This is a genomic window from Pseudomonas sp. B707 (assembly GCF_022496685.1).
Lineage (GTDB): Bacteria > Pseudomonadota > Gammaproteobacteria > Pseudomonadales > Pseudomonadaceae > Aquipseudomonas > Aquipseudomonas paraglycinae.
In genome coordinates this window covers 111646-226988 of sequence record NZ_WTVE01000036.1, presented here as the reverse complement: position 1 = coordinate 226988, position 115343 = coordinate 111646, and the positions used below count along the sequence as shown (strand labels likewise).

Here is a 115343-nt window from a genome sequence, read left to right as displayed (position 1 = left end):
CTGAAAGTGGGTAGAATGCGGTTTTTTTCCAGTTGCGGGGGTGCGCGTTGCGCGAAATCGTCCTGATTAACATCACGGGAGTCGACCGTCCGGGTCTGACGGCGGCCATTACCGGTGTTCTGGCCCAGGGTGGTGTGAATATCCTCGACATCGGTCAGGCGGTGATCCACGACATGCTGTCGTTCGGCATCCTTGTGGAAATCCCCGACTCCGAGCAAGGCAAGTCGGTGCTCAAGGACATCCTGTTCAAGGGCTATGAGCTCGACCAGCAGGTGCGTTTCACCCCGGTGTCCGAAGAGGATTACCAGCAATGGGTGGGCAATCAGGGCAAAAAGCGCCACATCGTTACCCTGCTGACCCGCAAGGTCACCGCCGGCCAGTTGCAGGCCGTGAGCTCGATCACCGCCAAATACGGCCTGAACATCGATCATATCGACCGTCTGTCGGGTCGTATGCCGCTGGATACCCCGGCTGACAAGGGCAAGGGCTGCATCGAATTCTCCGTACGCGGTGAAGCGGCCGACCCGCAGGCCCTGCGCGCCGAATTCCTCAGCGTGGCTCAGGAGCTGAACGTCGACATCGCCTTCCAGGAAGATTCGCTGTTCCGTCGCAACCGTCGTCTGGCGGTGTTCGACATGGACTCGACCCTGATCGAAGCCGAGGTCATCGACGAACTGGCCAAAGCCGCCGGCGTCGGCGATCAGGTTTCGCAAATCACCGAGCGGGCAATGGCCGGCGAGCTGGACTTCCGCGCCAGCTTCAAGGAGCGTCTGGCACTGCTCAAGGGCCTGGATGTCAGCGTGCTCGATTCGATCGGCGCCTCGCTGCGCCTGACCGAAGGCGCCGAAACCCTGTTCGCCGAACTCAAGCGTCTGGGCTACAAGACCGCGATCCTGTCGGGCGGCTTCACCTACTTCGCCAAGCAATTGCAGGCCAAACTCGGCATCGATTACGTGTTCGCCAACGAACTGGAAGTGGTCGACGGCAAATGCACTGGCGTGGCGATCGAGCCGATCGTCGATGCCCAGCGCAAGGCTGATCTGCTGAAGCAGCTGGCTGAAAAAGAAGGTTTGCGTCTGGAGCAGACCATCGCCGTGGGCGACGGCGCCAACGACCTGCCGATGCTGGCGATTGCCGGTCTGGGCGTGGCGTTCCGCGCCAAGCCGCTGGTCAAACAGTCGGCGAAGCAGGCGATCTCGACCCTCGGTCTGGATGGCGTGCTGTACCTGCTGGGCTTCCGCGATCGCGACGGGCAGCTCTGACATCGGCGCAGGATCGCAGCCTTCGGCTGCGGTCCTGGCTCAAAGGGATTTCCACAACGAGTCGAAATCCTCTTCGCTCCCGCCATTCCTGGCGGTTTCCAGCGAGCGATAGGCAAACTGATTGAAACTGTGAGTGCTGGCCACCCGCCGATCCAGCCCGGCGCGGTGCTCCTCGCCCTGGGTGTTGATCAGCACTTTGTTGCCTTCCTGAAACGGCAGCCGTGGCGCCAACAGCGTCGCCGGCAAGTCGATCGCACTGATTTCCGGCAACAACAAACCGCGCAGATACTGGCTGTGATCATCCCGCGAACGCACCAGTTGCAAACCGCACGGCCGCGCATGGGGCGCCACCAGTTCGATGCCCATTTGCGTACCGGCGCCGCGTACCTGGCGGATCCAGCGCACCACGGCAATGCTCCAGCCCTGATTGAGGCTGTCCTGAATCCCGACCATTTCCCCGGCCTGCAATTCGGCGGGTACATCCTTCGGCCAGGCCAGACAATAACCGCCGGGGCTGTGGTTGATCACCGGCAAGGCGTAGGTCGGGTAATGCGGCGGACTGTCGGCGTCGTCTTCATCGTCGATCAGCGGTTCGTAGCGGATTTCCTCGTAGGGCAACAATTCATCGGACGTGCTCTGTGGTGCGGCATCGAACGCCTGGCTCCAGCTGTCCTTTTCGCCCTGAACCACCGCGCGGCTGAAATTCGCCGCGCGGGCGCCGGGGTGCTTGAGCAGTTCGCTGAAGGTGCGCTCGCCGCCAAGGTAGAAGTGCAGGGCGCTCATGCCGACGCACACGGTCAGGTTGCCCTGGCCGACGGTGCGCTGGAAGCTGCGTTCGGCGGCTTCGCCCCAGGTGGCGTGCAAATGTTGCAGGGTGTCGAGCGTCAGGCCGGACGGCACGGGCAGCGGCGTGGTCGCATCCTGATGCAGCAGGTGGGCCTCGATGGCGTTCACCAGTGGTTGCGGATCGAAACCGAGCAGACTGGCTTGTTGCTCGCTACGGAATTGGGAGCGGTAACGCGGGCCGGCGTCGATCTCTGCCGAAACCGCGAACAACCCTTCGCCCGGATGGGCGGGATGCAGCTTCAGCCAGGCGCTCCACGGTTCCACCACTTGCGCCAGACGCACGATCTGATTCTGCCGCAACTGATTGCAGCGGGCGCTGCCCAGCAGCAGGGCGGCGAGGTAGGTCTGTTCGACACTCAACTCGGCGGTCAGGCTGGCAAGGTCGTCGCGCACCCGGCGATGTTGCAGTTGCAGCTCGCAGGCGCAGCGAAACAATTGATGCAGTTCGAACCACAGCTGTTCCGGTGCGGCGCTGTACAACTGCGTAGCGCGAACCAGTTGCCCTTTCAGCGCATGGGCCGCCCGTTGCAGCGCTTCGCTCACCAGGGCTGCGCGATCCCGGGAATACTTGGGCGCGATCCGCAGAATGATCTGTTTGTAACCGATGGCCAGCTGACTTTGCAGGGCCTGGCACAGGTTGCTGATCTTGCGTGAGCGCTCATCGAGCATGATCGCCTGATGCAGAAAATGCCGTTCCAGATGCTGGCAGACGAAGTAAACCTCGGGGCGCAACAGTTCCAGCAGATGCAGGCGATTATCGCTGGGCGTCAGCAATTGATTGAGCTCACCTAAGCCTTGATACAGCAGGCGCGCGGTTTCGCCGATGTTTGCTTTCGGCAGGTCGGCGATCCAGCGCTTGAGGTCGCGCGGGGTGGCTTCACAGAAGGACAGGCGCAACTGCGTCGGGGTCGGGGCGCTCAGTTTTGGTTGGGAACGAGGCTCACTCATGCCGTGACAAGCTCCGGCGGCGAATAGGGCAATGCCAAAAACTCTAGCAGTTGTGGTCTGTTTCGCAGGCGATTGTCAGGGTTTTTTACCGTTGGTCTGCTGGCCTGGTGCCATTCCCGCAGGCGCTACTAGGCTCTCAGGCGTGCGATCGGAAACGCACGGTTGCACGGCCTGCCGTCAACGTCGGGGCAGGTCTCCCGAAACTTCAAGGAGATGAGGTTCATGTCTAAATACGCAGTGGCAAATCAATGGGGCGGTAGTTCGGCACCCTGGCATCCGGGTGGAACCTGGGTGCTGGGCGCGCGGGACAACCAGAACGTCGTCGCGATCGAGATCAAGTCCGGCGACGGTGGCAAAACCTTTAACGGCACTATGACTTACGCCGGCGAAGGCCCTATTGGCTTCAAGGCTCAGCGCACTGGCCAGAACCAGTACAACGTCGAAAACCAGTGGGGTGGCAACGATGCCCCGTGGCACCCAGGTGGCAAGTGGGTGATCGGCGGGCGGGATAACCAGAATGTTATCGCGTTGAGTGTCACATCCAATGACGGAGGGAAAAACCTCAGTGGCACCAATACCTACGCCAACGAAGGCCCGATCGGCTTCCGTGGGCAGATAGAGTAACGGCGCCACCCAGGTCGTATCCGCCCCTTCGCAGACGTGCGAAAGGGCGGATCAACAGGTTCAGGCGTTGGACAGTGCCAGGGCCTGACCCATCTGCACCGGCGAGCCGGCTTTCAATTCTTCAACCCATTTCACCTGATCCGGCCCGAACAGCACGATCGCGGTCGAACCCAGCTTGAAGCGCCCCAGTTCCGCACCTTTTTCCAGATGAATCGGCGCACGGGCGGCTTCGTCGTAACGGAAGGTTTTCAGCTCGCGCTTCGGCGGCGTGACCAAACCGGCCCATACGGTTTCGATCGATGCCACGATCATCGCGCCCACCAGCACCACGGCCATCGGCCCGCGCTCGGTGTCGAAGATGCACGCCACGCGCTCGTTGCGGGCGAACAGTTCAGGAACGTTTTCCGCGGTGGTCTGGTTGACCGAGAAGATCCGGCCCGGAATGTAGACCATTTCGCGCAGGGTGCCGGCCAGCGGCATGTGCACGCGGTGGTAGTCCTTCGGCGACAGGTAAACAGTCGCGAATTCACCGCCCATGAACGGCGCCGCATTGGCCGCGTCGCCGCCCAGCAGCTCCAGCACGCTGAAGCTGTGGCCCTTGGCCTGGAAGATACGACCGTGTTCGATCGGACCGAGCTGGCTGATCGTACCGTCGGCCGGGCTGAGGATTGCGCCCGGGGTCTGGTCCAGTGGACGTGCGCCGTCTTTCAGCGCGCGGGTGAAGAAGGCGTTGAAGTGCTCGTAAGCGGTCACGTCTTCAACCAGCGCCTGCGACATGTCCACTTGATAACGCTTGGCGAACCAGGTGGTGAAGGCATTCTTGAACCAGCGCACGCGGCACTCGGCGACGCAGCCGGCCAGGCGCGACAGCAGGTGATGAGGCAGCAGGTACTGGCTGATGATAAACAAACGCTCTTTCATGACTGTCCTTAAAAATCCTTAAAGCTCGACGGGGGTGTCGGGGTGGTTGCCCCATTCGCCCCAGGAACCGGCGTAGCCCTTGACCCGCGGATAACCGAGGGCCTTGGCCACCAGATAAGTGAAACCGGACCGGTGATGGGTCTGGCAGTGGGTAATGATCTCTTTGTCCTTGGTGATCCCGAGGTTTTCGAGGATCTGCGGCATGTCGGTACGGATGCGCAGTTGGCGCGCCTGATCCATGCCTGCCGTCCATTCGAAATTGACCGCGCCGGGGATGTGCCCGCCCTTGGCCGCCAGGACCTTTTCGCCGGAATACTCCAGCGGGCCTCGAGCGTCCCAGATCGCCAGGTCAGCGGCGCCGAGACGGCTCTGCAGGTATTCGCGGGTGGCGGTGGGTTCCTCGTGCAGGGTCAGGGCAACCGGGCCGCCCGCCGCTGGAGGAATCTGGATCGACATCGGCGAGCCTTCCGCCAGCCACGCCGGCAGACCGCCGTCGAGGTAGTGGTATTTGTCATGGCCGATCACGTCGAGCAGCCAGATGAAGCGCCCGGCCCAGCCGCCGCCTTCGTCGTCATAGACCACGTAGACCGCGTCTTTGCGATGGCCGAGTTCACCGAACAGTTCTTCGAGTTTCTCTTTGCTCGGCAACAGGCCCGGAGCCGGCGCCTGACCCAGCTGGGTGCGTTTCGGATCAACAAAACGTGCGCCGGGAATGTGTCCCTCGGCGTAGCGGGCGGCACTGGTCAGATCCACCAGAATCAGATCGCGGGATTCGAGGCGCGGCAGCAGGTCGCTCGGCTCGATCACCAGGGCCAGGCCAGAGAAATCAGACATGTGAGGTCTCCAGAGCACAAAGGGGAAGGATTGTAGCTGTCATTGGCCGCGCTGGCTAAAACTGTGCAGGGCTTTCTCGATGCACTGCGCGGTTTTGCCGAAGGCTTGCACGGTGATGTCGGCGAACGGCCCGCCACCCTGGTCGGCGACCACGATCATGATCACCCGGCCGTTGTTCACCAGTGAACGCAGGAACAGGTGCTCGCCCCGGAAAAGCGTGCGCAGCGAGGGCGGCAGCAGGGCGGAAAACTGGGCATTGTTGTCCGGGGTGATCCGCACTTGCGCCTGCTGCGCGAGCAAGCGTTGCAGCACCGAACTCTGGCTGACAACGAAATTGAGCGCAGCGGCTTCCTTCGGCAACCCCGAGGTTTGATGGACGCGCAGATTGGCGTGGCTGCGGTCGGCCATCAGGATCATCACCCGGCGCATGCCGCTGGCGACCAGCGCGTCACGGGCGGCGACAGTCAGGCTCATGGCATTGGTGAAGCGGCTTGGCACGGCCAGCAGCTCGGCGCATTGCCGGCGCCACTGGGTCAGATCTTCAGCGGATGGCGCCGTAGCCGGCAGCATTCCGGCAGGCAGACGACGGGTGCCCCACGGCCAGAGCAGCGAAACCGCCGGGTGCCACAGATCCGGCATGGAATGATGGCGAGCGCTGACGGCGGCCTGTTGGTGCAACTGTTGTTGCACCTCGTCCATCGAGATTTGCAGATAGAGGCTGGTCAGGAATTGCCAGCGCTCGCTGTGCGGACTGTCCCAGGCCTGTTGCGCCGAGAGTGCCAGACCGTTGGCCAGTAACACGGTGTTGGCCGGCTGATTGAGCCAGCGACGCAGGGTCGGATCGTCGTCGAGGCGGTTTTGCTGGCGCAACGGATGATCCACATCGCGGGCAATGCGCAGGACCCTGACCAGTTCGCGCTGCTCGGTCAGCAGCAGCCGATAACCTTGTTGCACCCAGATCGGCAGACGCCAGGCTTCCACCAGCGCTTCGCCGATTTTCAGCAGGCGCACGCCGAACAGCTGCTTTTCCACGACGCGCGCTGATTCGCCCTTGTGGATAACCCGCACTTCCCACTCTTCAAGCAATTGGGGAAAGGTCAGTGCCAACGGCCACAGCGGCGACAGAAACAGCAGGCTGCCCCAATGGATGTCCTGCCACAAACGTGCGAGGCGGCTGGCGAAAAAGCCGTTGGCCTGTTGCGTGGCGTGCTGGCTGATCATCTGCAACTGGCGCAGGGCCTGGGGGATCTGTGCGGAAGGTTCGGCGGGCAGGCGCGCGAGCAGTTCTTCGGTGCGGCCAAGGCCGAGGCGATTGATCGCCACTTCGAGGTTTTCCGCCGGCGCAGTCATGTTGCCGTGGGTGTGGCGGTTGGCTTCGCGGATGATGCTCAGAGCCAGTGCCGGGCTGTCCTGCATCAGGTCGGCGATGTCGCGCAGCGAGCTGCGGTCATCGCGAATCGCCCGGCAGACCCGGTCATGGGCATCTTGCGGCACCGGCAGGCGAACGCTGTCGAGCAGCTTCACCCAGCCATCGAGTGTGGTCGGTTTTACGTGTGGGACGTTCGTTTCATTAGCCATGTCTGGACGAGATCTTCACTGACTGTAGACGCGCCCGGCATGGGCTAAATTGGCTTTTCGCCTGAACTGGCTATAGTCTGGCGCAGTTTTGCCGATAAGTAGAAGAAGAGATTTTTTAACTTCCGAATATGACCTTGAACCCGACTTAAACAAGTACCTTTCTACCTATGGCTAAAATTATCGGCATCATCGTCGTATTCGCGAGCGTGCTCGGCGGATACGTGCTCTCCCACGGCAAGATTGCCGCCCTGATCCAGCCTTTCGAGGTAATGATCATCGGTGGTGCTGCACTCGGTGCATTCCTGCAGGCCAACCCCGGCTACATGACGATGCACGTGCTCAAGAAATCCCTGAGCATGTTCAGTTCGCGTTTCAGCCACACGTTCTATCTGGAAGTGCTGGGCCTGATCTACGAGATCCTCAACAAGAGCCGCCGCGAAGGCATGATGGCCATCGAAGGCGACATCGAAGACGCCGCCGCGAGCCCGATCTTCGCCAAGTACCCGGCGGTGCTGAAAGACGAACGCATGACCGCGTTCATCTGCGATTACCTGCGCATCATGTCCTCCGGCAACATGGCTCCCCACGAGCTGGAAGGCCTGTTCGACATGGAACTGTACAGCCTGAAAGAAGACCTCGAGCATCCGTCCCACGCGGTGAACGGCATTGCCGACGCCATGCCGGGTTTCGGTATCGTCGCGGCGGTACTGGGTATCGTGGTGACCATGGCCTCCCTGGGTGAGGGCGATCAGAAGTCCATCGGTCTGCACGTGGGTGCGGCACTCGTGGGTACCTTCTTCGGTATTCTCGCGGCGTACGGTTTCTTCGGCCCGCTGGCGCACTCCCTGGCGCACGATGCCAAGGAAGAGCTGAACGTCTACGAAGCCATCAAGGCCTCGCTGGTGGCTTCGGCTTCCGGCATGCCGCCGTCGCTGGCTGTCGAGTTCGGTCGCAAGGTTCTGTACCCGGCTCACCGTCCAAGCTTTGCCGAGCTGGAACAAGCCGTTCGCGGTCGTTAAGTCATGGAAAATAACCAGCCGATAATCATCAAGCGCGTCAAGCGCATCGCCGGCGGGCATCACGGCGGGGCGTGGAAGATCGCCTTTGCCGACTTCGCGACGGCGATGATGGCGTTCTTCCTGGTGTTGTGGCTGCTGTCCACCGCGACCCCGGAACAGAAGATTGCCATCGCCGGTTACTTCAAGGACCCGGTCGGTTTCTCCGAGAGCGGCACGCCGTACATCATCGATCTGGGCGGCACGCCGACCCTGGCGCCGGAAAATACCCTCAACCCTGAAGTGAAGTCGCAGCCGCAACCGGACAAGGTCACGGTCGACACCGAACAGGTTGAAGGCATGGCCGAGCAGGTCGAGAAGGAACGCCTGGAACTGTTGCTGCAGGAACTGCAGAACAAGGTCGACGAGAACCCGCAACTGCAGAAGTTCAAGGATCAGATCCTGTTCGAGATCACGCCGAACGGCTTGCGCATCCAGATCATGGACGCCGAGAACCGACCGATGTTCGACTCCGGTTCTGCACGCCTGAAGCCGTACTTCGAAGACATCCTGCTGGCCATGGCCGACACCATCAAGGCGGTGCCGAACAAGATCAGCATCAGTGGTCACACCGATGCCAAGCCTTACGTGGGCAACGGCGATTTCGGCAACTGGGAGCTTTCGGCCAACCGTGCCAACGCCGCCCGGCGTGCATTGGTGGCAGGCAGTTATCCGGATGCTCAAGTGGCGCGGGTTGTTGGTTACGCCTCGTCGGCACTGTTCGACAAGGAGAACCCGTTCAACCCGGTCAACCGCCGCATCGACATCGTGGTGCTGACCAAAAAGGCCCAGGCGGCCATCGAAGGTTCGCAAGGTGCCGACCCGTCGAAACCGGCAGATCAAGGCCAGAACGGCGCGGCGCCGGCCACCCCGGTCGACCCGAACGCCTTGCCGGCAGATCAGCAGCCGGTGCCTGCACACGAGTTGCGCGAACGGCTGAACCTGTTCGACGACCCGCTGCCGAAACCGACCGAACCGGGCGCCGCGGCACCAGCCCCGGCGCCTGCTGCACCGGCTCCCGCGCCGAAGCAGTGACCCACAAAAAAGCCGACAGCGATGTCGGCTTTTTTGTGTCCGGTGGGAAGGCTGGTCACAGACGTATTCCCTGCGGCGCTCGGGCTGACTAAAACCCGCGTCGAATACGGTTTTTCAGCGCGTCATGAAACACTTCGGCGTTGTGTCGATTGGCGGTTCGGGTTGACTGATTTGCCGTGACCGAATCCAGGGTCATGGAACGCTTGACGTTTCCTTCGGTGCGGTAAGCATCGATGAAGAAATCCAGATCCCGATCGGTGCTCAGCTTCGGCCATTTGTCCAGGTAGTGCGGAAGCTCCGCCGGCCCGGTTCTGAACGAGCAGATTCGTCGGTGGCTGATGGTCGCCTCGCCGATTTCGAACGGCACCCACCACGACAGTGCGGTCTTTTCCGACACCACGGCCAGCAGGTGGCTGCACTCGGTGATGTTACGGGTGATGACACCCGTGATGTCGTCGGTGGTCTGGGATTCAGGATCCAGCACATCAAGGTAGGTCTTGATATTGGCCTGAACCAGGCGGCTGTTGATGGCAATCGCCTGAGCGCGATCGCCGTGGCGGTAGCTGATGAATACGGGCATCAGAAATGTCCTTTGAGCGCTAGCTCTCGGTAATAGGCGCCGAGTGCAGTGAGGCGGCAGCCGGTGGAGTGGAGGGCGGCGTAGTACATGTGCTCGGCGTCGACCGGTTCGATCAGGCTGTGGCGGTTGCACATCTGCAACTGTTTGAAGACATCGCCGTGATCGGGATCGAATGCCGCTTCGGTGGGTTCGTAGCTGGGATCGAGCCGGAAGACGAAGCTCGGCTCGGGAAACCAGTCCTTGAGCTTGCGCAGTGTTTCTTCGGCAATCAGCGGCGCGACTTCGCGCAGCGGTACAAATTGCGACACGTTGGTCTTGAACACCGGCCGCTGTTCCCATGCCCCCAGCGCATTGTCGACAAACGAATACACACTGCCCGGCGTGACCTTGCCCAATACATTGGCTGCGCCGCCGTGCAGGGCTTGCAACAGCAGATCGGTGAACACCCCGTGGCCACGGCTTTCCAGCGCCGATTGTTCTTTCTTGCAGGCCGTCAGGATGGTCATGCCTTCGCCGATCACGCTGCTGCCACCGCGCAGACTGCGCATGGCACCTGCTGCGCCGGCCTGGCAGCAATCCAGGATGATGATCTTGTTCTTGATGTGCGGTGCCTGATCGGCCCACGTCAGAATGTCGCTGATGCGAATGCCTTCGCCGCCGTGCCGGAAGTCCTGTGGAATCAGCAGTCCTTCGTCGATGCTGGTGTCGAACTGGCCATGGCCTGCGAAGTACAACAGCGCCACATCGCAGTCGCCGGAAAACAGCTCCCGGATCTGTTGCTTCATCGTGTCGAGTGTCAGGTTCTCCTCGGCTGAAGTCAGTACCTTGCTGCTGAAGTTCGGCCGCCCGTTGGCGTGGCGCTCCAGTACCGAGGCCATTGCCATGGCATCGTTGTTACAGCCGCTCAGTGGCGCGACGTGGGTGTAGTGGTTGATGCCGATAAACAGTCCCTTGCGCATGGTTACACCGCCGTGTGCAGGCGGATGGCCTTGATGATGCTCTGGGTGTTCCACGCACACTCGGCATGTGCGGCATTGCGTACAACGGTGGAAATCCGTTCGGCACCGAACGGTTTGATCGCGATGATCACCTTGCCCATGCGTCTGGCGATCTCGATTTCCTTGTTGATCCACTTGCTGTAGGTCGAATACATGCCGGCCATGATCAACACCGCCGAGCACGGCCGGATCTTGTTTTCGATCGCCTCTTCAAGCTGCTTGTCGGTGCGTGCACCCATGATCGGATTGTGCGGTGGCACGGAAAAGTTCTTGAAGCAGAAGTCGGGTTGAGCGCCGAGCAGGCGCACCAGATTGTCGTGGGCGTGCGGATGATTCCACGAGTGACTGATGAACAAATGATAGGTCTGCATGGGGTTCCTCGGAGATCGCAAAGGTGCGAAGGAAGAACCCAATTTAGGCTTATGGAAGGGCGCTACAAGGTCTGGGCGGGAAAAGAGAAATGTCCTGCAAACTGAAGTAATCAGGCTTACAGAAAGGGCTTGTGTTTAAGGTGAGGGTGGGAACGCCGGCAGGTTCCGACAACCGGCAGCCCTTGGGGAAGGGCCGCCGACAGGGCTGTTTAGTAGCCGTTTTCCGGCAAACTGGCGATGATCGAGCGGTAGCTGTTCATTCGCTGCTGCTGCACGCGGCCGTCTTCCAGGGCCTTGAGCAGTGCGCATCCCGGTTCGCGATCGTGCTTGCAGTCGCGGAAGCGGCAGGTGCCGAGCAGGTCGTTGAACTCGATGAAACCGGCTTCGACGTCGGCGCGGCTGACGTGGCCGAGGCCGAATTCACGGATGCCCGGGGAGTCGATCAGTTCGCCGCCGCCAGGGAAGTGGAACAGGCGCGCGGTGGTCGTGGTGTGCGTGCCCTGGCCGGACAGCTCGGACAGCGGGCCGACGCGGGTTTCGACTTCCGGCAGCAGGCTGTTGACCAGGGACGACTTGCCGACACCGGACTGGCCGACGAACACGCTGATGCGCCCGTCGAGCTGCTTCTGCAATTGCTCCATGCCGTTGCCGTGGTGCGCCGAGACTTCCAGCACCGGATAACCCAGCGTGCGATAGACCGCCAACAGGGCATTCAGCGCCGGGGCGTTCTGTTCGTCGATCAGGTCGAATTTGTTCAGCAGCAGCAACGGGCGGATGCCAGCGTGCTCGGCGGCGACCAGATAACGGTCGATCAGGTTCGCATGGGGCTCGGGCAGCGGGGCGAACACGATGACGATCATGTCGACGTTGGCGGCCACCGGTTTGAGCTGGCCACGGCTGTCCGGACGGCAGAGTTCGGTGGTGCGCGGCAGTTGCGCCACGATCACGCCGATGCCCTGGTTGCCGGCGCGCCATACTACCCGGTCGCCGGTGACCAGTGCCGGCAGGTTGGCCCGCAGGTGGCAGCGGAAGACCTGGCCGGCCAGCTCACCGTCAACGGCCTCGACCTCGACCTGCACCCCGAAGTGGGCGATCACCAGGCCGTGCTCTTCCGGGCCCAGGTCGCCGCCTTCGAGCGCCTCGACAGCCGAGGACTCGCGTTTGGCGGCGCGGGCGGCGCGCTCGCCCTGAATCTTTTCGATGCGCCAGTTTTGACGACGATTGAGTTGGCGTTTGGCCATGGGTGTTCCGTCTGAAGAATGCAGCGATTAGGTAAAACGGCCGCGAGTTTAGCACGCCCGGCAGGCTGCCTAGGCTAAACTGCGCAGCATTGCTCAGGAGCCGAAATATGCAAAACCCGCAGAATCTGATCTGGATCGACCTGGAAATGACCGGTCTCGATCCGGAAAACGACGTGATCATCGAAATGGCCACCATCGTCACCGACAGTGACCTGAACACCTTGGCCGAAGGCCCGGTGATCGCCATCCACCACAGCGACGAAGTCCTCGCCCGCATGGATGAGTGGAACACCCGCACTCACGGCAACTCCGGCCTGACCCAGCGCGTGCGTGAAAGCCGCGTGAGCATGGCCGAGGCTGAAGCCGAAACCATCGCCTTCCTGGAGAAGTGGGTGCCGAAGGGCAAGTCGCCGATCTGTGGCAACAGCATCTGCCAGGATCGTCGCTTCCTTTATACCCACATGAAGTCGCTGGAAAGCTACTTCCACTACCGCAACCTCGACGTCTCCACACTCAAGGAACTGGCCGCGCGCTGGGCGCCGGACGTGCGCGACGGCTTCAAGAAGGGCAGCACCCACCTGGCGCTGGATGACATCCGCGAGTCCATCGCCGAGCTGCAGCATTACCGCAAGCATTTCATCAAGTTCTGAGATCGGCACCCACGCCGAGGCGCCCTCTTTTGGTGCCTCGGTGAAGTGAGTAGACTGCGCGCCTTCCTGCCAGGATCGCCACCATGTTGCTGATGCTCTATCTCGTCGCCATTACTGCCGAAGCCATGACCGGCGCCCTGTCTGCGGGCCGTCGCGGCATGGACTGGTTCGGCGTGGTGCTGATCGCCTGCGTCACGGCATTGGGTGGTGGTTCGGTGCGCGACGTGCTGCTCGGGCATTACCCGCTGACCTGGGTCAAACACCCGGAATATCTGATACTGACCACAGTCGCGGCGATGATCACCGTGTTCACGGCTCGCTGGATGCGCCATCTGCGCTCGCTGTTTCTCGTGCTCGACGCGGTCGGTCTGGTGGCGTTCACCCTGATCGGCTGCATGACCGCCCTGGAAATGGGCCACGGCATGCTGGTGGCCTCGGTCAGCGGTGTGATCACCGGCGTGTTCGGCGGCATCCTGCGCGATATCTTCTGCAACGACATCCCGCTGATCTTCCGCCGTGAGCTGTACGCCAGCGTCTCGTTCGCTGCGGCCTGGTGCTACATGCTGTGTCTGTTCCTGAACGTGCCGGGCGAGCAGGCGATTCTGATCACGCTGTTTGGTGGCTTCCTGTTGCGCCTGCTGGCGATTCGTTTTCATTGGGAAATGCCGAAGTTCGTTTATAACGACGAACATTGAGACCTTGCGCAAATGAATTCGTAGCTGTTCTGCCAGCGAATGATTTTTTCGCTATCTGTGTTGTCGAGTGCGGCTGCTTTACGTTCTTCGTGGTTTTTTTCTTTCGAACTTACATTTCATGATGAATGTATCTCGGAGGTAATGTGGCCGGGTTTTTCAAATTGCTGATTCTGCTTTCATTTTAGCTACAGGTTCTTACATTTAAATTTTTGCCGGTTTGTGGTTGCATGTTATTCATGTCTCACTTCGCGTTTGCTTTGCGAGGTATGGAATGACGTCAAACACAAGGAGTAAAAATATGAGTGAGCTTAACGAAGTATCAGGAAGCCAGTTGATCCATCCTGAAAGGCTGGACAATATCGACTTGAAGGTGAAGTTCGACTCTTCGTCATTAACGCGAAGTAAAGTGCTGTACGGCAACGGCCGTATGCAAGTAAAGGTTCAGGTGCTGGTATCGGGTTATGATGGAAACGGGGATCGCATTCTGGTTCCAGCAGAAGTCATGAATACGGTTGAACTTATTCACTACAACACCGGGAGAACCTTGCGCGATGGCTGGAGTGCCAGTACCGAACAAGGTCGATTTACGCTGGAAGCGCCGGTGATACAGGATGCAGCACAACCCTCTGACGATGAGCCGGATGATGGTATGCACCCGCAAGTGCGCACATTCTGGGTATCGTCCTCGGGTAGCGGCACGACGCAAATCGCGGCAAGTGTTTCTTTGAACGGGGCAACTATCCGAAGCAATGGAACCGGTCTTTCCGGTTTTCAGGACAGCAGTGTCACTCTGGACGCTCAGGTGCCGGTTACCTACTCGGTAGAACAGTTTCGCTGGACTTCGAACAGACGAGGCAATGAGGAGCCGGGAAACCGGATCTGGAACTACTATCTCGGACTTGTTTATCAGGGACAGCAGATCAAACTGGTGGACTGGGTTTCTTCGAAAGGTACGGATGATGTCAAGTTTGCCTATGGCAACTGGATATATGCGTCGAAAACCAACTATTTGAAGGGGATTCTGGTAAGGCCGAATAAAACTGATGTCACTGTTGCGCTACCTGTTAATGACAATACCTTTGTAAATTATATATTTCGAGATCACGCTCTGGATTCTTCGGCAAAGATCAAAGAGTATGTCGTCAGAGTCAATGATCGTCACGGCGAGTTGACCGTCGTGCAAGCACTTTCCGAGTTCGCATATACGGCGGCCGAATCCAGTGCGGATGGCGTGTTTCCCTTTGTCGCAATCGACCAGTATGGCACGGAGCACAAGTTGGCCATTCGGACCAACTCTGAAAAGCGTGAGTTCTTTCTGGAACGGGGATGAGTCTGCGGCGAGGTGCATTCACTACTTGAGTTCTTTTCGTCGAAAAGGATCCGACCTTGCCAATTAAATATACAGCGGTGCCGACGCCTTTATAGATTGGAGGTGCGCGTGGCAGCGCGCGCTTGGTTTTCTGATATCGCCCGATTTGTTGCTACGGTTAATTTAGCCGTTTTCTCGCAGTTTTAAATGATTGCGGGAAAACGGTTTTTTATTGTGCGTAATTAAATGTCCGTTTGTTGAAGAGGGTATTGAGCAGTTCAGAGTCGGAAGTGAGTTTATCGTTGTTTCATTGTGTGTGATTACATGTTGTCACTGGTTGTCTGTTTTATTTGTTTTTGGAGCGTGTATCAATGAGTTGGCGTGAATGCTATTCAAGCTTCGCGATAACTTTTTTGTTTAAGGGGTTTGATATGTCTGAAGAAGGTTTGATTATCCAGCGTATTGAAGTGAAGTTCGATTCTTCGGCGGCCATTCGCCATAAAGCACTTTATGCCAACGGTCGCATGCAGATTCGGGTGTTGGTGCTGATTTCTGGTGAAGATGCGCAAGGCAACGCTGTTTCGCTCCATGGCCACTCTGCTCTGGAGACACTTCGGTTGATTGACTATAACTCCGCCGCACCGCTGACAGGTGACTGGACAGCGAGCTCCCGGGAGAATCATTTTGCCCACGACATTAAGGGGGGGCACGCACGGGTCTCGCCATTGGTGCCTGCCGCCGGCAATCGATTGTCCGACCCTTCGGAGGTCGTCCAGGTTTTTGAGTACTGGGTTTCCAGCAGTCGCTCGGGGTCGATGCAGATTGCTGCCGAGGTCATCCTGGATGGCGAAAGGTATCGAAGCAACGGCCAGGACGGACGCGACAGCAGTATCACCTTGGAGGCCATCTCACCCAGGCAATATCCGATCGCCAATTTCATGCTGGCCAGGACAAGGGTGCTGGATCGGCCAGGTCTGTTTGAAAGGATGGAGCAGCACAGTCTGACCTTAAACGCAGAAGGTCGTCTGATTCATTTGCTCGAATGGTCCAGCGGGACGGTACAGCAGGAAACCGAATATGCAAGCGAGTTTTTCTATTCCGGCGATGCAACAAAAGTGTCGGCCGGTTTGAGAAGTTATATCGGTTACATTGGTCCTGCTTTCAGCGATCAGGTGACCGCGCGCACGCCGAGTGGCTTTCGGACGTTGCGTCAGGATCCCGGTACGATCTCGATAATCACCCATATAACAGCAGAACTCCAAAGTAAGGTGATACGCCGGGAGTTTCTGGATCTAAATGTCTACGACGAGTATGGCACCGAACATCGGATACGTATAAACCCGGATATTGCAAATCGGTCATTCACATTAAGTTGAAATGCATTTTTCAATTTGACGCTCTCTTGGCGTTGCTCTGCAATCTTCTTGCGCAAACAGTTTGTCGCAAATAAATGACAGGATGTTAGTTATGAGTAACCACTCTCCGGAGTCCGTGCATTCGAATGCATTCAATTTTGGTGATTTTGTAGCCGGCGGGGTCGATCCCAGAACCGGCGTTTATACCTGTTCGTTATCCCTTGGGTCTATTCAGTCCGTCGACCTTAACGGCCCTTCATTCAATCTTGCGCTGAATTTCAATCCGTTGAATTCGCGCAATGCCGGTTATGGCGCTGGCTGGTCCTTGTCGATCACCCATTATGACTTGCGCAGTAAGGTTATGACGTTCTCCAGCGGCGAGCGCTACAAAGCTGTCGAGTCGCGGGGAGCCTTGCATTTCAAGGAAATGAAGCTGGAAAGCGCCAAGGTTCTGAAAACTGCTGATGGACGATACGAGATCCGATACAAGGATGGTCGACGTGAAGTGCTCAGGGTCCATGGGGCGACCAACATCGCGGTTCCCGAGACGATATTCGCAGCCAATGGCGTGAGTATTTCCCTGAAGTACAGGACGTTCAATGAGCAGCCGATGCTGATCGAGATCAGCGACTTCCAAAGAACGTTGCTCAAGATCGCCCGCAAAGACACAAGGGTGATTCTGACCCGGCATCCGGAGACGCCCTCCAGCGCTGAGTTTGCTCTGACGCTCAGAAACGATCAGGTCAACGCCATCGATTTGCCGGAAGGTGGGGGCTGGAAGCTGCAGTACGCAGACGGTTATCTGACCCGAGTTGAATCGCCCCTGGGTGCCGTGGAAAACATTCGCTACAAGGAAGTCGGCCATCTATTTCCGACCGTCGAGGGTGATCAAAGCCTGCCTTGCGTCATTGCCCACGATATTTACGCCAGATACGGGCAACCGAAGGTCAGCAAGATCTACACCTATTCGGACCATAATTACCTTGGGCACGGCGTTGCAGCGGATCCCCAGGACGATGGCGATCCTCTTTTCCGCGCCGTGGGGGGCTATCAGTACTCCAGCGAAGAGCGGCTGATTGTCGGGAACAAAGTCCACACCCGTATCAAGCGAACCTACAACAAGTTCCATTTGTTGATCTCCGAGGTGACCACTTGCGGTAATGCGCAAACAACAGTTGCAACGCGGTACTACTGTGACGTGAGACTGCCTTTCACCCAGCAGCCCGCGCAGTTCCGGATGCCTGAAGTCCAGACCCTGACTTACGAGGACCTGACGACAAAAGAGAAGCGTTCCGAGGCCTCTGTCACTGAATACGATGCCATCGGCAACCTGCTCAAACAGGTCGGGGCGGACGGGGTGACAACGCGATTTGAATACTATCCGGCGACCCAGACACCGGATTGTCCAGCGGATCCGCTGGAGTTTGTCCGCTTCCTGAAGCAAAAAACCGTGGCTCCCGCGACGGGTGGCGGTGCGTCCATCGTCACGCGTTATCGCTATGCCTTGCTCTCCGTGCTCAAGGGCGGGACGCTGGCCAGTGTGGTGCCTGTCGAGGAAAAATCTTTCGAGTGGGTCGCAGATCGCGAAGTTCTTCGTTCGACCCTTGCGCTGACTTATCTGGAAACACCGGACAACCCTCTTACACATGGCCTCCTGGAGCAGCAGAAGGTCACTCGTAACGGCACGACGACTTGTATCAAGCATGCCTACACGACCGACGATTTCTCCCTGCGGCTGAAGACAACCTTGCAGGGGTTCGACGGTACAGCGAGTTCGACCGAGCAAACGCTTTCCACCCTGAGTGGTTTGACGCTGTCCGAGCGCGATGCTGACGACAGTGTGGTTACATTCGAATACGACAAGCTTGGACGTCGCGTACGCAAGACGCTTGTCTCTGGCACGACGAATGTTGCTTCGTATCAATGGCGTCACGAAACGGCCAAGGTAGACGTGCCGGCCACGGTGGTTCTGACCGATCCGTCGGGAGGCATGCAAAAAGTTACCTATGACGCGTTGGGGAGGGTCATAGGCGTTGAAGAAAAGGATTGCGACAACCCGGATCCGGCAGGCTCATTTCCGATGCGAGCGGTCTATGCCGCGCTCCATGATGGGGTCGGACGACTGACTGAGCAGACCCGCACCGACTGGTGGGACGGTGTTGCACGTCCTGTGAAATCGCAGGTGTTTTACGACAACTGGGGTCAGATCAAGGAGACTCGCCATGCCGACGGGCGAGTCGAGTATAACGAGTTCGACCCGGTGGCTCGCCAGCAGAAGTGCTGGCAGCAAGGCCTGGGTAAAACTGTCACTGTCTTCAATGCCTTCGGCAAGCCGGACAGCCTTGAAGTCTTCGACCTCAAGGCGCAAAGCCTTGGCAAAACCGTCTTTGAGTACGACGGATTGGGTCGAACGATCTGTCAAACCGACCCCGCCGGGAACAGGACCGGTTATGAGTACGATGCGTACGATCGACTGTTTCGCAGTGTTTTGCCGGACGGGCATGCGGTGCAGACCGATTTTGCCGTCCACAGCACCGAGGTTTTGCCGGTCGCGATCAGAGTCGCCGGGAAACTGTTGGGGCAGCAAGTCTTCGATGGTTTGAATCGGCTGACCGAGCTTTCGGTGGGCGGGCGCAAGTCAGTTGCAGTTTATCCGGCCGGCAAGACTCAGCCCACATCGCACACGAGTGCGGCAGGGGAAACGACCGAGTTTGTTTATTCATCGGGTCCGGGTGGCGCCTTGACTGAGCGCAAAGCGCTAACAGGAGGCGGAGGGCTTACCCGTTTCACCTACGATGAACGAAACGGCAGAATGGAAAGTTGCGTCGAGCAAGGACGTGAGAATCTGTTCGAGTACTTTCCGTCCGGGCGTCTGAAGTCGGAAACAACCCGCTTTGACGGGCAGCGCCGGACGACCTCCCATACCTACTCGCTGGCGGGGCGCCCTCTGGAACACGTGGACGTGTCGGGCACGCGGCACAAAACCGAGTACGACATCTGGGGGCGCGAAACCTTGCACAGGCAAGGCCCGATAGAAACTCGATACTTCTATGGCAAGGCTGGTTTGCTTGAGCGGATCGAAACCCGGGATACCCTGTCCGGGCATCATATCCTCACGCATCTGACCTACGATGATATCGGTCGTGAGCTGACCCGCCGTTTTGAAGTCAACGGGTTACCCTCTCAAACGCTGAGCTCCAGTTACACCGTGACGGGCAAGCTGGCGCAGAAGGTTCTCAAACGCGGCTTCATGGTGTTGCGCGATGAGCGGTTTTCTTACGATGCACGCGGTCGACTCATCCAGTACGACTGTGAAGGGATCCAGCGACCGCGGGACCCTTATGGCAAGGAAATTATCCAGCAAACATTCACGTTCGATGCGCTGGATAACATTCTCTCCTTGCAAACCACGTTCCCTCTGGGTGTCAACGTGACGACGTTCAGTTTCAGCGAACAGGATCCGGCCCAGTTGGTCGGGGTTCAACATTCTCATGCCGACTATCCGGCACCGGTCACCCTGGAATACGACGCCAACGGCCGGATGATCAAGGACGATAAGGGCCGTACTCTGGCCTACGACACGTTTGGCCGCCTGACTCAGGTTATCGATTCACGTGGGGAGGTCCTGCGTGGTTACCGATACGACGGCTTCGATCGGCTGGTCGAGCTGTCGCAATCCGGAAAGTCGGCGGTGCAGCGCTTCTATCACCACAACAAAATGAGCAACGAAGTCAGTGGTCCTGAATCACGCAGTGTCGTGCGACACGGCCGTCTGATATTGGGACAGCAGCAACTGGGAGCGGATGCGGGTATCCGGCTTTTCGGGGCTGACCAGCAGCAGAGCGTGCTGAGTCGCTCGCATGGCGAACAATCGCTCGACAGCGCCTACAGTCCCTACGGGCATCGGCCTGTCGAGGGAGGCCTGTTCAGTCAGGCGGGTTTCAATGGCGAGCAACTGGATGAAGTCACCGGTCTGTATCTGCTGGGCAATGGTTACCGGGCCTACAGCCCGACACTGATGCGCTTCATCAGCCCGGACAGCCTGAGTCCGTTCGATGCAGGCGGCTTGAATGCTTACGCGTATTGCCTTGGCGATCCGGTTAACCGAGTGGATCCTACGGGGCATGTTTCCTGGCAGTCGATTGCCGGGGTTGCGCTAGCAGCACTGGGGACTGCGGTGAGTTTTCTGACGCTGGGAGCGGCCTCGCCACTCGGTGTGCTGGCCATCGGGCTGGGAGTCGCCTCGGGTGTTACCGCTATCGCCAGCGAGCTGGCTCATGAACTGGCCCCGGATTCTTCGGCGGGTGACGTCCTTGGCTACATCAGTCTGGGACTTGGGTTGGCATCCCTTGGCGCCGGCCTGGCGGGTCAGGCTATCAAAGGTGCCAGCAGGTTGGCGGGGGCTTTCAAGTCAGGGTTGAGCACTAATCCTCGCGAGGCCGCCAGAGCCATGGCGAGTGGAATGGGGGGGCGAAGCACTTCGGGAACGAGCGCAGGTCCACGAAAATGGACATACAAGACACAGGGCTTCAGAGGGACGGTAGATGGTCAAAAAACAGGAAGAGGCGCCATTCCCGGCTTTGAAGACCTTGATGACATTTCAAGGGATAAATTCTTCCGTTTCAAGGATGCAATCAAGGACGGAGGAAAGTCTCCAAGCGAAGCTGCAAATGGTCTTGGGGGCAAGACTTATTACAATGAGATGGTCCCTTTCAAGTCTCCCAACCCGCGTCAGCTCCGCGACCCAGGTTACTTCAATGACACGGGTTACACGGAAATCAGGCTTAACCAGGCCACACGTCTGTTTTTCTTTGCGAACCATGACACCCGGACGGTAACCATGCATGCGTTTGGTCATACCGTTCGAGGCGCTTGATGGGCCTGGCGTGCCATGGCCGGGAGGGCAGCGCCCACTCGTGCTTTTGCCGGATACACTCTGAGGAATGATCCGGTCGCGCCTTCGGTGGTTCCAAGAGGAATCGCTGAAGGCGCCTTTTCTCTTTAATTTACTGATCAGGCAATCAACGCGCCTCCAGGCTGCAGTGTGAGCATGCAGGCTCATGCGGTAGACATATGTACGACAGTGCGCAGCAAGCACGGCGGTATGATGGTTTTTCGAGGGCCAGACAATTCAGGTTTGGCTGACTGACCTGCGCGTTCGATACGGTTCGCTTAGCACTCCGTTATCAGTGCAACCCAATCTCAAGGATGAGAGTTTCATGGCTGACAAATCACCCAGGATCAAACCTGGCTCCAGCAAAATAAATGACTCTGCTGCCGATGGTTCTCATCGTGTGCCCAGAGGGGATTCTCCCCTCTCAGCCCTGCCGCATCGCCCGGATCCGCGACCGTCTCTTTTCCTGCCGGATCCTGTCACGACGGCGCAGATAACCAATCCCAGGCCGAGCGTGGAGCTTTTCGCGATCAATGAAGTAGCGGGAGTTGCCTCGCCCACTTCTTTCGCGGACTACCGGGTGCCCGCCCGAAAAAATCTCGGCGAGGTCGATGCGCAGGGCGTTCGGGAGTTCAAGCAGCGCCAGTATGTGGCTGTTTCCGACGATCATTTCGTACAAGTGGTTCGGGATACCGAAAGCGGCCTTTTTCGCGCGACGGTCGCCAGAGAACTCAAGGCTTCCGGTCCGCTGATGGAGCCGGACGCCGAGGGCAGGTACTGGCACCCTATAGCATCAGGGAACCCGTTGGATCGAGGCGATGCCCCGTCGGGGCTGGCGCGCAATGTAGATGAGCGTCTGGCAGCGTTGTTTCCGACCATGGCCCAGGATGCTCGGACTTCCATGCACCGCGAGCGATTGACGGGTGATCCGCTGCTGGCAGTGGCCCGGCTGGAAGCGGAATACTTCACTCTGTTGAAGGATCTTGGCGCGTGGGCCGGGCAGGTGCCGTCCCGGCACCCGGTCACGGGGTTGCCCCTGACAAGTACCGAGATTGGCGTGCAGAGAACAAGCCGAGAGCGTTTTGCACAGGAACTTCAGGACAATTGGTCCCGGAAGGCAACCAGCGCCAATCCGTATTCGCCATCGACGCTGGATTACGATCTCGATGTACTTGGCAGCCTGCCTCGTTTGTCGGCGGATTTCAGCCATGTTCGCGAGTTGAGTCTGACCAGCACTGCCCCGTTGGAAGACAGCGCCTTTCTCGCGAGTTTTCCGGGTGTGCGGTATCTCACCCTGTCGGGCTTTGCCCTGAAATCGTTTCCCGTTGAGGTTTACCAGATGAGGGAACTGGTGACGCTGACCTTGGACAACTGTGACATACGGCTCACCGAAGCCAGCGTCGAAGGCCTCGCCCACATCGAACAACTGACGCTGCTGGACTTGAGCAACAACCCGCTCGGGCTGTCGCCCGACCTCAGATTCATGAGGCGCCTGGACAGTCTTTATCTCTCGGATACGGGGCTGAACGAGGTGCCTGTCGGGCTATTTGAAAGCGAAAGCCTGGCATTTGCCGATCTGCGCAATAACGAAATTGAACACTTGCCAGACGAACTTTTTGAGGTGCCGGATATTCAACAGGTCAATTTTAACTTTCGAAACAATCCGCTGGATGAGGCCACTCTGCAGCGAGTCAGTGCCTATATCGAGGCCGCTGGCCTGGATAGGAGAGTCCTGATTCAAGTTGATGGAGAAAACCAGATACAACCGCAGATTTTAGACTTCGAAGGTGAGGACAGTGGTGTGGAGAGTTCGTGAGTGAGGGCATCACGTACTTTCATCGAGATGCTGGCGCAACGCCCACTCCACATGTTCTCTAACCAACTCTGACGGATGATCCCGTCGCGCCTTCAATGCTTCCAGCACCGGAATCGTTGAAGGCGCGTTGCCCAATCCCACCGCCAGATTGCGCAGCCAACGCTCGTAACCCGCGCGGCGCAACGGCGAACCCTCGGTGCTGCTGAGGAATTTGTCTTCATCCCACAAGAACAGCTCGGCCAGTTCGGCATTGTCCAGATTGTGCCGTGGCTTGAAATCGCTTTCGCCGGACGGGCGGGCGAAGCGGTTCCACGGGCAGCAGATCTGGCAATCGTCGCAGCCGAACACCCGGTTGCCGATCAGCGGTCGCAGGTCTTCGGGGATGGCGTTTTTCAGTTCGATGGTCAGGTAGGAAATGCAGCGTCGCGCGTCCAGCACATACGGGCCGACGAAGGCGTTGGTCGGGCAGATGTCGAGGCACGCGGTGCAGCGTCCGCAGTGTTCGGTGCTGTGGGGTTCATCCACCGGCAGGGGCAGGTCGACGAACAGCTCACTGAGAAAGAAGTAACTGCCGGCCTTGCGGTTCAGCACCAGGGTGTTTTTACCGATCCAGCCCAGCCCGGCCTGTTCGGCGATGGCCTTTTCCAGCACCGGCGCACTGTCGACGAAGGCGCGGAAGCCGAACGGGCCGATCTCGGATTGAATCCTGTCCGCCAGTTGTTGAACGCGTTTACGGATCAACTTGTGATAATCACGGCCCAAGGCATAACGCGAGATGTAGGCCTTTTCCGGTTTTGCCAGCAATTGCGCCATTTGCGTGTCGCCCGGCAGGTAGTCCATGCGCAGTGAGACTACGCGCAAGGTGCCCGGCACCAGCTCTTCGGGGTGCGAGCGTTTGCTGCCGTGGGCGCCCATGTAATCCATTTCGCCGTGGTAGCCGGCCTCGAGCCAGCGTTGCAGGTGCTGCTCATGCTCGGCCAGATCCAGACCGCTGATGCCGACTTGCTGGAAGCCCAGCTCGCGGCCCCAGTCCTTGATGGATTGGGCGAGGGCAGGCAGATCTGTGGTGATGGCGGACATGAGGCGAGAGAAACCGGAGCTGAGGTGCGTATAATTCTGCCAGACATCGGAGCCCGAAGACGCATGCCGCACACTAAAGATCAATTACCCGACGCGCTGTACCGTGCCGCGCAGGTGCGCGAACTCGACGCACGGCTGATCGCCGCCGGCACGCCGGGCTTCGAATTGATGCAGCGTGCCGCCCATGCCACCTGGCGCGCACTGGTACGCCAATGGCCGGCCGCGAATGAATTGACGGTGCTGGCCGGGCACGGCAACAACGCCGGCGATGGTTATCTGGTGGCGGCGCTGGCCCACCGTGCGGGTTGGCAGGTCCAGGTGCTGGCTGTCGGCGAGCCGCAACGTCTAAAGGGCGATGCCGCCGTGGCGCACGCCGAAGCCGTGGCTGACGGCGTTTCGATTGCAGCATGGGATCTGTCCTGCGAGTTGCGCGGTATCGTCGTTGACGCGTTGCTCGGCACCGGCCTGAGCGGCGACGTGCGTGAGCCCTATGCCGCTGCGATCGCGGCGATCAATGCCAGCAGACTGCCGGTGGTGGCGGTCGATATTCCTTCCGGATTGTGCGCCGACACTGGTCATGCGCTGGGTGATGCGGTGCGCGCTGACCTCACCGTGACTTTCATCGGCCTGAAGCTCGGGCTGTTCACGGGCGCGGCGGCGGATCACGTCGGCGAACTGCTGTTTAACGATCTGCAGGCCTCGGCCGAAAACTTCACTGACATTCCAGCCGCCGCTCAACGTCTCAACGCGATTAACCTGCCGCGTCTGGCGGCCCGTACGCCGGCGGCGCACAAGGGGCGTTTTGGCCATGTGCTGCTGATCGGCGGCGATCACGGTTTTGGCGGAGCAATTCTGTTGAGCACCGAAAGTGCGTTGCGCAGCGGGGCCGGGATGGTTTCGCTGGCGACCCGTCCGGAACATGTGCCGGCGGCGTTGAGCCGGGTGCCGGAAGCCATGGTGCTGGGCACTTCTTCGGCCAATCAATTGATGGGGCTGCTGGAAAGGGTGTCCATGCTGGTGGTCGGGCCGGGGCTTGGGCAGGCGAGTTGGGGGCGGGCGCTGTTGTCGGCCGCTGCCAATGCCTCGCTGCCGCAGGTGTGGGATGCCGATGCACTGAACCTGCTGGCCTCCGGTTTTGTCAGTCTGCCCAAGGATTGCGTGATCACGCCGCATCCGGGAGAGGCGGCGCGGCTGCTGGGGATCAGCACTGCCGAGGTGCAGGCCGATCGTCCGGCGGCGGCGCTGGCGTTGAGCGAAAAATATACAGCGGTGGTGGTGCTCAAAGGCGCAGGCAGTCTGATTGCTCATCCCGATGGTCGTCTGGCGCTGTGTCATCAAGGCCATCCGGCCATGGCTACTGCCGGTCTTGGCGATGTATTGGCCGGTCTGGTCGGCGCGCTGCTTGCCCAAGGTATGAATGCGTTCGACGCGGCTTGTCTGGCGGTCTGGCTGCACGCCAACGCTGGGGCGCAACAAGGTAAATTCGGCCGTGGGCTGGCGGCCAGTGATCTGATTCCAGCCATTCGTCAGTTGTTGGAGGAGCATGCACCGTGTCTGAAGTAACCCTGTACCTGGCCGATGAACAGGCCATGAGCGACTTTGGCGCACGCATCGCCCGTATCACCCAGGGCCATGGTCTGATCTTTCTCGAAGGCAACCTCGGGATGGGCAAAACCACGCTGTCGCGGGGCATCATTCGCGGTCTGGGGCACGTGGGGGCTGTGAAAAGTCCGACCTTCACGTTGGTCGAGCCCTACGAGATCGGTGACGTCCGGGCGTTTCACTTCGACCTGTATCGCCTGGTCGATCCGGAAGAGCTGGAGTTTCTCGGGATTCGCGACTATTTCGAAGACGACGCCCTGTGCCTGATCGAATGGCCCGATAAAGGTGCAGGCTTTTTGCCAAAGCCTGACCTGACCATTACCATTAGCCCGCAAGACAGCGGACGTTCGCTGACCATTTTATCCCAGGGCTCGCGCGGCGAGGCCTGGTGTGCCGCTTTGGCATTGGAAACCAATTGAATGATGGGGTTAGGTATGCGCTTTCGCGCGTTGGTGGCTGCCGCTGGACTGATGTTGATGGCAGTAACCGTCAACGCTGTGGCCGAGACGAAGGTCAACAGCGTGCGCCTGTGGCGGGCGCCGGACAACACGCGACTGGTGTTCGACCTGACAGGCCCGGTGCAACACAGCGTCTTCACGCTGACCGCGCCGGATCGTCTGGTGATCGACATCAACGGCGCCACCCTCGGCGCGCCGCTGAATGTGCAGACCGCCAATACGCCGATCACCGCCATGCGCTCGGCCCAACGTACGCCGACCGACCTGCGGGTGGTCATCGACCTGAAAAAAGCCGTCACCCCGAAAAGTTTCTCGCTGGCGCCGAATGCGCAATATGGCAACCGTCTGGTGGTCGATCTGTTCGACAACCCGGCTGACGCCGCACCACCTCCGACACCTGCGCCGACCCCAACGGTTGCGACCGTGCCTGCGGTGCCGGTCACCCCGGCCGAGCCTGCGATCAAACTGCCACCGGCCCCGGCCGGCAAGCGCGACATCATTGTGGTGATCGACGCCGGCCACGGTGGCGAAGACCCGGGTGCGTCCGGTTCTCGCGGTCAGCGCGAGAAAGACGTGGTACTGCAGATCGCCCGCGAGTTGCAGCGTCAGGTCAACGGCATGAAAGGCTTCCGCGCCGAACTGACCCGTACCGGCGACTACTTCATCCCGCTGCGCGGCCGTACCGAGATTGCTCGCAAGAAGGGCGCAGACCTGTTCGTCTCGATCCACGCCGACGCCGCGCCGTCTGCGGCCGCGTTCGGTGCGTCGGTGTTCGCCCTGTCCGACCGTGGCGCCACTTCGGAAACCGCCCGTTGGCTGGCCGACAGCGAAAACCGTTCCGACCTGATCGGCGGTGCCGGCAACGTCAGTCTCGATGACAAGGACCGGATGCTGGCCGGCGTTCTGCTCGACCTGTCGATGACCGCCTCGCTGACCTCCAGCCTCAACGTCGGCCAGAAAGTCCTGACCAACATTGGCCGGGTCACCCCGCTGCACAAACAGCGCGTGGAACAGGCCGGGTTCATGGTGCTGAAATCGCCGGACATCCCGTCGATCCTGGTGGAAACCGGCTTCATCTCCAACGCCAACGAAGCAAACAAACTCTCGGCAGCGAGCCACCAGCAGGCGCTGGCGCGTTCGATCAGCAGCGGCGTGCGTCAGTTCTTCCAGCAGAATCCGCCACCGGGCACTTACATCGCCTGGCTGCGTGATTCGGGCAAGATTGCTCAGGGGCCGCGTGATCACCGGGTAGGTCCGGGTGAAACCGTGGCGATGATTGCCGTGCGTTACCAGATTTCGCCGGCCACGTTGCGCAGCGCCAACAATCTGAAAAGCGATGATCTGAAAGTCGGTCAGCACCTGACCATTCCCGGCACCGAACTGGCGTCCAAAGAATGAATCAGGTCCTGAACGCTGCGCGCATCGAACTGCTCAGCCCGCGGCTGGCGAACCAGATCGCCGCCGGTGAGGTGGTCGAACGCCCGGCCTCGGTGATCAAGGAGCTGCTGGAAAACAGCCTCGACTCCGGCGCCAAACGTATCGACGTCGATGTTGAACAGGGCGGCGTCAAACTGCTGCGTGTGCGTGACGACGGCAGCGGTATTTCCGCCGATGACCTGCCGCTGGCCCTGGCGCGTCACGCCACCAGCAAGATCCGCAACCTGGAAGATCTTGAGCAAGTAATGAGCCTGGGTTTCCGGGGCGAGGCTTTGGCATCGATCAGCTCCGTGGCGCGCCTGACCCTGACCTCGCGCACTCGCGATGCCGATCAGGCCTGGCAGGTCGAGACCGAAGGCCGCGACATGGCGCCCCGCGTGCAGCCGGCGGCGCATCCGGTCGGCACGTCGGTGGAAGTCCGTGACCTGTTCTTCAACACCCCGGCGCGACGCAAATTCCTCAAGACTGAAAAAACCGAATTCGATCACCTGCAAGAAGTGATCAAGCGTCTGGCGCTGGCGCGTTTCGACGTGGCGTTCCATCTGCGTCACAACGGCAAGACCATCCTCAGCCTGCACGAAGCCCACGATGACGCGGCGCGCGCACGGCGTGTGGCGGCGATCTGCGGTTCGGGCTTCCTTGAGCAGGCGTTGCCGATCGAGATCGAGCGCAATGGCCTGCATTTGTGGGGTTGGGTCGGTCTGCCGACCTTCAACCGCAGTCAGGCGGACTTGCAGTATTTCTTCGTCAACGGCCGTGCGGTGCGCGACAAACTGGTGGCCCACGCGGTGCGTCAGGCTTATCGCGATGTGCTGTTCAATGGCCGGCACCCGACGTTCGCGCTGTTTTTCGAGGTCGACCCGGCAGCAGTAGACGTCAACGTACACCCGACCAAACACGAAGTGCGCTTCCGTGACGGGCGCATGGTGCATGACTTCCTTTATGGCACCTTGCACCGTGCCCTCGGCGATGTGCGGCCGGAAGATCAGCTTGCCGGTTCGGTCACCACCGCGATCGTCCGGCCAACCGGCCTTGAAGCCGGTGAGTTCGGTCCGCAGGGCGAAATGCGTCTGGCGGCCAATGCGCTGCTGGAGCAACCGCAGGCGCAACCGGCGTTCAATACCTCGTCGGGTGCCAGCGCTGGCGGGGCTTATCAGTATCAATACACGCCGCGTCCGCAATCGAGCGTGCCGGTAGCCGAGGCCCAGGCCGCGTACCGCGAGTTTTTTGCGCCGCTGCCCGAGGCCAACGCCAATGCATTGCCAGCCGGTCAGGAAGACATTCCGCCGCTGGGCTATGCGCTGGCGCAGCTCAAGGGCATCTACATTCTGTCCGAGAACGCCCAAGGCCTGGTTTTGGTGGACATGCACGCCGCTCACGAGCGGATCATGTACGAGCGTCTGAAGATCGCCATGGCCAGCGAAGGCCTTAGCGGTCAGCCTTTGCTGGTGCCGGAATCCCTGGCGGTCAGTCAGCGCGAGGCCGATTGCGCCGAAGAACATGCGGCGTGGTTCCAGCGCCTCGGTTTTGAATTGCAGCGCCTTGGCCCGGAAACCCTGGCCATCCGGCAGATTCCGGCCCTGCTCAAGCAGGCCGAAGCCAACCGTCTGGTGGGTGATGTGCTGTCGGACTTGATGGAATACGGCACCAGCGACCGGATCCAGGCACATCTGAACGAATTGCTCGGCACCATGGCCTGCCACGGCGCGATCCGCGCCAACCGGCGCCTGGCCCTGCCGGAAATGAACGGCCTGCTGCGTGATATGGAGAACACCGAGCGCAGCGGTCAATGCAACCATGGCCGACCGACCTGGACCCAACTGGGCCTGGACGATCTGGACAAACTGTTCCTGCGCGGTCGTTGATGAGCCAGCTTCCTCCAGCGATTTTCCTGATGGGCCCGACCGCTGCGGGCAAGACCGATCTGGCCATCGAGCTGACCAAGGTACTGCCGTGCGAGCTGATCAGCGTCGATTCGGCGCTGGTCTATCGCGGCATGGACATCGGCACCGCCAAACCGTCCAAAGAACTGCTGGCCGAGTTTCCGCACCGGTTGATCGACATTCTCGACCCGGCCGAAGCCTATTCGGCAGCGGATTTCCGCCGCGATGCGCTCCAGGCCATGGCCGAGATCACCGCACGCGGAAAAATTCCGCTGCTGGTGGGCGGCACGATGCTCTATTACAAGGCTTTGATCGAAGGTCTGGCGGACATGCCGGCGGCCGATCCCGAGGTTCGCGCGCAAATCGAAGAAGAGGCTGCACGCCTTGGCTGGCAGGCCCTGCACGATCAACTGGCGGTCATCGATCCGGAGTCTGCGGCACGCATTCATCCGAACGATCCACAACGACTGAGTCGTGCGCTGGAAGTTTACCGGGTCAGCGGTCAGAGCATGACTGAACTGCGGCTGAAACAATCTGTACAAAGTACCGAAGCGGCCGCATCGGGACTGCAACAATTGCCCTATACTGTCGCGAACCTGGCGATTGCTCCAACTAATCGGCAGGTACTGCACGAGCGCATTAAACAAAGATTCACAAATATGCTGGAACAGGGATTCATCGACGAGGTCGTAGCCCTGCGTAATAGAAGTGACCTGCATGCCGGGTTGCCGTCTATACGTGCGGTAGGCTACCGCCAGGTCTGGGACTTCCTGGATGGCAAGCTGACGTCGGCCGAGATGCAGGAGCGGGGCATCATCGCCACGCGCCAATTGGCCAAACGCCAGTTCACCTGGCTGCGCAGCTGGAAAGATTTACACTGGCTCGACAGTCTGGATTGCGACAATCTGCCACGCGCCTTGAAATACCTTGGGACGATCTCCATATTGAGCTGAGTCCTTGCAATTGCCGTCTATCCTTGGGGGTGTGGCGGCAAAAGCCATCTGTTTACCTATTTTTTATATTGAATCCTTAAAGGAGTGCGGCACATGTCAAAAGGGCATTCGCTACAAGACCCTTACTTGAATACTTTACGTAAAGAGAAAGTGGGGGTTTCCATCTACCTGGTGAACGGGATCAAACTGCAAGGCACGATCGAGTCGTTCGACCAGTTCGTTATCCTGCTGAAGAACACCGTCAGCCAGATGGTTTACAAACACGCTATCTCTACAGTCGTGCCGGTTCGTCCAATTCGTCTGCCAAGCGCAACCGAATCCGAAGCAGGTGACGCTGAGCCAGGTAACGCCTGATAGGAGTCTCCTTTGTTCTTTGAGCGCCACGGTGGTGGTGAACGAGTCATCCTCGTTCACTTGGATGGACAGGACCCTGAGGCGCGCGAAGATCCGCAGGAGTTTCAGGAACTGGCAAATTCGGCTGGCGCCGAGACCGTTGCGTTTTTTAACGTGCCGCGTCATCGGCCAACCGCCAAATACCTGATTGGCAGCGGCAAGGTCGAGGAACTGCGCGACCTGGTCCACGCCGAAGAAGCCGATCTGGTGATCTTCAATCACGTCCTCACGCCCAGTCAGGAACGTAACCTCGAACGTGTTTTCGAGTGTCGCGTGATCGACCGTACCGGTCTGATTCTCGATATTTTCGCCCAACGCGCCCGTACCCATGAGGGCAAGCTCCAGGTAGAACTGGCCCAGCTTGACCACATGAGCACCCGGCTGGTTCGCGGCTGGACTCACCTTGAGCGTCAGGGTGGCGGTATCGGCATGCGCGGCCCGGGTGAAACCCAGCTCGAAACCGACCGGCGACTGCTGCGGGTTCGCCTGCGCCAGATCAAGGGCCGTCTGGAAAAAGTGCGCAGCCAGCGCGAACAGTCGCGTCGTGGCCGCTCGCGTGCGGATATCCCTACCGTGTCTCTGGTGGGATACACCAACGCCGGCAAGTCCACGCTGTTCAATAACGTGACCAAGTCCGACGTGTACGCGGCTGACCAGCTGTTCGCCACGCTCGACCCGACCCTGCGCCGTCTGGATCTGGACGACCTGGGGCCGATTGTCCTGGCCGACACGGTAGGGTTCATCCGCCACTTGCCACACAAACTGGTCGAGGCATTTCGGTCTACGCTCGAAGAGTCGAGCAACTCCGATCTGCTGCTGCACGTGATCGATGCGGCCGAACCGGATCGCATGTTGCAGATCGAGCAGGTGATGGTAGTGCTGGGCGAGATCGGTGCCCAGGACTTGCCGATCCTCGAGGTCTATAACAAACTCGATTTGCTTGAAGGCGTTGAGCCACAAATCCAGCGCGATGAAAACGGCAAGCCCCAGCGGGTTTGGCTGTCGGCGCGTGATGGCACCGGTCTGGAATTGCTCGAGCAGGCGATTGCCGAGTTGTTGGGCAGCGACCTGTTCGTGGGAACCTTGCGCCTGCCTCAGCGGTTCGCGCGTCTGCGTGCGCAGTTCTTCGAACTGGGCGCGGTACAGAAAGAAGAACACGACGAAGAAGGGGTCAGCTTGCTGGCCGTTCGATTGCCACGCTCGGAGCTCAATCGACTGGTGAGTCGTGAAGGCGTTGTGCCGACGGAGTTCATCGAGCAACACACTTTGCAATAAAAGCCTGGCAAAGCGGTTGTGCCGCAACGGCAGGCATTCTGTAGCATTGGTCGGCGCGCCGTGGGTGCGTCTTTGCTTTATCAGATGGAGAGCGCTATGGCTTGGAATGAGCCGGGTGGCAACTCGAACAATCAGGATCCTTGGGGTGGCAAGCGTCGCAACAACGGCGACCGCAAGGGGCCGCCGGATCTCGACGAGGCCTTCCGAAAGCTGCAGGAAAGCCTGAACGGGTTGTTCGGTGGTGGAAAAAAACGCGGTGATGACGGTGGTGGCTCGGGCAAGAGCGGCGGCTTCGGCGGCCTGCTCGGCATCGGCCTTGTCGTGCTGGCGGCCGTCTGGCTGTATAGCGCGGTATATGTCGTGGACGAGCAGGAGCAAGCCGTGGTGCTGCGCTTCGGCAAGTACTACGAGACTGTCGGTCCCGGCCTGAACATCTACTTCCCGCCGATCGACAAGAAGTACATGGAGAACGTCACGCGTGAGCGTGCCTACACCAAGCAGGGCCAGATGCTGACCGAAGACGAGAACATCGTCGAAGTGCCGCTGACCGTGCAGTACAAGATCAGCAACCTGCAGGACTTCGTGCTGAACGTCGACCAGCCGGAAATCAGCCTGCAACATGCGACCGACAGTGCGCTGCGCCATGTGGTGGGTTCCACCGCGATGGACCAGGTGCTGACCGAAGGTCGTGAGCTGATGGCCAGCGAGATCAAGGAGCGTCTGCAACGCTTCCTCGATACCTATCGCACCGGTATCACCGTCACCCAGGTCAACGTACAGAGCGCAGCGGCACCGCGTGAAGTGCAGGAAGCTTTCGATGACGTGATCCGCGCCCGTGAAGACGAGCAGCGTTCGCGCAACCAGGCTGAAACCTACGCCAACGGCGTGGTGCCGGAAGCCCGTGGTCAGGCCCAGCGCATCCTCGAAGATGCCAACGGTTACCGTGACGAAACGGTCTCGCGGGCCAAGGGTGAGGCGGATCGCTTCACCAAGCTGGTTGCCGAGTATCGCAAGGCGCCCGAGGTCACTCGTCAGCGTCTATATCTGGACACCATGCAGGAAGTCTTCAGCAGCACCAGCAAGGTTCTCGTGACCGGCAACAAGAACGGCCAGAGCAACCTGCTTTACCTGCCGCTGGACAAGATGATTCAGAACAGTTCGGGCAGCAATGCACCGGTCACCGGTTCGGCTGCCGCCAGCAACAACACGGACGTCACGCCGCATGTCACTGACGTGCCGCAGTCGCGCACAAGGGAGACCCGCTGATGAGCAATAAATCGCTGATCGCCCTGATCGTTGGCGTTGTCGTGGTACTGGTTGGCTGGAACTGCTTCTACATCGTTGCTCAGACCGAGCGCGCGGTGTTGCTGCAATTCGGTCGCGTGGTTCAGGCTGACGTTCAGCCGGGTCTGCATGTGAAGGTTCCTTACGTTAACCAGGTGCGTAAATTCGACGCACGTCTGATGACGCTGGATGCACCGACACAACGCTTCCTGACGCTGGAAAAGAAAGCCGTGATGGTCGATGCCTACGCCAAGTGGCGCGTGAAGGATGCCGAGCGCTTCTACACCGCAACGTCCGGCCTCAAGCAGATCGCCGACGAGCGTCTGTCCCGTCGTCTGGAATCGGGCCTGCGTGACCAGTTTGGTAAACGCACCCTGCACGAAGTGGTATCCGGTGAGCGCGATGCGCTGATGGCCGATATCACCGCGTCGCTGAACAAGATGGCGGAGAAAGAGCTGGGTATCGAAGTGGTCGATGTCCGGGTCAAGGCCATCGATCTGCCGAAAGAAGTGAACCGCAGCGTGTTCGAACGTATGAGCACCGAGCGTGAGCGTGAAGCTCGCGAGCACCGCGCCAAGGGTAACGAGCTGGCCGAAGGCATCCGTGCCGACGCCGATCGTCAACGCCGCGTGCTGCTGGCTGAAGCCTATCGTGAATCCGAAGAGATTCGCGGTGACGGTGACGCCCAGGCCGCTGCGATCTACTCCAAGGCCTACGGCCAGGATCAGGAGTTCTACGGTTTCTACCGTAGCCTGCGTGCCTACCGTGAAAGCTTCGCGAACAAATCCGACGTCCTGGTCCTCGACCCAAGCAGCGACTTCTTCCGTTACCTGGAAAAGTCCAAGCCTTGATACGACGTTGACCTGAATCATTCCGCCCGGCGGCTAAAACCTCGGGCGGGGTGATCCTTTGGGAAAACGTGTGTATGATGCGGCAGCCGGGAAATTCCCGGCTTTTTTGCGTCTGCACGTTTGATTGCTGTTTTTGTTGCAGAAGATCGGGTTGAATGGCCCGACAGTTTTTCGAGGAAAGTGATGGGCGAAGCCGGTAACAGGCCTTTCGCCGCGTCGTTCATGCGCGTGCGTTTTGAACGGGCCGGTCATTTTCTGCTTCACTCAAGGCTCGCCCTCGGGCTGGCCGCCCGGATCTAAGGGGAATGGCGTAATGGCAACGGTAGACCGCTGGCTGCTGCCAGATGGCATCGAAGAAGTACTGCCACCGGAAGCGGCGCGCATTGAAGTCGCGCGTCGTCAGGTGTTGGATCTGTTCCAGAGCTGGGGTTACGAGTTTGTCGTGACTCCCCATATCGAGTACCTGGAATCCCTGCTGACCGGCGCGGGCCAGGACCTGGATCTGCGTACCTTCAAGGTCATCGACCCGCAATCGGGCCGGCAGATGGGATTCCGTGCCGACATCACGCCGCAAGTGGCGCGCATCGATGCGCACACCCTGCGTCGCGAAGGCCCGAGCCGTCTGTGCTACGCCGGCAGCGTGCTGCATGCCCAGCCGCGTGCCTTGTCGTCCTCGCGCAGCCCGATCCAGCTGGGTGCCGAGTTGTACGGCGATGCCAGCCCGAGCAGCGACGTCGAAGTCATCAGCCTGATGCTGGCGATGCTGCAACTGGCCGATGTGCCGGACGTGCACATGGACCTCGGGCATGTCGGCATCTACCGCGGTCTGGCCCAGGCGGCCGGTCTGTCGGGTGAAGTCGAGCAGCAGTTGTTCGATGCGTTGCAACGCAAGGCCATCGACGAGGTCATTACCTTGACCGAAGGCCTGCCGGCCGATCTGTCCGGCATGCTGCGCGCGCTGGTCGACCTGTGCGGCGGCCGTGAAGTCCTGACCGCTGCCCGCGAGCGTCTGGCCAATGCGCCGGCCCCGGTACTGGCGGCACTGGAAGACTTGCTGGCGATCGCCGAGCGTCTGTCGGCGCGCTTCCCGGAGCTGCCGCTGTACTTCGATCTGGGCGAGTTGCGCGGTTACCACTACCACACCGGTGTGGTGTTCGCGGTGTTCGTGCCGGGCGTTGGCCAGTCCATCGCTCAGGGCGGTCGTTACGACGACATCGGCGCCGACTTCGGTCGCGCCCGTCCGGCCACCGGCTTCTCCACCGATTTGAAAACCCTGGTGACCCTGGGGCGTGCTGAGATCGAGCTACCGTCTGGCGGTATCTGGATGCCTGACAGTACGGATGCGGCACTCTGGCAGCAGGTTTGCCAGTTGCGCAGTGAGGGTCAGCGTGTCGTTCAGGCATTGCCTGGACAACCTTTGGCCGCCGCCCGTGATGCGGACTGCGACCGGCAATTGATCCAGCAGAACGGGCTTTGGCAAGTATCGCCACTGGCTTCTTGAGTTTTCCTGCCGGCTGAAGCCGGCACCAAGTTTGCGCGAATGAGGACAAGTGTTATGGGTAAGAATGTCGTAGTCCTGGGCACCCAATGGGGTGATGAGGGCAAAGGCAAGATCGTTGATCTGCTGACCGAACATGCTGCCGCCGTAGTGCGCTACCAGGGTGGCCACAACGCCGGTCACACTCTGGTGATCGATGGTGAAAAAACCGTCTTGCACCTGATCCCGTCGGGCGTGCTGCGCGAAGGCGTGCAGTGCCTGATCGGCAACGGCGTGGTGGTTGCACCCGACGCCCTGCTGCGCGAGATCACCAAGCTGGAAGAGAAAGGCGTACCGGTGCGCGAGCGCCTGCGCATCAGCCCTTCCTGCCCGTTGATCCTGTCCTTCCACGTGGCACTGGACCAGGCCCGTGAAAAGGCCCGCGGCGAGCTGAAGATCGGTACGACCGGTCGCGGCATCGGCCCGGCATACGAAGACAAGGTTGCACGTCGCGGCCTGCGTGTTGGCGATCTGCTCAACATGCCGCGCTTTGAAGACAAGCTGCGTGAACTGGTGGACTACCACAACTTCATGCTGGTCGGTTACTACAAAGAGCCTGCCATCGAGTTCGAAAAGACTCTGGCCGAGTGCAAGGAATACGCCGAGCTGCTCAAGCCGCTGATGCTGGACGTGACTGCCGAGCTGCACGACCTGCGTCGCGCCGGCAAAGACATCATGTTCGAAGGCGCCCAAGGTTCGTTGCTCGACATCGACCACGGTACCTACCCGTACGTGACCAGCTCCAACACCACCGCCGGTGGCGTGGCGACCGGTTCGGGTGTTGGCCCGATGTTCCTGGACTACATCCTGGGCATCACCAAGGCTTACACCACTCGCGTAGGTTCGGGTCCATTCCCGACTGAGCTGTTCGACGAAGTGGGCGCGCACCTGGCCAAGCAAGGTCACGAGTTCGGTGCTACCACCGGCCGTGCCCGTCGTTGCGGGTGGTTCGACGCCGTTATCCTGCGTCGCGCTATCGATGTGAACAGCATCTCCGGCATCTGCCTGACCAAGCTGGACGTACTCGACGGCCTGGAAACCATCAACATCTGCACCGGCTACAAAGATGCACAAGGCAACGCCGTTGCTCCAACTGACGCTGACAGCTACGTAGGCCTGCAGCCTGTGTACGAAGAAGTGCCGGGCTGGACCGAATCGACCGTGGGTGCCAAAACCCTGGAAGAGCTGCCGGCCAACGCTCGTGCCTACATCAAACGCGTTGAAGAGTTGATCGGCGCGCCGATCGACATTATTTCGACGGGTCCGGATCGCAACGAAACCATCGTTCTGCGTCATCCGTTCGCTTGATAAGTCGTTGATGTAAAAACACAAAGGCCCCTTCATCGGGGCCTTTGTCGTTTATGCCTGTTGGACGGCATGACCTTTGCTGTGATTCTGTCTACAAGAGTGCCATCAAATTAATGGCGTCAGAAGTAGAGGGATTCAAAGTGTCAGCCGTTCTCTCACTGTTACAAAGCCGTCTGTTGCGGCCTGTGTTCGTTACCCTTGGTATCGCCCTTTTGGTGCAAGTGCTGGTGGCCGTCGCCCTGACGCGGAGCACCGTCACCGCGCTGGAAGCCGATCTCGGCTCTCGTCTGGGCGCCGACAGCCAGAAGTTGTCCGGTGAACTGGAGCAGGCCGGGCGCGAAGTCACGTCGAGCCTCGACAGCCTCTCCTCGAGTACCCGTCAGCGTCTTACCGCCGGTCTTTCCTCGCGTCTGAAGGAAGAGCAGGCGCAACTGCGTGCGACTCTGGAAAAAGACCTGAAGGATTCGGCCAATGACATGGCCCAGTTGCTGGCCTCGGTGGCGCCTCGCGCCATGTGGGACAGCGACGTGCCGACCTTGTCCGAGTTCGCCCGCCGGGCCCAGCGCAATCCCAACGTGCTGTTCGTGGTGTATGACGACGCCACCGGCCAGCATCTGACCCGCTACCTCAACCGCGAAAACCCGATCAACAAGGCCCTTTTGGAAAAAGGCCAGGGTGAGCGGGCGCTGGATAAAGTGCTGGATGCGGCGAAGAATGATCCGTCGGTCTACTACCTCGAAGCCTCGATCAACCCCAATGGCGTGGAAATCGGCAAGGTGCTGATGGGTGTCTCGACTGCTTCGGTCGAAACCGATCTGGCGGCGCTCGATCAGCGCTTCACGGCGTTGATTGCCAGCAGCGATCAACTGGTCGGTGACAGCCTCAAAGGCGCTGCTGCCGACAGCGCCACCGCCATGCGCGCGCGCCTGCAATCGGCGCAATCCACGGCTGCCGAAATGAAGGCCAACACCACCAGTACAGTGCAGGACGCAGCAGCAACTCTGCGCTGGCGTATCGGCATGGGTCTGGCGCTGGTCGGTGCCGGGGTGCTGTTGCTGCTGGCGGTGGTGCTCGGTCATCGAGTGGTCAATCGCCTGAAGATGCTCAACGCCGCCATGGATGATCTGGCAGCAGGTGAGGGCGATCTGACCAAACGCGTGCAGATCAACAGCAAGGACGAAATCGGCGACATGGCGTCGGCGGTCAACCGCTTTGTGGACAAGTTGCAGCCGATCGTGCGCGAGGCCGGGGATGTGGCTCAGCGTACCGGTGTGGAAATCGGTGCGATGACCTTGCGCAATGCCGGTGCCGATGCGGCGGCCGGAATGCAGCGTGATGAAGTGGCCGAAAGTTTGCGGGCTCTGTCGCAAATGGCCGATGAAGCGCAATCGGAAAGCCATGCGATGCAGGCTGCGTTGAAGCAGGTGGTGGATATTCGCCAGGCCACCGACGAGAACACTCGCACTTCGGCCAAGGTCGGCAGCCTGATCGAGGCGCTGGCGGGGCAGGTCGATACCGGGGCGAAAGTCATCGAGCGGCTGGCGCAGCAGAGCGAGCAGATCGAAGTGGTGCTGACCGTGATTCACGGCATCGCCGAGCAGACCAACCTGCTGGCGCTCAACGCGGCCATCGAAGCCGCCCGGGCCGGCGAGACCGGACGCGGGTTTGCAGTGGTGGCGGATGAAGTCCGCGCGTTGGCGAGCAAGACCCAAAGCTCCACGGGCGACATTCAGGCGCATATCGTGGCGCTGCAGCAGGGTGCCCGTGAGGCGGTCGAGGCGATCGGTCAGGCCGGGCGTCAGGCCAGCGAAGGTTTGCTGGTGCTGCGTGACAGCGCACGGTTGCAGCAATCGGTGCAGGCGTCGGTCGAGCAGGTGCATGCGGCGATTGGCCTGGCGACTCAGGCCGCGGCGCATCAGGCGCAGGGCGCGCAGGCCGTGCGTGGGCGGGTCGAGACGATCCATGCCCAGGCCGAGAAAGCCGCCCAGGCGGTGGTCGAGACCACGGCCAGCGGCAAGGTGCTGGATGGTTTGGCGGCGCAGCTCAAGGCCAGTCTGGGGCAGTTCCGGGCCTGATAGTCCGGGCAAAAAAAATCGCAGCCTCGGCTGCGATTTTTTTATCGGCTCAAATACATCCGGGTCGTCAGCAGGTACACCGGCAATCCCGACACCACAATCAACAACGCCGCATAAGGCGCCGCTGCTGCGAACTCGACATTCGCGGTGTGCGCCCAGACTTCGGTCGCTAATGTGTTGAGCCCCGTCGGACTCAACAGCAGTGTCGCCGTCAGTTCTTTCATGGCATCCAGAAACACCAGAGCGAACGCCGCACCCAGTGCCGGGAAGATGATCGGCAGGGTCACTCGACAGAACGCCGTGAATGAAGAAGCGCCCAGCGTGCGGGCGGCTTCTTCGAGTTGCGGAGCCGCCTTGTTCAACGCCGTGCGGATCGGCGCCTGAGCGAGCGGCAGAAACAGCAGCGCATAAGCGATCAGCAACAGCGCGGAGGTCTGGTACAGCGCCGGCACGTAATGCAGGGCGAAATACACCAGCGTCAGGGCGATCACCAATCCCGGCAGGGCGTGCAGCAGATAGGGCAGGCGCTCGGCCCAGATCGCCAGCTGACCTTTATAGCGCACCACCAGCAGTCCGACCGGTACCGCCAGCACCAGACACAATCCCGCGCCACCCAGCGATAGTGCCAGTGACGACAGCAATGCTTCGGTGATTGCTGCCACCGGGAAGGCTGCTGACGACCCCACGGCGAGCCAGTAGGCCAGCATGCCCAGCGGAATCCCGCTGCCGACAATCGCCAGCATCAGGCAATACAGCTGACCGGCAATCGCCCAAGGCCCGAGTCGCACTTGTTCAGCCCGACGCGCCGCGCCCTGGCCAGTGCGCACATGACGGCCCTTGCCGCGCACGCGCAACTCCAGCCACAACAGCATCAGGCACAGCGCCAGCAACACTGCCGACAGCATTGCCGCGTTGGCATTGCTGAATTCCAGTTCGAATTGCTGATAGATCGCGGTGGTGAAGGTTTGCAGGCCGATGATCGACAGTGCGCCGAATTCCACCAGCATGTGCAATGCGATCAGCAATGAGCCGGCCAGCAGCGAAGGCCAGAGCAGGGGCAGGGTGACGCGGAAAAACACGCCCCAGCGATTCTGTCCCAGTGTGCGAGCCGACTCTTCAAGGGAGGGATCAAGATTGCGCAGTGTGGCGGCCACTGGCAGAAAGATCAGCGGGTACTTCGACAGGCTCATCACAAGAATCGCCCCGCCGAGTCCTTCGAACTGCGCGCTGAGCGAAACCCAGGTGAAGCTGCTGACAAATGCCGGCACCGCGAACGGCAGGCAAAGAATCACGCCCCACAGCCGTCGGCCTGGCAGATTGCTGCGCTCCAGCAACCACGCCAGCGACAGGCCGATCACGCCACAGGTCACGGTTACGCCAACCATCAGCGCCAGCGTGTTGCGCAGCAGGCTGAACACATACGGGCGCCACAGCAAGTGCAGCGCCTCGGACCAGCCTGCTTGCCAGGCTTTGAGCCCGACGTAGGCCAGCGGCAACAGGCTCATGACCACCAGCAACAACACCGGCAGCACCAGCCAGATCGACGGCCGCTTGCGCCGTGGCACGTAACCCCCGCGTGTAGCGGGGGCGGATAACGATGCGGTCATCAGTTCAGGCCAACTTCGCGTTCCAGCTCCAAAGCTTCTTCGGCATTACCGAGATCGGCCGGCGTGACGTCCGGCGCTTCCAGTTCACTGAAAGGTTTGAGGCCGCGATCCGATTCCATGCCTTTATGCAGCGGGTATTCGGCGGTGGTCTGGGTGATCACGCGCTGGCCTTCTTCGCTGGCCATGTAGGCGAGGAATTGCTGGGCTTCTTTTGGATGTTTGCTGGATTTCAGCACGGCTGCGCTGGACACGGTGATCAGGCCGCCAACGTCACCGCCGGTGAAGTAATGCAGTTTCGAATCAAGCTGGCCTTTTTCCCGTTGCAGGGCGAACCAGTAATAGTTGTTCACCAGCACGGTGGCGACTTCGCCGTTTTCCACAGCCTTGAGGGCGACCATGTTGTTGCTGTAGGTCTTGCCGAAGGCGCGCAGACCGGTCAGCCATTCTTCGGCGGCTTCGCGGCCGTGTTTCTTGATGATGGCGACAGCCTGTTCCTGGAACGCGCCGCTGGTCGGTACGAAACCGACCTTGCCTTGCCACTGCGGGTCGGCGAAATCCAGTACCGATTTCGGCAGGTCCTTTTCATCGACCAGTTTCGGGTTGAAGGCCACTACACGAACCCTGGCGGTGACGCCGATCCAGGTGCCGTTACCGGCGACGTATTCTTTCGGCAGAACGGCGAGGGTCGCGTCGTCGGCCTTGGCCAGCAGGCCTTGCTCGCCGAGGTTGTTCAGCGGCGGGGATTCTTCGGTGTAGATGACGTCGGCGGGGGAGCGGTCGCCTTCTTCGATGATCTGGCTGGCCAGCTGATTGCTGCTGCCCTTGCGGACATTGACGTGAATGCCGGTCTTGGCTTCGAAGGCTTTGGCGATCGCGTCGCCGACTTCCTTGTGTTGACCGTTGTAGAGAGTCAGGGAAACCGCGTCGGCAGCCTGGGTGAGGGGAGTGGCGAGTGCCAGGCCGAGCAGGGTGAAGGTCAAGCCGCGGCGCAGGGTATTTCGAAACATCATTCGCAGGGTTCCTCACTGTCGCATTGCAAAAACTTGCAACAATGATAAACGATATTGTTTCTCAAGTGCGCCTTGCGGGGAGGGAGTTGGTCTGGTAGGCGTTGGGGCTCAGACTTTTCCAGCCCCCGAAAACGCAAAAACCCGCTTTCGCGGGTTTTTGTGAGATTCAAGATCGTGACCTTGAATTTGAATTGGTGCCCAGAAGAAGACTCGAACTTCCACGACCGTAAGGTCACCAGCACCTGAAGCTGGCGTGTCTACCAATTTCACCATCTGGGCTTCATCTTCAGCGTTGCCGCTGTTGATGTGGCGCACTATACGGAGCGCCTTTTGATCTGTAAACCCCTGATTTGATTTTAATAAATCATTTTCAGAAAAAAGGCGGGGCGCAGAATGCAAAAAACCCGCTTTCGCGGGTTTTTGTGTGAGTCTTGAAACTGATCTAGTCTCAAACTCGAAATTGGTGCCCAGGAGAAGACTCGAACTTCCACGACCGTAAGGTCACCAGCACCTGAAGCTGGCGTGTCTACCAATTTCACCACCTGGGCATCTCGTCAACGTGTGTACGTCGTCGATGGCGCGCACTATACGGAGCGCCTTTTTAACTGTAAACCCCTGCCAGCAAAAAAAATGATTTTTTTTACCAGCGGTGTTCAAAACGCCCTCCAAGCGTCGATACAAGGCTCCAGACGCGTCTTATATAGTCGGAAATTTCCCGTTTGATGGCGCCTATGCCAAACTAACCCGCATATAGACAAGGTGAAAACTCTCTAATGGCCGATTGGCAGTCCCTCGATCCCGAGGCCGCTCGTGAAGCGGAAAAATATGAAAACCCTATTCCCAGCCGCGAACTGATCCTTCAGCACCTTGCTGATCGGGGTTCGCCTGCTGCCCGCGAGCAACTGGTCGAAGAGTTTGGTCTGACCACAGAAGACCAGATCGAAGCCCTGCGCCGCCGCCTGCGCGCCATGGAGCGCGACGCTCAACTGATCTACACCCGCCGTGGCACGTATGCGCCGGTGGACAAGCTCGACCTGATCCTCGGCCGCATCAGCGGTCACCGCGACGGTTTCGGCTTCCTGGTGCCGGATGACGGCTCCGACGACCTGTTCATGAGTCCGGCGCAAATGCGTCTGGTGTTCGATGGCGACCGTGCCCTGGCCCGTGTGTCCGGCCTGGACCGTCGCGGTCGTCGCGAAGGCGTGATCGTCGAAGTGGTGTCCCGTGCCCACGAGAGCATCGTCGGCCGTTACTTCGAAGAAGGCGGTATCGGCTTCGTCGTTGCGGACAACCCGAAGATCCAGCAGGAAGTGCTGGTCACCCCGGGCCGCAACGCCAACGCCCAGATCGGTCAGTTCGTCGAGGTGAAAATCACCCACTGGCCGACCCCGCGCTTCCAGCCGCAAGGTGACGTGATCGAAGTCGTCGGCAACTACATGGCGCCGGGCATGGAAATCGATGTCGCCCTGCGTACCTACGACATTCCGCACGTCTGGCCTGAAGCCGTGCTGAAGGAAGCCGGCAAGCTCAAGCCGGAAGTCGAAGAGAAAGACAAAGAGAAGCGCGTCGACCTGCGCCATCTGCCGTTCGTCACCATCGACGGCGAAGATGCCCGCGACTTCGACGACGCGGTCTACTGCGAAGCCAAACCAGGCAAACTGCGCCTGTTCTCCGGCGGCTGGAAGTTGTACGTGGCGATTGCCGACGTTTCCAGCTACGTGAAGATCGGTTCGGCTCTGGACAATGAAGCCCAGGTGCGCGGCAACTCGGTGTACTTCCCCGAGCGCGTGGTGCCGATGCTGCCGGAGCAGCTCTCCAACGGCCTGTGCTCGCTGAATCCACATGTCGATCGTCTGGCCATGGTTTGCGAGATGACCATCTCCAAGTCCGGCGAAATGACCGACTACTGCTTCTATGAAGCGGTGATCCATTCCCACGCTCGTCTGACCTACAACAAGGTCAGCGCGATGCTGGAAACGCCGAAGGCTACCGAAGGTCGCAAGCTGCGCGGTGAATACACCGACGTCTTGCCGCATCTGAAGCAGCTCTACGCGCTGTACAAGGTATTGCTGGCTGCCCGTCACGTGCGTGGCGCGATCGATTTCGAAACTCAGGAAACCCGGATCATCTTCGGTTCCGAGCGCAAGATTGCCGAAATCCGTCCGACCACCCGTAACGATGCACACAAGCTGATCGAGGAATGCATGCTGGCGGCCAACGTGGCCACCGCCGAATTCCTGAAGAAGCACGAAATCCCTGCGCTGTACCGCGTCCACGACGGCCCGCCACCGGAGCGTCTGGAAAAACTGCGCGCGTTCCTCGGTGAGCTCGGTCTGTCCCTGCACAAAGGCAAGGATGGTCCGTCGCCGAAGGATTATCAGGCCCTGTTGGCCAGCATCAAGGACCGTCCGGATTTCCACCTGATCCAGACCGTGATGCTGCGTTCCCTGAGCCAGGCGGTGTACAGCGCCCAGAACGAAGGCCACTTCGGCCTGAATTACGAAGCTTATACCCACTTCACCTCGCCGATCCGTCGTTACCCGGACCTGCTCACGCACCGGGCGATCCGCAGCGTGATCCATTCGAAACAGGATACTCCGCACGTTCGTCGTGCCGGGGCGATGACCATTCCGAAGGCGCGCATCTATCCGTACGACGAAGCAGCGCTGGAGCAACTCGGCGAGCAGTGCTCGATGAGCGAGCGCCGTGCCGATGAAGCGACCCGCGACGTAGTGAACTGGCTCAAGTGCGAGTTCATGAAAGACCGCGTGGGCGAATCGTTCCCGGGCGTGATCACCGCTGTGACCGGTTTCGGCCTGTTCGTCGAGCTGACCGATATCTACGTCGAAGGTCTGGTGCACGTTACGGCGCTGCCGGGCGACTACTACCACTTCGACCCTGTGCATCACCGCCTGGCGGGCGAGCGCACCGGTCGCAGCTTCCGTCTTGGCGATACCGTTGAAGTGCGCGTGATGCGCGTCGATCTCGACGAGCGCAAGATCGACTTCGAGATGGCTGAAAAAACCATCAGCGCGCCGATCGGCCGCAAGAAGCGTGGCGCCGAAACGACTGCTCCTGCAGCCAAGGTTGTGGAAGAAAAAGCTCCGGCAAAATCCACCAGCCGTCGTCCGGCCAAGGAAAAGGTTGCCGAGGCTTATCGCCCGAGCGACGCCGTGGCGAAAAACGCCGAGCTGCGCAAAAGCCGTGAAATGAAGAAGGCCTTGCTGGCCGACGCCAAAAACGGTGGTAAAGCGGCGTCCGGGGGAAAGACCGGACGGTCGGCGCCTGAAAAGGCCTCCGGCGGCAAGCCAGCCAAACCGAGCAAACACCGTAAAGGCCCGCCGAAAGCGGGTTCCGCTCCAGCCAAAAGTGGCGGGGCGCGTAAACCGAAGGCGAAGTCATGAGTCAGTTGGAAAAAATCTACGGCGTTCACGCGGTAGAAGCGTTGCTGCGTCACCACCCTAAACGCGTCAAGCAGATCTGGCTGGCTGAAAGCCGCAACGATCCGCGCGTGCAGACGCTGATCGAACTGGCCAACGAAAACCGGGTTCAGATCGGTCAGGCCGAGCGCCGTGAAATGGATGCCTGGGTCGAAGGCGTGCACCAGGGCGTGGTGGCGGACGTCAGTCCGAGCCAGGTCTGGGGCGAAGCGATGCTCGACGAGCTGCTCGATCGCACCGAAGGCGCACCGCTGTTGCTGGTGCTTGACGGCGTGACCGACCCGCACAACCTCGGCGCCTGCCTGCGTTCGGCGGACGCTGCCGGTGCGCTGGCGGTCATCGTGCCAAAAGACAAGTCAGCCACCCTGACCCCTGTGGTGCGTAAAGTGGCTTGCGGCGCGGCGGAAGTGATTCCGCTGGTGGCCGTCACCAACCTTGCGCGTACCCTGGAAAAGCTTCAGCAGCGCGGGTTGTGGATTGTCGGCACGGCGGGTGAGGCCGAGGTCAGCATCTATGACCAGGACCTGACCGGCCCGACCATCCTGATCATGGGCGCCGAAGGCAAAGGCATGCGTCGCCTGACCCGCGAGCATTGCGATTACCTGGTACACCTGCCGATGGCTGGTAGCGTCAGCAGTCTCAACGTCTCGGTTGCGACCGGCGTGTGCCTGTTCGAAGCCCAGCGCCAACGCGGTGCGAAGGCCAAGGCAGCTGCCAAAAAAGCTTAAGCATCACGCCTTTCAAAATGTGGGAGCGAGCCTGCTCGCGAAGCGGAGTTACATTCAGCATCATTGTTGGATGTTAAGCCGCCATCGCGAGCTGGCTCGCTCCCACAGTGCTTTGTGGGGTGACCCGGATTGGTGACTGTTCAAATAATCACCAATTGCCTTGCACCTCTTCAGTCCCTTCTCTACAATTGCGCCCCTTGCTGTGGCGGCAGGCATGCATGTGCCCCGCGCCAGCAAGTCCATAAGTGTCATTCACTCCTTGTCTGACCGTTTTTGAGCGGCAGGCTACAACCCGTAAGGAGCATTCATGCGTCATTACGAAATCATCTTTCTGGTCCACCCTGACCAGAGCGAGCAAGTCGGCGGCATGGTTGAGCGTTACACCAAGCTGATCGAAGAAGACGGCGGCAAAATCCACCGTCTGGAAGACTGGGGCCGTCGTCAACTGGCCTACGCAATCAACAATGTTCACAAGGCTCACTACGTGATGCTGAACGTTGAGTGCACCGGCAAGGCCCTGGCCGAGCTGGAAGACAACTTCCGCTACAACGATGCTGTGATCCGTAACCTGGTCATCCGTCGCGACGAAGCCGTTACCGGCCAGTCCGAGATGCTCAAGGCTGAAGAAAACCGCAGTGAGCGCCGTGAGCGTCGCGAACGTCCTGAGCACGATGGCAGCGCCGATGGCGATGACAGCGATAGCGACAGCGACAACAGCGATAACGCTGACGAGTAATCCACGGACCTTTTAAGGAGCCTATCAAATGGCACGTTTCTTCCGTCGTCGTAAATTCTGCCGCTTCACCGCTGAAGACGTGAAGGAGATCGATTACAAAGATCTCAACACTCTGAAAGCCTACGTATCCGAGACCGGCAAAATCGTTCCAAGCCGCATCACCGGTACCAAAGCTCGTTATCAGCGTCAGCTGGCCACCGCTATCAAGCGCGCCCGCTTCCTGGCCCTGCTGGCCTACACCGACAGCCACGGCCGCTGAGACCGGGCAGTCGACAAGTAGCAAAGGATTGAATGCATGCGTGCCTTAGCTGAGTTCATCATGCGCGGCCGTATGCAGGCCACTCTCGTAGTGGCCGGGTGTGCAACATTGCCGTTGTTGTATTGGTTGGGTGCTGCCGCCGGGAGCCTGGTGCTTCTGCGGCGCGGATTGACCGACGCCCTGGGCGTCGTGTCGCTGGGACTGCTGCCGGCATTGATCTGGTGGTTGTATGCCGATGACCCACGGGCACTTCTGGTGCTGCTGGGGTCTTCGGGGCTTGCGCTGGTGTTGCGCGCAAGCGAGTCCTGGGTCCGCACGCTGCTGGTCAGCGTAGCCATGGGGCTGGTGTTTTCAGTGGTGCTCGGGGCGGCGTTTGCGCCCCAGATCGAGATGCTGGCGCAGGCCTTGGTAAAGGTCATGCCCGCGCTTCTCGGTGATGCCTACCAACAATTGTCGGTAGACGAGCAGGCGCGTTTCGCGTCGCTGATCGCACCGGTCCTGACCGGCCTGATTGCGGCCTTGTTGCAGATCGTCAGCGTGCTGAGCCTGATTGTCGGGCGTTACTGGCAGGCGTTGTTGTACAACCCGGGTGGTTTTGGTCGCGAGTTTCGCGCCATCCGGATCCCGCTGGGACCGGCGATGTTACTGCTGGCGTTGATGCTTCTGGGCCCGAATCTCGGTGCACAGATGGCCATGTTGACGCCGTTGTGCAGTGTACCGCTGGTGTTCGCCGGGCTGGCCCTGATTCACGGGCTGGTGGCGCAAAGGCGACTGGCCGGTTTCTGGCTGGTGGGGTTGTACGTGACGCTGTTGCTGTTCATGCAGCTGATCTATCCGTTGCTCGTGGTTCTGGCCATTGTCGACAGCCTGATTGATTTTCGCGGTCGGGTGTCGAAAGACACCGATAACGCGAACGGTGAAGGTTAAAAGTTAAGAGGATTTCCACATGCAACTGATCCTTCTGGAAAAAATCGCCAACCTGGGCAACCTTGGCGACAAAGTAAACGTTAAGGCCGGTTACGGCCGTAACTACCTGCTGCCTTTCGGCAAAGCCACCGCTGCGACCGCTGCCAACCTGGCTGCGTTCGAAGAGCGTCGCGCTGAGCTGGAAAAAGCCGCCGCAGACCGTAAAGCATCGGCTGAAAGCCGTGCTGCCCAACTGGCCGAGCTGGAAGTGACCATCACTGCCACCGCTGGCGACGAAGGCAAGCTGTTCGGTTCGATCGGTACTCACGACATCGCTGACGCACTGACCGCCTCCGGCGTTGAAGTTGCGAAAAGCGAAGTTCGTCTGCCGAACGGCACCATCCGCAACGTGGGTGAATTCGACGTGGCTGTGCACCTGCACGCCGAAGTTGAAGCCACCGTACGCGTTGTCGTGGTAGCAGCTTAAGCAACACCCTGATCGACTGGCGGCTTGTCCGTCAGACGGTTAACATCGGGCACGATCCTGTTTACAGGTCGTGCCCTTTGTCTTTCTGCACCCCCTGCTTTTCCTGATTAAAAAGTGGCCATGAACGAAATCTCCGCTCCCGAGCAATACGATCTGCAAACCGCCGCGCTGAAGGTGCCGCCGCATTCCATCGAGGCCGAACAGGCCGTGCTCGGTGGTCTGATGCTGGACAACAACGCATGGGAACGTGTGCTCGATCAAGTCTCCGACGGCGATTTCTACCGACATGACCACCGTCTGATTTTCCGTGCGATCGCCAAACTGGCCGATCAGAACCTGCCGATCGACGTCGTGACCCTTGCCGAGCAACTGGACAAGGAAGGTCAGACCTCGCAGGTCGGCGGCCTCGGTTACCTTGGCGAGCTGGCGAAAAACACGCCGTCCGTCGCCAACATCAAGGCCTATGCGCAGATCGTCCGCCAGCGTGCGACGTTGCGTCAGCTGATCGGTATCAGCACCGAAATTGCCGACAGCGCCTTCAACCCCGAAGGCCGCACCGCCGAGGAAATCCTCGACGAAGCCGAGCGGCAGATTTTCGCGATTGCCGAGGCCCGGCCAAAAACCGGCGGTCCGGTGGGCGTGAATGACCTGTTGACCAAGGCCATCGACCGCATCGACACCCTGTTCAACACCGCCGACTCGATCACCGGCCTGTCCACCGGCTACACCGACCTCGACGAGAAGACCAGCGGCCTGCAACCGGCCGACTTGATCATCGTCGCCGGCCGTCCGTCGATGGGTAAGACCACCTTCGCGATGAACCTGGTGGAAAACGCCGTACTGCGCAGCGACAAGGTGGTGCTGGTGTACTCCCTCGAGATGCCAGGTGAATCGCTGATCATGCGTATGCTGTCGTCCCTCGGTCGTATCGACCAGACCAAGGTGCGTTCCGGCCAGCTGGAAGACGACGACTGGCCGCGCCTGACCTCGGCGGTCAACCTGCTCAACGACCGCAAGCTGTTCATCGATGACACCGCCGGCATCAGCCCGTCGGAGATGCGTGCCCGGACCCGGCGTCTGGTGCGCGAGCACGGCGACATCGGCCTGATCATGATCGACTACCTGCAGCTGATGCAGATCCCCGGCTCCAGCGGTGACAACCGGACCAACGAGATTTCCGAGATCTCCCGATCCCTGAAAGCCCTGGCCAAGGAATTCAACTGCCCGGTAGTCGCCCTGTCGCAGCTCAACCGTTCCCTGGAACAACGTCCCAACAAGCGTCCGGTGAACTCCGACTTGCGGGAATCCGGAGCGATCGAGCAGGACGCCGACGTGATCATGTTCGTGTACCGGGACGAGGTGTATCACCCGGAAACCGAACACAAGGGCATCGCCGAAATCATCATCGGCAAGCAGCGGAACGGCCCGATCGGCTTCATCCGCCTGGCCTTCATTGGCAAGTACACCCGCTTCGAAAACCTCGCGCCGGGCAGCTATAACTTCGACGACGACGAGTAAGTCTGTCGTCGTCTGAAAGCCCCTGATATTTCCGACCACAGCCGTCGGAATTGGTCATTTTTTGTGCTATATTCCGCGCCCGCGATTTTGCACCTCAACACCGGTCATCGACATGCAAGCAGCCAAGCCGTTATTTGACTATCCAAAATATTGGGCCGAATGTTTCGGGCCAGCGCCGTTCCTGCCGATGAGCAGGGAGGAGATGGATCAGCTTGGCTGGGATTCCTGCGACATCATCATTGTCACGGGTGATGCCTACGTCGATCACCCGTCGTTCGGCATGGCGATCATCGGCCGGCTGCTGGAGTCGCAAGGCTTCCGCGTCGGGATCATCGCGCAGCCTAACTGGCAGTCCAAAGACGACTTCATGAAGCTCGGCGAGCCGAACCTGTTCTTCGGCGTCGCGGCCGGCAACATGGACTCGATGATCAACCGCTACACCGCGGACAAGAAAATCCGTTCCGACGACGCCTACACTCCGGGCGGCATGGCCGGCAAACGTCCGGACCGCGCGAGTCTGGTTTACAGCCAGCGCTGCAAGGAAGCCTACAAGCACGTGCCGATCGTGCTCGGCGGCATCGAAGCCTCCCTGCGCCGCATCGCCCACTACGACTACTGGCAGGATCGCGTGCGCAATTCGATTCTGATCGATGCCAGCGCCGACATCCTGCTGTACGGCAACGCCGAACGCGCGATTGTCGAAGTCGCCCAGCGTCTGTCCTACGGTCACAAGATCGAAGACATCACCGATGTGCGCGGCACCGCGTTCATCCGTCGCGACACGCCGGCGGGCTGGTACGAAGTCGACTCCACGCGGATCGACCGTCCGGGCAAGATCGACAAGATCATCAACCCGTACGTCAATACCCAGGATACTCAGGCCTGCGCGATCGAGCAGGAGAAGGGTCCGGTTGAAGATCCGGAAGAAGCCAAGGTCGTACAGATCCTGGCAAGTCCCAAGATGACCCGCGACAAGACCGTGATCCGCCTGCCGTCGATGGAAAAGGTGCGTAACGATCCGGTCCTGTACGCCCACGCCAACCGCGTGCTGCACCTGGAAACCAACCCGGGCAACGCCCGTGCGCTGGTGCAGAAGCATGGCGAGATCGACGTCTGGTTCAACCCGCCGCCGATTCCGATGACCACCGAAGAAATGGACTACGTGTTCGGCATGCCTTACGCACGTGTTCCGCACCCTGCGTACGGCAAGGAAAAGATCCCGGCCTACGACATGATCCGTTTCTCGGTAAACATCATGCGTGGCTGCTTCGGTGGCTGCACTTTCTGCTCGATCACCGAGCACGAAGGCCGGATCATCCAGAACCGCTCCGAAGAGTCGATCATTCGCGAAATCGAAGAGATCCGCGACAAGGTGCCGGGATTCACCGGCGTCATTTCCGACCTCGGCGGCCCGACCGCGAACATGTACCGCATCGCCTGCAAGAGCCCGGAAATCGAATCCGCGTGCCGCAAGCCGTCCTGCGTGTTCCCGGGCATCTGCCCGAACCTGAACACCGACCACTCGTCGCTGATTCAGCTGTACCGCAGCGCCCGTGCCTTGCCGGGTGTGAAGAAGATTTTGATCGCCTCCGGCCTGCGTTACGACCTCGCGGTCGAGTCGCCGGAGTACGTCAAGGAGCTGGTGACCCACCACGTCGGCGGTTACCTGAAGATCGCCCCGGAACACACCGAGGAAGGTCCGCTCAACCAGATGATGAAACCGGGGATCGGCACGTACGATCGCTTCAAGCGCATGTTCGAGAAGTACACCAAGGAAGCCGGGAAAGAGCAGTACCTGATTCCGTACTTCATTGCCGCGCACCCGGGCACCACCGACGAAGACATGATGAACCTGGCCCTGTGGCTCAAGGGCAACGGTTTCCGTGCCGACCAGGTGCAGGCGTTCTACCCGTCGCCGATGGCCACCGCCACCGCGATGTACCACTCGGGCAAGAACCCGCTGCGCAAGGTCACCTACAAGAGCGACGGCGTGACCATCGTCAAGAGCGAGGAGCAGCGTCGTCTGCACAAAGCGTTCCTGCGTTATCACGACCCGAAAGGCTGGCCGATGCTGCGTGAAGCGCTGACCCGCATGGGCCGCGCCGACCTGATCGGGCCGGGCAAGCACCAGTTGATCCCGCTGCATCAGCCGGCCACCGACAGCTACCAGAGTGCCCGTCGCAAGAACTCGACGCCGGCCGGCAGCCACAAGGTCGCGAAAGAGAAGACCACCAAGATCCTCACCCAGCACACCGGTCTGCCTCCACGCGCCAGCGACGGCGGCAATCCTTGGGACAAGCGTGAACAGGCCAAGGCCGCGGCATTCGCCCGCAACCAGCAGGCCGCCAAGGAGCGCAAGGAAGCCGCTAAAGGCAAAGGGCCGAAACCGGCACGCAAGCCGGTCGTACCGCGCTAACGAGAACGCCAACCTTCGGGTTGGCGTTTTGCATTTAGGAGCTAAATGATCGTTCCCACGTCGAACCGTCTGCGTGGGAATGCCTCCAGGGACGCAGAGCGTCACGGGCTGCATTCCTACGCGGGAGCGTGGGAACGATCAAGTATCCGGCCGCTTTCGCAACATTTGCGTGCAACTGTGCCAAACCATTTCAACGCATCGCCCGATTTTGGTGCTGTACTGCCCTAAGCATTCCGGGAAAGCGCCCAAGCCTCTGCATGGCATAAGTCTTGCGCGCTTTCAAATACGCTTGGGCTCGCAGGAGGCACGCCGTGTCGATTCATGTCGCATTGCATCACGTCACGCATTACCGCTACGACCGCGCTGTCGAACTCGGCCCGCAGATCGTGCGGCTGCGCCCGGCTGCCCACAGCCGCACGCGGATTCTGTCCTATTCACTGAAAGTCTCGCCCGAGCAGCACTTCATCAACTGGCAGCAGGACCCTCAGGGTAACTACCTCGCACGGCTGGTGTTCCCCGAGAAAACCGCCGAACTGCGGATCGAGGTCGATCTGCTGGCCGAGATGGCGGTGTTCAACCCGTTCGACTTTTTCCTCGAGCCCTACGCCGAGAAAATCCCCTTCGCCTACGCCGCCGATGAACGCAAGGAGCTGGCGCCGTACCTCGAAACCCTGCCGCTGACGCCGAAATTCAAGGCCTATCTGGACGCCATCGACCGCACGCCGCTGCCGGCCGTGGATTTCCTGGTGGCGCTCAACCAGCGTTTGAGCGAAGACATCAATTACCTGATCCGCATGGAGCCGGGCGTACAGACCCCGGAACACACCCTCGAACACGCCTCCGGTTCCTGCCGTGATTCGGCGTGGCTGCTGGTGCAACTGCTGCGCAATCTCGGGCTGGCGGCGCGTTTTGTCTCCGGTTACCTGATTCAACTGACCGCCGACGTGAAAAGCCTCGACGGGCCGTCCGGCACCGAAGTGGACTTCACCGACCTGCACGCGTGGTGCGAAGTGTATCTGCCCGGCGCCGGCTGGATCGGCCTTGATGCGACTTCCGGACTGTTCGCCGGTGAAGGGCATATCCCGCTGGCCTGCAGTCCCGATCCGTCCTCGGCCGCGCCGATCAGTGGGCTGGTGGAGCCTTGCGAATGCGAGTTCAGCCACGAAATGTCCGTGGAGCGGATCTGGGAAGCGCCGCGGGTCACCAAGCCCTACACCGATGAGCAATGGCTGGCGATCCAGACGCTGGGCCGGCAGATCGATGCCGATCTGCTGGAAGGCGATGTGCGCCTGACCATGGGCGGCGAACCGACCTTCGTATCCATCGACGACCCCGACGGCGCCGAATGGAACACCGCTGCGCTTGGGCCGGACAAACGCCGGCTCTCCGCCGAACTGTTCCAGCGCCTGCGCAAGCATTACGCGCCCAAAGGGCTGGTGCATTTCGGCCAGGGCAAGTGGTATCCCGGCGAGCAACTGCCGCGCTGGTCGCTGAATTGCTACTGGCGCCGCGACGGTGTGCCGATCTGGCACAACAACGCGTTGATTGCCGATGAGCAGCAGGATTACGGCGCTGATGGCGCACTGGCCGGGCGCTTTCTGGCGAGCGTCGCCGAACGCCTGAAACTGCCGACACGCTTCGTCTTCCCGGCCTACGAAGACAATTTCTATTACCTCTGGCGCGAGGGCGCCTTGCCGAGCAACGTCAGCGCCGAAGACTCGCGCCTGGAGGAGCCGCTGGAACGTGCGCGACTGCGCAAGGTGTTCAGTCAGGGGTTGGACAAGATCATCGGCCAGGTGCTGCCGCTGGCGCGCACCGCCAAGGGCGATCAATGGCAGAGTGGGCGCTGGTATCTGCGCGATGAGCATTGCCGGTTGGTGCCGGGAGATTCGCCGCTCGGCTATCGCCTGCCATTGGGTTCGCAACCTTGGGTGAAGGCGGCAGAGTATCCGTTCATTCATCCGAACGATCCGAATCAGGACTTCCCCGGGCTGCCCGAAACATCGCAGCTCAACGATCACCGTGAGCCCGCTCCGGCGGACGAGCGTGTGCCGAAGATCGACGAGTCCGCCGACTGGCTGACCCGCACCGCGTTCTGCGCGGAGGCCCGGGAAGGCCGGTTGTATCTGTTCATGCCGCCGCTGGAACGGGTCGAGGATTATCTGGAGCTGGTGGCCGCCATTGAAGCCACCGCCGAGGAGCTGCATTGTCCGGTATTGCTGGAAGGCTACGAGCCGCCGAGCGATCCGCGCCTGAGCAATTTTCGCATCACCCCGGATCCCGGCGTGATCGAGGTTAACGTGCAGCCGTCGGCGACCTGGGACGAGTTGGTCGAACGCACCGAGTTTCTGTACGAAGAAGCGCGCCAGACCCGACTGTCCACCGAGAAATTCATGGTTGACGGGCGACATACCGGAACCGGCGGCGGCAACCATTTCGTCCTCGGCGGCGCGACACCGGGTGACTCACCGTTTCTGCGCCGCCCGGACCTGCTGCGTAGCCTGATCAGCTACTGGCACAACCATCCATCGCTGTCCTACCTGTTTTCCGGCCTGTTCATCGGCCCGACCTCTCAGGCGCCGCGGATCGACGAAGCGCGCAACGATGCGCTGTATGAACTGGAAATCGCTTTCGCGCAAATGCCGGCGCCGGGAGAAGACTGCCCGCCGTGGTTGGTCGACCGTTTGCTGCGCAATCTGCTGATCGACGTTACCGGCAACACCCATCGCGCCGAGTTCTGCATCGACAAGCTGTATTCACCGGATGGCTCCACCGGGCGCCTCGGGTTGCTGGAGTTGCGTGGTTTCGAGATGCCACCCCATGCGCGCATGAGCCTGGCGCAGCAGCTGTTGTTGCGAGCGCTGGTGGCGCGGTTCTGGCGCGAGCCCTATGCGCCGCCGAAACTGGCGCGCTGGGGTACGGAGCTGCACGACCGCTTCATGCTGCCGCACTTCATCGAGCAGGACTTCGCCGACGTCATCGTCGAGCTCAACAATGCCGGTTACCCCCTGCGTGCGGAATGGTTCGCGGCGCACCTTGAGTTCCGTTTTCCCAAGGTCGGCGATTACGCCGTCAACGGTATCGAGCTGGAATTGCGTCAGGCCCTTGAACCCTGGCACGTGCTGGGCGAGGAGGGCGCGGCGGGCGGTACGGTGCGCTACGTCGACTCATCGCTGGAGCGCTTGCAGGTCAAACTCACGGGGCTGCCGCCGCAGCGTTATCTGCTGACCTGCAATGGAATACCGGTGCCGCTGCAATCGACCGGCCGGGTGGGCGAGTTTGTCGCCGGTGTGCGTTTCCGCGCGTGGCAACCGGCCAATTGCCTGCAACCGACGATCCCGGTGCATGCGCCGCTGGTGTTCGACCTGCTCGATACCTGGATGCAGCGCTCGCTGGGCGGCTGCCAGTACCACGTCGCCCATCCGGGTGGGCGCAATTACGAAACGCTGCCGGTCAACGCCAACGAAGCAGAGAGCCGGCGTATGGCGCGGTTCTTCCGCATCGGACACACGCCGGGGAAACTTCCGATACCGAACCTGACAACCTCCGACGAGCTACCGATGACTCTCGATTTACGACGTTTTTGATTCGTACACGACCCCCGGATTTTTCGTATATCCGGGCGTCATGTGCCTGCGTTAGTCTGACCGTTCCTTGCCGGCTGCCGAGCTTTCCATGCCTGACCTGCTTGACCGCTACCCGCTGACGGCGGGCACCTATCACGAACTGCTCGACGACAGCGGGGCGGTGCGCCCGCACTGGCGGCGACTGGTCGACCAATTGCAGCGCAGCACCCCGGCGCAACTGGTGCAGCGTCAGGCGTTGCTGACCCGGCAGATTCAGGAAAACGGTGTCACCTACAACGTCTATGCCGACCCCAAGGGCGCGGATCGTCCGTGGGAACTGGATCTGCTGCCCCACGTGATCGCCGCTGACGAGTGGCAACAACTGTCCGCCGGAATCGCCCAGCGCGCGCGGCTGCTCAATGCGGTGCTGGCGGATCTGTACGGCCCGCAGCGGCTGATCAGCGAAGGGCTGCTGCCGGCAGAACTGGTGTTCGGCCATAACAACTTCCTCTGGCCCTGTCAGGGCATTGCGCCGCCGGACGGGGCCTTTCTGCATCTTTATGCCGTCGATCTGGCGCGCACGCCGGACGGGCGCTGGTGGGTGACGGCGGATCGTACCCAGGCGCCATCCGGCGCCGGTTACGCGCTGGAAAATCGCACCATCGTGTCCCGCGCCTTTCCCGAGTTGTACCGGGATCTGAAAGTGCAGCATCTGGCCGGCTTCTTCCGCACCTTGCAGGAAACCCTGGCCCGTCAGGCCCCCTGCGACGATGACGCGCCGCTGGTGGTGTTGCTGACCCCGGGGCGTTTCAACGAAAGCTATTTCGAGCATCTCTATCTCGCCCGCCAGCTCGGTTATCCGCTGGTGGAGGGTGGAGACCTGACGGTGCGTGATGCCACGGTCTACCTGAAAACCCTCAGCGGCCTGCGCCGGGTGCACGCGATCATGCGCCGGCTCGACGATGACTTCTGTGATCCGCTGGAATTGCGCACGGATTCGGCGCTCGGCGTTCCGGGATTGCTGGAGGCGGTGCGTCAGGGCCGGGTGCTGGTGGCGAACGCGCTGGGCAGTGGCGTGCTGGAGTCGCCGGGGTTGCTGGGTTTCCTGCCGAAGATCAATCAGTACCTGTTCGGCGAAGAGCTGATTCTGCCGTCCATTGCCACGTGGTGGTGCGGCGAAGCGCCGGTGTTGGCCCAGGCCCTGGAAAAACTGCCGGAGCTGTTGATCAAACCGGCGTTTCCGTCGCAAAGTTTTGCGCCGGTATTTGGTCGGGATCTGAGCGAAAAACAGCGTGAAAGTCTCGCCGCGCGCATGCAGGCCCGGCCTTATGCTTATGTCGCGCAAGAACTCGCCCAGTTGTCCCAGGCGCCGATCTGGCAGCCCGAGGACGGGCAACTGCAACCCCGGGCAATCGGCATGCGCATGTACGCGGTGGCCAGTCACGACGGTTATCGGGTGCTGCCCGGTGGCCTGACACGGGTTGCGGCCGAGGCCGATGCCGAAGTGGTGTCGATGCAGCGCGGTGGCGCTAGCAAGGACACCTGGGTGCTCGGGGATCGACCGCCAAGCGGTGAACAGTGGAAAGCCCAGCGCAACATCGGCGTGCCTGATCTGGTGCGCCGTGATCCGTATCTGCCGTCGCGGGTGGTGGAAAACCTGTTCTGGTTCGGCCGTTACTGCGAGCGTTGCGACGACAGCGCGCGGCTGTTGCGCATCATGCTCGCGCGTTACGTCGACGGCGATGACCCGCAAGCCCTGCAGGCTGCGGTGGATCTGGGCGAGCGGCTGATGCTGCTACCGGACGAAGGCGAGCTGCCGGAGCGCTTGCTTGCGGCACTGCTCGGCGAGGACTGGTCGTTCAGCCTGCGCTCCAACCTGCAGCGCTTGCAGTGGGCGGCTTCGCAAGTGCGCGGCAAGTTGTCCCGGGAAAACTGGCAGGCGCTGGTGGAGCTGCAACGTGAGGCTGCGGAACTGGACACCGACGAACCGGACTTCGGCGAGCTGCTGGATTTTCTCAACCGGCTGGTGATGTCGCTGGCGGCGCTGTCCGGGTTTGCCCTTGATGACATGACCCGCGACGAAGGCTGGCGCTTCCTGATGATCGGGCGGCGGATCGAGCGCCTGCAATTTCTCAGCAGCAGCCTCGCGGGTTTTCTGCGCGGCGCCGGGGCGTTCGATCAGGCCGGGCTTGAGTGGTTGCTGGAGCTGGGCAACAGCAGCATCACCTATCGCTCGCGTTATCTGGCAGTGGCGCAGTTGATTCCGGTGCTCGACCTGTTGCTGCTGGATGAGCAGAACCCCCATGCCGTGCTGTTCCAGTTGAAGCTGGTGACTCGCACCCTGAAGCGGCTGAATGATGACTTCGGTGTGCCGAGGGAGGCTGGCTTGCCGCCGCTGGTCGAGCGTCTGGCGCGTTTCGATCTGAGCTGTCTGGAGAATCCGCTGTTCGGCGAATCCAGCGTGCGCTCGGCCCTCGACGGTCTGGCGGACCTGCTGCAGGAGATCGCCGACGCCAGCAGTCAGGTGTCGGATCGTCTGGCCCTGCGCCATTTCGCCCATGTCGATGATGTCAGCCAGCGCACGGTGTCCGTCTGATGAGTGCCCATTACCAGATCCTTCACGACACCTGCTATCGCTACGACAGCCCGGTGTCCCTGGCCCAGCAACTGGCGCATCTGTGGCCGCGCGAATGCGAGTGGCAGCGCTGCACCCAACAGCAATTGCTGATCAGTCCGGAGCCGACCACCCGGCGTGACGAGCAGGATGTGTTCGGCAATCCGCTGACCCGCCTGGCCTTCGAACGGCCCCACGATGAATTGCAGGTCAACGCACGGCTGACGGTCGAAGTGCTGGCGCGGCCCGTGGTGGATTTTCAACAGTCGCCGGCCTGGGAATTGACCCGTAACGCGCTGACCTACAGCAGCCAGCCGTTGTCCGCCTCATTGCTGGAAGCCTGTCGCTATCGATTCCAGTCGCCCTACGTGCATCTGAAGCGCAGTTTCGTCGAGTTCTCGGAGAGCTGTTTCCCGGCCGGCCGGCCGTTGATGCTGGGTGTGCAGGCTCTGATGCAGAAGATCTTCAGCGAATTCACCTTCGATGCCGAAGCGACGCAAGTCGCGACGCCGCTGGTGGAAGTGCTGGAGCGCCGGCGCGGGGTCTGTCAGGACTTCGCGCACCTGATGCTCGCCTGCGTGCGCTCACGCGGGTTGGCGGCGCGTTACGTCAGCGGCTACCTGCTGACCCAGCCGCCACCGGGGCAGCCACGGTTGATCGGCGCCGACGCGTCCCATGCCTGGGTTTCGGTGTTTTGCCCGGTGCTGGGCTGGGTGGACTTCGATCCGACAAACAATGTGCAGCCGGCACTGGAGCACATCACCCTGGCCTGGGGCCGGGATTTTTCCGATGTCTCGCCGTTGCGTGGGGTGATTCTGGGGGGAGGGAGTCATGATCCGGAGGTGCGGGTCACGGTGATGCCACTGGAGTAAGTGCGATCCATCGTGGGAGCCAGTCAGCTCCCACAATGGAGGGTGTTCAATTTCGCGATTCAGCTCAGGCGTCGGGTGCCTGGTCTTTCGGTGCCTCAACATCATCATCGGTCGCCACTTCACCGTCAGGGTTCAGTGCCGCTTCTTCAGCCATCTGTTTCTTGCGCTGAAGCTTTTCCTCTTTCTTCTGTTCCTTGGCCAGGTCACGTTGACGTTTGGCGAAGGAGTAATTGGGTTTGGCCATGGGCGATCCTCTGGGGTCGAAGGTGAGGTTGAGCGGCGCGTATTCTGCCCTGTATCGGTGCCCGGCGGTTAACCGGGTTTCTGGTCGACCCATTTTGGCGTGACGGTGGGCTTCCAGTTGTCGAGGGCTTCGAGCAGTGTTTGCGGCGATTCGCTCACTTGCAGCATGTCACGGTGCGGCGCACGAACGAAGCCTTCGCCGACGATGTGATCAAGAAATGCAGTGAGTTTGCTGTAGAAACCGTTCACTTCCAGCAGGCCCAGCGGCTTGCCGTGGTAGCCGAGCTGGCCCCAGGTCCAGACTTCGAACAGCTCCTCCAGGGTGCCGAGGCCACCGGGCAGGGCGATGAACGCATCGCTGAGTTCGGCCATCCGCGCCTTGCGCGCGTGCATGCCGTCGACCACTTCCAGACGGGTCAGGCTCTTGTGACCTATTTCCTTGTCCATCAGGCTCTGCGGAATGATGCCGATCACTTCGCCACCGGCCGCCAGCGCGGCGTCAGCGACAATCCCCATCAGGCCGACGGCGCCACCGCCGTAGACCAGCGTCAGCTTACGTTCTGCGAGAGCTGTGCCGAGGGCAATGGCGGCTTTGGTGTACGCCGGGGTGGTGCCGGCGTTGGCACCGCAAAATACACAAACGGATGTGAGAGACATGCCTTCCTCCTGGGTCAATCGGTCACAGGGTAATGGCTGGCACGCCTTGATCCAAGGGCTAGACTTCGCGTTTCGGGGTTTCATAGGTGCCGCTTGCACCACAGGCGTAGGCGGCGAGCAGACTGCACAACAGGCTGTTGAAGGACATGACGGATGCTCCAGATGAACGTTGAGCCCTGAAGATACGGCCCGGCCAAACGTCTGGCTGTTAGATTGTTTCGATGAGTGTCATAGCCTGAAAGTTGTATACAATTTTTGACTCAAGTCATAGGAACTTGCGAAGATTTCAGGCAGTCTTCCAACCATTCGTGTTTTTGTTAACCCTGCCTTGGAGATTCACCATGTTTTCCAAAGTTGTTGCGGTATCCCTGCTGGCGCTGGCCAGCAGCCAATTGATGGCTGCCGAGTGCAAAACCACCGTTGATTCCACCGACCAGATGTCCTTCAACACCAAGGCCATCGAAATCGACAAGAGCTGCAAAACCTTCACCGTCGAGCTGACCCACTCCGGCAGCCTGCCGAAGAACGTCATGGGCCATAACCTGGTGATCAGCAAAGAAGCCGACATGCAGCCGATCGCCACCGACGGCCTGGCCGCCGGCATCGACAAGAACTACCTGAAGGACGGTGACGAGCGCGTTATCGCTCACACCAAGATCATCGGCGCCAAGGAAACCGACTCGCTGACCATCGACGTGTCCAAGCTCAAGGCTGACGAGAAGTACAGCTTCTTCTGCTCGTTTCCGGGCCACATCTCGATGATGAAAGGCACCGTGACCCTGAAGTAAGCAATACAAGGTCAAAAAAAAAGCGTCCTGAAGGACGCTTTTTTTATGCCCTGGATTCAAGGCGCAAACGGCATGACCCGCTTGTGATGGGTCTTTTTGTAGGTGTTGACGATGATGTCGAACGCTTCCTGACGCACCGGCTCGCCGTGCAGGAAGGCGTCGATCTCGGCGTAGGTCACACCGTGGGACGCCTCGTCCGGCTTGCCCGGCGACAGGTCCTCCAGATCCGCCGTCGGCACTTTTTCCACCAGCGATTCCGGTGCGCCGAAGCTGCGGGCGATGGCCCGGACCTGATTTTTCACCAGACCGCTGAGCGGGGCCAGGTCGCAGGCGCCGTCGCCGAACTTGGTGAAGAAACCCATCACCGCTTCCGCCGCGTGGTCGGTGCCGATCACCAGGCCATGGGCCGCGCCGGCGATGGTGTACTGGGCGACCATGCGCATCCGCGCCTTGGTGTTGCCGAGCACGAAATCCACCGACACCGCGTGCTTGCCTTCGAAGGCTGCGACTTCGCTGGCCAGGGATTTGACTGCCGGGCCGATGTTGACGGTGTGGCGCTCGTCCGGGGCGATGAAGTCCACCGAGGCCTGGGCATCGTGTTCATCGAACTGCACGTCGTACGGCAGGCGCACGGCGATGAACTTGTAAGCCTCGTCACCGGTGCGCTCGCGCAGTTCACGCATGGCGCGCTGGGCCAAAAGGCCTGCGGTCAGCGAATCGACGCCGCCACTGATGCCCAGCACCAGGGTCTTGAGTCCGGAACTGGTCAGGCAATCCTGGATGAAGGTGATGCGTCGGGCGACTTCCGCTTCGAGGGCCTGGTAATCGGCGAACGGCGGCTGAACGTTGAGCTGTTCAGCAATCTCACGCTGTACGGCTTGCATGAATTCACTCCTTGCTAGAAAGGCTGGAAACGGCAGGAACCTGGAAAACGTGTCGCAAATAGGCGACGAAATTCGGGTCTTTGCAGTGGGTCTTGCCCGGCTCGTCGGAGATCTTCGCCACCGGTTGGCCATTGCAGGCGGTCATTTTAAGCACGATGCTCATCGGTTCGACACCCGGAATGTCACAGGTCAGGTTGGTGCCGATGCCGAAGCTGACATTGATCCGGCCGCGCAGCGCCCGGAAGATCTCCAGCGACTTGGGCAGCGTCAGGCTGTCGGAGAACACCAGGGTCTTGCTCATCGGGTCGATGCCGAGCTTGTGATAGTGGGCGATGCATTTTTCGCCCCACTGCACCGGATCTCCGGAATCGTGACGCAAACCGTCGAACAGCTTGGCGAAGAACAGATCGAAGTCGCCGAGGAACGCGTCGGTGGTGATGCAGTCGGTCAGGGCGATCCCCAGCAGCCCGCGATACTCGCGAACCCAGCAATCGAGGGCGGCGATCTGGCTGTCGATCAGCCGTGGACCGAGTTGCTGGTGGGCCATGATCCACTCATGAGCCATGGTGCCCAGCGGTTTCATGTCCAGTTCGCGGGACAGGTGGACGTTGCTGGTGCCGACGAAACGCCCGGGGAAATCGTGCTTGAGCACGTTCACCACTTCCTCTTGCACGCGGTAGGAAAACCGCCGGCGTGTGCCGAAATCGGCGACCTGCAACTGCGACAATTCTTCCGCCGAGGCGTTGGCGGTCAGCCAGTCGAATTTGCGATACAGCTGTTCGCGGGCCTGTTCCAGCACCGTTTCACGGTAGCGATAGCGGTTGCGCACTTCGCTGACGATCGCCAGCAGCGGCACTTCAAACAGGATCACATGCAGCCACGGCCCGCGCAGGCGGATGAACAACTCGCCGTTCTCGATGCCGGTGTGCAGGTAGCGCAGGTTGAAACGGAACAGACCGAGGAACCGCAGGAAATCCGGCTTGAGGAACGAGATGCGCTCGAGAAAACTCAACTGATCGGCGCTCAGACTCAACTCGGCCAGACGCTCGACCTGGAAGCGGATCTCCGCCAGATACGGGCGCAGATCTTCACTGTTACGGCAACGAAACTCCCATTCGACTTCGACGTTGGGGTAGTTGTGCAGCACCGCCTGCATCATCGTCAGTTTGTAGAAGTCGGTGTCGAGCAGGTTCTGCACGATGCGATCGGCAAACACACTCTCGCTCATAACGGGGTCTCCAGACGGGCCGCGCGTTGGCGCGGTATCAATCAATGGCGCTAGTGGCGCATATCCGGGGTGGGGATTGCCAGCGATTTTTATCCCGGCACAGCGCCTCAGACCGCATCGGGACTGTCGATCTGCTCCAGCATCCACTTCACGAAATCCCGCACCTTGGGCACTTCTGCCGCGTGTTCCGGGTAGGCCAGGTAATAGGCATCGGTGCTGGGCATTGCATGCTGCCAGGGAATGACCAGTTTGCCGTCGGCCAATTCCTCTTCCACCAGAAACCTCGGCAGCAGGGCGACGCCGCAACCGACCTGCGCCGCGCGGATGCACATATAAAAGGTTTCGAAACGCGGGCCGTGGTAGCTGTGTTCGGTCTGGTAACCCTGGCTGTCGAACCAGTCGTGCCACGCTTGCGGGCGCGAAGCATTCTGCAGCAGGACCAGATCGGTGAGTTGCGTTGGATCAGTCAACGGAGTGTCCGGCAGGCTGCTCGGCGCGCAGACCGGCACCAGTTCTTCGCCGAACAGCTTCAGGCATTCGGTGCCGGGACGTGAACCCTGGCCGAAATAGAATGCCAGGTCGCTGCGCCCTTGCAGCAGGTCATCGGCTTCCTGCTCGTTGCACAGGTCCAGATGAATCGATGGATGGCGCAGACGCCAGCCCTTGAGGCGCGGCACCAGCCAGCGGGCGCCGAAGGTCGAGGGTGTGGAAACGCGCAGGACTTCGGTTTCGCCGCCGTAGGAACGCAGGTAATGGGTCGACATCTCGACCTGGGTCAGGATTTTTCTGACTTCCACCAGGTACAGATCGCCGGCCGGGGTCATCTGCAAACGCCGGCGCACCCGGCGGAACAACAAGTGCTGCAGCAATTCTTCGAGCTGCGCCACCTGCTTGCTGACAGCGCTCTGGGTCAGGTTCAATTCCTCGGCGGCCCGGGTGAAACTCAGGTGCCGGGTCACGGCCTCGAAGCACTGCAACGCGGTGATCGACGGCAAGTGGCGTTTGTTCAGCATGGGCGATCCTTTTCTTGTCTTTCTGCGCAGCATGAATAAACGGAATGATATCTCGCGTAAAGGTCGTTTGTTGCACAGCCTTCCTGACGCTACAACTAAAGGTCTGCCCGGTCGTGAAAACGCGCCCGCACACATTCAGTTTTTTGCTCGAGGAGTGACCCATGGTTGCCGCATTGCTTGATCGTCTAGGTGTGAACCCGGCCCTGTACCAGAACGGCAAAGTGCCGGTGCATTCGCCCATCGACGGCAGCCGCATCGGCGCCGTGAACTGGGAAGGCCCGGCCGAAGTCGAGCAGCACATCAGTCGCGCAGATCATGCGTTCGAACAATGGCGCAAGGTACCGGCCCCGCGTCGCGGCGAGCTGGTGCGTCAGTTCGGCGAAGTGCTGCGTGAATACAAGACCGAACTCGGTGAACTGGTGTCCTGGGAAGCGGGCAAGATCACCCAGGAAGGCCTCGGTGAAGTGCAGGAGATGATCGACATCTGCGATTTCGCCGTCGGGCTGTCCCGCCAGTTGTACGGTTTGACCATCGCCTCCGAGCGCCCGGGCCACCACATGCGTGAAACCTGGCACCCGCTGGGCGTGGTCGGCGTGATCAGTGCGTTCAACTTCCCGGTCGCGGTGTGGGCGTGGAACACCACGCTGGCGCTGGTCTGCGGCAACCCGGTGGTATGGAAGCCGTCGGAGAAAACCCCGCTGACCGCGCTGGCCTGTCAGGCGCTGTTCGAACGCGTACTGAAGAATTTCAGCGATGCCCCGGCGCACCTGAGCCAGGTGATCATCGGTGGTCGTGATGCCGGCGAAGCGCTGGTGGATGACCCGCGTGTCGCGCTGATCAGCGCCACCGGCAGCACCCGCATGGGCCGCGAAGTGGCGCCGAAAGTCGCCGCGCGTTTCGCCCGCAGCATTCTCGAACTGGGTGGCAACAACGCAATGATCCTCGGCCCGAGCGCCGATCTGGACATGGCAGTGCGCGCCATTCTGTTCAGCGCCGTCGGCACCGCCGGCCAGCGTTGCACCACGTTGCGTCGCCTGATCGCCCATGAATCGGTGAAAGAAGAAATCGTCACCCGCCTGAAAGCCGCGTACTCCAAGGTCCGTATTGGCCATCCGCTGGAAGGTAACCTGATCGGCCCGCTGATCGACAAACACAGCTTCGAAAACATGCAGGACGCGCTGGAGCAGGCACTGAGCGAGGGCGGTCGGGTATTCGGCGGCAAGCGCCAACTGGAAGATCAATTCCCCAATGCTTACTACGTGGCGCCGGCCATTGTTGAAATGCCGGAGCAGAGCGACGTGGTGTGCAGCGAGACCTTCGCGCCGATCCTGTACGTGGTCGGTTACAGCGATTTCGAAGAGGCGCTGCGCCTGAACAACGCCGTGCCGCAAGGGTTGTCGTCGTGCATCTTCACCACCGATGTGCGCGAGGCCGAGAAATTCATGTCGGCGGTCGGCAGTGACTGCGGCATTGCCAACGTCAATATCGGCCCGAGCGGCGCGGAAATCGGCGGCGCGTTTGGCGGTGAAAAAGAAACCGGTGGTGGTCGTGAGTCGGGCTCGGATGCATGGCGTGCGTATATGCGTCGGCAGACCAATACCGTGAACTACTCGCTGGAGTTGCCGCTGGCGCAAGGCATTACTTTCGACTGACAGTTTTCTCAAAAGCTATTGATCGTTCCCACGCTCTGCGTGGGAATGCTGCACCGAACGCTCCGCGTTCGCTTTCGGGACGCAGAGCGTCCCTGACTGCGTTCCCACGCAGAGCATGGGAACGATCATTTTGGTGTGTTTGGCAGGTTTCTGTTGGAGTCTGGCAATGCCGTTACGCGAAGAATGTCTGTGGGAAAAACTCACGCCGCAACGACCGGATAACACGGCGCTCAGGGGCGAGGTCAAAGTCGATGTCTGCGTGATCGGCGCCGGGTTTACCGGGCTGTCGGCGGCGCTGCATCTGTTGGAGAAGGGCAAGAGCGTCTGCGTGCTCGAAGCCCATCGCGCCGGGCATGGCGGCTCCGGGCGCAACGTCGGGCTGGTCAACGCCGGGATGTGGATTCCGCCGGACGAGATCGAAGCCGGCTTCGGCGAGGCGGTCGGCAGTCAGCTCAACCGCATGCTCGGTGCGGCGCCGGCGCTGGTGTTCAGCCTTGTGGATAAATACAACATCGATTGCCAGTTGCGCCGCGAAGGCACCCTGCACATGGCGCACAACGCCAAGGGTGAGGCGGATCTGCGCAGTCGCGAAGAACAGTGGAAACGCCGCGGTGCGCCGGTCGAACTGCTGACCGGCAAGGCCTGTGAACAGGCGACCGGCACACAGAAGATTGCCGCCGCGCTTCTCGACCGGCGCGCCGGTACGCTCAATCCGATGGCCTACGTCACCGGGCTGGCCAACGCTGTCATCAGCCTTGGCGGGCAGATGTTCGATCACTCCCCGGTCGCGCGTCTTGAGCGTCAGGCTCAGAAATGGTCGGTGCAGACCGAGCAGGGTTCGGTGCTCGCCGAACAGGTAGTGATCGCCTCCAACGCCTACACCGAAGGCGACTGGACCGAACTCAAGCGCAATTTCTTTCCCGGTTACTACTATCAGGTCGCTTCGGTGCCGCTCACCGAAGACGCCGCCCAGGAAATTCTCCCGGGCGGGCAGGGCTCGTGGGATACCCGTCAGGTGCTGAGCAGTATCCGCCGTGACAAGGATGGTCGTCTGCTGCTGGGCAGTCTCGGCAACGGCAATCAGAAACCGACCTGGTTCCTCAAGGCCTGGGCCGACCGGGTGCAGCAGCATTACTTCCCCAACCTCAAACCCGTGGAGTGGGAATGCACCTGGACCGGGCGCATCGCTTTCACTCCCGATCACCTGATGCGCCTGTTCGAGCCGGCGCCGGGACTGGTGGCCGTCACCGGTTATAACGGCCGTGGCGTGACCACCGGCACCGTGGTCGGCAAGGCCTTCGCCGATTACCTGTGTAACGGAAATCCTCAGGCATTACCGATCCCCTTCGCACCGATGCAGCCCCTGGCGGGTGTGGGGTTGCGCAGTTGTCTGTACGAGGCGGGGTTCTCGCTGTATCACGCGGGCCAGTGCCTGCGGATCGTCATTTGAGTGTTGAAATATGTTGCCGGAAGCGGCGCTTTTCGATGTAGCGACTAGCCTGTAATGGTGCGGGTTGTAGCAGTCCCGCACCAGCAGTGTGCAGTTCGGTGACGCGGGCTGTTACAGGCTGGTTGCACGTCGTTTGGCGCCGCGGTTGCAATGATGGCGCGTGCGGGTTGCGCCTGAAAAAATAATTGGTTTCACCTTCCGCGGTTTAGACGGTTGCACGCCCAATGAAAATGGGAACGAAACAGTCGAAATAACAAGAAAGCAGCGACTTTTTGAAGAATAAAAAACCGATGGCACGGCCCTTGCTCTGAGCATTCAAGTGAAGTCGCAGTGCCAACTAAAAAAAACCTTGGAGCACCACCTCATGTCCCAGACGTTTTACAAGAAAGGCTTTCTGGCCCTCGCAGTGGCTACTGCGCTGGGTGTTTCTGCGTTTGCACAAGCTGATGTGAAAATCGGTGTGGCGGGTCCGATGACGGGCGCCAACGCGGCATTTGGCGAACAGTACATGAAAGGGGCACAAGCGGCGGCCGACGCGGTCAACGCGGCGGGCGGCGTCAACGGGGAGAAGATCGTCCTGGTCAAGGGCGATGACGCTTGCGAGCCGAAACAGGCGGTGACGGTCGCCAAGGACCTCACCAACCAGAAGGTCGCCGGTGTGGTCGGCCACTTCTGCTCGTCCTCCACCATTCCTGCGTCCGAGATCTACGACGAAGCCGGCATCATCGCGATCACCCCGGGTTCCACCAACCCGCAAGTGACCGAGCGCGGCCTGAGCGCCATGTTCCGTATGTGCGGCCGTGACGACCAGCAAGGCATCGTCGCCGGCGATTACATCGTCGACGTGCTCAAGGGCAAGAAAGTCGTCGTGCTGCACGACAAGGACACCTACGGTCAGGGCCTGGCCGACGCGACCAAGGCTCAGCTGGAAAAACGCGGCGTGAAACCGGTGCTGTACGAAGGCCTGACCCGTGGCGAAAAAGACTTCAGCACCATCGTCACCAAGATCCGTGGCGCCGGCGCCGATGTCGTCTACTTCGGTGGCCTGCACCCGGAAGCCGGCCCGCTGGTTCGCCAACTGCGTGAACAAGGCCTGAAAGACGTCAAGTTCATGTCCGATGACGGCATCGTGACCGACGAACTGGTGACCACCGCCGGTGGCCCGCAATTCGTCGACGGCGTGCTGATGACCTTCGGTGCCGACCCACGCCTGCTGCCAGACAGCAAGACCGTGGTAGATGCATTCCGCAAGGCTGGCACCGAGCCTGAAGGCTACACCCTGTACGCCTATGCATCGGTTCAGGCCCTGGCCGCCGCCTTCAACGGCGCCAAGTCGAACAAGGGCGAGGAGGCCGCTGCCTGGCTGAAGAAGAACCCGGTCAAGACCGTCATGGGTGAGAAGACCTGGGACTCCAAAGGCGACCTGAAGGTCTCCGACTACGTGGTCTACCAGTGGGACAAGGATGGCAAATATCACCAGCTGGAAAAACAGAAATAACGGCACCTGATCAACCGGACGCCACATTCCCTGTGGGAGCGTGCTTGCCCGCGATGACGGCCTGACAGTCGACAACTTTGTTGAATGTTCTACCGCTATCGCTGGCAAGCCAGCTCCCACAAGGGGGCTGCGGTTTCCTGTCTGACATTGCTCCGACGTAAATCTGTATTTTTCCTAGAAGAACCGCGCGCCCCAGGGTGTGCAGGTTCTCACTGCGTGAGATTGCGTTATGGATGGTATTTTCCTGCAGCAACTGGTCAACGGCCTGACCCTCGGGTCGGTCTACGGCCTGATCGCCATCGGCTACACAATGGTCTACGGCATCATCGGCATGATCAACTTCGCCCACGGCGAGGTTTACATGATTTCTGCTTACCTGGCGGCAATCAGTCTGGCTCTGCTGGCTTACTTCGGTATTGAATCCTTCCCGCTGCTGATGCTTGGCACCCTGATATTCACCATCGTGATCACGGCGGTGTATGGCTGGGTCATCGAGCGAGTCGCTTACAAACCCCTGCGCAACTCCACCCGACTGGCACCGTTGATCAGCGCCATCGGCATCTCCCTGATTCTGCAAAACTACGCACAGATCGCCCAGGGCGCCAAACAACAGGGCGTACCCACGCTGCTGACCGGTGCATGGCGTGTCGAAGTCGGTACCGGCTTCGTGCAACTGACCTACACCAAAGTCTTCATCCTGGTGGCCGCATTCGTCGGCATGGGCCTGCTGACCTACGTCATCAAGTACACCAAACTCGGGCGCATGTGCCGTGCGACCCAGCAAGACCGCAAAATGGCTTCTATCCTCGGCATCAACACCGACCGGGTCATTTCCTACGTGTTCATCATCGGTGCGGCCATGGCGGCGTTGGCCGGCGTGCTGATCACCATGAACTACGGCACCTTCGACTTCTATGCCGGCTTCATCATCGGCATCAAGGCATTTACTGCGGCGGTACTGGGCGGGATCGGTTCGCTGCCTGGCGCCATGCTCGGCGGGATCATCCTCGGGATCTCCGAGTCGCTGTTCTCGGGCCTGGTCAACTCCGACTACAAAGACGTGTTCAGCTTCTCGCTGCTCGTACTTGTTCTGGTCTTCCGGCCTCAGGGCCTGCTGGGTCGTCCTCTTGTGTCGAAGGTGTAAGCGATGTCTTCAACCACTACAAAATCCATCGATGTCAAAAAAAGCCTGGTTGAGGCGATTCTCGCCGGTCTGATTGCCCTGATCGTGTTCGGGCCGATTGTCGGCGTGGTACTCGACGGCTACAGCTTCAACCTCGAACCGACCCGCGTGGCGTGGATCATTGCCATCGTCATGGCCGGCCGTTTTGCCCTCAGTCTGTTCCTGCAAACCCCGAAGGGCCTGCGCATTCTCGACGGATTCGAGAGTACCGGTTCCGGCGTGCACGTGCTGGCCCCGGACTACAAATCGCGCCTGCGCTGGATCATCCCGCTGATGATCGCCATCGCCGTGGCGTTGCCGTTCTTCTCCAACTCCTACCTGCTGGGCGTGGTCATCCTCGGACTGATCTACGTGCTGCTGGGTCTGGGCCTGAACATCGTGGTCGGTCTGGCCGGCCTGCTCGACCTGGGTTACGTGGCGTTCTACGCCATCGGCGCCTACGGTCTGGCGCTCGGATATCAGTACCTCGGCCTGGGCTTCTGGACCGTGCTGCCGCTGGCGGCGATCACTGCTGGCCTTGCCGGTTGCATCCTCGGTTTCCCGGTGCTGCGCCTGCACGGCGACTATCTGGCGATCGTGACCCTGGGTTTCGGTGAAATCATTCGTCTGGTGCTCAACAACTGGCTGTCCCTGACCGGCGGCCCGAACGGCATGCCGGCGCCACTGCCGACCTTCTTCGGTCTGGAATTCGGCAAGCGGGCGAAGGATGGAGGGGTACCGTTTCACGAGTTCTTCGGCATCGCCTACAACCCGGATGTGAAGTACTACTTCATTTATGCGGTGCTGTTCCTGGTGGTGCTGGCCGTGCTGTACATCAAGCATCGTCTGGTGAAGATGCCGGTTGGCCGCGCCTGGGAAGCCTTGCGTGAAGACGAGATCGCCTGCCGCTCGATGGGCCTCAATCACGTACTGGTCAAGCTCTCGGCGTTCACTATCGGTGCGTCGACGGCAGGTCTGGCGGGTGTGTTCTTCGCCACCTATCAAGGTTTCGTCAACCCGACCTCGTTCACCTTCTTCGAATCGGCATTGATCCTCGCCATCGTGGTACTCGGCGGTATGGGCTCGACCATCGGTGTGGTGATCGCAGCGTTCGTGCTGACCGTCGCTCCGGAACTGCTGCGCGGCTTCGCCGAATACCGCGTGCTGCTGTTCGGGATCCTGATGGTGTTGATGATGATCTGGCGACCTCGCGGGCTGATCCGCATCAGCCGCACCGGGGTCACTCCACGCAAAGGTGCCATTCACTATGAGAGGACTGCGCCATGAGTGAAGTCGTACTCTCTGTTGAAAAACTGATGATGCACTTCGGTGGCATCAAGGCCTTGAGCGATGTCAGCCTGAAGGTCAAGCGCAACTCGATCTTCGCCCTGATCGGCCCCAACGGCGCCGGCAAGACCACGGTGTTCAACTGCCTGACCGGTTTCTATAAAGCCTCCGGCGGCAAGATCGAACTCAACGTGCGCGGCCAGCAGACCAACGTCATCCAGCTGCTGGGCGAGTCGTTCAAACCGACCGACTTCGTCTCGCCGAAAAACTTTGCCAGCCGTCTGTATTACAAGATGTTCGGCGGCACCCACCTGGTGAACCGCGCGGGCCTGGCCCGGACGTTCCAGAACATTCGCCTGTTCAAGGAAATGTCGGTGCTGGAAAACCTGCTGGTGGCCCAGCACATGTGGGTCAACCGCAACATGCTGGCCGGCATCCTCAACACCAAGGGCTATCGCAAGGCCGAAAGTGATGCGCTGGACTGCGCGTTCTACTGGCTGGAAGTGGTGGATCTGGTGGACTGCGCCAACCGTCTGGCCGGTGAGCTTTCCTACGGCCAGCAACGCCGTCTGGAAATCGCCCGGGCCATGTGCACGCGGCCGCAGATCATCTGCCTCGACGAACCGGCCGCCGGCCTCAACCCTCAGGAAACCGAAGCGCTGAGCGCGATGATCCGGCTGCTGCGCGACGAGCACGATCTGACCGTGGTGCTGATCGAACACGACATGGGCATGGTAATGAGCATTTCCGATCACATTGTGGTGCTGGACCACGGCATCGTCATCGCCGAGGGCGGGCCGGACGCCATTCGTAACGATCCGAAAGTGATCGCGGCCTACCTGGGCGCCGACGAAGAGGAAGTCGTATGACGCAACCCATCCTCGAACTCAAGGATCTGGACGTGTTCTACGGTCCGATCCAGGCCCTCAAAGGCGTTTCGCTGCAGATCAACGAAGGGGAAACCGTCAGCCTGATCGGCTCCAACGGTGCCGGTAAATCCACCCTGCTGATGTCGATCTTCGGCCAGCCACGGGCGACGGGCGGGCAGATCCTCTATCAAGGCGTGGACATTACCCACAAGTCATCTCACTACATCGCTTCCAACGGCATTGCGCAATCGCCGGAAGGGCGGCGGGTGTTCCCCGACATGACCGTCGAGGAAAACCTGCTGATGGGCACCATTCCGATCGGCGACAAGTACGCCAAAGAAGACATGCAGCGCATGTTCGAGCTGTTCCCGCGGCTCGAAGAGCGCCGCACGCAGCGGGCGATGACCATGTCTGGCGGCGAGCAGCAGATGCTCGCCATCGCCCGGGCGCTGATGAGCCGGCCCAAGCTGTTGCTGCTGGATGAACCAAGCCTGGGGCTGGCGCCGATCGTGGTGAAACAGATCTTCGCCACCCTGCGGGAACTGGCGAAAACCGGGATGACCATTTTCCTCGTCGAGCAGAACGCCAACCATGCGTTGAAACTGTCCGACCGGGCGTACGTGATGGTCAACGGCGAGATCCGCCTGACGGGCACCGGCCAGGAATTGCTGGTGAACGAGGAAGTGCGCAACGCTTACCTCGGCGGTCACTGATCGTTTGAAGTTGTCCACAAGCCCCGATGCGTGAGTGTCGGGGCTTTTTTGCGTCTGCTCGTTCACTGGAAACCAGGACTTTCGGGAAATTGTGGAAAACAAAATCGCCAACCTGCCAAAGCGCGACATAAAGCCGCTGCAAATGGCTGTTTTTCCACAGTTTTGACTTGTCCCCGTTTGCTGTGGAGCTGGCTGTGAATAACGTGGGTGTAGCTGGCTGGAAGCCTTTGAATACGTGGCTTTCAGCGCTGTGGTTGTTTTTTGAGCAGTGTGTTTTTGCTGAGGGGAAGGCCTGTTTGTCAACCTTTTTATGGGGGCGCAAAACAGCGCTGATGGCTGTGGTCAATCCTGTGGATAAGTCTGTGATTAAACTCTGGAAAGACTCGGCTAAGGGCCGTAATTGCTGGCCTCGCGCAATCATGGCCATGACCGGTCGGTCGTGCAAAATGCCCTGCCCGGCACAACTGGTTGTTCAGGGTCAAGCAAAAAACTTTCCAGATGGCCCGCAAAGCCTTGTGTGGCGCGGCTTTGCGCTTTTCCACTTGCCCCCGAAAACTGTGGAAGGGCTTGTGGATAACGTGCGTGCACATGGCTACAGGCCACGGCGCGTATGGCGTAGCGGCCGCTGATCAATTAATGAGCAGGATTCGGTGGTTGCCGGTTAAAGCGGGGCCGGGCATGCTGCCCGCTGATTTTCTATTCCAATGGCTGCCCCGGTGGCCGAAGCAAGGAGAACACGATGTCCAACACCCTGTTTATCACCGGCGCGACCTCCGGTTTTGGTGAAGCCTGTGCCCGTCGTTTTGCCGAGGCCGGCTGGAAACTGGTGCTGACCGGTCGTCGTGAAGAACGCCTCAACGCGCTGTGCGCCGAGCTGTCGAAGCAGACCGAAGTGCATGGCCTGGTGCTGGACGTGCGTGATCGCAAGGCGATGGAGGAGGCGATTGCCAACCTGCCGCCATCGTTCGCCAAGCTGCGCGGCCTGATCAACAACGCCGGGCTGGCGCTGGGCGTGGACCCTGCACCGAAGTGCGACCTCGACGATTGGGACACCATGGTCGACACCAACGTCAAAGGCCTGATGTACAGCACCCGTCTGCTGCTGCCACGCCTGATCGCCCACGGTCGCGGCGCCGGCATCGTCAACCTCGGCTCCATCGCCGGTAACTACCCGTACCCGGGCAGCCATGTCTATGGCGCTACCAAGGCGTTCGTCAAACAGTTCTCGCTGAACCTGCGCTGCGACCTGCAGGGCACCGGCGTGCGGGTCAGCAACATCGAGCCGGGCCTGTGCGAGAGCGAGTTCTCGCTGGTGCGTTTCGCCGGTGATCAGGCGCGTTACGACGCCACCTACGCCGGTGCCGAGCCGATCCAGCCGCAGGACATCGCCGAGACCATCTTCTGGGTGCTGAATGCGCCGGCGCACATCAACATCAACAGCCTGGAGCTGATGCCGGTGAGCCAGACCTGGGCCGGTTTTGCCATCGAGCGTAACAAGGCTTGATACGGTTTTGCCCTCTTTGCCAGTCTGCTGGCGAAGAGGGCAAATCGGCCAAATTCTGGCAGTAAGGTAGACTCACTCCTCAACGACCCCACCGCACCCTGCGGTTTTCAAGGTTTTCGAGGAGTCAAAGTGAGTAACCGAGGTGAGCAGTCGCTGCTCAAACAATCGACCATCCTGATGTTGGCCGTGTCGATCGCCGGGATCGCCACCGGTTTTGTTTCGGGTTCCCAATCCATCCTGTTCGATGGCTTTTTTTCGCTGATCGCAACCTTCATCAAAGTTCTGATGCTGATCACCGCGAAGCTGATCGCCAAGCAAAGCAACCAGCGTTTCCAGTTCGGCTTCTGGCACCTGGAGCCGATGGTGCTGCTGATCGAGGGCAGTTTTCTGTTGTTGATCGCGATCTACGCGTTTCTCAACGGTGTGTTCGGCATCATCAACGGCGGTCGTGAGATCGAACTGGGGCTGGTGATCATCTACGCGGCGGTGTTCACCGTTGTCGAGTTCGCCTACTTCTTCTACGTGCGCCACCGTAATCGCAAGCTCAAGTCGAGCCTGATCCAGTTCGACAACATCAGCTGGCTGGTGGACGCGATGCTGTCGGTGGGCCTGTTGATCAGTTTCCTCGCGGCGCTGCTGCTCAAGTCTCAGGGGTATGGCGAGTGGGCGAAGTTCGTCGACCCGCTGATTCTCATCGTGCTGGCCCTGACCATGCTGCCGCCGGCCTTCAAGATCCTCGGCCCGGCGCTGCGGGACGTGCTCGGCATTGCGCCGGACACGCTGGACGATCAGGTGCGCCAGGTGATGGACGCGGCCAAGATTGAGCATGGTTTCGACGATTACGTGTCCTACGTGCAGAAACACGGGCGGGCGCGGTTCATCGAAATTCATGTGGTATTGCCGGCGGATTACCGGCTGCAGAGCGTCGGTCAGCTGGACGTGCTGCGTGAGGAGATTTCCGCGAAGCTGGGCAAGCCGGACGCGGCGCGCTGGCTGACCATCAGTTTCACTGGCGACCGGAAGTGGATTGCCTGATGTTTGCGGCGAGGGAGCCTGCTCCCTCGCCACAGCTGTCAGCTCAGATAGTCGGCGATGCCGCGATAGCAGGTCGCCAGGTGATACGGCGTGGTCGACGGCATGTCCTTGCGGCTGACCTCGCCCTGATCGTCACGGCATTCGTGCCAGCCGCCGGCATGCAGGAAGCGCTGTTGCAGCGCCTGCAACTGGCGCAGCACCGCGCTTTCACTGCCCGGACGCAAGGTCAGGGCGCGCAGGTATTCGGCCTGTGCCCAGATGCGCTGGGTCGAATCCTTCCCGTGTCCTTGCGGATCGAGCATGGCCAGCACCGCACCGGTGTCGGCTTCTACGCCCTGTTGTTCGGTGAAGGCAAACGCGCGATCCAGTGCCGCGTGCAGTTTCGATCCGCGCAACAGCGGTGAAGACTCCAGCAGGAAATACCATTCGAACTGATGCCCCGGTTCAAACCAGTTATCCACAGCCCCCAGCGGCTTTTCCATCAACACGCCCTGTTGCGGTTCGATGAAGCGCTTGTGCATGGCTGTGCATAACTCGCTCAGCGCCTGCCGGGTCTGGGGATCTTCGCGCACGGCCAGCGTGGCCAGGAAGGCTTCAGCCAGGTGCATCAGCGGGTTTTGCAGCGGGCCCGTTTGCAGCGTGATCCAGTCGCGGTCGAGGCAGGCTTCGTAGAGGCCGTCGCCCGTTGCGAATCGTCGGCCGATCACTTCCAGTGCGGCGTTGAGGGTCGATTCGACCAAGGGCTCGCGGGACTTTTCCCAGTAGTGAGCGCAGGCGAACAGGATGAAGGCGTGGGTGTAGAGATCCTTGCGCTGATCCAGCGGTTTACCCTGCGGATCGATGCTGTAGAACCAGCCGCCGTGCTCGGCATCGTGGAAGTGCCGTTGCAGGGAACGGAACAGCGCGGCCGCCCTTGCTTCGGCGTTATCCACAACCCCGATCAGGCTGGAAAACAGGTACAGCTGCCGTGCGCAGGCCATGGCTCGGTAACGCTGCGGTGGCAGCGGTTGATGTGCGGCGTCCAGCGCCTCGTAAGGCAACGCCATGTCGGCGTTCCAGCCCGGTCCTTGCCAGAGGGGCACGATCACGTTCAGAAAGTGCTGTTGCACTTCACCGAACAGGGTGGTCAATTCAGGCAGGGAGGTGGAGCGGGAAGCGTGGGGCATGGGCGGACGTCGTCACGGCAGGGGCGATTGCGCGACATGGTAGCAGAGAGACCGGCCTTAGAGACGCGGTGTCTGTCAGGCCGCTATCGCCAGCAGGCTGGCTCCCACAATGGATTTGCAGCGTACACAATCCTGTGGAGCCAGCCTGCTGGCGATGAGGCCGGATCAGGCGATAAAAATCAGCCAGCCAGCAACCACGCGCCCGTCACCGCCGAAGCCGCTCCGGCCAGTCGGACCAGCGGCGCAGCAGCCTGAGGCAGAAAACGCACGACCGCATAACCCGCCGCATGCAGCGCAGCCGTTGCGACCACGAAACCGGCGGCATACGCCCAAGGGCTCGACATGTCCGGCAACTCGAGGCCGTGGGCCACGCCGTGGAACAGCGCAAACAGCGCCGTCGCCGCCACTGCCATTACCAGCGGCGGACGCACCGCCAGCGCCACCGCCAGACCCAGCGCCAGCACCGAGGCGGCAATCCCGCTTTCCAGCGCCGGCAATTCCAGCCCTTCAAAACCGAGCAGGCCGCCGATCAGCATGGTTCCAACGAAGGTGCACGGCAGCGCCCAGCGTGCGGCGCCTTGCTGCTGCGCCGCCCACAGACCGACGGCCACCATCGCCAGCAAATGGTCGAGACCGCCGATCGGGTGGCTGATGCCGGCCACCAGGCCAGAGTCGCCGTGGCCAGGGTGGGCGAAGGCCAGGGCCGGAGTCAGCAGCAGCGCGACGGCGCCGAGAATGCGTTTGAGTGTCATGGATAAGCTTCCTTGTTGATCAGTGAATCAGGCTGCGGTCAGCAGGCCCTGGCGTTCGATGAAGGCAATGATGTCTTCCAGGCCCTGACCGGTTTTCTGGTTGCTGAACACGAACGGCTTGCCGTTGCGCATGCGTTGGGTGTCGCTGTTCATCATCTCCAGCGAGGCGCCGACCAGCGGCGCGAGGTCGATCTTGTTGATTACCAGCAGGTCGGATTTGCAAATGCCGGGCCCGCCCTTGCGCGGCAGCTTGTCGCCGGCCGAAACGTCGATCACGTAGATGGTCAGGTCGGACAGTTCCGGGCTGAAGGTCGCGGAAAGATTGTCGCCACCGGACTCCACCAGAATCAGGTCCAGCCCCGGAAAACGCCGGTTCAGTTGATCCACCGCTTCGAGGTTGATCGAAGCGTCTTCGCGGATCGCGGTGTGCGGGCAGCCGCCGGTTTCCACGCCGATGATGCGTTCTGGCGCCAGCGCTTCGTTGCGCACGAGAAAGTCGGCGTCTTCGCGGGTGTAGATGTCGTTGGTGACTACGGCCAGGTTGTAGCGTTCGCGCAGCGCCAGGCACAGGGCCAGGGTCAACGCGGTTTTCCCGGAACCGACCGGGCCGCCGATGCCGACGCGCAGGGGTTGTGTGTTCATGTGATTCTCCAGATAAAAGGCCCTAGGAACGGAACAGGCGGCTGTACTGGCGCTCATGGGCCATGCACGCCAGGGACAGACCGAACACGGCGCTGCCGAGGTGTTCGGGATTGATTCGGGTGGCATCCTGCTGCGCCTGTTGCAGCAGCGGCAGCAGTTCGCTGGTCAGGCGCTGGGCGGCTTGCTGGCCCAGCGGCAAGGTTTTCATCAGCACCGCGAGCTGGTTTTCCAGCCAGCTCCACAGCCACGCGGCGAGGGCGTCCTGCGGGCTGATCTGCCAGGCGCGAGCCGCCAAGGCCCAGCACAGGGCCAGGTGCGGCTCGGCGCAATGTTCGAGAAAATCCCGCGCGGGCTGATCGAGTTCGGGCAAGCCGTTGAGCAATTGCTGCAACGAGTAGCCCATCTGCCGGCTCTCCAGATGCAGCTCGCGGGTTTCGCGGCTGGCGCGGTGGCTTTCGCAGAGCTTGCGCAATTCATCCCAGTGTTCGTCCGCGGCGGCCTGGCAATGGGCGAGCAGCAGGGGCGCTTCAAACCGCGCGAGGTTGAGCAGCAATTGATCGCTGATCCAGCGGCGGGCGCTGTCCGGGCTGTCGACACGGCCGTTATCCACCGCCATTTCCAGGCCCTGGGAATAGCTGTAGCCGCCAATCGGCAATTGCGGACTGGCCAGGCGCAGCAGCGCCCAGGCCGGGTTCACAGACGGACGCCGAACTGATGGAGTTTCGGCGCGTAGTTGAAGTCTTCGTCACCGTGCCGCGAATGATGATGGCCGCCCCCGTAGGCGCCGTGTTCCGGCTGGAACGGCGCTTCGATCGATTCCACGGCGGCGCCGAGCTGTTCGAGCATCGCCTTGAGCACGTAATCGTCGAGCAGTCGCAACCAGCCGTCACCGACTTGCAGCGCCACATGGCGGTTGCCCAGGTGATAGGCCGCACGGGTCAGTTCAAAGGCGTTGGCGCAGGTGACGTGCAGCAATTGTTCGGGGCGGGCGCAGACTCGGACGATCCGTCCATCTTCGGCTTGCAGGCATTCGCCGTCGAACAGCGGCGGCTGACCGCGCTCCAGAAACAGTCCGACGTCCTCGCCTTCGGCACTGAAACAGCGCAGGCGGCTTTTGCTCCTGGCTTCGAAGGTCAGGTGCAACTCGGCGGCCCAGACGGGTTGGGGCTCGATTCTGCGATGAATCACCAGCATCGGAAAGCTTCCAGCAATGGACAATGCTCAGGCTAGAGCAAGGGGCTTGCCAATCGGACGAAGCGTAGGAAAACCCTGTCGGAGCCTAGTGGATGTTTCAAGATGTTGCAGGATTGTGGGGCGTTTTGGTGCATGAAGTTTTTTACATGCACCAATTTGCGGCGCAAAAAAAATCGCAGCTCCGGGCTGCGACTTTTTTGCTCTCTCACTCGGTACTGCCGAGCCCTTGCCAGTGCTTCAACCCGATAAAGATGAAGCGCAACTGCTGGGTGATCTTCGCCTGGGGCGTCAGATGCTCGGGCAGGGCTTCGGCGGGCGGGTCGATGATGTCCGGCAGGGTGGCGAACACCGATTTGACAATCAGGTCGGCCATTACGCTCAGGCCTTCGCGATTGAGGTGCTGGAGCTTGGGCATCAAGGCCAGATCCGCCGCCAGGTCGGAGCTGATGTCCTCCCGCAAACGGCCAATGGCCTGACGCACCGGCAACGATCCGCCGTACTGCTCGCGGGCCAGAAACAGGAATTGCGAACGGTTGGCGCTGACCACGTCGAGGAAAATCCGCACCGACGCATCGATGATGCCGCCCATGACGAATTCGTTGTGGCGTACCAGGCGGATGGTTTCGCGGAAGGTCTGGCCGACTTCGCTGACCAGTACCAGGCCGAGTTCGTCCATGTCGGCGAAATGCCGGTAGAAACCGGTGGGCACGATGCCGGCGGTTTTCGTCACTTCACGCAGGCTCAGGCTGCCGAATCCTCGGCCGCTTTCCATCAAGTGGCGGGCAGCGTCCATCAGGGCGTTGCGGGTCTGTTGTTTCTGTTCGGCGCGGGGCAGCATCGCAAGGGTGTGTTCTTAGGCAAGACAAGCGCCGCACTCTAGCAAATCGGCTTTGTCGGCGTCGAACGGCAGCGGGGGAGATGGAGCAGGGAAATCGCGACTTCTTTATACAGGCTGCTGAAAAGTCAAAAGCCCAATCCGGGGATTGGGCTTTTTTTCCAGGCCGCCATGGGCTTAGCTCAAAGCGCTGTTGCGTTCGATCACACGGTCACCACCGCTTTCGGCCAGAGTTTGACCTTGTGGGGTGCGATCGGAACCGTCGGCTGCCAGGGTTTGGCCCTGTGGAGTGCGATCGGAACCGTCAGATGCCAGGGTTTGGCCTTGTGGGGTGCGATCAGAACCGTCAGATGCCAGGGTTTGACCTTGTGGAGTGCGGTCCGAACCGTCTTGAACCAGACCTTTCTGTTCCAGACGATCACGGCCGCCTTCGGCTACGGTTTGACCTTGTGGGGTTTTGTCATAGCCATCTTGAACCAGACCTTTTTCTTCCAGACGGTTACGACCGTTTTCAGCCAGGGTCTGGCCTTGTGGAGTGCGGTCCGAGCCATCAGCGGCAACAGTCTGGCTGAACACCGAGTGGCTGGTTTTGACTTGCGGAGTCGCTTGATCGGCAGCTGGCAGGGCGAAAGCGGTGCTGGCCAGCATCGAGAGGGTAAGACTGAACAGAAGTTGGCGTTTCATGATGGGTTGCTCCTTGGGAGGGCGATAAAGTGGGTACGAGGGCAATGCTACTCTCGATAAGTCGATATAAAAGTTCATAAACACAATGGTAATAATCAACAGAATTGATTGTTCGCTTGAGAGGCTCTAGCTCGGGCGTTTCAGGCGGGCGGTTTTGCACTGCGGTGGGTATTTTCCACCCACTCGCGCCTCGCAAAAGTGCGGGTCCGGTAACGCCAATTCGACCGATCGGTCAGAATGGCGACCGTTTTTTCCCCTCGCTGGGGCTTTGGATTAAACCTGCGGGCTGTTTGTCAGTCACAGATTTCATGAGGGCCATCACGGCCCGTCGTTTCAGCTGCGTCGTGCCAATGGATGCAGTCGTCTTCAGGAGCTTTGTGCAATGACGCGCACGCGTAAAATCTTCGCCTGGACCTTCGCCACCCTCGTGCTGTTACTGGCAGTGCTGGTATTTATCATCGTGTTCTTCGACTGGAACCGCATCAAACCGCCGCTCAACGCCAAAGTCTCGGAAGAACTGCATCGACCGTTCGCCATCAACGGCAACCTGTCGGTGGTCTGGCGGCGTGAGCTCGACGAGGGCGGCTGGCGCGCCTGGGTGCCGTGGCCGCATGTGGTTGCCGAAGACCTGACGCTGGGCAATCCCGACTGGTCGAAGCAACCGCAGATGGTCACCCTCAAACGGGTCGAGCTGCGCATTTCGCCACTGGCCTTGCTGGCGCAACGGGTCGCGATCCCGCGCATCGACCTGACCGAACCCAACGCGCAACTGCAGCGTTTGGCCGACGGCCGCGCCAACTGGACCTTCAAGTTCGATCCCAAGGACCCGAATGCCGAGCCCTCGAACTGGGTGGTCGACATCGGCGCCATCGGTTTCGACAAGGGCCACGTCGCCCTCGATGATCAGACCCTCAAGACCAACCTCGACCTGTTGATCGATCCGCTGGGCAAGCCGATTCCGTTCAGCGACATCGTCGGCGACAAAGCCGCAAAAACCGCGCAGGACAAGGGCGGCGCACCGCAGGATTACGCCTTCGGCCTGAAAGTCACCGGCCAGTATCACGGCCAGAAACTCGCCGGCCAGGGCAAGATCGGTGGCTTGCTGGCTCTGCAGGACGCGAGCAAACCGTTCCCGTTGCAGGCCCAGGCGAAGATCGGCGATACCAGCGTCGAACTCGCCGGCACCCTGACCGATCCGCTGAATCTCGGCGCCCTCGATCTGCGCCTGAAACTGGCCGGCGCCAGCCTCGGCAACCTGTATCCGCTGACCGGCGTGACCCTGCCGGACACCCCGCCGTACGCCACCGACGGCCATTTGATCGCCAAGCTGCATGAGCCGGGCGGCGCGCAGTTCCGCTACGAACAGTTCAACGGCAAGATCGGCAGCAGCGACATCCATGGCGATCTGGCCTACGTCGCCAGTCAGCCACGGCCCAAGCTGAGTGGCGCGCTGCTGTCCAATCAATTGTTGTTTGCCGACCTCGCGCCGCTGATCGGTGCCGATTCCAATGCCAAGCAGAAGGCCCGTGGCGGCGAGAGCAAGCAGCCGGCGGACAAGGTGTTGCCGGTGGAAGAGTTCAAGACCGAGCGCTGGCGCGACATGGACGCCGACGTCGAATTCACCGGCAAACGCATCGTCCACAGCGAAGAACTGCCGTTCACCGACCTCTATACCCACCTCAAACTCAACGACGGCGAGCTGAGTCTGGAGCCGCTGCGCTTCGGCGTGGCCGGTGGCAACCTCGATGCGCAGATTCGCCTCAACGGTCGCACCGAACCGCTGGAGGGCCGGGCCAGACTGACCGCGCGCAAGTTCAAGCTCAAACAGCTGTTCCCGACCTTCGAACCGATGAAGACCAGTTTCGGCGAGCTCAACGGTGATGCCGATATCGCCGGTCGCGGCAACTCGGTGGCCAAACTGTTGGGCGGTGCCAACGGCAACCTGAAGATGCTGATCAACGACGGTGCGATCAGTCGCGAGTTGATGGAGCTGGCAGGCCTCAACGTCGGTAACTACGTGGTCGGCAAGATCTTTGGCGACAAGGAAGTGAAGATCAATTGCGCGGCGGCGGACTTCGATATCAAGACCGGTCTGGCGACGACAAGACTGTTTGTGTTCGATACCGAGAACGCAATTATCTACATCGACGGCACGGCGAACATGGCCACCGAGCAACTGGATCTGACGGTGACGCCGGAATCCAAGGGCTGGCGCCTGATTTCCCTGCGCTCGCCGTTGTATGTACGGGGCAAGTTCATCAAGCCGGATGCCGGGGTGAAAGCGGTGCCGCTGATGTTGCGCGGGGCGGGGATGGTGGCCTTGGGCGTGATCGCTGCGCCGGCGGCAGGGTTGCTGGCGCTGGTGGCGCCGAGTGGTGGCGAGCCTAACCAGTGCGCGCCGCTGCTGGAGCAGATGAAGGCGGGCAAGGCGCCGGTGACCGTCAAACCCACCAAGTAATTGCTGCAACCCGATCGTTCCCACGTCGAACCGTCTGCGTGGGAACGTCGCCATGGACGCTCTGCGTCCGCTCTTGGGACGCTGAGCGTCCCGGGATGCATTCCCACGCGGAGCGTGGGAACGATCGGTCAGCGGGGGGAGCGGGGATTAGAGGTCCTTCAGAATATCCGCCATGTCATCCGCATGCTCTTCTTCCTGAGCCAGGATGTCTTCAAAGATCCGGCGGGTGGTCGGATCCTTGTCACCGATGTACTGGATGATCTCGCGGTAGCTGTCGATGGCGATCCGCTCGGCCACCAGGTCTTCGTAGACCATTTCCTTCAAGGTGTTGCCGGCCACGTATTGCGCGTGGGACATCTTCGACAGCAGGTCAGGGTTGAACTCGGGCTCGCCGCCCAGTTGCACGATGCGCTCGGCCAGACGGTCGGCGTGTTCGGCTTCCTGAGTGGCGTGCTCGAGAAACTCGTCGGCGGCGACGTTGGCTTTCAAGCCGTTGGCCATGAAGTAGTGGCGCTTGTAGCGCAAGACGCAGACCAGTTCGGTGGCCAGCGATTCGTTGAGCAGGCGCAGCACTTCTTCACGGTTGGCGCTGTAGCTTTCGGTCACTGCGCCGTTTTCCACGTGCTGGCGTGCGCGCTCGCGCAGGGTTTGAACATCAGACAATTGCAGGTCACTCATTTCAGTCTCCTGGAGGCTAATCCGATTGGCGTCACGTTCTGCTGACGTGATCGTTACCTGGTTGTGAGTGATGAACGCTGCAAAAAGTTTTGTCGGATTCAGCGCGGGGCATGCACGGAGAGCTGCGCCTCTTCGCGCAGCCAGGCAAAAAACGCCTTTACCGGCGGATGCCGCTCGCGGCCCGGTACACAAAGCGCGCTGTAACCGGCGCCGTCGACCTGCACTTCGTCCTTGTACGGCACCAGCAGACCGCTGGCGACGCTCTCCGACACCAGAATATTGCTCGCCAGCACCAGCCCCTGTCCGGCAATGGCTGCTTGCAGCGCGTAGTGCTCTTCGTCGTATTCGCGGACGGCCGGTTGCTGATTGAGCCAGTTCTCGCCTGACTGCGCGCACCAGGCTTCCCAGCCGTGGGCGTAGAGCTTTGAGTTGTGCCAGCGCACGCTGATCAGCGCCGGGGTACGGCGGGCGGCCAGCGCCACCTGCTCCGGCGAGCCATACACGCCGAACGACTCATCGAACAGGCACAACCCGTAGAGGTTCGGGTAATCGTCGAGGCTGTAGCGCAGCACCAGATCGACGCTGGCGTCCTGATGCAGGTCGATGACTTCGCAATGGGTGTCCAGGCGCACATTGATGTTCGGATGCTTCGCATAAAACCGCCCCAGTCGCGGCACCAGCCACAGCGCGGCGAACGCGGCGGTGGTCGACAGCGTCAGGCTGCTGCCGCTGCGTTGCGGGCGCAGGGTGTCGACGCTTTGCGCCACCTCCAGAAATGCGCCGTGCAAGCTGCGAAACAGCCGCTCGCCACCCTCGGTCAGGCGCACCTGACGCGGCAGGCGTTCGAACAGCGCCACGCCGAGCCAGTCCTCCAGCGAGCGGATCTGATGGGAGATCGCCGTCGGCGTCACCGCCAGTTCTTCGGCGGCCGCCTTGAAGCTCAACAGGCGTGAAGCGGATTCGAACGCGCGCAGGGCGGTCAGCGGCAATGAAGCGAACATGGAAACTCCACGGATGAAATCAATTCATCCCGACTGATTTTTGCTCATTTGAGGCGATGACGTGGGTGCTGCAATCTGGCGCCACACCGTCACTCAAGTCTAGTCCCAAGGAGATTCAGATGAGCAAGATTCTTGTGATCCATGCCAGCCCTCGCGGTGAGCGTTCCCATTCGCGGCGTCTGGCAGAAACCTTTCTCAGTGCCTGGCAAGTCCGTCATCCACAGGCTCAGGTCACTCGCCGTGAAGTCGGCCGGGCGTTGATTCCGGCGGTGAACGAGGCGTTTGTCGCGGCGGCGTTTTATCCGGATCCCGAGGCTCGGCCGCTGACGATGCAGGCCGATCTGGCGCTCAGCGATCAACTGGTGGGCGAGTTGTTCGATCACGACCTGCTGCTGATTTCCACGCCGATGTACAACTTCAACGTGCCCAGCGGCCTCAAGGCCTGGGTCGATCAGATCGTGCGGTTGGGTCTGACGTTCGACCATACGCTGGACAACGGCATCGCCCAATACACGCCGCTGCTGCACGGCAAAAAGGCGCTGATCGTCACCAGTCGCGGCGGTTTCGGTTTCGGCCCGGGCGGTGAGCTGGAGGCGCTTAACCACGCCGACCCTTGGTTGCGCACCGCGCTTGGCTTCATCGGCATCAACGATGTCACGGTGGTCGCCGCCGAGGGCGAGGAATCCGCCGAGCGCACCTTCGCGGTGTCGGTGGCCGAGGCCGAGCAGCGCTTGCTCGACCTCGCCCGGGAGCTCTAGGTGGCCTGGCTGTTTCTGCTGATCGCAGCGGGGTTCGAGGTCACCTTCGCCATGGGCATGAAGTACGCCGAGGGTTTCACCCGGCTCTGGCCGTCGCTGATTACCGTGGTCGCGGCGGTGGGCGGGGTGTACTTCCTGACCTTGGCGATGCGCGAGTTGCCGGTGAGCATCGCCTACCCGATCTGGACCGCCATCGGTTCGCTTGGCACGGTGTTTCTCGGATTCGCCCTGCTGGGCGAGAGCCTGACGCTGGTGAAGTTGCTGTCCGTGGGGCTGATTGTGGCGGGGGTGGTGGGGCTGAAGTAGGCTGGTCGTGGAGTTGTCATCATCGAGGCGGATGCTTGGCGGGCGTTTTGCACGCCCTGCATCCACTCACCGACCACAAGGATGTTTGCCCATGTCGCAAGATTCGGCCACACGTTATCCACTGGTGCTGGTGCCGGGAATGCTCGGTTTCATCCGTCTGGTGCTGTACCCGTACTGGTACGGAATCATCAAGGCGTTGCGCCGGGGTGGTGCAACGGTGATTGCGGTGCAGGTGTCGCCGCTCAATTCCACCGAGGTGCGCGGCGAGCAGTTGCTGACGCGCATCGATGAAATCCTTCGTGAGACCGGCGCGGCCAAGGTCAATCTGTTCGGCCATAGCCAGGGTTCGCTGACGGCACGTTACGCGGCGGCCAAGCGACCGGATCTGGTGGCGTCGGTGACGTCGGTTGCCGGGCCCAATCACGGTTCGGAACTGGCCGACTATCTGGCGAAACACTATCCGGCGGACAGCGCCAAGGGCCGAATCCTCGAGGCGCTGTTGCGTTTTGTCGGCTGGCTGATGGCGCTGCTGGAGACCGGCTACCACGGGCCGAAACTGCCGGTGGATATCCACGCCTCGCACCATTCCCTGACCACCGAAGGCGTGGCGCTGTTCAACCAGCGTTATCCACAGGGCCTGCCGCAAACCTGGGGCGGGCAGGGGCCGGAAGAGGTCAACGGCGTGCGGTATTACTCGTGGTCCGGCACCTTGCAGCCGGGCAAGACCGATCGCGGTGGCAACCTGTTCGATGGCACCAACCGCAGCTGTCGGTTGTTCGCCAAAACCTTCGTGCGCGAGCCGGGGCAGTGCGATGGCATGGTCGGACGCTACAGCTCGCACCTGGGCACGGTCATCGGCGATGACTACCCGATGGATCACTTCGACATCGTCAACCAGTCGCTGGGACTGGTCGGCAAAGGCGCGGATCCGGTGCGGCTGTTCGTCGAGCACGCCGCGCGGTTGAAAGCCGCCGGGGTCTAGGCGGCGCTCGGGGTGCGGGAGCGACCGAGGACGGTGGTCCAGCGCTCGGAAAGAATCACCCCGCCCAGCGTCAGCAAGCCACCGACCAGGTGATACATCGCCAGTTGTTCCTTCAGCACCACTGCGGCAATCAGCGCGGTGATCAGCGGCAGCAGGTTGAAGAACAGCGTGGTCCGGCTCGGGCCCAGACGCTGCACGGCCTGCATCCACGCCAGCGGCGCAAGCATCGAGGCCAGCAGGCACGCGTACAGCACCAGCGGAATGTTCTGCAGGGTCAGGCCGGTTTTCGGTGAAGTCGCGTACAGCGGAAACAACACCACCACCGCCACCAGCACCTGCAAATACAGCAACACCAGCGGCGGCAGGCGCAGTTGCCATTTTTTCAGCAGGGTGCTGTAGATCGCGTAGGCGAGGGTGGCAATCAACATCATCGCGTCACCCAGGTTCACCCCGTGTTGCAGCAGTGCGCCGAGGCTGCCGGAGGACACCACCACCAATACACCCGCGAATGAAAGTACGGCTCCGACCAGTGCGCCGGCGGTCAGGCGCTGGCCGAGGCTGATGATCGCCATGGCCAGCGACATCAGCGGCATCAACGACAGGATGATGCCCATGTTGGTGGCGCTGGTCATGGTTGCGGCGAAGTAGGCCAGGCTCTGATAGACCGCCATGCCGAGCACGCCGAGGATGAAAATCTTGCCCAGATTCGGGCGGATCTGCGGCCAGTGCGCGATCACCTTTTTGAGCATGAACGGCGTGAACAGCAGGCCGGCGAGCAGCCAGCGGTAGAAGCCGATCTCGGCGGGAAAGATCGCACCGACCGCAAGCTTGTTGATCACGGTGTTGCCGGCCCAGATGAAAATCGCCAGCAGGGGAAACGCGTATTGCATGGGAGGAGAAACCAGTACGTTGATGAACGGTGATTATCCCCTGTCTGGATGCAGGCCTATACTGCGAACCGGACAACCCGCCCCTGATTCCGGACAGCATGAACAGTAAACACATCGATCTGCTGGATTTCAGCGAACTGCCGTCGGCGGTGTATTTCCGCTATGCCGACTTCAACGCCCACGAATACGCCGCGCCGCACCGCCATCCGTGGGGCACGCTGGAGTACGCGGCCCACGGCGTGCTGCACATGGATGTCGACGGCAGCCGCTTCATGTCGCCGCCGCAATACGCGGTGTGGGTGCCGCCGCAGGTCGAGCACAGTTTCTACAGTCATCAGCCGGTCAACTATCGGGCTGTGTGTCTGGCGCCGGATGTCTGTTCCGATTTGCCGACGCAGGCCTGCACTCTGGCGATCAGCGACATTCTCAAGGCGATCCTCAAGGACTTTGCCGCCCGTGATGTGAAGATCCCGGCGTTCGAAGCCGACCAGCGCCTGGCCCAGGTGCTGGTGGATCAATTGCGCCAGGCGCCGGTTCACCAATGCTATTTGCCTTACGCCAGCAGCCCCGGTTTGCTGACCATTCTCGAAACCCTGCAGGCCGAGCCCGGCAACAATCAGCCGCTGGCGCACTGGGCGGCGCAGGTGCATGTCAGCGAGCGCACTCTGGCCCGGCAATTCGTGCGGGAATTGGGGATGAGTTTTGGCGAATGGCGCCAGCGGCTGCGCTATCTCGCGGCCATTGAGGCGCTGGAGTCGGCGCGCAGCGTGCAGGAAATCGCTTTTGATCTCGGCTACAGCAGCGGCTCGGCCTTCATCGCCATGTTTGCCCGGCAGGCCGGATGTACCCCCGAACAATACCGGCGCAGCCATCTTGAGGGCAGGAAGGTGTAACAAGCTTTGACTACACTCAGCCGGAGGCCGCCTCCATCGAGGCGGCGCCAAGGAGAAAACTCCATGAAGATGCTGCGTGTCCCTTTGTTAATGATCGGTCTGCTGCTGTGCTCCCAGGGTTTCGCCGCCACGGCGCAACAGAACAAAATGACCACCTGCAACGCCGACGCCACGGCCAAGAGCCTCAAGGGCGATGAGCGCAAAGCCTTCATGAGCACCTGCCTCAAGGCAACCCCGGCAGCAAACGACGCCAAGGCCCTGACCCCGCAGCAACAGAAAATGAAAACCTGCAACGCCGATGCGGCCACCAAGGCGCTGACGGGTGATGCGCGCAAGACCTTCATGAGTGATTGCCTGAAGAAAAAATAAAGCGGGTTTGAGTGGTGACTGGCAGATGTGTCCGGCTTGGGATCCAGGCCCTCACCCTAACCCTCTCCCAGAGGGAGAGGGGACTGACCGCGTTGTTTCCAGGCATTCTTCGACCTGAAACATCCGGTCGATTATGGATTCGATACAGAGCTTTCAGGTCGCCGGATCACCCGAGCATCCCGCAATCAGTGCCCTCTCCCTCCGGGAGAGGGCTAGGGTGAGGGGTGGTTCTCAAGCCGAGCCCCAAACCTACAAACACCGCATATCCCTAGTGCTCCCCAAGGATCGCTGGCAGACTGCCAATCCTTTTACGCCGTTCGTTTTGAGGCTGTATGCCAACGTTTTCTGAGCGTCATGTAGTGTTCTGGGTCAGTTGCATCATCATTTTCGGCGGTCTGTTGCTGGTGTTGCCATTGCGTTTGCTGCCCAGTCTGCTCGCCGGGCTGCTGGTATTCGAACTGGTCAACATGCTCACCCCGCAACTGCAACGGCTGATCGAAGGTCGCCGTGCGCGGTGGCTGGCGGTGGCGCTGCTGGGCACGCTGGTAGTGAGTGTGCTGGCGTTGATCTTTGCCGGGGCCATCAGTTTCCTGTTGCACGAGGCGGAAAACCCCGGCGCTTCCCTCGATAAATTCATGGGTGTGGTCGACCGCGCGCGTGGGCAACTCCCGCCGTTTCTCGACAGTTACCTGCCGGCCAGTGCCGCCGAATTCCGGGTGGCCATCGGTGAATGGGCGAGCAAACACCTGTCCGACCTGCAACTGGTGGGCAAGGACGCGGCGCACATGTTCGTGACGCTGCTGATCGGCATGGTGCTGGGCGCGATCATCGCCTTGCAGCGCGTGCCGGACGTCACCAAGCGCAAGCCGTTGGCGGCCGCCCTGTTCGACCGTCTGCACTTGCTGGTTCAGGCGTTTCGCAACATCGTGTTCGCGCAGATCAAGATTTCCCTGCTCAACACGTTCTTCACCGGGATCTTCCTGGCGGTGATCCTGCCGATGTTCGGGATCAAGCTGCCGCTGACCAAGACCCTGATCGTGCTGACCTTCCTGCTCGGTCTGCTGCCGGTGATCGGCAATCTGATGTCGAACACGCTGATCACCATCGTCGGCCTGTCGCTGTCGATCTGGGTGGCCATTGCGGCGCTTGGGTACCTGATCTTTATCCACAAGCTCGAATACTTTCTCAACGCGCGCATCGTCGGCGGGCAGATCAGTGCCAAGTCCTGGGAGTTGCTGCTGGCAATGCTGGTGTTCGAGGCCGCGTTCGGCTTGCCGGGGGTAGTGGCGGGGCCGATTTATTACGCGTATCTGAAGAGTGAGCTGAAGCTGGGCGGGATGGTTTAAAAGCAGCTGCGAGTTTTGAGCTGCAAGCCGCAAGAAAAAGGCAAGAGCGGTGGTCGCTCTTGCCTTTGCTTTTACTTGTAGCTTGAAGCTTGCAACTTGAGGCTGGCGTTAAACGCCGTAGCGCTTCATGGCTTCAATCGCCAGGCCGCTGCCGATGCTGCCGAAGATATTGCCTTCCACATGCCGCGCGTTCGGCAGCATCGCCGAGACGCTGTTGCGCAGTGCCGGAATGCCGCTCGAGCCACCGGTAAAGAACACCGTATCAACCTGACCCACCGCCACATTGGCGTCCGCCAGCAACTGGGTGACGCTGCCGCGCACGCGCTCCAGCTGCGACTCGATCGCCGACTCGAACAACGCCCGGGTCAGTTCCACGCTCAGGCCCGGCTCGATGCGATCCAGCGGCACATGGCGGCTGTCGTTGTGGGTCAGCTGAATCTTGGTTTCTTCCACTTCCATCGCCAGCCAATGCCCGGCGCGCTGTTCGATCAGCTTGAACAGACGGTCGATGCCGCCGGTGTCTTCGATGTCGTAGCGCATGCTGCCCAGGGCCAGGGTCGATTTCTGCGAGTACACCGAGTTGATGGTATGCCAGGTCGCCAGGTTCATGTGGTGACTGGTCGGCATGAACGCGCCGCTTTTCATGCGGCTGCCGTAGCCGAACAGCGGCATCAGGCCTTGCAGGCTCAATTGTTTGTCGAAGTCGGTCCCGCCGATGTGCACGCCGCCGGTGGCGAGGATGTCGTCGTGACGGTTATCCACACCACGACGCTCGGGCGACAGGCGCACCAGCGAGAAGTCTGACGTACCGCCGCCGATGTCGACGATCAGCACCAGTTCTTCCTTTTCGATGGTCGACTCGTAGTCGAAGGCTGCGGCAATCGGCTCGTACTGGAACGACACGTCCTTGAAACCGAGTTTGCGCGCCACTTCCACCAGGGTGTCTTCGGCTTCCTGGTCGGCCAGCGGATCGTCGTCGACGAAGAACACCGGGCGGCCCAGTACAACCTGCTCGAACTCCCGACCGGCGGCAGTTTCCGCGCGGCTCTTGAGCTGGCCGATGAACAGCCCGAGCAAGTCCTTGAACGGCATCGCGGTGCCGAGAACGCTGGTGTCGTGCTTGATCAGCTTGGAACCGAGAAGACTTTTGAGCGAGCGCATCAGCCGGCCTTCGTAGCCTTCCAGGTACTCGTGCAGCGCCAGACGGCCGTATACCGGACGGCGCTCTTCGATATTGAAAAAGACCACCGATGGCAGGGTGATCTTGTCGTCTTCCAGCGCGATCATCGTTTCCATGCCGGGGCGCAGCCAGCCGACGGTGGAGTTGGACGTGCCGAAGTCGATGCCGCAGGCACGGGCTGGAGAGGCGTCTTTCATGGTCTTTCGGTTCCGGTCAAAAAAACGGCCGCGCAGTGTATGTCAGTGCGCGACAGATTCGAAGGCCGGTCATCTGCTATTTCACGACTAAGCTTGCTTGAAACTCGGCGCTTTGCCCCAAACTTGCTGGCATGGGTCGGCAGAAATACCGGCGGTCGCAAGAACCGCCGTCCACTGCCGATAAACTTCTGCTGCGCCACCCGGTCACAAACTTGAGATCGGTCAACCCGGCACGCGCGAATAGGCGCATGCTGGGATCGGCGCGAAATCGATAACGGATGGTGATTCCTTCGATGGACTTCAAAGACTATTACAAGATACTCGGCGTGGAGCCGACGGCTGACGACAAGGCAATCAAGGCTGCCTATCGCAAGCTGGCGCGCAAATACCACCCCGATGTCAGCAAGGAAAAGGACGCCGAGGCCAAGTTCAAGGACGCCTCGGAAGCCTATGAAGCGCTGAAAAGTGCCGACAAACGCGCCGAATACGATGACCTGCGCCGTTACGGCCAGCACGGTCAGCCGTTCCAGGGCCCGCCGGGCTGGCAGAGCCGTGGCGGCTTTGGCAACAGTGGCGGTCAGGACACCGGTGACTTTTCGGACTTCTTCAGTTCGATCTTCGGCAATCGCGGCCCCGGTTTCGGTGGCGGCGCTGGCCGGCAATCCCGCAGCGCCGGACGGCGAGGGCAAGACGTGGAACTGGAACTGCCGATCTTTCTGGAAGAGACGCTTTCGAACGAATCGAAAAAGATCAGCTTTCAGGTGCCGCAATACAACGGTTCGGGCCAGCACGTCAGCAACACCAGCAAGAGCCTGAACGTGAAGATCCCGGCCGGCGTGGCCGACGGCGAGCGCATCCGCCTCAAGGGTCAGGGCGCACCGGGCATTGGTGGCGGCGCCAATGGTGATCTGTACCTGACCATCCGTTTCGCGCCGCACCCGAAATTCGACGTCGAAGGCGAAAACCTGATCATCACCTTGCCGCTTGCTCCCTGGGAGCTGGCGCTGGGCGCCGAAGTGGCCGTGCCGACCCTGACCGGCAAGATCAACCTCAAGGTACCGGCCGGCAGCCAGAATGGCCAGCGCATGCGAGCCAAGGGCCACGGCCTGCAGAACAAGGCCGGCGAGCGCGGTTATCTGTTCGTCCAGCTCAAGGCCGTGATGCCCAAAGCCAACGGCGATGACGTCAAGGCGCTGTGGCAGGAACTGGCGAAGAAGGCCGCCTTCAATCCGCGAGAGAACTTCTGATACTGACGACGGAGTAGCCCATCATGAGCAGCCCCCTGATCGTTCAACTGGACATGGCAGAATTCTGTGAGGCGGCCGACCTGTCGGACGTCTACGTGATCGAAATCGTCGAGCACGGCATCCTCGAACCTCAGGGCACGCAGCCCCGGGAATGGCGCTTCACCGACTACGAACTGGCCCTGGCCAAACGCGCCGCCAAGCTGCGGCGCGACCTTGACCTGGAATGGGAAGGCGTCGCCCTGGCGCTGGACCTGCTGGAAGAAGTGCAGGAGTTGCGATCCGAGAACCGCATGCTCCGTCAGCGTCTGGCGCGGCTGGTGGTCGAGTAGCGCTTCAAACCTGTCTGGGCAGCGTCACGCTGAACAGCGTTCCGTCGGCTTCGCTTGAACTGACTTCGATCGTCCCGCCGTGGGCGGTCACCACTTCCTTGATGATGAACAGGCCCAGACCGAGGCTGGTCGACGGCTGGCCGAGTTCTTCGTCGGCACTGCGCACCAATGGATCGAAAATCGTACCGATGGCTTCTGCGGGAATGGGGTTGCCGCAGTTGTGCACGGTCAGAAGCACGTGCCCGGCTTCTCCCTTCAACGTCACGATCACTTCGCGCGGATCAGACCCATGCTGCAAGGCATTGCCGATCAGATTCTGCAGCAGTTGATCGATCCGTCCGGCATCCCAGTTGCCACGGGTGTCACCCTCGGTTTTCAGTGTCGGATCACTTTCCGGATTGCCGGCGCAGGCTTCGGCGATGGCCGCGCGCGCCGCGTCGGCCAGGTCCATCGGTGCCGGTTCGATCGGCAGGCTCTTGCCCAGGCGGCTGCGCACCAGTTCCAGCAGGTCGCTGACCATCGCCGCCATATGCCGCGCACCCTGTCTGATGTTCAGCGCGCAGGTCAGCGCATCGCCTTCCAGCGCCGTTTTGCGCATCAGCAACTCGGTGGACATGCTGACCGCTTGCAACGGTGCGCGCAGGTCATGGCCGAGGATGGCGAGAAAGATATCCCGTGAATGAGCAACCTGTTCGGCGTAAGCGGCCGTCGATTCGGCCAGGGCTTCATCAACGGCTTCGTTGAAACGGATCATGTCCTGGAAGTACGCGATGTCCGGTGATTCCAGACTGTTGACCCAGAGGCGGATCACACAGGCACGCAAATGACGGAATTCGGACGTCATCTGCACCAGGTCGAAACCCACTGTATGGCGCAACTCTCCGTGGCTGGCACCGGCCTCGTCCAGGCTCGGGGTTTTCTCCGGGCCTTCGCCTTTGGCTTTGGCAATCTGCTCGCTGGCGGTCTGTGCGGTGTCCATGTCGCGGGCGGCGGCCAGCAGAATCTCTCTGGCATGATCGCGCAGCGCCGTTCTGTCCATGGTCTCGGCCGCCGGGGTGATGGTCCTGGCGAACTGTTCCCACTCCTCGACGATGTGATCCGCGTGTTGCCGGATAAATTCGGATAAACGCATGTCCGGGTTCCTGGAAATTCAAGTCGGGGCGTTCGAATATTAGCCCCTTTGGGCGGGAATGAAAGTGCCGCTCGGGCCTGAAATCTCCGCTGACAAGACGCCGTGCCGCGATACCTATGTACCGCCGCCGTTGAGTCTCGCCATGGTCTGCTTTCGCTCCATTTCAAGGAGTGAAACCATGCCCGAAATCCCTGTCTCCCTCTCTTCAACCGATAACGTTACCTCCTCGCCGGGGCCGCTCGCGACGCAAAGTCTGCACGCCGATTTCCTGCACAAGGCCAGCCCGGACTGGTTGGTCAACGCACCGGTTCGACAGCAGGACGCGCTGAAAAATGCCATTGCCGCCACACCGGACTGGTACAGGCGCGCGTCGCGCGATCAACGCAAAGCCGTGGGCGATGCCGTGACCGCCAGCCTCGCCGCCCAGACCCGCCTGGACAACGTCATGTCAACCTTCCAGGACATCGACAGCTTCGCCGCGCCGTTGTTGACCAGGGCCCTCAAGGACCGCTTCAACGTGACGCTGGATGTCAGCAAGACCTGGCTGGTGCTGAATAAACCGGTGGAGATGGGCATCTTCGCCATCGACATCGATTACTTTGAGGTATTGAAACTGCCTCTGCTACAGGCGGCGCTGCACAACTTCGAAGCCCGCGAATGCAAAAGCGGGGCTTTTCATGAAACATCGGGATTTCGCAGTGAAAGCCTGGAACCCGGCACCCTTGCGCCGTTGAGCACTTCCCTGACGGTCGAGCAGTTCACCGGCCTGTGCCGCTCGCTGGATATCGGGGCGAAATACCAGGCTTACCTCAAGGATTTCCTGCACCCCAGGGACGCGGTGGCCGAGCACGTGCTGCGCGATAAATTCATCGACGCCCATAAAACCGCATTGCGTGCGGCTGCCGAACTGGCATTGGTCAAAGGTGATATCGGGCGTGAAGACTACGCCTCGATTCGTTCAATCCTCGACGGTGAGCTGGCACCGGTTCAGGGCGATCGGCAGATATGGTTTCGCGATCTGAGCCTGATGGGCCGGCGCATGACTGGCTGCGTCATGTTCACGATCTGTGAGAAGTACCGTTACAGCGACGATTCGATTCTGTATATCCCGGGCGATCCCTATCACCCGCTCAAGCGCTACAGGGGCGGGGAGATGGCCGCGATGTTCAAGCGGCGGTTCACCGCACCCGATGCTACTCAGGCTCATCCAGCGGAACCCAACGGCTACCAACGGTTTTTCAGCCAGTTCGTCGCGTATGCCGACCGCTCGCGTTACTTCGGCCAGTTCACTGACGACCCGCCGAACCGTACGCTCGCCCAAAGGCTGGCGCCCTATGAAGCGCTGCTCAATGAGTTTTACAAAGCGGTCAATCCATTCAACGCCGCCCTGACCGGTATTCACGAACTGCCGCCTGCGCCGTCGATCGAGCAGGTGCCGAACACCGATCCCTATCTGAACCCGGTCGGCCTGCCGCGCAAAGGCCATGGCATCTGGGCGCAAAACGTTGACTTGTGGGATTACCTTTATCACCGGCATCGCGACCGGATGATGGACGATGCCCGCAGCCATGCAGTGCCGACGGCGGATGTCGATGCCAAAGTGCGTTCGGAAAAATTCGCCGGATTGTTGAACATCGGCATGCTGGTGCTGATGGGCGTCTCGATGTTCGTGCCGGTTTTGGGTGAAGTGATGATGGTGGTGATGGCCGGGCAACTGCTCGAAGAAACCCTTGAAGGCGCCACCGAGTGGAGCGAGGGTGATCGCAAGGCCGCCAAGGCGCATCTGATCGATGTCGCGCAGAACCTGGCGTTGATTGCCTTGATGGCGGGTGCCGGCAAAGGGCTCGCCCGGCTGACCGCCGCCCGATCGACACCGGTCATCGAGAACCTGCATCAGGTGGAAATGCCCGACGGCACGGCCCGCTTGTGGAAGCCTGATCTGAGTGGCTACGAGAGTCCGGTCACACTGGACGCGAACGTTGTACCGAATGCGCTGGGGCAGTACGAGTCGGGAGGAAAAACCTGCATCCGCCTCGACGGCAAGACTTACCAGCAGACTTACGACGAGTCGCTCAAAGCCTGGCGCATCCAGCATCCGAGCGATTCGCAGGCCTATCAGCCGCCCCTGACGCATAACGGCGCCGGTGCATGGCGGCATACCCTGGAACGCCCGCAGGACTGGGACCGGTTGATGTTGTTGCGGCGTATCGGCCACAGCACTGACCCGTTTGCTGACGAGCAATTATTGACGATGGCCGATGTGGCCGGTGTCAGCGACAACGCCTTGCGCAAGATGCACCTGGACAACGCCTTGCCGCCGCCGGAACTGGCCGATGCCATGCAACTGTTCAACGCCGAGCGCGATGCCGGATCGATCGTCGAACAGGCAACCGGCACTCAGGCAGTCGACAGTCGCTTCATGCATCTGTTGCCGCTGCTTCCCGACATGCCACGCTGGCCGTTCGGGCGCAGGCTGCAGATCTTCGACAATCCTGACTTCTCGGGGCGGGCAATCGGTTACGGGACGAAGCGCGGCGGCAAGGCGCCGATCCGGATCAGCCGGGCCGAGGTGCTGAACGGTGAGCTACCGAGCCGGATACTCGCGGCACTGGATGAGGCGGAGACGGTGCGTCTGCTGGGTGGCGAGCCTGCACGGGTTCGCGCGTCGAGGGCCCAGGAGTTCTCCAGGCAGATTGCCGACTACGCCAGCGCGCACCAGCCTGCGTTGTTCGACAGTCTTCTCAAGGCAACCGAGCCAGTCGAGCCCCGGGCGGCAAAGCTGCAACGAGTCGTCCCCGGGCTGACCGGGCGGGCCGCAACAGCTGCGTTGGGCGAGGCCAACGCCGAGGAACTGGCCCGATTGGACGGCACTGCGAAGGTCCCTTCGCATTTGCAGGAGCTCGGTCGCTGGTATGGCCAGCAAGGACGCCTTACCCGGGCGCTGGCCGGGTTGCGCAGTGAGACCATGGCCTCGCCCGACAGCCGTCATCTCGCGTTGCAGACATTGGGTCGGCTGCCGGGCTGGTCGGATGACGTGCGTCTGGAACTCCGCGAAGGCAGTATCAGCGGCCCGCTGCTGGATGCCATCGGCAGCGAAACGGCCTCTGCACACAAGTATCTGGTCAAGTACGCCGATGCCTTTCAAGCCGCCAACGAGCGTGGCGAGCCGCTCAATGGCATTCCCCACAGGGGGGATAACTTTTTCAGCTCGTTGATGCATGCCTTGCCCGATCCGGCACGGCAGGCGCTGGGGCTGCCGCATGTCGGACAGAGCGTCGAGCTGCAAGGTGCGATCGCTGAACGAGCGCTTGCCGAGCGCAGTCAGTCGGCCTGGCTTCTGCGTGCAGGCGCCGCAGAAAAACCATGGTTCAAGCCGCCGCAGCGTATTGCCTCCCGACTGCTTGGCTATCGCGCGAGTGGCGATGGGCCGGGGCCGGATCCGTCGTTGACCGGTCACGTCCAGAATGTCTACCCGGATCTTACCGATGTTCAGGCACGCGGTTTCATCCTTGAACAATGGCGTCTGGGCAAGAATGACCAGCAGATCTTTCACTTGCTCAATAATCGATTGAGCGAGTGGCGGAGTCTGGAAACAACGCTCGATCAATGGTTGATGTCGCAGAATTTGCGTTTGCGCGCTTCTCGGGACGAGTTCGTCAGTGTGGTGCAAAACATCAAGGACTGTTGGCGCAATGCACCGTTGGCCGGACACGATCCGCAAGCGGCCCGCCTGACGCTGATCAGTGACGCGTCGCTGCCTTCGTTGGCGGCGGACTTTTCCCATGTGCGCGAACTGATGTTGCGCGTTCCGGTCGTGGGCGACACGCTTGCGGCATTTCCCAATGTCGAGAAACTGACATTGACCGCCAGTGTTGCGGAGTTCGACAAAGTGCTCGCGACGTTGAGGACGCTGCGGCACATGACCCGCCTGAAACTCTCCACACCGATTACCGGGCAAGTGGCGACACGGCTTCGGGAACTGAACCGGCTTGAAGAGCTGGAGTTGCACTGTTCCTCTGGAGGCATGAACCCGGTGGTGCCCATGACGCTCGACGTCGGCGGCATGCGCCAATTGCGCAGGCTCGAAATCGGCAGCCCGCAAATGCACCAATGGCCGCGCGGTGTTCTGGACTTGCCACGACTGGAACGCCTGAATTTGCGATCAACCGCGATCAATAGCCTGCCGATGGAAATCTATGAAGGCCATCAGCGGCTGTTGTCCGGCCTGTCGCTGGACTGGTCGAAATTCCCGCGTCGGGTGTTCAAGCCGATCTACGAATTTATCCGCAGCCAGCCCCGGCATTTGATCGATCTGGACGAAATGGTCGCGGATTACTGCCGCGGTGAGCTCAAGCGTTTTGTCGGCATGGAACCGAGCCTTTTCGATGTCCTGAGTACGGGGTTCAAGGCGCAATGGCCAGACATCGGCAGCCGCTTCGCCGCGATCGAAACCCTGAGCGAGCAGTTCAGCGAACTCAACCGGCTTCAGGAGTGGGTCGGTTCCGAGCCGACGGTCCTCAACGGCGGTGCAGTACGTTCGGCAGTGGCCGAGGCGCTGAAGACCAGCTGGCGCAGCGGGTTGTTCCAGCGTTATGGCGCGCGCACCGAGAGCCTGTTTTACAACCTGTATGTCAGCCTGCCCAATGATGCCTCGGTGCTGGATATTCTCGGCTCGCCGGTGGACAGTCTGCCGGCCCTGTCGCCTGAGGGGTTCGCTCATGTCAGAAGTCTGAATCTGGCCGGGTTGCAGGCCCCGGTCGAACAGTTGCGCGGTTTTATCCGCACGTTTCGCGGGGTCGATAACCTCGACCTGAGCCATTGTGGCTTGACCGAACTGCCGCTGGACTCAAGCGATCTGCCGGCACTCGAAACCCTGAACCTGCATGACAACCCGCTGAACAGCATCGATGTGCGCGGGATGAATCGCCTGATGGCACTGGACCTTAGCGCGACGACCCTGCGCGAATGGCCGGTCGGTGCGGAGTCTCTGCCGGAGCTGACCTGGCTGGATCTCAGCGACAGTCAGTTGACCGCGCTGCCGGAGGCGTTGCTGGCGCGTGATGCGTTGTTGCTTGATACCAGCCTGGTTGGCACACCGCTTACCGAGCAGGCCAAAGTGTCGCTGGGCAGTGCGCGCCAGCGCATCGAAGAGGCCAGAGGTCTGATGCCTGGATCGCTTCAGCGCTTTGCCCTGGAAGAACCGCGCCATCGCACGCCGCCTGCGGAAAGCGGCTCGGTGATCGCCCGGCGGTTGCTGCCGCTGCCTCCGCTCACGGCAACGGGCGAGGGGGCGGCCGGGTGGGCTGCTCGCGTCCGGCGTTTGCGTCCGCAGTACGACAGCGCGCAGGCGCAGCAGGCGATAGTAAGGATGCAGGGCGCCGGGTTGACCGAGGTGCAGATCGGTGCGCGAATCGACGCATGGGAGCAGACATTCGAGTCGCTGACCCGGCGTCTGAACGATTGGCTGTTCACCCATGAAACCCGCGGCATGGATTGGGTCGTGTCATCGCGCACCCGCCAACTTGCGGCGCAGCGGATCATCGAATGCTGGCGTGAAGGTACGATTGACTGGAATGGCGTGACTGATCGAGAGCTGAACCTCGACGGTCTGCAAGTCGGCAATCTGCCCGAACTGTCAGAGGCGTTTCCTGCGGTGAGCACCCTGAATCTGGCGGGGGTCAAGCTTTCCACCGATGGCTCCAGTGCTTTCCTCAGGGCATTCACGCAGGTGCGAAAGCTCAACCTCAGCGGCAACCACTTGCCGGCAATCCCTGAGCCTGTCGGGCAAATGCGTCAGCTGGAACGACTGGAACTGTCACTTACCGGCCTCGCGGATTCCGCAGCGCTGGATCAAGCGCTCGAGGGGCTGTCGCAGTTGCAGTGGCTGGACCTGAGCCATAACGGCCTGCGCACATTCAGCGTCACTCGTCTCGAGCGACTGGAGCGGCTGGACCTGCGTGACAACCTGCTCACGGCATGGCCGGAAGGCGTGCTGCAAGCGCCCCGTCTGCGAGTGATCGACCTGAGCAACAACGAGATCTCGTCGATTCCTGTCGAGTTGTACGACCGCGACCATGCCATGTTGCTCGCCGGCAGCAATCTGTCGGAGAACTACGAGATATCGCAGCAAAGCCTGATGCGCCTGCGTGAGTACGCCGATGCCCATGGGCGTCGCGATGTGTTGGGTATGACGTATGCCGATATCGACCGGATGATCGATGACATGGAAAGTACGACCGAAAGCGACGACGAAGGCGCGGGTACAGAGAGTGATGCAGAACCGGATGAAGTGGTCCCGACACTCGCTGAAAGCATCCTCGAACAACAAGCCGCGCCCTGGATTGAAAACATCCCGCAAGAGGACGCCGCACGATATCGGGCCATGTGGCAGCGGTTGGCTGCCGAGCCTGACAACGGGGCGTTCTTCCATCTGTTGTCGCGGATGCCGGATACCGAAGAGTTTCGGGTATTTCGCGCCGACCTGACCCGGCGCGTGTGGGAAGTTGTCGAGGCGGCGGATGGCAGTCAGGAGCTGCGCGACACGCTGTTTTCGATGGCGACCACCCACACCACCTGTGTTGATGGCCGCACCCTGGCGCTCAGTGAAATCGAGGTCAAGGTCTTCGAGTACAACGCCTTGCGACACTTGCAGCCCGGCCTCGCGGCGAAGGGGCGCGCCTTGCTCGACTTGTCGCGGCAGCTGTTCCGCCTGGGCGAGGTGGAAAAACTGGCCGCACGCAGCATGGGCCGTCACGCCGATCCGGCGGAAGTGCGACTGCAATACCGGATCGGTCTGACTTCAGGCTGGGAGGACGGTCTGCAACTGCCGGGGCAACCCAGCCACATGCGATTTGCCCGGCCGATCAGGGGCGAGGAGCTGGCGACCGCGCGTGACGCCGTCGTGAAGGCGGAAAAAGGCGAGCGGTTCTATGAAGAACTGATCAGCCGCGATTACTGGGTGCAGTACCTGACCGAGAAGTACCCGGATGAACTCGGTGCGCTCAAGCGCAGCGCGGATGAAAAGCTGCAACGACTTGAGGACGAATATGAGGGCGTGACCAGCACGGCATACCAAGAGGCGGTTCAGGCGCTCGAGATCGAGCGTGGTATCGAGCGCAACCAGCAACTGATTGCCCTGTCGCACCTCGAAACCGGCGAACCGGTGACGGTCGGGCTCGACGATGAGCAGCCTGGCACTTCAGGTTATCTGATGGACACCTCAACCCGCTGAGGCGCCGCCAGCCCCGATCGTCGAAAGCTCGACGACCGGGGCTTTGGCTCAGAACAGAAAGTAACGCTGGGCCATTGGCAGGGTTTCGGCCGGTTCACACCAGAGCAACACCCCGTCGGCCTTGACCTGATAGGTCTGCGGGTCGACGTCGATGTTGGGCAGGTAGTCGTTGTGGATCAGGTCGGTTTTCTGCACGTCGCGGCAACCTTTGACCACCGCGATTTTCTTCTTCAGGCCCAATGCTTCGGGCAATCCCGACGCCTGCGCCGCCTGACTGATGAAGGTCAGGCTGGTGGCGTGCAGCGAGCCGCCGTAACTGGCGAACATCGGGCGGTAGTGCACCGGTTGCGGGGTCGGGATCGACGCGTTGGCGTCGCCCATCAGGCTGGCGGCGATGGCGCCGCCCTTGAGGATCAGCGTCGGTTTCACGCCGAAGAATGCCGGGCGCCACAGCACCAGATCGGCCCATTTGCCGACTTCCACCGAACCCACTTCATGACTGATGCCATGGGTGATCGCCGGGTTGATCGTGTACTTGGCGATGTAGCGTTTGGCGCGGAAGTTATCGTTGCCTTCGCCGTCCTGCGCGAGCGGCCCGCGCTGTTTCTTCATCTTGTCGGCGGTCTGCCAGGTGCGCGTGATGACTTCGCCGACGCGGCCCATGGCCTGGCTGTCGGAGCTGATCATCGAGAACGCGCCGAGGTCGTGGAGGATGTCTTCGGCGGCAATCGTTTCGCGGCGGATGCGGCTTTCGGCGAACGCCACGTCTTCGGCAATGCTCGGGTCGAGGTGGTGGCAGACCATCAGCATGTCGAGGTGTTCGTCGATGGTGTTGCGGGTGAACGGCCGGGTCGGGTTGGTCGAACTCGGCAGTACGTTGGCGAAACCGCAGGCCTTGATGATGTCCGGCGCGTGGCCGCCACCGGCACCTTCGGTGTGATAGGTGTGGATGGTCCGGCCCTTGAACGCGCCGAGGGTGGTTTCGACGAAACCGGACTCGTTGAGGGTGTCGGTGTGGATCGCTACCTGCACGTCGTACTGGTCGGCGACGCTCAGGCAGTTGTCGATGCTCGCCGGGGTGGTGCCCCAGTCTTCGTGCAGCTTGAGGCCGATGGCGCCGGCCTTGACCTGTTCGATCAACGGCTCCGGCAGGCTGGCGTTGCCCTTGCCGGTGAGGCCGATGTTCATCGGGAATGCGTCCGCTGCCTGGAGCATCCGCGCCAGGTGCCACGGCCCTGAAGTGCAGGTGGTGGCGTTGGTGCCGGTGGCTGGTCCCGTGCCGCCGCCGATCATGGTGGTGACGCCGCTCATCAGCGCCTCTTCGATCTGCTGCGGGCAGATGAAGTGGATGTGGGTGTCGATGCCGCCGGCGGTGAGGATCATGCCCTCGCCGGCAATCACTTCGGTGCTGGCGCCGATGGCGATGGTCACGCCGGGCTGCACGTCGGGGTTGCCGGCCTTGCCGATGGCGGCGATGCGCCCGTCCTTGAGGCCCACGTCAGCCTTGACGATGCCCCAGTGGTCGATGATCAGGGCGTTGGTGATGACGGTGTCGACCACTTCGGCCGCCAGCAACTGGCTCTGACCCTGGCCGTCGCGGATCACTTTGCCGCCGCCGAACTTCACTTCTTCGCCGTAGGTGGTGAAGTCCTGTTCGACCTCGATCCACAGCTCGGTGTCGGCCAGGCGCACCTTGTCGCCGACGGTGGGGCCGAACATGTCGGCGTAGGCTTGTCTGGAAATCTTCATCTGGCGTCCTTCAGGAAAATAGCGGTGAGCCATCGACCCTCACCCTAACCCTAACCCTCTCCCAGAGGGAGAGGGGACTGATCGCGGTGAGGCGGCTATCGGTGATCGGCTCCCTCTCCCTCCGGGCGGTCCGACGTTTCGGGAGGGTTGGGGTGAGGGCTGCGGTACACGCGGACTCAGAGGTCACCCATGACCCGCCCGGCAAACCCGAACACCCGCCGGTGCCCGGCATAGTCCACCAGTTCCACCTCGCGGCTCTGCCCAGGCTCGAAGCGCACGGCGGTGCCCGCCGGAATGTTCAGGCGCATGCCACGGCTGGCCGCGCGGTCGAAGGTCAGGGCATCGTTGGTTTCGAAAAAGTGATAGTGCGAGCCGACCTGGATCGGCCGGTCGCCGCTGTTCGCCACTTTCAGGCTGACAGTGCGGCGACCGACGTTGAGTTCGATGTCGCCGGGCTGGATTTTGTATTCGCCGGGAATCATCAGTTCGCTCCTTGCAGGACTTTGTAATAGAGGGCCGTCGGGCGATAGGTGCCGTTCGGGTCGCAAGCGTAATCGGGGATTTCCCCGGCCCGGGTGTAACCCAGGGCCTTGTAGAAATCTTCGGCGGGGGAGCCGGCCTCGGTGTCGAGGTAAAGCATGCCGCGCTTGTACTGACGCGCGGTCTGTTCCAGTGCTTGCATCAACTGCTGGCCGAGGCCGCGTCGCCGGGCGTGTTCGCGCACCAGCAGTTTCTGCACCTCGGCGCGGTTCAGGCCGTTGGCCTTCTGGCACAGGCTCAACTGGACGCTGGCCTGCACCTGTTCGTCCTTGACCACCACCCACAGCAAGACGTTGCCCTTGTTCAGGTTGTCCTGCACGTCGTCGAAATAGGCGCGGGCCTGCGTGGCATCGAGGTCGGCCATGAAGCCGACGCTGGCGCCATAACCCACGGCGTCGAGCAACAGGTCAATCAGGCCCTGACGATAGTGCGCAAAACTTTCAGCATTGACGCGTCGCAGTTGGGCGGGGTTCATCGGTGTCACTCCTTGTGGGCGGGCGGCGGCTCCGCGCCAGGATTGAGGGTCAGTTGCATGAAGGTCAGGTCGAGCCAGCGGCCGAACTTGGTGCCGACTTGCGGCATCTGCCCGGTGGTGATGAAACCGGCGCGCTCGTGCAGGCGGATAGACGCAGCGTTGCCGCTCTCGATAGCGGCGACCATGACGTGCTTGTCGCAGGTTTTCGCGCGTTCGATCAGCGCGGTCATCAGTTGCGGGCCGAGGCCGTTGCCGCGCTGGTCGCTGCGCACGTAGACCGAGTGCTCGACGGTGTGGCGGAAACCGTCGAACGGCCGCCAGTCACCGAACGAAGCGTAGCCAAGGGTGGTGTTGTCGGCGTCGACGATCACCAGGATCGGATAACCCTGAGCCTGACGGGCGCTGAACCACGCCTGACGGTTGCCGAGGTCGACGGCGGATTCATTCCAGATCGCCGTGGTGTTGAGCACGGCGTCGTTGTAGATGTCACGGATCGCCGGCAGGTCGGCGTGCAGTGCATCGCGGATGGTGTAAGTCATGGCGCGGCCTCAGACGATCGGTTGGTGGACGGTGACCAGTTTGGTGCCGTCGGGGAACGTCGCTTCGACCTGGATCTCCGGGATCATTTCCGGGATGCCTTCCATCACCTGATCCCGGGTCAGCAGGGTGGTGCCGTAGTGCATCAGTTCGGCCACGGTCTGGCCGTCACGAGCGCCTTCGAGCAGCGCTGCCGAGATGTAGGCCATGGCTTCCGGGTAGTTAAGCTTCACGCCACGGGCCAGTCGCCGCTCGGCAACGAGGCCGGCGGTGAAGATCAGCAGCTTGTCTTTTTCGCGTGGGGTCAGGTCCATCGTTTTAAATCCATTTGGGCAGATTTGTGTGGTTCTTGTGGTGAGTGGGGTGCCAGTCAGACCCAGCCCTCACCCTAACCCTCTCCCGGAGGGAGAGGGGACTGATCTCGGTCGTTTTCGGTGGCCAGTTCAGTCAGTTGAATTCTCGTGTCTGAACATTTCCAGCGGTCACCTCGGTCAGGCCCCCTCTCCCTCCGGGAGAGGGCGGGGGGTGAGGGCTGGTTTTCAGGTGTTCCATATTCTTGGCGGTACAGCCTCGCGTCCCATCAATTTCGGCCGCAACAAGCGCCACAATTCAATAAGCCACGCCCGCGCCAGCAACGCTTCACTGGCCAGGCAACGGGCGACCAAAAGTCCTGGAAGTTGCGTCAGATCCCCACGCACGTGGTGGTTTAGCGAGCGGCAGCGCTCCAGCAATTCAACATCAATCTCACCGGTCACCAGCAAGGTCGCAAACACCGGATTACCATCCAGCCCGATCGGCGAATCGAGCAAGCCGTCATCGCCGACGATGCGCTGGCGCTCATGCCAGAGCAGCCGGCCATCACGGCGAATATCCAGATGCGCCTGGAAATGCCCGAGGTCGAAACGCTCGCCACTGGCCGGACGCCCGAGGGCCACCACGTCCCAGTAAAACAGTCGCGCATCGCCTTCAAGCTCGATCGAGGTCGTGAGTTCAGCCTGGGCGGCGCTGTAGACGATGGTCTCCTGGGGCAGCCATTCCAGTGTCGCGCCATCGGCGACATGCAGGTTAAGCGACTGATAAGCGGGCCCCGCCGCGCGATACCACTTGGCCGCGCCGGGGCTGGTGATCTGCGCCCAGGCGCCTTGTTCGACGCGGGTGCTGATGTCCAGCCGGTCACCCCCGGCAATCCCGCCCGGCGGGTGGACGATGATGTGCTGACAGACCTCGGGCCCTTCGGCGTACAGATGCTTTTGCACCCGCAACGGGCCTAGGTGCCGGCGTCGGGTCGGCCGCGTGCAATCGCCGAAGCGGGCGTAGGCCAGCTCCAGCTCGGCGTGCCAGCTCGGGGTAAACAGGGCAGTCGCAACAGGTAAGTTCATGTTTTCTGATTATCGTTAGGACGCTACAGATTAGACCGTAACCTCAAATAGTCACCAGCCCGCGTACACCTTCGGCTTCCATATTTTCGCCACGGCCCTGCTGCACGATCTCGCCCCGGGACATCACCAGGTACTGATCGGCCAGTTCGGCGGCGAAATCGTAGAACTGCTCCACCAGCAGAATCGCCATGTCGCCCCGGGCGGCGAGCTTCTTGATCACCGCGCCGATTTCCTTGATCACCGACGGCTGGATGCCTTCGGTGGGTTCGTCGAGAATCAGCAAACGCGGACGGCTGGCCAGTGCGCGGCCGATGGCGAGCTGCTGTTGCTGACCACCGGACAAGTCGCCGCCGCGCCGCTGTTTCATTTGCAACAGCACCGGGAACAGCTCGTAGATGAACGCCGGAACCTCTTTGGCTTCGCTGCCGGGGAAACGCGACAGACCCATCAGCAGGTTTTCTTCCACGGTCAGCCGGCCGAAAATCTCCCGTCCCTGCGGGACGTAGGCGATCCCGGCGTGCACCCGCTGATGCGGCTTGAACGTGGTGATCGGTTTGCCTTCCCAGTTCACCGCGCCTTCCTTGGCCGGCAACAGGCCCATCAGGCATTTGAGCAGCGTGGTCTTGCCCACACCGTTACGCCCGAGCAGGCAGGTCACTTCGCCGACCTTCACGTCAAAGCTCAGGCCGCGCAGGATGTGGCTTCCGCCGTAGTACTGATGCAGCTTGTCGACTTGCAGCATGTTCAAACTCTCCCCGGTGATCGTTCCCACGCTCTGCGTGGGAATGAATCCCGTGACGCTCCGCGTCACATAACGGCGGACGCGGAGCGTCCATGGCGGCATTCCCACGCGGACGGTTCGACGCCTCGACGTGGGAACGATCTGAATCGCAGGGCTAACGACCGAGGTAAACCTCGATCACGCGCTCGTTGTCCTGCACCTGTTCCAGTGATCCTTCGGCCAGCACGCTGCCCTGATGCAACACGGTGACGTGGTCGGCAATCGAACCGACGAAGCCCATGTCGTGTTCCACCACCATCAGCGAGTGCTTGCCCGCGAGCGACTTGAACAGCTCGGCGGTGAATTCGGTTTCGGCGTCGGTCATGCCCGCCACCGGTTCATCGAGCAGCAGCAATTGCGGGTCCTGCATCAGCAACATGCCGATTTCCAGAAACTGCTTCTGCCCATGAGACAGCAGCCCGGCGGGGCGATTGACCGAAGTGGTCAGGCGAATCGTGTCGAGCACTTCGCTGATCCGGTCTTTCTGCTCGCCGCTCAACCTCGCCCGCAGGCTGGCCCACACCGACTTGTCGGTTTTCTGCGCCAGCTCCAGGTTCTCGAACACGCTCAGCGCTTCGAACACCGTCGGTTTCTGGAACTTGCGCCCGATGCCGGCCTGGGCGATCTGCACTTCGCTCATCTGCGTCAGGTCGAGGGTTTCACCGAACCAGGCCTTGCCGTGGCTCGGGCGGGTCTTGCCGGTGATCACGTCCATCAGCGTGGTCTTGCCCGCGCCGTTGGGGCCGATGATGCAGCGCAGTTCGCCGACGCCGATGTACAGGTTCAGATTGTTCAGCGCCCGGAAGCCGTCGAAGCTGACGCTGATGTCTTCCAGGGTCAGGATCGTGCCGTGGCGGGTGTCGAGGCCCGGACCGACGCGTTGCCCGAGGCCGATCGAGTCGCGGCTGGTGCCTTCGTCCTTGTTCGGTTCCACCGGGAAAAAGGCCGGTTCCAGCATGAATTCAGCGCTCGCCGTGACTCTCATGATTCACCTCGTTTCTTCAGCAGACCGATCACGCCTTTGGGCAGGTACAACGTCACGACGATGAACAGCGCGCCGAGGAAGAACAGCCAGTATTCGGGGAAGGCCACGGTGAACCAGCTCTTCATGCCGTTGACCACGCCGGCGCCGAGCAGCGGGCCGATCAGGGTGCCGCGCCCGCCAAGGGCCACCCACACGGCGGCTTCGATCGAGTTGGTCGGCGACATTTCGCTCGGGTTGATGATCCCCACTTGCGGCACGTATAACGCACCGGCCAGACCACACAACACTGCGCTCAAGACCCAGACGAACAGCTTGAAACCGCGCGGATCGTAGCCGCAGAACATCAAGCGGTTCTCTGCATCGCGCAACGCGGTCAGCACCCGGCCGAACTTGCTGCGGGCCAGGCGCCAGCCGATGAACAGGCTCGCCACCAGCAGCAACACCGTCGCCAGAAACAGCACCGCGCGCGTGCCGGGTTCGGTGATGCCGAAACCGAGGATCGTGCGGAAATTGGTGAAGCCGTTGTTGCCGCCGAAGCCGGTCTCGTTGCGGAAAAACAGCAGCATCCCGGCGAAGGTCAGGGCCTGGGTCATGATCGAGAAATACACGCCCTTGATCCGCGAACGGAAGGCGAAGAAACCGAACACCAGTGCCAGCAACCCCGGCGCCAACACCACCAGGCACATCGCCCAGAGGAAGCTGCCGGTGCCGCTCCAGTACCACGGCAACTCGGTCCACGACAGGAAGGTCATGAACGCCGGCAGACCATCACCGGCGGCCTGACGCATCAGGTACATGCCCATCGCATAACCGCCGAGGGCGAAGAACAGACCGTGGCCCAGCGACAGCAGGCCGGCATAACCCCAGACCAGATCCAGTGCCAGGGCGACGATGGCGTAGCAGAGAATCTTGCCGACCAGCGTCAGGGTGTAGGCCGAAACATGCAGCGCACTGTCCGCCGGCAACAGCGACAGCAGCGGCAGGGCGATCAGCAAGGCGAGGACCACCGCGCCGATGGCGAGCGTGACTTTCGGGCCGGCCTTTTGCGTGGCCGTGACTAGTAGAGGCTGGTTCATCAGTCGATCACCCGTCCTTTCAGTGCGAAGAGGCCTTGCGGACGTTTCTGGATGAACAGAATGATCAGCGCGAGGATCAGGATCTTGCCGAGCACCGCACCGATCTGCGGTTCGAGAATCTTGTTGGCGATGCCCAGGCCAAATGCGGCGAACACGCTGCCGGCCAGTTGGCCGACGCCGCCGAGCACCACCACCAGGAACGAGTCGATGATGTAGCTCTGGCCGAGGTCAGGGCCGACGTTGCCAATCTGGCTCAGCGCCACGCCACCGAGCCCGGCGATGCCCGAACCGAGGCCGAAGGCGAGCATGTCGACGCGCCCTGTCGGCACGCCGCAGCAGGCGGCCATGTTGCGATTCTGGGTGACGGCGCGCACGTTCAGGCCGAGGCGGGTCTTGTTCAGCAGCAGCCAGGTCAGCACCACCACGAACAACGCAAAAGCGATGATCACGATGCGGTTGTACGGCAGCACCAGATTCGGCAGCACCTGAATCCCGCCGGACAGCCACGCCGGGTTCGCCACTTCAACGTTCTGCGCACCGAACACCAGTCGCACCAGCTGAATCAGCATCAGGCTGATGCCCCAGGTGGCGAGCAGGGTTTCCAGTGGTCGACCGTAGAGGTGACGGATCACCGTGCGCTCCAGCGCCATGCCGATGGCGGCCGTGACGAAGAACGCCACCGGCAGCGCGATCAGCGGATAGAACTCGATGGCATTCGGCGCGTAGCGCTGGAACATCAGCTGCACGACGTAGGTCGAGTAGGCGCCGAGCATCAGCATCTCGCCGTGCGCCATGTTGATCACACCCAGCAGGCCGAAAGTGATCGCCAGACCCAGCGCCGCGAGCAACAGAATCGAACCGAGAGACATGCCACTGAAGGCCTGGCCGAGCAGTTCGCCGACCAGCAGTTTGCGCTTGACCTGGGCGAGGCTGGTTTCGGCGGCGGTGCGCACGTTGGCATCGGTTTCGACGCCGGGTTCGAGCAGGCCTTCGAGGCGGGTGCGGGCCAGTGGATCGCCGGTTTCACCGAGCAGACGCACGGCCGCGAGGCGCACCGCCGGGTCGGTGTCGACCAGTTGCAGGTTGGCCAGCGCAAGGCTCAGGGCGGCGTGGACGCTTTCGTCTTGTTCGCCAGCCAGTTGCTGGTCGAGGAATTTCAGCTGCGCCGGTTTGGCGCTTTTCTGCAATTGCTGCGCGGCGGTCAGACGGGTTTTGGCGTCGGCGGCGAGCAATTGGTGGCTGGCCAGAGCGGTGTCGATCAGACCCCGCAGGCGGTTGTTCAGGCGCAGGGTTTTGGGTTGGCCGTCGACGGTCAGTTCGCCTTGTTGCAGGGCGTTGATCAGTTCGATACGCGCCGGATCGGGCTGCGCGGCCCAGGCTTCCAGCAGTTTGGCCTGTTGCATCGGGTTGGCGGCGACGAAGTCTTCGGCGTCGCTGGCGTGGGTCATCATGGGCAACAGGAGCAAGATGGCCAGGATAATGCGGTAAAAGGCAGTGGGCATGGGTGGTGCTTCCTGTGTTGCGGTGGCCGATGGAGCGGTGTCCGACTGCGAAATCCAGCCCTCACCCTAGCCCTCTCCCGGAGGGAGAGGGGACTGACCGAGTTGTCTGTTCATCAAGCATCGACCTGAAAAAACAGAGTCGAACTCAGGCTTTGAAAACGATGGAGATCTGCTCCCTTTCCCCCTCTCCCTGAGGGAGAGGGCTGGGGTGAGGGGGAAGGTCTCAAGTCCGCCTCAAGGTCTGAATCCGCCTCAGTTGCTCTTCACCGCATACTCCGGCTTCTTGTCATTACCCGGAATGAACGGGCTCCAAGGCTGCGCACGAATCGGCCCCTCGGTCTGCCACACCACGTTGAACTGACCATCGCTCTGGATTTCGCCGATCATCACCGGTTTGTGCAGGTGGTGATTGGTCTTGTCCATGGTCAGGGTGTAGCCGGACGGCGCGGCAAAGGTCTGGCCGCCGAGGGCTTCGCGGACCTTGTCGACGTCGGTCGATTTGGCTTTCTCCGCCGCCTGCGCCCACATGTGGATGCCGACGTAAGTGGCTTCCATCGGGTCGTTGGTCACCGCTTTGTCGGCGCCCGGCAGGTTGTGTTTCTTCGCGTAGGCTTTCCAGTCGGCGACGAATTTCTTGTTAGCCGGGTTATCCACCGACTCGAAGTAGTTCCACGCCGCGAGGTTGCCCACCAGCGGCTTGGTGTCGATGCCGCGCAGTTCTTCTTCACCCACCGAGAACGCCACCACCGGTACGTCGGTGGCCTTCAGGCCCTGGTTGGCCAGCTCTTTGTAGAACGGCACGTTGGAGTCGCCGTTGACGGTGGAGATCACAGCGGTCTTGCCGCCGGCCGAGAATTTTTTGATGTTGGCGACGATGGTTTGATAGTCGCTATGACCGAACGGGGTGTAGACCTCTTCGATGTCTTTGTCCGCTACGCCTTTGGAATGCAGGAACGAACGCAGGATCTTGTTGGTGGTGCGCGGGTACACATAGTCGGTGCCGAGCAGGAAGTAGCGCTTGGCGCTGCCGCCTTCTTCGCTCATCAGGTATTCAACCGCCGGGATCGCTTGCTGGTTTGGCGCGGCGCCGGTGTAGAACACGTTCGGCGACATCTCTTCACCTTCGTATTGCACCGGGTAGAACAGCAGGCCGTTGAGTTCTTCGAACACCGGCAGCACCGATTTGCGCGACACCGAGGTCCAGCAGCCGAACACCACCGCGACCTTGTCCTGGGTCAGCAACTGCCGGCCCTTTTCCGCGAACAGCGGCCAGTTCGACGCCGGGTCGACCACCACCGGCTCAAGCATCTTGCCGTTCACCCCGCCCTTGGCGTTGATCTCGTCGATGGTCATCAACGCCATGTCCTTGAGCGACGTTTCGGAGATCGCCATGGTGCCGGACAACGAATGCAGAATCCCGACCTTGATGGTCTCGGCGGCCTGTACGGTCCAGGTCATGCCCATCGCGGCAATGGATGCCGTGAGTGTGAAAGCCTTGATCAAACTGCGACGCTTCATTGTGCGATCTCCATGAACGTTAAAGTTTTTTATGGTTGGCAGATGCGAACGACTGAAGGCTGTTTTGCAAGGGCTGTGCCCGGTCGGGTTTGGGCAGGGAAATGTCGGTTTAGAGCGGTCGCGCGCGGAGACGGCGCACCATGAGGGGACGTGTTGCATGCAAAGGTGCAGCGGGGTGCGCCAGATTGGGGCGCACCCGGAGGATTCAGCGGCGGCGCATCAGGCCGATGAAGAACAGCCCGCCGAGGGCAGCGGTGGCAACACCGAGGGGCAGGTCTTCGGGGGCGATCAGCGTCCGCGCCGCGACGTCGACCCAGACGAGGAAAACGCTGCCGAGCAACACGCACACCGGCAGCAGACGCCGATGCTCGGCACCGATCAGGCGCCGGGCAATGTGCGGCACCATCAGCCCGACAAAACCGATGGAGCCGCTGATCGACACCAGCACCCCGGTCATCAATGAAGCAATCACGAACACCCGCAGACGCACCGCCCGGGCGTTCAGGCCGAGGGTGACGGCGGTCTGTTCGCCGGCCATCAAGGCGTTCAGCGGACGGGCCATGCCGATCAGCAGAATCAGTCCGAGCAACACACTGAGCGCCGGCACCGCCAACAACTCCCAGCGCGCCAGACCGAGGCCGCCGAGCATCCAGAACATCACCGCCGAACTGGCCCGGTGATCGCCCATGAACAACAGCAGATTGGCGATAGCCATCATCACGAACGAAACGGCCACGCCACACAGCAGCAGACGATCACTGTCCAGCCGACCCTGGCGGTTGGCGATGCCCAGCACCAGAAACATGCTCAACAACGCGCCGATGAACGCGGCAATCGGCAAGGTCAGCAGTCCGACGATTTCGCCGACGTGCAGTACCACAATCACTGCACCGAGCGTGGCGCCGGAGGTGACGCCAAGCAGGTGCGGATCGGCCAGCGGATTGCGCGTGACCGCTTGCAACACCGCGCCGATCAGCGCCAGCCCGGCACCGACCAATGCACCGAGCAGCATGCGCGGTACGCGGATCAGCCAGACGATGTGTTCCTGACCGGCGCTCCAGTCCGGCACACCGAGGCCGAACAGTTTGTGCAGCAGAATCCGCCACACCACGTCCACCGGCACTCGCGCCGGGCCGAAGCCCAGCGACACCACGCAGGACACCAGCAATACGGCACCGAGGGCGATCAGCAGCAGCGCATAGCGACGGTCGATCATTCGCCGTGGAAACCTTTGGCCAGGGTTTCCACCGCCAGCACGTTGTCGATCCCCGGCGTGGCCTGCACGTAAGGGATGACGATGAAGCGCTGGTTCTTGATCGCGTCCACCGATTGCAGCGCCTTGTTCTTCAGCAGGAATTCAATCTTTTGCTCGGCGGTGATTTCGCTGTAGTCGACGATCACGATCACCTGCGGATTGCGCTCGACCACGGTCTCCCAGTTGACCCGGGTCCAGCTCGCTTCGACGTCATCGAGAACGTTGCGCCCACCGGCCGCGTCGATCAGCGCTTGCGGCATGCCGAGGCGGCCGGAGGTCATGGCGCGGTCTTCGCCGCTGTCGTACAGGAACACCCGTGGTTTTTCAGCGGGCAGGTCTTTGCGGATTTCGGCGACCTGACTTTGCATGTCAGCGATCAGCGCGTTGGCGCGATCCTGCACGTCGAAAATCTTTCCGAGGTTGCGCAGGTCGTTGTAGGTGTCGTCCAGCGTCGCGGCCGGGCGCTTCATCACGAAGGCGCAGGACTCGGTCAGTTCATACACATTGATGCCCAGCGGTTGCAGGGTCTGCGGCGTGAGATCGCCACCGACGCGCATGCCGTAATCCCAGCCGGCGAAGAAGAAATCGACGTTGGCGTTGAGCAGGGTTTCCACCGACGGGTACTTGGCTGCCAGCTCCGGCAGACCGTCGAGAAGACTCTGCATTTCAGGCGTTACCGACTTCCAGCCACTGACGCCGCTGTAGCCGGCCATCTTCGACTTGAGGCCGAGGGCGAGCATCATCTGGGTCATGTTGATGTCGTGGCTGACCGCGTGCTTCGGCGCTTCCTTGAAGGTGACTTCACGGTTGCAGCTCTGGATCGTCAGCGGGTACTTCGTGGCCTCGGCGAAGGCGTGGGTGGTGCCCAGCAACAGAGCGAGGCAAAGCAGGGAGCGCACAGTCATGGTCGGGTTATCCAGGTGATTCGCGGGTAGCCGTGAAGGGGGTGAGGATCGATCAATGCTTCGACGCCGAACACGTCGCGCAGCAGTTCGACGGTCAGGACTTGTTGCGGGGTGCCGCTGGCGACGATGCGACCGTGGTTGATCACATACAGCCGGTCGCAGAACGCGGCAGCCAGGTTCAGGTCGTGGATGCTCGCCAGCGTGCCGATCTGCAAACGCTTGACCAGTTGCAGCAGTTCCAGCTGATAGCGCGGGTCGAGGTGGTTGGTCGGCTCGTCGAGGATCAGCAGTTGTGGTTGCTGGGTCAGGGCCCGGGCGAGGATCACGCGTTGTTTTTCACCACCGGACAACGTGGCGAACGCGTGGTCTTCGAAGCCGTCGAGGCCCACGGATTTGAGGGCCTGGGTGGCGAGATGGCGGTCTTCCAGCGTGTCGCCGTCGAACAGGCCTTTGTGCGGCGTGCGGCCCATGGCGACCACTTCTTCGACAGTCAGGCCGAAGACGTCGGGGAATTCCTGGAGGACGACGGCGATGCGTTGCGCACACCAGCGTGAGGATTGCTTCCACACGTTGTGGTGATCGAGTCTGACCTCACCGGTTTCCGGCTGACTGAAGCGGTAGGCGCAACGCAACAGGCTGGTCTTGCCGCTGCCATTGGGCCCGATCAGCCCGACGAACTCACCGGCGGCCACTTGCAACGAGGCGTCACGCAGCTGGAACTGGTGATGACAGTGGCCGTGGCCCAAGGGGGACCAAGCGAGATTAGTGAGGGACAGTGAGGTCATGTGAGGTTCAGTGTGATTTCTAAGGTTATGTCTGTCTGGTAGATCCATCCCCCTCACCCCAGCCCTCTCCCCCAAGGGGGCGAGGGGGAAAGGGAGCCGATCTTCGTGCTCTTCAAATCCTGAGTTCGACCCGGTATTTCAGGTCGGTGTAACTTGCCCAAACACCTCGGTCAGCCCCGTCCATAGGGGAAATGGGAGCCGATCTTCGTGCTCTTCAAATCCTGAGTTCGACTCGGTATTTCAGGTCGGTGTAACTTGCCCAAACACCTCGGTCAGCCCCGTCCATAGGGGAAATG

At 61.0% G+C, this 115343-nt stretch carries 96 protein-coding genes and 2 tRNA genes; 54 read left to right on the top strand and 44 right to left on the bottom strand.

The features are described from left to right. Window positions 1–47 precede the first annotated feature (47 nt). Window positions 48–1262 (top strand): phosphoserine phosphatase SerB, encoded by a 1215-nt coding sequence (serB, locus tag GQX66_RS28240; RefSeq protein ID WP_039766615.1) that lies wholly within the window; start codon window positions 48–50, stop codon window positions 1260–1262. 39 nt (window positions 1263–1301) lie between these two features. Here serB and GQX66_RS28235 read toward each other — a convergent pair whose 3' ends face one another. Further along, window positions 1302–3056, bottom strand: a complete 1755-nt coding sequence (locus tag GQX66_RS28235; RefSeq protein ID WP_240872108.1) for a molecular chaperone — start codon at window positions 3054–3056, stop codon at window positions 1302–1304. Window positions 3057–3278: 222 nt separating this feature from the next. On the opposite strand from GQX66_RS28235, the gene GQX66_RS28230 reads away from it, so the two are divergent. Then, window positions 3279–3680, top strand: coding sequence for a lectin OAA (locus tag GQX66_RS28230; RefSeq protein WP_102686793.1), 402 nt, complete (start codon window positions 3279–3281; stop codon window positions 3678–3680). Between the two features lie 60 nt (window positions 3681–3740). On the opposite strand, the gene asd is transcribed toward GQX66_RS28230, so the two are convergent. From asd to GQX66_RS28215, 3 genes are read right to left on the bottom strand one after another with little or no spacing between them, the layout of a single operon-like run. Next, entirely contained in the window at window positions 3741–4601 is an 861-nt protein-coding gene (gene asd / locus GQX66_RS28225; RefSeq protein WP_240872107.1) for an archaetidylserine decarboxylase, read from the bottom strand. 18 nt (window positions 4602–4619) lie between these two features. Continuing rightward, window positions 4620–5435 (bottom strand): rhodanese-like domain-containing protein, encoded by an 816-nt coding sequence (locus GQX66_RS28220; RefSeq protein ID WP_064379082.1) that lies wholly within the window; start codon window positions 5433–5435, stop codon window positions 4620–4622. Between the two features lie 39 nt (window positions 5436–5474). Continuing rightward, window positions 5475–7013, bottom strand: a complete 1539-nt coding sequence (locus tag GQX66_RS28215; protein ID WP_240872106.1) for an HDOD domain-containing protein — start codon at window positions 7011–7013, stop codon at window positions 5475–5477. Between the two features lie 167 nt (window positions 7014–7180). Here GQX66_RS28215 and motA point away from each other — a divergent pair, with 167 nt between their 5' ends. Both motA and motB read left to right on the top strand, forming a co-directional pair. After that, window positions 7181–8032 (top strand): flagellar motor stator protein MotA, encoded by an 852-nt coding sequence (gene motA / locus GQX66_RS28210; RefSeq protein WP_007952169.1) that lies wholly within the window; start codon window positions 7181–7183, stop codon window positions 8030–8032. A gap of 3 nt (window positions 8033–8035) precedes the next feature. Beyond that, window positions 8036–9103, top strand: coding sequence for a flagellar motor protein MotB (motB, locus tag GQX66_RS28205; RefSeq protein WP_102686790.1), 1068 nt, complete (start codon window positions 8036–8038; stop codon window positions 9101–9103). Window positions 9104–9191: 88 nt separating this feature from the next. Here the strand turns inward: motB and GQX66_RS28200 are convergent, their stop codons facing one another. From GQX66_RS28200 to rsgA, 4 genes are all read right to left on the bottom strand, one after another. Further along, on the bottom strand, window positions 9192–9683 hold the full coding sequence (locus tag GQX66_RS28200) for a toll/interleukin-1 receptor domain-containing protein (protein WP_085685200.1): 492 nt from the start codon (window positions 9681–9683) through the stop codon (window positions 9192–9194). Further along, on the bottom strand, window positions 9683–10642 hold the full coding sequence (locus GQX66_RS28195) for a caspase family protein (RefSeq protein WP_102686788.1): 960 nt from the start codon (window positions 10640–10642) through the stop codon (window positions 9683–9685). The genes GQX66_RS28200 and GQX66_RS28195 overlap by 1 nt, the downstream gene beginning before the upstream one ends. A 2-nt stretch (window positions 10643–10644) precedes the next feature. Then, the gene (locus tag GQX66_RS28190) at window positions 10645–11052 is read right to left on the bottom strand and encodes a TIR domain-containing protein (protein WP_064379087.1); all 408 of its coding nucleotides are present in this window, start codon (window positions 11050–11052) and stop codon (window positions 10645–10647) included. Between the two features lie 209 nt (window positions 11053–11261). Further along, complete coding sequence (rsgA, locus tag GQX66_RS28185) at window positions 11262–12293, bottom strand: small ribosomal subunit biogenesis GTPase RsgA (RefSeq protein WP_240872105.1); 1032 nt, start codon at window positions 12291–12293, stop codon at window positions 11262–11264. A 107-nt stretch (window positions 12294–12400) separates the two neighbouring features. Here rsgA and orn point away from each other — a divergent pair, with 107 nt between their 5' ends. The 6 genes from orn (at window position 12401) to GQX66_RS28155 (ending at window position 23012) form a co-directional block, all read left to right on the top strand. Beyond that, window positions 12401–12943 (top strand): oligoribonuclease, encoded by a 543-nt coding sequence (gene orn / locus GQX66_RS28180; RefSeq protein WP_240872104.1) that lies wholly within the window; start codon window positions 12401–12403, stop codon window positions 12941–12943. An 83-nt stretch (window positions 12944–13026) separates the two neighbouring features. After that, a complete protein-coding gene (locus tag GQX66_RS28175) occupies window positions 13027–13638 on the top strand; it encodes a trimeric intracellular cation channel family protein (RefSeq protein WP_102716963.1) in 612 nt (203 codons plus the stop codon). A gap of 298 nt (window positions 13639–13936) precedes the next feature. Then, the gene (locus GQX66_RS28170) at window positions 13937–14968 is read left to right on the top strand and encodes a hypothetical protein (RefSeq protein ID WP_240872103.1); all 1032 of its coding nucleotides are present in this window, start codon (window positions 13937–13939) and stop codon (window positions 14966–14968) included. A gap of 410 nt (window positions 14969–15378) precedes the next feature. Further along, window positions 15379–16323 (top strand): hypothetical protein, encoded by a 945-nt coding sequence (locus GQX66_RS28165; RefSeq protein ID WP_146023251.1) that lies wholly within the window; start codon window positions 15379–15381, stop codon window positions 16321–16323. Between the two features lie 91 nt (window positions 16324–16414). Beyond that, window positions 16415–21178 (top strand): RHS repeat-associated core domain-containing protein, encoded by a 4764-nt coding sequence (locus tag GQX66_RS28160; RefSeq protein WP_240872102.1) that lies wholly within the window; start codon window positions 16415–16417, stop codon window positions 21176–21178. 343 nt (window positions 21179–21521) lie between these two features. Then, window positions 21522–23012 carry a leucine-rich repeat domain-containing protein gene (locus GQX66_RS28155; RefSeq protein ID WP_085746502.1) on the top strand — a complete coding sequence of 497 codons (1491 nt, stop codon included), beginning with the start codon at window positions 21522–21524 and terminating at the stop codon, window positions 23010–23012. A 9-nt stretch (window positions 23013–23021) separates the two neighbouring features. Here GQX66_RS28155 and queG read toward each other — a convergent pair whose 3' ends face one another. Next, on the bottom strand, window positions 23022–24092 hold the full coding sequence (queG, locus tag GQX66_RS28150; RefSeq protein WP_085746503.1) for a tRNA epoxyqueuosine(34) reductase QueG: 1071 nt from the start codon (window positions 24090–24092) through the stop codon (window positions 23022–23024). A gap of 63 nt (window positions 24093–24155) precedes the next feature. Here queG and GQX66_RS28145 point away from each other — a divergent pair, with 63 nt between their 5' ends. The 12 genes from GQX66_RS28145 to GQX66_RS28090 all read left to right on the top strand — a co-directional run bounded on the left by GQX66_RS28145 (window position 24156) and on the right by GQX66_RS28090 (window position 39148). Continuing rightward, window positions 24156–25655: an NAD(P)H-hydrate dehydratase gene (locus tag GQX66_RS28145; protein WP_240872101.1), complete on the top strand. Its 1500-nt coding sequence runs from the start codon at window positions 24156–24158 to the stop codon at window positions 25653–25655. Continuing rightward, window positions 25643–26113 carry a tRNA (adenosine(37)-N6)-threonylcarbamoyltransferase complex ATPase subunit type 1 TsaE gene (gene tsaE / locus GQX66_RS28140; protein WP_007950729.1) on the top strand — a complete coding sequence of 157 codons (471 nt, stop codon included), beginning with the start codon at window positions 25643–25645 and terminating at the stop codon, window positions 26111–26113. The genes GQX66_RS28145 and tsaE overlap by 13 nt, the downstream gene beginning before the upstream one ends. Beyond that, window positions 26114–27550 carry an N-acetylmuramoyl-L-alanine amidase gene (locus GQX66_RS28135; protein ID WP_085746505.1) on the top strand — a complete coding sequence of 479 codons (1437 nt, stop codon included), beginning with the start codon at window positions 26114–26116 and terminating at the stop codon, window positions 27548–27550. It abuts the gene before it with no gap. Further along, complete coding sequence (mutL, locus tag GQX66_RS28130) at window positions 27547–29454, top strand: DNA mismatch repair endonuclease MutL (RefSeq protein ID WP_085746506.1); 1908 nt, start codon at window positions 27547–27549, stop codon at window positions 29452–29454. The genes GQX66_RS28135 and mutL overlap by 4 nt, the downstream gene beginning before the upstream one ends. After that, entirely contained in the window at window positions 29454–30425 is a 972-nt protein-coding gene (miaA, locus tag GQX66_RS28125) for a tRNA (adenosine(37)-N6)-dimethylallyltransferase MiaA (protein WP_085746507.1), read from the top strand. Before mutL ends, miaA begins: the two co-directional genes overlap by 1 nt. Window positions 30426–30518: 93 nt before the next feature. Continuing rightward, window positions 30519–30779, top strand: coding sequence for an RNA chaperone Hfq (hfq, locus tag GQX66_RS28120; protein ID WP_007902656.1), 261 nt, complete (start codon window positions 30519–30521; stop codon window positions 30777–30779). Window positions 30780–30791: 12 nt separating this feature from the next. Further along, window positions 30792–32093, top strand: coding sequence for a ribosome rescue GTPase HflX (hflX, locus tag GQX66_RS28115; RefSeq protein ID WP_007950725.1), 1302 nt, complete (start codon window positions 30792–30794; stop codon window positions 32091–32093). A 96-nt stretch (window positions 32094–32189) separates the two neighbouring features. Beyond that, window positions 32190–33359: an FtsH protease activity modulator HflK gene (gene hflK, locus GQX66_RS28110; RefSeq protein ID WP_039766653.1), complete on the top strand. Its 1170-nt coding sequence runs from the start codon at window positions 32190–32192 to the stop codon at window positions 33357–33359. Continuing rightward, on the top strand, window positions 33359–34228 hold the full coding sequence (gene hflC / locus GQX66_RS28105; protein WP_007950723.1) for a protease modulator HflC: 870 nt from the start codon (window positions 33359–33361) through the stop codon (window positions 34226–34228). The genes hflK and hflC overlap by 1 nt, the downstream gene beginning before the upstream one ends. A gap of 313 nt (window positions 34229–34541) precedes the next feature. Further along, window positions 34542–35729 carry an ATP phosphoribosyltransferase regulatory subunit gene (locus GQX66_RS28100; RefSeq protein ID WP_102686781.1) on the top strand — a complete coding sequence of 396 codons (1188 nt, stop codon included), beginning with the start codon at window positions 34542–34544 and terminating at the stop codon, window positions 35727–35729. A gap of 54 nt (window positions 35730–35783) precedes the next feature. After that, on the top strand, window positions 35784–37073 hold the full coding sequence (locus tag GQX66_RS28095; RefSeq protein WP_085711159.1) for an adenylosuccinate synthase: 1290 nt from the start codon (window positions 35784–35786) through the stop codon (window positions 37071–37073). A gap of 140 nt (window positions 37074–37213) precedes the next feature. Further along, window positions 37214–39148: a methyl-accepting chemotaxis protein gene (locus tag GQX66_RS28090; protein ID WP_240872100.1), complete on the top strand. Its 1935-nt coding sequence runs from the start codon at window positions 37214–37216 to the stop codon at window positions 39146–39148. Between the two features lie 41 nt (window positions 39149–39189). Here the strand turns inward: GQX66_RS28090 and GQX66_RS28085 are convergent, their stop codons facing one another. From GQX66_RS28085 to GQX66_RS28070, 4 genes are all read right to left on the bottom strand, one after another. Further along, a complete protein-coding gene (locus GQX66_RS28085) occupies window positions 39190–40755 on the bottom strand; it encodes an iron ABC transporter permease (protein WP_085746510.1) in 1566 nt (521 codons plus the stop codon). After that, on the bottom strand, window positions 40755–41765 hold the full coding sequence (locus GQX66_RS28080) for an extracellular solute-binding protein (RefSeq protein WP_085746511.1): 1011 nt from the start codon (window positions 41763–41765) through the stop codon (window positions 40755–40757). The genes GQX66_RS28085 and GQX66_RS28080 overlap by 1 nt, the downstream gene beginning before the upstream one ends. A 192-nt stretch (window positions 41766–41957) precedes the next feature. Beyond that, window positions 41958–42044, bottom strand: a tRNA-Leu gene (locus GQX66_RS28075). A 182-nt stretch (window positions 42045–42226) separates the two neighbouring features. After that, window positions 42227–42313 (bottom strand) — tRNA-Leu (locus GQX66_RS28070). A 225-nt stretch (window positions 42314–42538) separates the two neighbouring features. Here GQX66_RS28070 and rnr point away from each other — a divergent pair. The 11 genes from rnr to GQX66_RS28015 all read left to right on the top strand — a co-directional run bounded on the left by rnr (window position 42539) and on the right by GQX66_RS28015 (window position 59307). Beyond that, window positions 42539–45169: a ribonuclease R gene (rnr, locus tag GQX66_RS28065; RefSeq protein WP_102716970.1), complete on the top strand. Its 2631-nt coding sequence runs from the start codon at window positions 42539–42541 to the stop codon at window positions 45167–45169. Then, a complete protein-coding gene (rlmB, locus tag GQX66_RS28060; protein ID WP_007950704.1) occupies window positions 45166–45933 on the top strand; it encodes a 23S rRNA (guanosine(2251)-2'-O)-methyltransferase RlmB in 768 nt (255 codons plus the stop codon). Before rnr ends, rlmB begins: the two co-directional genes overlap by 4 nt. 307 nt (window positions 45934–46240) lie before the next feature. Then, the gene (gene rpsF, locus GQX66_RS28055; protein WP_007950702.1) at window positions 46241–46669 is read left to right on the top strand and encodes a 30S ribosomal protein S6; all 429 of its coding nucleotides are present in this window, start codon (window positions 46241–46243) and stop codon (window positions 46667–46669) included. A 28-nt stretch (window positions 46670–46697) separates the two neighbouring features. Then, window positions 46698–46928 carry a 30S ribosomal protein S18 gene (rpsR, locus tag GQX66_RS28050; RefSeq protein WP_002551829.1) on the top strand — a complete coding sequence of 77 codons (231 nt, stop codon included), beginning with the start codon at window positions 46698–46700 and terminating at the stop codon, window positions 46926–46928. 36 nt (window positions 46929–46964) lie between these two features. Beyond that, window positions 46965–47855: a hypothetical protein gene (locus GQX66_RS28045; protein ID WP_039766674.1), complete on the top strand. Its 891-nt coding sequence runs from the start codon at window positions 46965–46967 to the stop codon at window positions 47853–47855. Window positions 47856–47874: 19 nt separating this feature from the next. Continuing rightward, window positions 47875–48321, top strand: a complete 447-nt coding sequence (gene rplI / locus GQX66_RS28040) for a 50S ribosomal protein L9 (RefSeq protein WP_003186385.1) — start codon at window positions 47875–47877, stop codon at window positions 48319–48321. Between the two features lie 120 nt (window positions 48322–48441). After that, window positions 48442–49839: a replicative DNA helicase gene (dnaB, locus tag GQX66_RS28035; protein ID WP_011332193.1), complete on the top strand. Its 1398-nt coding sequence runs from the start codon at window positions 48442–48444 to the stop codon at window positions 49837–49839. A gap of 112 nt (window positions 49840–49951) precedes the next feature. Further along, the gene (locus GQX66_RS28030) at window positions 49952–52255 is read left to right on the top strand and encodes a YgiQ family radical SAM protein (protein WP_011332195.1); all 2304 of its coding nucleotides are present in this window, start codon (window positions 49952–49954) and stop codon (window positions 52253–52255) included. 311 nt (window positions 52256–52566) lie between these two features. Further along, window positions 52567–55842: a transglutaminase family protein gene (locus tag GQX66_RS28025; protein ID WP_085746513.1), complete on the top strand. Its 3276-nt coding sequence runs from the start codon at window positions 52567–52569 to the stop codon at window positions 55840–55842. A gap of 88 nt (window positions 55843–55930) precedes the next feature. Continuing rightward, window positions 55931–58417: a circularly permuted type 2 ATP-grasp protein gene (locus GQX66_RS28020; protein ID WP_240872099.1), complete on the top strand. Its 2487-nt coding sequence runs from the start codon at window positions 55931–55933 to the stop codon at window positions 58415–58417. Then, a complete protein-coding gene (locus GQX66_RS28015) occupies window positions 58417–59307 on the top strand; it encodes a transglutaminase family protein (RefSeq protein WP_240872098.1) in 891 nt (296 codons plus the stop codon). Before GQX66_RS28020 ends, GQX66_RS28015 begins: the two co-directional genes overlap by 1 nt. Window positions 59308–59371: 64 nt before the next feature. On the opposite strand, the gene GQX66_RS28010 is transcribed toward GQX66_RS28015, so the two are convergent. Together GQX66_RS28010 and GQX66_RS28005 are read right to left on the bottom strand one after the other, a co-directional pair. Continuing rightward, entirely contained in the window at window positions 59372–59551 is a 180-nt protein-coding gene (locus tag GQX66_RS28010; protein WP_007950694.1) for a hypothetical protein, read from the bottom strand. A gap of 68 nt (window positions 59552–59619) precedes the next feature. After that, window positions 59620–60207 (bottom strand): TIGR00730 family Rossman fold protein, encoded by a 588-nt coding sequence (locus GQX66_RS28005; RefSeq protein WP_085746516.1) that lies wholly within the window; start codon window positions 60205–60207, stop codon window positions 59620–59622. 341 nt (window positions 60208–60548) lie between these two features. On the opposite strand from GQX66_RS28005, the gene azu reads away from it, so the two are divergent. After that, window positions 60549–60995, top strand: a complete 447-nt coding sequence (gene azu / locus GQX66_RS28000) for an azurin (RefSeq protein WP_240872097.1) — start codon at window positions 60549–60551, stop codon at window positions 60993–60995. Between the two features lie 56 nt (window positions 60996–61051). Here the strand turns inward: azu and nadE are convergent, their stop codons facing one another. The 3 genes from nadE to GQX66_RS27985 form a co-directional block, all read right to left on the bottom strand. Then, window positions 61052–61879, bottom strand: coding sequence for an ammonia-dependent NAD(+) synthetase (nadE, locus tag GQX66_RS27995; protein ID WP_007950678.1), 828 nt, complete (start codon window positions 61877–61879; stop codon window positions 61052–61054). A gap of 4 nt (window positions 61880–61883) precedes the next feature. Further along, window positions 61884–63107 (bottom strand): nicotinate phosphoribosyltransferase, encoded by a 1224-nt coding sequence (pncB, locus tag GQX66_RS27990; RefSeq protein WP_085685119.1) that lies wholly within the window; start codon window positions 63105–63107, stop codon window positions 61884–61886. Window positions 63108–63214: 107 nt separating this feature from the next. Next, the gene (locus tag GQX66_RS27985; RefSeq protein ID WP_007950669.1) at window positions 63215–64120 is read right to left on the bottom strand and encodes a LysR family transcriptional regulator; all 906 of its coding nucleotides are present in this window, start codon (window positions 64118–64120) and stop codon (window positions 63215–63217) included. A gap of 161 nt (window positions 64121–64281) precedes the next feature. On the opposite strand from GQX66_RS27985, the gene GQX66_RS27980 reads away from it, so the two are divergent. The 10 genes from GQX66_RS27980 to GQX66_RS27935 all read left to right on the top strand — a co-directional run bounded on the left by GQX66_RS27980 (window position 64282) and on the right by GQX66_RS27935 (window position 75290). Then, on the top strand, window positions 64282–65772 hold the full coding sequence (locus tag GQX66_RS27980; RefSeq protein ID WP_007950668.1) for an aldehyde dehydrogenase family protein: 1491 nt from the start codon (window positions 64282–64284) through the stop codon (window positions 65770–65772). A gap of 166 nt (window positions 65773–65938) precedes the next feature. Further along, entirely contained in the window at window positions 65939–67222 is a 1284-nt protein-coding gene (locus GQX66_RS27975; protein WP_085746518.1) for an FAD-binding oxidoreductase, read from the top strand. Window positions 67223–67586: 364 nt separating this feature from the next. Beyond that, complete coding sequence (locus GQX66_RS27970; RefSeq protein ID WP_011332206.1) at window positions 67587–68720, top strand: ABC transporter substrate-binding protein; 1134 nt, start codon at window positions 67587–67589, stop codon at window positions 68718–68720. 229 nt (window positions 68721–68949) lie between these two features. Then, the gene (locus GQX66_RS27965; protein WP_007915894.1) at window positions 68950–69864 is read left to right on the top strand and encodes a branched-chain amino acid ABC transporter permease; all 915 of its coding nucleotides are present in this window, start codon (window positions 68950–68952) and stop codon (window positions 69862–69864) included. A gap of 3 nt (window positions 69865–69867) precedes the next feature. After that, window positions 69868–71169 (top strand): high-affinity branched-chain amino acid ABC transporter permease LivM, encoded by a 1302-nt coding sequence (gene livM / locus GQX66_RS27960; RefSeq protein WP_039766706.1) that lies wholly within the window; start codon window positions 69868–69870, stop codon window positions 71167–71169. Next, entirely contained in the window at window positions 71166–72038 is an 873-nt protein-coding gene (locus GQX66_RS27955) for an ATP-binding cassette domain-containing protein (RefSeq protein WP_007950657.1), read from the top strand. The genes livM and GQX66_RS27955 overlap by 4 nt, the downstream gene beginning before the upstream one ends. Next, window positions 72035–72751: an ABC transporter ATP-binding protein gene (locus GQX66_RS27950; RefSeq protein WP_085746520.1), complete on the top strand. Its 717-nt coding sequence runs from the start codon at window positions 72035–72037 to the stop codon at window positions 72749–72751. The genes GQX66_RS27955 and GQX66_RS27950 overlap by 4 nt, the downstream gene beginning before the upstream one ends. 194 nt (window positions 72752–72945) lie before the next feature. Continuing rightward, the gene (locus GQX66_RS27945; RefSeq protein ID WP_176240482.1) at window positions 72946–73380 is read left to right on the top strand and encodes a hypothetical protein; all 435 of its coding nucleotides are present in this window, start codon (window positions 72946–72948) and stop codon (window positions 73378–73380) included. Window positions 73381–73490: 110 nt separating this feature from the next. Next, window positions 73491–74255: an SDR family oxidoreductase gene (locus tag GQX66_RS27940; RefSeq protein ID WP_007950653.1), complete on the top strand. Its 765-nt coding sequence runs from the start codon at window positions 73491–73493 to the stop codon at window positions 74253–74255. Between the two features lie 129 nt (window positions 74256–74384). Next, window positions 74385–75290, top strand: a complete 906-nt coding sequence (locus tag GQX66_RS27935; RefSeq protein WP_134021637.1) for a cation diffusion facilitator family transporter — start codon at window positions 74385–74387, stop codon at window positions 75288–75290. Between the two features lie 38 nt (window positions 75291–75328). On the opposite strand, the gene GQX66_RS27930 is transcribed toward GQX66_RS27935, so the two are convergent. The 7 genes from GQX66_RS27930 to GQX66_RS27900 form a co-directional block, all read right to left on the bottom strand. Continuing rightward, window positions 75329–76456 carry an AGE family epimerase/isomerase gene (locus tag GQX66_RS27930; RefSeq protein WP_240872096.1) on the bottom strand — a complete coding sequence of 376 codons (1128 nt, stop codon included), beginning with the start codon at window positions 76454–76456 and terminating at the stop codon, window positions 75329–75331. A 179-nt stretch (window positions 76457–76635) separates the two neighbouring features. Next, window positions 76636–77208: a HupE/UreJ family protein gene (locus GQX66_RS27925; protein ID WP_064379124.1), complete on the bottom strand. Its 573-nt coding sequence runs from the start codon at window positions 77206–77208 to the stop codon at window positions 76636–76638. Between the two features lie 27 nt (window positions 77209–77235). Next, on the bottom strand, window positions 77236–77850 hold the full coding sequence (gene ureG, locus GQX66_RS27920) for an urease accessory protein UreG (RefSeq protein WP_007950645.1): 615 nt from the start codon (window positions 77848–77850) through the stop codon (window positions 77236–77238). Between the two features lie 22 nt (window positions 77851–77872). Further along, window positions 77873–78547 carry an urease accessory protein UreF gene (locus GQX66_RS27915; RefSeq protein ID WP_240872095.1) on the bottom strand — a complete coding sequence of 225 codons (675 nt, stop codon included), beginning with the start codon at window positions 78545–78547 and terminating at the stop codon, window positions 77873–77875. Further along, window positions 78544–79044, bottom strand: coding sequence for an urease accessory protein UreE (gene ureE / locus GQX66_RS27910; protein ID WP_240872094.1), 501 nt, complete (start codon window positions 79042–79044; stop codon window positions 78544–78546). Before ureE ends, GQX66_RS27915 begins: the two co-directional genes overlap by 4 nt. 205 nt (window positions 79045–79249) lie before the next feature. Beyond that, complete coding sequence (locus GQX66_RS27905; RefSeq protein WP_007950628.1) at window positions 79250–79882, bottom strand: TetR family transcriptional regulator; 633 nt, start codon at window positions 79880–79882, stop codon at window positions 79250–79252. A gap of 174 nt (window positions 79883–80056) precedes the next feature. Next, window positions 80057–80563 (bottom strand): hypothetical protein, encoded by a 507-nt coding sequence (locus GQX66_RS27900; RefSeq protein ID WP_085746524.1) that lies wholly within the window; start codon window positions 80561–80563, stop codon window positions 80057–80059. A 382-nt stretch (window positions 80564–80945) separates the two neighbouring features. On the opposite strand from GQX66_RS27900, the gene GQX66_RS27895 reads away from it, so the two are divergent. Beyond that, window positions 80946–83021: an AsmA family protein gene (locus GQX66_RS27895; protein WP_085746525.1), complete on the top strand. Its 2076-nt coding sequence runs from the start codon at window positions 80946–80948 to the stop codon at window positions 83019–83021. 147 nt (window positions 83022–83168) lie between these two features. Here the strand turns inward: GQX66_RS27895 and GQX66_RS27890 are convergent, their stop codons facing one another. Both GQX66_RS27890 and GQX66_RS27885 read right to left on the bottom strand, forming a co-directional pair. Next, window positions 83169–83699 (bottom strand): ferritin-like domain-containing protein, encoded by a 531-nt coding sequence (locus tag GQX66_RS27890; RefSeq protein ID WP_085746527.1) that lies wholly within the window; start codon window positions 83697–83699, stop codon window positions 83169–83171. 98 nt (window positions 83700–83797) lie between these two features. Then, the gene (locus GQX66_RS27885) at window positions 83798–84700 is read right to left on the bottom strand and encodes a LysR substrate-binding domain-containing protein (RefSeq protein WP_085746528.1); all 903 of its coding nucleotides are present in this window, start codon (window positions 84698–84700) and stop codon (window positions 83798–83800) included. Between the two features lie 119 nt (window positions 84701–84819). On the opposite strand from GQX66_RS27885, the gene GQX66_RS27880 reads away from it, so the two are divergent. The 3 genes from GQX66_RS27880 to GQX66_RS27870 all read left to right on the top strand — a co-directional run bounded on the left by GQX66_RS27880 (window position 84820) and on the right by GQX66_RS27870 (window position 86746). Then, entirely contained in the window at window positions 84820–85458 is a 639-nt protein-coding gene (locus GQX66_RS27880; RefSeq protein WP_085746529.1) for an NAD(P)H-dependent oxidoreductase, read from the top strand. Then, window positions 85459–85764: a multidrug efflux SMR transporter gene (locus tag GQX66_RS27875; RefSeq protein WP_011332220.1), complete on the top strand. Its 306-nt coding sequence runs from the start codon at window positions 85459–85461 to the stop codon at window positions 85762–85764. A 91-nt stretch (window positions 85765–85855) separates the two neighbouring features. After that, a complete protein-coding gene (locus tag GQX66_RS27870; RefSeq protein ID WP_085746530.1) occupies window positions 85856–86746 on the top strand; it encodes a triacylglycerol lipase in 891 nt (296 codons plus the stop codon). Here the strand turns inward: GQX66_RS27870 and GQX66_RS27865 are convergent. After that, the gene (locus tag GQX66_RS27865; RefSeq protein ID WP_085746531.1) at window positions 86743–87636 is read right to left on the bottom strand and encodes a DMT family transporter; all 894 of its coding nucleotides are present in this window, start codon (window positions 87634–87636) and stop codon (window positions 86743–86745) included. The genes GQX66_RS27870 and GQX66_RS27865 overlap by 4 nt on opposite strands. 98 nt (window positions 87637–87734) lie before the next feature. Here GQX66_RS27865 and GQX66_RS27860 point away from each other — a divergent pair, with 98 nt between their 5' ends. The 3 genes from GQX66_RS27860 to GQX66_RS27850 all read left to right on the top strand — a co-directional run bounded on the left by GQX66_RS27860 (window position 87735) and on the right by GQX66_RS27850 (window position 90244). Then, window positions 87735–88529 (top strand): helix-turn-helix transcriptional regulator, encoded by a 795-nt coding sequence (locus GQX66_RS27860; RefSeq protein ID WP_085746532.1) that lies wholly within the window; start codon window positions 87735–87737, stop codon window positions 88527–88529. Between the two features lie 63 nt (window positions 88530–88592). Further along, on the top strand, window positions 88593–88898 hold the full coding sequence (locus GQX66_RS27855; RefSeq protein WP_085746533.1) for a PsiF family protein: 306 nt from the start codon (window positions 88593–88595) through the stop codon (window positions 88896–88898). A 332-nt stretch (window positions 88899–89230) separates the two neighbouring features. Then, window positions 89231–90244: a membrane protein gene (locus GQX66_RS27850; RefSeq protein WP_007950612.1), complete on the top strand. Its 1014-nt coding sequence runs from the start codon at window positions 89231–89233 to the stop codon at window positions 90242–90244. A 108-nt stretch (window positions 90245–90352) separates the two neighbouring features. Here the strand turns inward: GQX66_RS27850 and GQX66_RS27845 are convergent, their stop codons facing one another. After that, window positions 90353–91621, bottom strand: a complete 1269-nt coding sequence (locus tag GQX66_RS27845) for an Hsp70 family protein (RefSeq protein ID WP_240872093.1) — start codon at window positions 91619–91621, stop codon at window positions 90353–90355. A gap of 293 nt (window positions 91622–91914) precedes the next feature. Here GQX66_RS27845 and GQX66_RS27840 point away from each other — a divergent pair, with 293 nt between their 5' ends. Beyond that, window positions 91915–92868 carry a DnaJ C-terminal domain-containing protein gene (locus tag GQX66_RS27840; RefSeq protein ID WP_102688381.1) on the top strand — a complete coding sequence of 318 codons (954 nt, stop codon included), beginning with the start codon at window positions 91915–91917 and terminating at the stop codon, window positions 92866–92868. Window positions 92869–92891: 23 nt separating this feature from the next. Beyond that, window positions 92892–93197: a chaperone modulator CbpM gene (locus GQX66_RS27835; protein WP_085746536.1), complete on the top strand. Its 306-nt coding sequence runs from the start codon at window positions 92892–92894 to the stop codon at window positions 93195–93197. 4 nt (window positions 93198–93201) lie between these two features. Here the strand turns inward: GQX66_RS27835 and GQX66_RS27830 are convergent, their stop codons facing one another. After that, a complete protein-coding gene (locus GQX66_RS27830) occupies window positions 93202–94329 on the bottom strand; it encodes a sensor histidine kinase (protein WP_085746537.1) in 1128 nt (375 codons plus the stop codon). 178 nt (window positions 94330–94507) lie between these two features. Here GQX66_RS27830 and GQX66_RS27825 point away from each other — a divergent pair, with 178 nt between their 5' ends. Continuing rightward, window positions 94508–101560, top strand: coding sequence for an NEL-type E3 ubiquitin ligase domain-containing protein (locus GQX66_RS27825; protein ID WP_240872092.1), 7053 nt, complete (start codon window positions 94508–94510; stop codon window positions 101558–101560). Window positions 101561–101608: 48 nt separating this feature from the next. On the opposite strand, the gene ureC is transcribed toward GQX66_RS27825, so the two are convergent. From ureC to GQX66_RS27755, 14 genes are all read right to left on the bottom strand, one after another. Continuing rightward, window positions 101609–103309, bottom strand: coding sequence for an urease subunit alpha (ureC, locus tag GQX66_RS27820; RefSeq protein WP_085746539.1), 1701 nt, complete (start codon window positions 103307–103309; stop codon window positions 101609–101611). 176 nt (window positions 103310–103485) lie between these two features. After that, window positions 103486–103791 carry an urease subunit beta gene (locus tag GQX66_RS27815; protein ID WP_007950605.1) on the bottom strand — a complete coding sequence of 102 codons (306 nt, stop codon included), beginning with the start codon at window positions 103789–103791 and terminating at the stop codon, window positions 103486–103488. Beyond that, window positions 103791–104324, bottom strand: a complete 534-nt coding sequence (locus GQX66_RS27810) for a GNAT family N-acetyltransferase (protein ID WP_039766745.1) — start codon at window positions 104322–104324, stop codon at window positions 103791–103793. Before GQX66_RS27810 ends, GQX66_RS27815 begins: the two co-directional genes overlap by 1 nt. A gap of 5 nt (window positions 104325–104329) precedes the next feature. Then, window positions 104330–104863, bottom strand: a complete 534-nt coding sequence (locus GQX66_RS27805; protein ID WP_007950603.1) for a GNAT family N-acetyltransferase — start codon at window positions 104861–104863, stop codon at window positions 104330–104332. A 9-nt stretch (window positions 104864–104872) separates the two neighbouring features. Next, a complete protein-coding gene (gene ureA / locus GQX66_RS27800) occupies window positions 104873–105175 on the bottom strand; it encodes an urease subunit gamma (protein WP_039766748.1) in 303 nt (100 codons plus the stop codon). Window positions 105176–105400: 225 nt separating this feature from the next. Beyond that, window positions 105401–106240: an urease accessory protein UreD gene (locus GQX66_RS27795; protein WP_240872091.1), complete on the bottom strand. Its 840-nt coding sequence runs from the start codon at window positions 106238–106240 to the stop codon at window positions 105401–105403. Window positions 106241–106283: 43 nt separating this feature from the next. Then, window positions 106284–106982 carry an urea ABC transporter ATP-binding subunit UrtE gene (gene urtE / locus GQX66_RS27790; protein WP_007950600.1) on the bottom strand — a complete coding sequence of 233 codons (699 nt, stop codon included), beginning with the start codon at window positions 106980–106982 and terminating at the stop codon, window positions 106284–106286. Window positions 106983–107136: 154 nt separating this feature from the next. Next, complete coding sequence (urtD, locus tag GQX66_RS27785; RefSeq protein ID WP_169432587.1) at window positions 107137–107979, bottom strand: urea ABC transporter ATP-binding protein UrtD; 843 nt, start codon at window positions 107977–107979, stop codon at window positions 107137–107139. Window positions 107980–108002: 23 nt separating this feature from the next. After that, window positions 108003–109082, bottom strand: coding sequence for an urea ABC transporter permease subunit UrtC (urtC, locus tag GQX66_RS27780; RefSeq protein ID WP_102688366.1), 1080 nt, complete (start codon window positions 109080–109082; stop codon window positions 108003–108005). Continuing rightward, on the bottom strand, window positions 109082–110584 hold the full coding sequence (urtB, locus tag GQX66_RS27775; RefSeq protein WP_102688365.1) for an urea ABC transporter permease subunit UrtB: 1503 nt from the start codon (window positions 110582–110584) through the stop codon (window positions 109082–109084). Before urtB ends, urtC begins: the two co-directional genes overlap by 1 nt. A gap of 252 nt (window positions 110585–110836) precedes the next feature. After that, the gene (gene urtA / locus GQX66_RS27770; protein WP_007950596.1) at window positions 110837–112102 is read right to left on the bottom strand and encodes an urea ABC transporter substrate-binding protein; all 1266 of its coding nucleotides are present in this window, start codon (window positions 112100–112102) and stop codon (window positions 110837–110839) included. Window positions 112103–112307: 205 nt separating this feature from the next. Continuing rightward, the gene (locus tag GQX66_RS27765; protein ID WP_240872090.1) at window positions 112308–113318 is read right to left on the bottom strand and encodes an iron ABC transporter permease; all 1011 of its coding nucleotides are present in this window, start codon (window positions 113316–113318) and stop codon (window positions 112308–112310) included. After that, window positions 113315–114262, bottom strand: a complete 948-nt coding sequence (locus GQX66_RS27760; RefSeq protein ID WP_240872089.1) for an ABC transporter substrate-binding protein — start codon at window positions 114260–114262, stop codon at window positions 113315–113317. The genes GQX66_RS27765 and GQX66_RS27760 overlap by 4 nt, the downstream gene beginning before the upstream one ends. Further along, on the bottom strand, window positions 114259–115047 hold the full coding sequence (locus GQX66_RS27755; protein WP_240872088.1) for an ABC transporter ATP-binding protein: 789 nt from the start codon (window positions 115045–115047) through the stop codon (window positions 114259–114261). The genes GQX66_RS27760 and GQX66_RS27755 overlap by 4 nt, the downstream gene beginning before the upstream one ends. Window positions 115048–115343 lie beyond the last annotated feature (296 nt).

What these genes read in the sequence shown, in the direction of transcription:
- GQX66_RS28235 (WP_240872108.1), bottom strand. Translation starts at nt 3,056, where the DNA reads ATGAGTGAGCCTCGTTCCCAACCAAAACTGAGCGCCCCGACCCCGACG.
- GQX66_RS28230 (WP_102686793.1), top strand. Translation starts at nt 3,279, where the DNA reads ATGTCTAAATACGCAGTGGCAAATCAATGGGGCGGTAGTTCGGCACCC.
- asd (WP_240872107.1), bottom strand. Translation starts at nt 4,601, where the DNA reads ATGAAAGAGCGTTTGTTTATCATCAGCCAGTACCTGCTGCCTCATCAC.
- GQX66_RS28220 (WP_064379082.1), bottom strand. Translation starts at nt 5,435, where the DNA reads ATGTCTGATTTCTCTGGCCTGGCCCTGGTGATCGAGCCGAGCGACCTG.
- GQX66_RS28215 (WP_240872106.1), bottom strand. Translation starts at nt 7,013, where the DNA reads ATGGCTAATGAAACGAACGTCCCACACGTAAAACCGACCACACTCGAT.
- motA (WP_007952169.1), top strand. Translation starts at nt 7,181, where the DNA reads ATGGCTAAAATTATCGGCATCATCGTCGTATTCGCGAGCGTGCTCGGC.
- motB (WP_102686790.1), top strand. Translation starts at nt 8,036, where the DNA reads ATGGAAAATAACCAGCCGATAATCATCAAGCGCGTCAAGCGCATCGCC.
- GQX66_RS28200 (WP_085685200.1), bottom strand. Translation starts at nt 9,683, where the DNA reads ATGCCCGTATTCATCAGCTACCGCCACGGCGATCGCGCTCAGGCGATT.
- GQX66_RS28195 (WP_102686788.1), bottom strand. Translation starts at nt 10,642, where the DNA reads ATGCGCAAGGGACTGTTTATCGGCATCAACCACTACACCCACGTCGCG.
- GQX66_RS28190 (WP_064379087.1), bottom strand. Translation starts at nt 11,052, where the DNA reads ATGCAGACCTATCATTTGTTCATCAGTCACTCGTGGAATCATCCGCAC.
- rsgA (WP_240872105.1), bottom strand. Translation starts at nt 12,293, where the DNA reads ATGGCCAAACGCCAACTCAATCGTCGTCAAAACTGGCGCATCGAAAAG.
- orn (WP_240872104.1), top strand. Translation starts at nt 12,401, where the DNA reads ATGCAAAACCCGCAGAATCTGATCTGGATCGACCTGGAAATGACCGGT.
- GQX66_RS28175 (WP_102716963.1), top strand. Translation starts at nt 13,027, where the DNA reads ATGTTGCTGATGCTCTATCTCGTCGCCATTACTGCCGAAGCCATGACC.
- GQX66_RS28170 (WP_240872103.1), top strand. Translation starts at nt 13,937, where the DNA reads ATGAGTGAGCTTAACGAAGTATCAGGAAGCCAGTTGATCCATCCTGAA.
- GQX66_RS28165 (WP_146023251.1), top strand. Translation starts at nt 15,379, where the DNA reads ATGTCTGAAGAAGGTTTGATTATCCAGCGTATTGAAGTGAAGTTCGAT.
- GQX66_RS28160 (WP_240872102.1), top strand. Translation starts at nt 16,415, where the DNA reads ATGAGTAACCACTCTCCGGAGTCCGTGCATTCGAATGCATTCAATTTT.
- GQX66_RS28155 (WP_085746502.1), top strand. Translation starts at nt 21,522, where the DNA reads ATGGCTGACAAATCACCCAGGATCAAACCTGGCTCCAGCAAAATAAAT.
- queG (WP_085746503.1), bottom strand. Translation starts at nt 24,092, where the DNA reads ATGTCCGCCATCACCACAGATCTGCCTGCCCTCGCCCAATCCATCAAG.
- GQX66_RS28145 (WP_240872101.1), top strand. Translation starts at nt 24,156, where the DNA reads ATGCCGCACACTAAAGATCAATTACCCGACGCGCTGTACCGTGCCGCG.
- GQX66_RS28135 (WP_085746505.1), top strand. Translation starts at nt 26,114, where the DNA reads ATGATGGGGTTAGGTATGCGCTTTCGCGCGTTGGTGGCTGCCGCTGGA.
- mutL (WP_085746506.1), top strand. Translation starts at nt 27,547, where the DNA reads ATGAATCAGGTCCTGAACGCTGCGCGCATCGAACTGCTCAGCCCGCGG.
- miaA (WP_085746507.1), top strand. Translation starts at nt 29,454, where the DNA reads ATGAGCCAGCTTCCTCCAGCGATTTTCCTGATGGGCCCGACCGCTGCG.
- hfq (WP_007902656.1), top strand. Translation starts at nt 30,519, where the DNA reads ATGTCAAAAGGGCATTCGCTACAAGACCCTTACTTGAATACTTTACGT.
- hflK (WP_039766653.1), top strand. Translation starts at nt 32,190, where the DNA reads ATGGCTTGGAATGAGCCGGGTGGCAACTCGAACAATCAGGATCCTTGG.
- hflC (WP_007950723.1), top strand. Translation starts at nt 33,359, where the DNA reads ATGAGCAATAAATCGCTGATCGCCCTGATCGTTGGCGTTGTCGTGGTA.
- GQX66_RS28100 (WP_102686781.1), top strand. Translation starts at nt 34,542, where the DNA reads ATGGCAACGGTAGACCGCTGGCTGCTGCCAGATGGCATCGAAGAAGTA.
- GQX66_RS28095 (WP_085711159.1), top strand. Translation starts at nt 35,784, where the DNA reads ATGGGTAAGAATGTCGTAGTCCTGGGCACCCAATGGGGTGATGAGGGC.
- GQX66_RS28085 (WP_085746510.1), bottom strand. Translation starts at nt 40,755, where the DNA reads ATGACCGCATCGTTATCCGCCCCCGCTACACGCGGGGGTTACGTGCCA.
- GQX66_RS28080 (WP_085746511.1), bottom strand. Translation starts at nt 41,765, where the DNA reads ATGATGTTTCGAAATACCCTGCGCCGCGGCTTGACCTTCACCCTGCTC.
- rnr (WP_102716970.1), top strand. Translation starts at nt 42,539, where the DNA reads ATGGCCGATTGGCAGTCCCTCGATCCCGAGGCCGCTCGTGAAGCGGAA.
- rlmB (WP_007950704.1), top strand. Translation starts at nt 45,166, where the DNA reads ATGAGTCAGTTGGAAAAAATCTACGGCGTTCACGCGGTAGAAGCGTTG.
- rpsF (WP_007950702.1), top strand. Translation starts at nt 46,241, where the DNA reads ATGCGTCATTACGAAATCATCTTTCTGGTCCACCCTGACCAGAGCGAG.
- rpsR (WP_002551829.1), top strand. Translation starts at nt 46,698, where the DNA reads ATGGCACGTTTCTTCCGTCGTCGTAAATTCTGCCGCTTCACCGCTGAA.
- GQX66_RS28045 (WP_039766674.1), top strand. Translation starts at nt 46,965, where the DNA reads ATGCGTGCCTTAGCTGAGTTCATCATGCGCGGCCGTATGCAGGCCACT.
- rplI (WP_003186385.1), top strand. Translation starts at nt 47,875, where the DNA reads ATGCAACTGATCCTTCTGGAAAAAATCGCCAACCTGGGCAACCTTGGC.
- dnaB (WP_011332193.1), top strand. Translation starts at nt 48,442, where the DNA reads ATGAACGAAATCTCCGCTCCCGAGCAATACGATCTGCAAACCGCCGCG.
- GQX66_RS28030 (WP_011332195.1), top strand. Translation starts at nt 49,952, where the DNA reads ATGCAAGCAGCCAAGCCGTTATTTGACTATCCAAAATATTGGGCCGAA.
- GQX66_RS28020 (WP_240872099.1), top strand. Translation starts at nt 55,931, where the DNA reads ATGCCTGACCTGCTTGACCGCTACCCGCTGACGGCGGGCACCTATCAC.
- GQX66_RS28015 (WP_240872098.1), top strand. Translation starts at nt 58,417, where the DNA reads ATGAGTGCCCATTACCAGATCCTTCACGACACCTGCTATCGCTACGAC.
- GQX66_RS28010 (WP_007950694.1), bottom strand. Translation starts at nt 59,551, where the DNA reads ATGGCCAAACCCAATTACTCCTTCGCCAAACGTCAACGTGACCTGGCC.
- GQX66_RS28005 (WP_085746516.1), bottom strand. Translation starts at nt 60,207, where the DNA reads ATGTCTCTCACATCCGTTTGTGTATTTTGCGGTGCCAACGCCGGCACC.
- azu (WP_240872097.1), top strand. Translation starts at nt 60,549, where the DNA reads ATGTTTTCCAAAGTTGTTGCGGTATCCCTGCTGGCGCTGGCCAGCAGC.
- nadE (WP_007950678.1), bottom strand. Translation starts at nt 61,879, where the DNA reads ATGCAAGCCGTACAGCGTGAGATTGCTGAACAGCTCAACGTTCAGCCG.
- pncB (WP_085685119.1), bottom strand. Translation starts at nt 63,107, where the DNA reads ATGAGCGAGAGTGTGTTTGCCGATCGCATCGTGCAGAACCTGCTCGAC.
- GQX66_RS27985 (WP_007950669.1), bottom strand. Translation starts at nt 64,120, where the DNA reads ATGCTGAACAAACGCCACTTGCCGTCGATCACCGCGTTGCAGTGCTTC.
- GQX66_RS27980 (WP_007950668.1), top strand. Translation starts at nt 64,282, where the DNA reads ATGGTTGCCGCATTGCTTGATCGTCTAGGTGTGAACCCGGCCCTGTAC.
- GQX66_RS27975 (WP_085746518.1), top strand. Translation starts at nt 65,939, where the DNA reads ATGCCGTTACGCGAAGAATGTCTGTGGGAAAAACTCACGCCGCAACGA.
- GQX66_RS27970 (WP_011332206.1), top strand. Translation starts at nt 67,587, where the DNA reads ATGTCCCAGACGTTTTACAAGAAAGGCTTTCTGGCCCTCGCAGTGGCT.
- GQX66_RS27965 (WP_007915894.1), top strand. Translation starts at nt 68,950, where the DNA reads ATGGATGGTATTTTCCTGCAGCAACTGGTCAACGGCCTGACCCTCGGG.
- livM (WP_039766706.1), top strand. Translation starts at nt 69,868, where the DNA reads ATGTCTTCAACCACTACAAAATCCATCGATGTCAAAAAAAGCCTGGTT.
- GQX66_RS27955 (WP_007950657.1), top strand. Translation starts at nt 71,166, where the DNA reads ATGAGTGAAGTCGTACTCTCTGTTGAAAAACTGATGATGCACTTCGGT.
- GQX66_RS27950 (WP_085746520.1), top strand. Translation starts at nt 72,035, where the DNA reads ATGACGCAACCCATCCTCGAACTCAAGGATCTGGACGTGTTCTACGGT.
- GQX66_RS27940 (WP_007950653.1), top strand. Translation starts at nt 73,491, where the DNA reads ATGTCCAACACCCTGTTTATCACCGGCGCGACCTCCGGTTTTGGTGAA.
- GQX66_RS27930 (WP_240872096.1), bottom strand. Translation starts at nt 76,456, where the DNA reads ATGCCCCACGCTTCCCGCTCCACCTCCCTGCCTGAATTGACCACCCTG.
- GQX66_RS27925 (WP_064379124.1), bottom strand. Translation starts at nt 77,208, where the DNA reads ATGACACTCAAACGCATTCTCGGCGCCGTCGCGCTGCTGCTGACTCCG.
- ureG (WP_007950645.1), bottom strand. Translation starts at nt 77,850, where the DNA reads ATGAACACACAACCCCTGCGCGTCGGCATCGGCGGCCCGGTCGGTTCC.
- ureE (WP_240872094.1), bottom strand. Translation starts at nt 79,044, where the DNA reads ATGCTGGTGATTCATCGCAGAATCGAGCCCCAACCCGTCTGGGCCGCC.
- GQX66_RS27905 (WP_007950628.1), bottom strand. Translation starts at nt 79,882, where the DNA reads ATGCTGCCCCGCGCCGAACAGAAACAACAGACCCGCAACGCCCTGATG.
- GQX66_RS27900 (WP_085746524.1), bottom strand. Translation starts at nt 80,563, where the DNA reads ATGAAACGCCAACTTCTGTTCAGTCTTACCCTCTCGATGCTGGCCAGC.
- GQX66_RS27895 (WP_085746525.1), top strand. Translation starts at nt 80,946, where the DNA reads ATGACGCGCACGCGTAAAATCTTCGCCTGGACCTTCGCCACCCTCGTG.
- GQX66_RS27890 (WP_085746527.1), bottom strand. Translation starts at nt 83,699, where the DNA reads ATGAGTGACCTGCAATTGTCTGATGTTCAAACCCTGCGCGAGCGCGCA.
- GQX66_RS27885 (WP_085746528.1), bottom strand. Translation starts at nt 84,700, where the DNA reads ATGTTCGCTTCATTGCCGCTGACCGCCCTGCGCGCGTTCGAATCCGCT.
- GQX66_RS27880 (WP_085746529.1), top strand. Translation starts at nt 84,820, where the DNA reads ATGAGCAAGATTCTTGTGATCCATGCCAGCCCTCGCGGTGAGCGTTCC.
- GQX66_RS27870 (WP_085746530.1), top strand. Translation starts at nt 85,856, where the DNA reads ATGTCGCAAGATTCGGCCACACGTTATCCACTGGTGCTGGTGCCGGGA.
- GQX66_RS27865 (WP_085746531.1), bottom strand. Translation starts at nt 87,636, where the DNA reads ATGCAATACGCGTTTCCCCTGCTGGCGATTTTCATCTGGGCCGGCAAC.
- GQX66_RS27860 (WP_085746532.1), top strand. Translation starts at nt 87,735, where the DNA reads ATGAACAGTAAACACATCGATCTGCTGGATTTCAGCGAACTGCCGTCG.
- GQX66_RS27855 (WP_085746533.1), top strand. Translation starts at nt 88,593, where the DNA reads ATGAAGATGCTGCGTGTCCCTTTGTTAATGATCGGTCTGCTGCTGTGC.
- GQX66_RS27850 (WP_007950612.1), top strand. Translation starts at nt 89,231, where the DNA reads ATGCCAACGTTTTCTGAGCGTCATGTAGTGTTCTGGGTCAGTTGCATC.
- GQX66_RS27845 (WP_240872093.1), bottom strand. Translation starts at nt 91,621, where the DNA reads ATGAAAGACGCCTCTCCAGCCCGTGCCTGCGGCATCGACTTCGGCACG.
- GQX66_RS27840 (WP_102688381.1), top strand. Translation starts at nt 91,915, where the DNA reads ATGGACTTCAAAGACTATTACAAGATACTCGGCGTGGAGCCGACGGCT.
- GQX66_RS27835 (WP_085746536.1), top strand. Translation starts at nt 92,892, where the DNA reads ATGAGCAGCCCCCTGATCGTTCAACTGGACATGGCAGAATTCTGTGAG.
- GQX66_RS27830 (WP_085746537.1), bottom strand. Translation starts at nt 94,329, where the DNA reads ATGCGTTTATCCGAATTTATCCGGCAACACGCGGATCACATCGTCGAG.
- GQX66_RS27825 (WP_240872092.1), top strand. Translation starts at nt 94,508, where the DNA reads ATGCCCGAAATCCCTGTCTCCCTCTCTTCAACCGATAACGTTACCTCC.
- ureC (WP_085746539.1), bottom strand. Translation starts at nt 103,309, where the DNA reads ATGAAGATTTCCAGACAAGCCTACGCCGACATGTTCGGCCCCACCGTC.
- GQX66_RS27815 (WP_007950605.1), bottom strand. Translation starts at nt 103,791, where the DNA reads ATGATTCCCGGCGAATACAAAATCCAGCCCGGCGACATCGAACTCAAC.
- GQX66_RS27810 (WP_039766745.1), bottom strand. Translation starts at nt 104,324, where the DNA reads ATGAACCCCGCCCAACTGCGACGCGTCAATGCTGAAAGTTTTGCGCAC.
- GQX66_RS27805 (WP_007950603.1), bottom strand. Translation starts at nt 104,863, where the DNA reads ATGACTTACACCATCCGCGATGCACTGCACGCCGACCTGCCGGCGATC.
- ureA (WP_039766748.1), bottom strand. Translation starts at nt 105,175, where the DNA reads ATGGACCTGACCCCACGCGAAAAAGACAAGCTGCTGATCTTCACCGCC.
- GQX66_RS27795 (WP_240872091.1), bottom strand. Translation starts at nt 106,240, where the DNA reads ATGAACTTACCTGTTGCGACTGCCCTGTTTACCCCGAGCTGGCACGCC.
- urtE (WP_007950600.1), bottom strand. Translation starts at nt 106,982, where the DNA reads ATGCTGCAAGTCGACAAGCTGCATCAGTACTACGGCGGAAGCCACATC.
- urtD (WP_169432587.1), bottom strand. Translation starts at nt 107,979, where the DNA reads ATGCTGGAACCGGCCTTTTTCCCGGTGGAACCGAACAAGGACGAAGGC.
- urtC (WP_102688366.1), bottom strand. Translation starts at nt 109,082, where the DNA reads ATGAACCAGCCTCTACTAGTCACGGCCACGCAAAAGGCCGGCCCGAAA.
- urtB (WP_102688365.1), bottom strand. Translation starts at nt 110,584, where the DNA reads ATGCCCACTGCCTTTTACCGCATTATCCTGGCCATCTTGCTCCTGTTG.
- urtA (WP_007950596.1), bottom strand. Translation starts at nt 112,102, where the DNA reads ATGAAGCGTCGCAGTTTGATCAAGGCTTTCACACTCACGGCATCCATT.
- GQX66_RS27765 (WP_240872090.1), bottom strand. Translation starts at nt 113,318, where the DNA reads ATGATCGACCGTCGCTATGCGCTGCTGCTGATCGCCCTCGGTGCCGTA.
- GQX66_RS27760 (WP_240872089.1), bottom strand. Translation starts at nt 114,262, where the DNA reads ATGACTGTGCGCTCCCTGCTTTGCCTCGCTCTGTTGCTGGGCACCACC.
- GQX66_RS27755 (WP_240872088.1), bottom strand. Translation starts at nt 115,047, where the DNA reads ATGACCTCACTGTCCCTCACTAATCTCGCTTGGTCCCCCTTGGGCCAC.